The sequence below is a fragment of the Devosia sp. FKR38 genome, from assembly GCF_005222805.1.
In the GTDB taxonomy this organism is placed as follows: domain Bacteria; phylum Pseudomonadota; class Alphaproteobacteria; order Rhizobiales; family Devosiaceae; genus Devosia.
In genome coordinates this window covers 2,406,225-2,519,248 of the sequence record NZ_STGC01000005.1, presented here as the reverse complement: position 1 = coordinate 2,519,248, position 113,024 = coordinate 2,406,225, and the positions used below count along the sequence as shown (strand labels likewise).

General features: G+C 64.7%; 103 protein-coding genes, 1 tRNA gene and 1 riboswitch (2 of these 105 cut by a window edge). Of the genes, 57 read left to right on the top strand and 47 right to left on the bottom strand.

What is annotated here, in order from left to right:
- Positions 1-843, top strand: the 3' portion of a protein-coding gene (gene denD / locus E8M79_RS17150; RefSeq protein ID WP_137153060.1) for a D-erythronate dehydrogenase. 141 nt of this gene lie to the left of the window's left edge; only the last 843 of its 984 coding nucleotides appear in the window; its start codon lies beyond the left edge, outside the window; it ends in the stop codon at positions 841-843.
- 418 nt (positions 844-1,261) lie between these two features.
- Positions 1,262-2,266, top strand: a complete 1,005-nt coding sequence (locus tag E8M79_RS17145) for a hypothetical protein (protein ID WP_137153059.1) — start codon at positions 1,262-1,264, stop codon at positions 2,264-2,266.
- A gap of 52 nt (positions 2,267-2,318) precedes the next feature.
- Here E8M79_RS17145 and E8M79_RS17140 read toward each other — a convergent pair whose 3' ends face one another.
- On the bottom strand, positions 2,319-3,233 hold the full coding sequence (locus E8M79_RS17140; RefSeq protein WP_137153058.1) for a LysR family transcriptional regulator: 915 nt from the start codon (positions 3,231-3,233) through the stop codon (positions 2,319-2,321).
- Positions 3,234-3,334: 101 nt separating this feature from the next.
- Between E8M79_RS17140 and E8M79_RS17135 the strand changes: the two genes are divergently transcribed.
- The 3 genes from E8M79_RS17135 to E8M79_RS17125 all read left to right on the top strand — a co-directional run bounded on the left by E8M79_RS17135 (position 3,335) and on the right by E8M79_RS17125 (position 5,476).
- Positions 3,335-3,658 (top strand): nuclear transport factor 2 family protein, encoded by a 324-nt coding sequence (locus tag E8M79_RS17135; RefSeq protein ID WP_137153057.1) that lies wholly within the window; start codon positions 3,335-3,337, stop codon positions 3,656-3,658.
- Positions 3,659-3,857: 199 nt separating this feature from the next.
- Positions 3,858-4,559: an alpha/beta hydrolase gene (locus E8M79_RS17130; protein ID WP_137153056.1), complete on the top strand. Its 702-nt coding sequence runs from the start codon at positions 3,858-3,860 to the stop codon at positions 4,557-4,559.
- A gap of 119 nt (positions 4,560-4,678) precedes the next feature.
- On the top strand, positions 4,679-5,476 hold the full coding sequence (locus tag E8M79_RS17125) for an alpha/beta hydrolase (protein WP_137153055.1): 798 nt from the start codon (positions 4,679-4,681) through the stop codon (positions 5,474-5,476).
- An 86-nt stretch (positions 5,477-5,562) separates the two neighbouring features.
- Here E8M79_RS17125 and E8M79_RS17120 read toward each other — a convergent pair whose 3' ends face one another.
- A complete protein-coding gene (locus E8M79_RS17120) occupies positions 5,563-6,015 on the bottom strand; it encodes a MarR family transcriptional regulator (RefSeq protein ID WP_137153054.1) in 453 nt (150 codons plus the stop codon).
- A 233-nt stretch (positions 6,016-6,248) separates the two neighbouring features.
- Between E8M79_RS17120 and E8M79_RS17115 the strand changes: the two genes are divergently transcribed.
- From E8M79_RS17115 to E8M79_RS17095, 5 genes are all read left to right on the top strand, one after another.
- Entirely contained in the window at positions 6,249-7,028 is a 780-nt protein-coding gene (locus E8M79_RS17115; protein WP_137153053.1) for an SDR family oxidoreductase, read from the top strand.
- A gap of 101 nt (positions 7,029-7,129) precedes the next feature.
- Positions 7,130-7,441: a hypothetical protein gene (locus E8M79_RS17110; protein WP_137153052.1), complete on the top strand. Its 312-nt coding sequence runs from the start codon at positions 7,130-7,132 to the stop codon at positions 7,439-7,441.
- A gap of 245 nt (positions 7,442-7,686) precedes the next feature.
- On the top strand, positions 7,687-8,295 hold the full coding sequence (locus E8M79_RS17105; RefSeq protein WP_137153051.1) for an NAD(P)H-dependent oxidoreductase: 609 nt from the start codon (positions 7,687-7,689) through the stop codon (positions 8,293-8,295).
- Between the two features lie 132 nt (positions 8,296-8,427).
- A complete protein-coding gene (locus E8M79_RS17100; RefSeq protein WP_137153050.1) occupies positions 8,428-9,348 on the top strand; it encodes a LysR family transcriptional regulator in 921 nt (306 codons plus the stop codon).
- Positions 9,349-9,524: 176 nt separating this feature from the next.
- The gene (locus E8M79_RS17095) at positions 9,525-10,289 is read left to right on the top strand and encodes a glucose 1-dehydrogenase (RefSeq protein ID WP_137153049.1); all 765 of its coding nucleotides are present in this window, start codon (positions 9,525-9,527) and stop codon (positions 10,287-10,289) included.
- Between the two features lie 33 nt (positions 10,290-10,322).
- Here E8M79_RS17095 and E8M79_RS17090 read toward each other — a convergent pair whose 3' ends face one another.
- Positions 10,323-11,264, bottom strand: a complete 942-nt coding sequence (locus E8M79_RS17090; protein ID WP_248305024.1) for a GlxA family transcriptional regulator — start codon at positions 11,262-11,264, stop codon at positions 10,323-10,325.
- A 156-nt stretch (positions 11,265-11,420) separates the two neighbouring features.
- Here E8M79_RS17090 and E8M79_RS17085 point away from each other — a divergent pair, with 156 nt between their 5' ends.
- The 3 genes from E8M79_RS17085 to serA all read left to right on the top strand — a co-directional run bounded on the left by E8M79_RS17085 (position 11,421) and on the right by serA (position 15,512).
- Positions 11,421-12,251 (top strand): alpha/beta hydrolase, encoded by an 831-nt coding sequence (locus tag E8M79_RS17085; RefSeq protein ID WP_137153047.1) that lies wholly within the window; start codon positions 11,421-11,423, stop codon positions 12,249-12,251.
- Positions 12,252-12,597: 346 nt separating this feature from the next.
- Entirely contained in the window at positions 12,598-13,773 is a 1,176-nt protein-coding gene (locus E8M79_RS17080; RefSeq protein WP_137153431.1) for a phosphoserine transaminase, read from the top strand.
- Between the two features lie 155 nt (positions 13,774-13,928).
- Positions 13,929-15,512 carry a phosphoglycerate dehydrogenase gene (gene serA / locus E8M79_RS17075; RefSeq protein ID WP_137153046.1) on the top strand — a complete coding sequence of 528 codons (1,584 nt, stop codon included), beginning with the start codon at positions 13,929-13,931 and terminating at the stop codon, positions 15,510-15,512.
- Between the two features lie 38 nt (positions 15,513-15,550).
- Here the strand turns inward: serA and E8M79_RS17070 are convergent, their stop codons facing one another.
- The 3 genes from E8M79_RS17070 to E8M79_RS17060 all read right to left on the bottom strand — a co-directional run bounded on the left by E8M79_RS17070 (position 15,551) and on the right by E8M79_RS17060 (position 17,573).
- Positions 15,551-16,009 carry a hypothetical protein gene (locus tag E8M79_RS17070; RefSeq protein WP_137153045.1) on the bottom strand — a complete coding sequence of 153 codons (459 nt, stop codon included), beginning with the start codon at positions 16,007-16,009 and terminating at the stop codon, positions 15,551-15,553.
- A 113-nt stretch (positions 16,010-16,122) separates the two neighbouring features.
- Positions 16,123-16,686, bottom strand: coding sequence for an NUDIX domain-containing protein (locus E8M79_RS17065; protein ID WP_171015908.1), 564 nt, complete (start codon positions 16,684-16,686; stop codon positions 16,123-16,125).
- The gene (locus tag E8M79_RS17060) at positions 16,686-17,573 is read right to left on the bottom strand and encodes a DMT family transporter (RefSeq protein WP_171015907.1); all 888 of its coding nucleotides are present in this window, start codon (positions 17,571-17,573) and stop codon (positions 16,686-16,688) included. The genes E8M79_RS17065 and E8M79_RS17060 overlap by 1 nt, the downstream gene beginning before the upstream one ends.
- A 225-nt stretch (positions 17,574-17,798) precedes the next feature.
- Here E8M79_RS17060 and E8M79_RS17055 point away from each other — a divergent pair, with 225 nt between their 5' ends.
- Positions 17,799-19,088 carry an adenylosuccinate synthase gene (locus tag E8M79_RS17055; RefSeq protein ID WP_137153042.1) on the top strand — a complete coding sequence of 430 codons (1,290 nt, stop codon included), beginning with the start codon at positions 17,799-17,801 and terminating at the stop codon, positions 19,086-19,088.
- Between the two features lie 48 nt (positions 19,089-19,136).
- Positions 19,137-21,149 carry a hypothetical protein gene (locus E8M79_RS17050; RefSeq protein ID WP_137153041.1) on the top strand — a complete coding sequence of 671 codons (2,013 nt, stop codon included), beginning with the start codon at positions 19,137-19,139 and terminating at the stop codon, positions 21,147-21,149.
- Positions 21,150-21,157: 8 nt separating this feature from the next.
- On the opposite strand, the gene E8M79_RS17045 is transcribed toward E8M79_RS17050, so the two are convergent.
- The 3 genes from E8M79_RS17045 to thiB form a co-directional block, all read right to left on the bottom strand.
- Positions 21,158-21,796: an ATP-binding cassette domain-containing protein gene (locus E8M79_RS17045; RefSeq protein ID WP_171015906.1), complete on the bottom strand. Its 639-nt coding sequence runs from the start codon at positions 21,794-21,796 to the stop codon at positions 21,158-21,160.
- On the bottom strand, positions 21,783-23,393 hold the full coding sequence (locus E8M79_RS17040) for a thiamine/thiamine pyrophosphate ABC transporter permease ThiP (RefSeq protein WP_137153039.1): 1,611 nt from the start codon (positions 23,391-23,393) through the stop codon (positions 21,783-21,785). The genes E8M79_RS17045 and E8M79_RS17040 overlap by 14 nt, the downstream gene beginning before the upstream one ends.
- An 87-nt stretch (positions 23,394-23,480) precedes the next feature.
- Positions 23,481-24,485, bottom strand: a complete 1,005-nt coding sequence (gene thiB / locus E8M79_RS17035; RefSeq protein WP_137153038.1) for a thiamine ABC transporter substrate binding subunit — start codon at positions 24,483-24,485, stop codon at positions 23,481-23,483.
- A gap of 68 nt (positions 24,486-24,553) precedes the next feature.
- A riboswitch (TPP riboswitch) is annotated at positions 24,554-24,653 on the bottom strand.
- A gap of 20 nt (positions 24,654-24,673) precedes the next feature.
- On the opposite strand from thiB, the gene E8M79_RS17030 reads away from it, so the two are divergent.
- Entirely contained in the window at positions 24,674-25,387 is a 714-nt protein-coding gene (locus tag E8M79_RS17030; protein WP_137153037.1) for a thiamine diphosphokinase, read from the top strand.
- Positions 25,388-25,438: 51 nt separating this feature from the next.
- Here the strand turns inward: E8M79_RS17030 and fliJ are convergent, their stop codons facing one another.
- Both fliJ and fliI read right to left on the bottom strand, forming a co-directional pair.
- Positions 25,439-25,852, bottom strand: coding sequence for a flagellar export protein FliJ (gene fliJ, locus E8M79_RS17025; protein WP_137153036.1), 414 nt, complete (start codon positions 25,850-25,852; stop codon positions 25,439-25,441).
- Between the two features lie 52 nt (positions 25,853-25,904).
- Entirely contained in the window at positions 25,905-27,233 is a 1,329-nt protein-coding gene (gene fliI, locus E8M79_RS17020) for a flagellar protein export ATPase FliI (RefSeq protein WP_137153035.1), read from the bottom strand.
- Positions 27,234-27,654: 421 nt separating this feature from the next.
- Here fliI and ctrA point away from each other — a divergent pair, with 421 nt between their 5' ends.
- Entirely contained in the window at positions 27,655-28,362 is a 708-nt protein-coding gene (ctrA, locus tag E8M79_RS17015; protein WP_137153034.1) for a response regulator transcription factor CtrA, read from the top strand.
- 119 nt (positions 28,363-28,481) lie between these two features.
- The gene (locus E8M79_RS17010) at positions 28,482-29,750 is read left to right on the top strand and encodes an RNA polymerase sigma factor (protein WP_137153033.1); all 1,269 of its coding nucleotides are present in this window, start codon (positions 28,482-28,484) and stop codon (positions 29,748-29,750) included.
- Here E8M79_RS17010 and E8M79_RS17005 read toward each other — a convergent pair.
- The 3 genes from E8M79_RS17005 to E8M79_RS16995 all read right to left on the bottom strand — a co-directional run bounded on the left by E8M79_RS17005 (position 29,747) and on the right by E8M79_RS16995 (position 31,465).
- Positions 29,747-30,112, bottom strand: a complete 366-nt coding sequence (locus E8M79_RS17005) for a response regulator (RefSeq protein WP_137153032.1) — start codon at positions 30,110-30,112, stop codon at positions 29,747-29,749. The genes E8M79_RS17010 and E8M79_RS17005 overlap by 4 nt on opposite strands.
- Before the next feature lie 92 nt (positions 30,113-30,204).
- Positions 30,205-30,882 (bottom strand): histidine phosphotransferase ChpT, encoded by a 678-nt coding sequence (locus E8M79_RS17000; protein ID WP_248305023.1) that lies wholly within the window; start codon positions 30,880-30,882, stop codon positions 30,205-30,207.
- 115 nt (positions 30,883-30,997) lie between these two features.
- Positions 30,998-31,465 carry a YHS domain-containing (seleno)protein gene (locus tag E8M79_RS16995; protein WP_137153030.1) on the bottom strand — a complete coding sequence of 156 codons (468 nt, stop codon included), beginning with the start codon at positions 31,463-31,465 and terminating at the stop codon, positions 30,998-31,000.
- A 169-nt stretch (positions 31,466-31,634) separates the two neighbouring features.
- Here E8M79_RS16995 and E8M79_RS16990 point away from each other — a divergent pair, with 169 nt between their 5' ends.
- Entirely contained in the window at positions 31,635-32,180 is a 546-nt protein-coding gene (locus E8M79_RS16990; RefSeq protein ID WP_248305080.1) for a DUF1134 domain-containing protein, read from the top strand.
- Positions 32,181-32,375: 195 nt separating this feature from the next.
- Positions 32,376-33,506 carry a hypothetical protein gene (locus E8M79_RS16985; protein WP_137153028.1) on the top strand — a complete coding sequence of 377 codons (1,131 nt, stop codon included), beginning with the start codon at positions 32,376-32,378 and terminating at the stop codon, positions 33,504-33,506.
- Positions 33,507-33,658: 152 nt separating this feature from the next.
- Here the strand turns inward: E8M79_RS16985 and E8M79_RS16980 are convergent, their stop codons facing one another.
- Entirely contained in the window at positions 33,659-33,940 is a 282-nt protein-coding gene (locus tag E8M79_RS16980; protein WP_137153027.1) for a DUF6476 family protein, read from the bottom strand.
- A 70-nt stretch (positions 33,941-34,010) separates the two neighbouring features.
- Between E8M79_RS16980 and E8M79_RS16975 the strand changes: the two genes are divergently transcribed.
- Together E8M79_RS16975 and rpoH are read left to right on the top strand one after the other, a co-directional pair.
- Entirely contained in the window at positions 34,011-35,039 is a 1,029-nt protein-coding gene (locus tag E8M79_RS16975; RefSeq protein ID WP_137153026.1) for an RluA family pseudouridine synthase, read from the top strand.
- A gap of 292 nt (positions 35,040-35,331) precedes the next feature.
- Entirely contained in the window at positions 35,332-36,204 is an 873-nt protein-coding gene (rpoH, locus tag E8M79_RS16970) for an RNA polymerase sigma factor RpoH (protein WP_137153025.1), read from the top strand.
- Between the two features lie 64 nt (positions 36,205-36,268).
- On the opposite strand, the gene E8M79_RS16965 is transcribed toward rpoH, so the two are convergent.
- Both E8M79_RS16965 and E8M79_RS16960 read right to left on the bottom strand, forming a co-directional pair.
- Positions 36,269-36,724 carry a GNAT family N-acetyltransferase gene (locus E8M79_RS16965; RefSeq protein WP_137153024.1) on the bottom strand — a complete coding sequence of 152 codons (456 nt, stop codon included), beginning with the start codon at positions 36,722-36,724 and terminating at the stop codon, positions 36,269-36,271.
- Between the two features lie 33 nt (positions 36,725-36,757).
- Entirely contained in the window at positions 36,758-37,849 is a 1,092-nt protein-coding gene (locus E8M79_RS16960; protein WP_137153023.1) for a putative zinc-binding metallopeptidase, read from the bottom strand.
- 102 nt (positions 37,850-37,951) lie between these two features.
- On the opposite strand from E8M79_RS16960, the gene E8M79_RS16955 reads away from it, so the two are divergent.
- Together E8M79_RS16955 and E8M79_RS16950 are read left to right on the top strand one after the other, a co-directional pair.
- Entirely contained in the window at positions 37,952-38,311 is a 360-nt protein-coding gene (locus E8M79_RS16955) for a DUF1801 domain-containing protein (RefSeq protein ID WP_137153022.1), read from the top strand.
- Complete coding sequence (locus tag E8M79_RS16950) at positions 38,308-38,919, top strand: LysE family translocator (RefSeq protein ID WP_137153021.1); 612 nt, start codon at positions 38,308-38,310, stop codon at positions 38,917-38,919. The genes E8M79_RS16955 and E8M79_RS16950 overlap by 4 nt, the downstream gene beginning before the upstream one ends.
- On the opposite strand, the gene E8M79_RS18435 is transcribed toward E8M79_RS16950, so the two are convergent.
- Genes E8M79_RS18435 through fliF form a run of 7 tightly spaced genes read right to left on the bottom strand, consistent with a single transcriptional unit; the run spans position 38,916 to position 47,369 of the window.
- Positions 38,916-40,142 carry an aminoglycoside phosphotransferase family protein gene (locus E8M79_RS18435; RefSeq protein WP_171015905.1) on the bottom strand — a complete coding sequence of 409 codons (1,227 nt, stop codon included), beginning with the start codon at positions 40,140-40,142 and terminating at the stop codon, positions 38,916-38,918. The two genes, E8M79_RS16950 and E8M79_RS18435, sit on opposite strands and share 4 nt — an antisense overlap.
- 2 nt (positions 40,143-40,144) lie before the next feature.
- Entirely contained in the window at positions 40,145-42,286 is a 2,142-nt protein-coding gene (gene flhA / locus E8M79_RS16940) for a flagellar biosynthesis protein FlhA (protein WP_137153020.1), read from the bottom strand.
- A gap of 7 nt (positions 42,287-42,293) precedes the next feature.
- Positions 42,294-43,661 (bottom strand): sigma-54 dependent transcriptional regulator, encoded by a 1,368-nt coding sequence (locus E8M79_RS16935; RefSeq protein WP_137153019.1) that lies wholly within the window; start codon positions 43,659-43,661, stop codon positions 42,294-42,296.
- A gap of 11 nt (positions 43,662-43,672) precedes the next feature.
- A complete protein-coding gene (gene fliN, locus E8M79_RS16930; protein ID WP_137153430.1) occupies positions 43,673-43,963 on the bottom strand; it encodes a flagellar motor switch protein FliN in 291 nt (96 codons plus the stop codon).
- A gap of 50 nt (positions 43,964-44,013) precedes the next feature.
- Positions 44,014-44,664 carry a hypothetical protein gene (locus E8M79_RS16925; RefSeq protein ID WP_137153018.1) on the bottom strand — a complete coding sequence of 217 codons (651 nt, stop codon included), beginning with the start codon at positions 44,662-44,664 and terminating at the stop codon, positions 44,014-44,016.
- Positions 44,665-45,738, bottom strand: coding sequence for a flagellar motor switch protein FliG (gene fliG / locus E8M79_RS16920; protein WP_137153017.1), 1,074 nt, complete (start codon positions 45,736-45,738; stop codon positions 44,665-44,667). It lies immediately after the preceding gene.
- A gap of 5 nt (positions 45,739-45,743) precedes the next feature.
- A complete protein-coding gene (gene fliF / locus E8M79_RS16915; protein WP_137153016.1) occupies positions 45,744-47,369 on the bottom strand; it encodes a flagellar basal-body MS-ring/collar protein FliF in 1,626 nt (541 codons plus the stop codon).
- 156 nt (positions 47,370-47,525) lie between these two features.
- On the opposite strand from fliF, the gene E8M79_RS16910 reads away from it, so the two are divergent.
- Positions 47,526-48,149, top strand: coding sequence for a glutathione S-transferase family protein (locus tag E8M79_RS16910; protein WP_137153015.1), 624 nt, complete (start codon positions 47,526-47,528; stop codon positions 48,147-48,149).
- 76 nt (positions 48,150-48,225) lie between these two features.
- Here the strand turns inward: E8M79_RS16910 and E8M79_RS16905 are convergent, their stop codons facing one another.
- The 3 genes from E8M79_RS16905 to E8M79_RS16895 form a co-directional block, all read right to left on the bottom strand.
- The gene (locus E8M79_RS16905; RefSeq protein WP_035102845.1) at positions 48,226-48,504 is read right to left on the bottom strand and encodes a DUF1153 domain-containing protein; all 279 of its coding nucleotides are present in this window, start codon (positions 48,502-48,504) and stop codon (positions 48,226-48,228) included.
- Between the two features lie 180 nt (positions 48,505-48,684).
- Entirely contained in the window at positions 48,685-49,374 is a 690-nt protein-coding gene (locus tag E8M79_RS16900) for a flagellar hook assembly protein FlgD (protein WP_137153014.1), read from the bottom strand.
- A gap of 12 nt (positions 49,375-49,386) precedes the next feature.
- Positions 49,387-51,006 carry a flagellar hook-length control protein FliK gene (locus E8M79_RS16895; protein ID WP_137153013.1) on the bottom strand — a complete coding sequence of 540 codons (1,620 nt, stop codon included), beginning with the start codon at positions 51,004-51,006 and terminating at the stop codon, positions 49,387-49,389.
- A gap of 252 nt (positions 51,007-51,258) precedes the next feature.
- Between E8M79_RS16895 and mnmA the strand changes: the two genes are divergently transcribed.
- Positions 51,259-52,413, top strand: coding sequence for a tRNA 2-thiouridine(34) synthase MnmA (mnmA, locus tag E8M79_RS16890; protein WP_171015945.1), 1,155 nt, complete (start codon positions 51,259-51,261; stop codon positions 52,411-52,413).
- A gap of 6 nt (positions 52,414-52,419) precedes the next feature.
- Here the strand turns inward: mnmA and E8M79_RS16885 are convergent, their stop codons facing one another.
- The gene (locus E8M79_RS16885; protein WP_137153011.1) at positions 52,420-52,635 is read right to left on the bottom strand and encodes a hypothetical protein; all 216 of its coding nucleotides are present in this window, start codon (positions 52,633-52,635) and stop codon (positions 52,420-52,422) included.
- Positions 52,636-52,744: 109 nt separating this feature from the next.
- Between E8M79_RS16885 and E8M79_RS16880 the strand changes: the two genes are divergently transcribed.
- Both E8M79_RS16880 and E8M79_RS16875 read left to right on the top strand, forming a co-directional pair.
- Positions 52,745-53,299: an RNA polymerase sigma factor gene (locus E8M79_RS16880; RefSeq protein ID WP_137153429.1), complete on the top strand. Its 555-nt coding sequence runs from the start codon at positions 52,745-52,747 to the stop codon at positions 53,297-53,299.
- Positions 53,296-55,416 carry a VWA domain-containing protein gene (locus E8M79_RS16875; RefSeq protein WP_248305022.1) on the top strand — a complete coding sequence of 707 codons (2,121 nt, stop codon included), beginning with the start codon at positions 53,296-53,298 and terminating at the stop codon, positions 55,414-55,416. Before E8M79_RS16880 ends, E8M79_RS16875 begins: the two co-directional genes overlap by 4 nt.
- A gap of 78 nt (positions 55,417-55,494) precedes the next feature.
- On the opposite strand, the gene E8M79_RS16870 is transcribed toward E8M79_RS16875, so the two are convergent.
- A complete protein-coding gene (locus tag E8M79_RS16870; RefSeq protein ID WP_137153010.1) occupies positions 55,495-56,445 on the bottom strand; it encodes a ring-cleaving dioxygenase in 951 nt (316 codons plus the stop codon).
- A 219-nt stretch (positions 56,446-56,664) separates the two neighbouring features.
- Between E8M79_RS16870 and E8M79_RS16865 the strand changes: the two genes are divergently transcribed.
- Positions 56,665-56,741 (top strand) — tRNA-Met (locus E8M79_RS16865).
- A gap of 104 nt (positions 56,742-56,845) precedes the next feature.
- Here E8M79_RS16865 and E8M79_RS16860 read toward each other — a convergent pair.
- The 4 genes from E8M79_RS16860 to E8M79_RS16845 are packed head-to-tail and all read right to left on the bottom strand — an operon-like array spanning position 56,846 to position 60,573.
- Positions 56,846-57,640 carry an ABC transporter ATP-binding protein gene (locus E8M79_RS16860; protein ID WP_137153009.1) on the bottom strand — a complete coding sequence of 265 codons (795 nt, stop codon included), beginning with the start codon at positions 57,638-57,640 and terminating at the stop codon, positions 56,846-56,848.
- Positions 57,640-58,668, bottom strand: a complete 1,029-nt coding sequence (locus E8M79_RS16855; protein ID WP_205747924.1) for an iron ABC transporter permease — start codon at positions 58,666-58,668, stop codon at positions 57,640-57,642. Before E8M79_RS16855 ends, E8M79_RS16860 begins: the two co-directional genes overlap by 1 nt.
- On the bottom strand, positions 58,665-59,612 hold the full coding sequence (locus E8M79_RS16850; RefSeq protein WP_205747923.1) for an iron ABC transporter permease: 948 nt from the start codon (positions 59,610-59,612) through the stop codon (positions 58,665-58,667). The genes E8M79_RS16855 and E8M79_RS16850 overlap by 4 nt, the downstream gene beginning before the upstream one ends.
- Positions 59,613-59,652: 40 nt before the next feature.
- A complete protein-coding gene (locus E8M79_RS16845) occupies positions 59,653-60,573 on the bottom strand; it encodes a Fe(3+) dicitrate ABC transporter substrate-binding protein (RefSeq protein WP_137153007.1) in 921 nt (306 codons plus the stop codon).
- Positions 60,574-60,957: 384 nt separating this feature from the next.
- Between E8M79_RS16845 and E8M79_RS16840 the strand changes: the two genes are divergently transcribed.
- From E8M79_RS16840 to E8M79_RS16785, 12 genes are all read left to right on the top strand, one after another.
- Positions 60,958-61,929: an acetylxylan esterase gene (locus tag E8M79_RS16840; RefSeq protein WP_137153006.1), complete on the top strand. Its 972-nt coding sequence runs from the start codon at positions 60,958-60,960 to the stop codon at positions 61,927-61,929.
- 71 nt (positions 61,930-62,000) lie between these two features.
- Positions 62,001-63,011, top strand: coding sequence for a LacI family DNA-binding transcriptional regulator (locus E8M79_RS16835; protein WP_137153005.1), 1,011 nt, complete (start codon positions 62,001-62,003; stop codon positions 63,009-63,011).
- Positions 63,012-63,253: 242 nt separating this feature from the next.
- Complete coding sequence (locus E8M79_RS16830; protein ID WP_137153004.1) at positions 63,254-65,065, top strand: heparinase II/III family protein; 1,812 nt, start codon at positions 63,254-63,256, stop codon at positions 65,063-65,065.
- A 115-nt stretch (positions 65,066-65,180) separates the two neighbouring features.
- On the top strand, positions 65,181-67,109 hold the full coding sequence (locus E8M79_RS16825; RefSeq protein WP_137153003.1) for an ABC transporter substrate-binding protein: 1,929 nt from the start codon (positions 65,181-65,183) through the stop codon (positions 67,107-67,109).
- Positions 67,110-67,193: 84 nt separating this feature from the next.
- Complete coding sequence (locus E8M79_RS16820; protein ID WP_137153002.1) at positions 67,194-68,183, top strand: ABC transporter permease; 990 nt, start codon at positions 67,194-67,196, stop codon at positions 68,181-68,183.
- Positions 68,184-69,326 carry an ABC transporter permease gene (locus E8M79_RS16815; RefSeq protein WP_137153001.1) on the top strand — a complete coding sequence of 381 codons (1,143 nt, stop codon included), beginning with the start codon at positions 68,184-68,186 and terminating at the stop codon, positions 69,324-69,326.
- Positions 69,327-69,434: 108 nt separating this feature from the next.
- Entirely contained in the window at positions 69,435-70,454 is a 1,020-nt protein-coding gene (locus E8M79_RS16810; RefSeq protein WP_137153000.1) for an ABC transporter ATP-binding protein, read from the top strand.
- Positions 70,451-71,530: an oligopeptide/dipeptide ABC transporter ATP-binding protein gene (locus E8M79_RS16805; protein ID WP_137152999.1), complete on the top strand. Its 1,080-nt coding sequence runs from the start codon at positions 70,451-70,453 to the stop codon at positions 71,528-71,530. The genes E8M79_RS16810 and E8M79_RS16805 overlap by 4 nt, the downstream gene beginning before the upstream one ends.
- Positions 71,531-71,649: 119 nt before the next feature.
- Positions 71,650-73,503, top strand: coding sequence for a DUF2264 domain-containing protein (locus E8M79_RS16800; protein ID WP_137152998.1), 1,854 nt, complete (start codon positions 71,650-71,652; stop codon positions 73,501-73,503).
- Positions 73,500-74,510 carry a hydroxyacid dehydrogenase gene (locus E8M79_RS16795; protein WP_171015944.1) on the top strand — a complete coding sequence of 337 codons (1,011 nt, stop codon included), beginning with the start codon at positions 73,500-73,502 and terminating at the stop codon, positions 74,508-74,510. The genes E8M79_RS16800 and E8M79_RS16795 overlap by 4 nt, the downstream gene beginning before the upstream one ends.
- Positions 74,511-74,544: 34 nt before the next feature.
- Positions 74,545-76,161, top strand: coding sequence for an acyltransferase (locus E8M79_RS16790; protein ID WP_248305021.1), 1,617 nt, complete (start codon positions 74,545-74,547; stop codon positions 76,159-76,161).
- A gap of 247 nt (positions 76,162-76,408) precedes the next feature.
- Complete coding sequence (locus E8M79_RS16785) at positions 76,409-77,056, top strand: ThuA domain-containing protein (protein ID WP_137152997.1); 648 nt, start codon at positions 76,409-76,411, stop codon at positions 77,054-77,056.
- Positions 77,057-77,062: 6 nt separating this feature from the next.
- On the opposite strand, the gene E8M79_RS16780 is transcribed toward E8M79_RS16785, so the two are convergent.
- Both E8M79_RS16780 and efp read right to left on the bottom strand, forming a co-directional pair.
- Positions 77,063-77,860, bottom strand: a complete 798-nt coding sequence (locus E8M79_RS16780; protein ID WP_137152996.1) for a class I SAM-dependent methyltransferase — start codon at positions 77,858-77,860, stop codon at positions 77,063-77,065.
- A gap of 65 nt (positions 77,861-77,925) precedes the next feature.
- Positions 77,926-78,495 (bottom strand): elongation factor P, encoded by a 570-nt coding sequence (gene efp, locus E8M79_RS16775; protein WP_137152995.1) that lies wholly within the window; start codon positions 78,493-78,495, stop codon positions 77,926-77,928.
- Positions 78,496-78,636: 141 nt separating this feature from the next.
- Between efp and epmA the strand changes: the two genes are divergently transcribed.
- Together epmA and E8M79_RS16765 are read left to right on the top strand one after the other, a co-directional pair.
- Positions 78,637-79,695 carry an EF-P lysine aminoacylase EpmA gene (gene epmA, locus E8M79_RS16770; protein WP_137152994.1) on the top strand — a complete coding sequence of 353 codons (1,059 nt, stop codon included), beginning with the start codon at positions 78,637-78,639 and terminating at the stop codon, positions 79,693-79,695.
- Positions 79,692-80,750: a lysine-2,3-aminomutase-like protein gene (locus E8M79_RS16765; RefSeq protein ID WP_137152993.1), complete on the top strand. Its 1,059-nt coding sequence runs from the start codon at positions 79,692-79,694 to the stop codon at positions 80,748-80,750. Before epmA ends, E8M79_RS16765 begins: the two co-directional genes overlap by 4 nt.
- 12 nt (positions 80,751-80,762) lie before the next feature.
- Here E8M79_RS16765 and E8M79_RS16760 read toward each other — a convergent pair whose 3' ends face one another.
- Positions 80,763-82,613 carry a sigma-54-dependent Fis family transcriptional regulator gene (locus E8M79_RS16760; RefSeq protein ID WP_137152992.1) on the bottom strand — a complete coding sequence of 617 codons (1,851 nt, stop codon included), beginning with the start codon at positions 82,611-82,613 and terminating at the stop codon, positions 80,763-80,765.
- Between the two features lie 205 nt (positions 82,614-82,818).
- Between E8M79_RS16760 and adh the strand changes: the two genes are divergently transcribed.
- From adh to E8M79_RS16745, 3 genes are all read left to right on the top strand, one after another.
- Complete coding sequence (gene adh, locus E8M79_RS16755) at positions 82,819-84,339, top strand: aldehyde dehydrogenase (protein WP_137152991.1); 1,521 nt, start codon at positions 82,819-82,821, stop codon at positions 84,337-84,339.
- 256 nt (positions 84,340-84,595) lie between these two features.
- Positions 84,596-84,970: a DUF779 domain-containing protein gene (locus E8M79_RS16750; RefSeq protein ID WP_137152990.1), complete on the top strand. Its 375-nt coding sequence runs from the start codon at positions 84,596-84,598 to the stop codon at positions 84,968-84,970.
- A gap of 110 nt (positions 84,971-85,080) precedes the next feature.
- Positions 85,081-85,431 carry a carboxymuconolactone decarboxylase family protein gene (locus E8M79_RS16745; RefSeq protein WP_137152989.1) on the top strand — a complete coding sequence of 117 codons (351 nt, stop codon included), beginning with the start codon at positions 85,081-85,083 and terminating at the stop codon, positions 85,429-85,431.
- Between the two features lie 79 nt (positions 85,432-85,510).
- On the opposite strand, the gene E8M79_RS16740 is transcribed toward E8M79_RS16745, so the two are convergent.
- The 4 genes from E8M79_RS16740 to E8M79_RS16725 form a co-directional block, all read right to left on the bottom strand.
- Positions 85,511-85,999 carry a DUF2165 family protein gene (locus tag E8M79_RS16740; protein ID WP_171015904.1) on the bottom strand — a complete coding sequence of 163 codons (489 nt, stop codon included), beginning with the start codon at positions 85,997-85,999 and terminating at the stop codon, positions 85,511-85,513.
- A 96-nt stretch (positions 86,000-86,095) separates the two neighbouring features.
- Positions 86,096-86,746 (bottom strand): glutathione S-transferase, encoded by a 651-nt coding sequence (locus E8M79_RS16735; protein WP_137152987.1) that lies wholly within the window; start codon positions 86,744-86,746, stop codon positions 86,096-86,098.
- Between the two features lie 3 nt (positions 86,747-86,749).
- Positions 86,750-88,468: a Rieske 2Fe-2S domain-containing protein gene (locus E8M79_RS16730; protein WP_137152986.1), complete on the bottom strand. Its 1,719-nt coding sequence runs from the start codon at positions 88,466-88,468 to the stop codon at positions 86,750-86,752.
- Positions 88,469-88,633: 165 nt separating this feature from the next.
- Entirely contained in the window at positions 88,634-89,536 is a 903-nt protein-coding gene (locus tag E8M79_RS16725; RefSeq protein ID WP_137152985.1) for an aromatic ring-hydroxylating dioxygenase subunit alpha, read from the bottom strand.
- A 128-nt stretch (positions 89,537-89,664) separates the two neighbouring features.
- Here E8M79_RS16725 and E8M79_RS16720 point away from each other — a divergent pair, with 128 nt between their 5' ends.
- Positions 89,665-90,705: an Ldh family oxidoreductase gene (locus E8M79_RS16720; protein WP_137152984.1), complete on the top strand. Its 1,041-nt coding sequence runs from the start codon at positions 89,665-89,667 to the stop codon at positions 90,703-90,705.
- 6 nt (positions 90,706-90,711) lie between these two features.
- Here the strand turns inward: E8M79_RS16720 and E8M79_RS16715 are convergent, their stop codons facing one another.
- Both E8M79_RS16715 and E8M79_RS16710 read right to left on the bottom strand, forming a co-directional pair.
- Positions 90,712-91,389 (bottom strand): hypothetical protein, encoded by a 678-nt coding sequence (locus E8M79_RS16715; protein ID WP_137152983.1) that lies wholly within the window; start codon positions 91,387-91,389, stop codon positions 90,712-90,714.
- A 32-nt stretch (positions 91,390-91,421) separates the two neighbouring features.
- A complete protein-coding gene (locus tag E8M79_RS16710; protein WP_137152982.1) occupies positions 91,422-92,198 on the bottom strand; it encodes an SDR family NAD(P)-dependent oxidoreductase in 777 nt (258 codons plus the stop codon).
- Between the two features lie 186 nt (positions 92,199-92,384).
- Between E8M79_RS16710 and E8M79_RS16705 the strand changes: the two genes are divergently transcribed.
- The 4 genes from E8M79_RS16705 to E8M79_RS16690 all read left to right on the top strand — a co-directional run bounded on the left by E8M79_RS16705 (position 92,385) and on the right by E8M79_RS16690 (position 101,987).
- Entirely contained in the window at positions 92,385-93,590 is a 1,206-nt protein-coding gene (locus E8M79_RS16705) for an efflux RND transporter periplasmic adaptor subunit (RefSeq protein ID WP_137152981.1), read from the top strand.
- Positions 93,587-95,536 (top strand): MacB family efflux pump subunit, encoded by a 1,950-nt coding sequence (locus E8M79_RS16700; protein ID WP_137152980.1) that lies wholly within the window; start codon positions 93,587-93,589, stop codon positions 95,534-95,536. Before E8M79_RS16705 ends, E8M79_RS16700 begins: the two co-directional genes overlap by 4 nt.
- A gap of 248 nt (positions 95,537-95,784) precedes the next feature.
- Positions 95,785-97,665, top strand: coding sequence for an autotransporter assembly complex family protein (locus tag E8M79_RS16695; protein ID WP_137152979.1), 1,881 nt, complete (start codon positions 95,785-95,787; stop codon positions 97,663-97,665).
- Positions 97,665-101,987, top strand: coding sequence for a translocation/assembly module TamB domain-containing protein (locus tag E8M79_RS16690; protein WP_137152978.1), 4,323 nt, complete (start codon positions 97,665-97,667; stop codon positions 101,985-101,987). Before E8M79_RS16695 ends, E8M79_RS16690 begins: the two co-directional genes overlap by 1 nt.
- Positions 101,988-101,999: 12 nt before the next feature.
- On the opposite strand, the gene E8M79_RS16685 is transcribed toward E8M79_RS16690, so the two are convergent.
- A complete protein-coding gene (locus tag E8M79_RS16685) occupies positions 102,000-102,698 on the bottom strand; it encodes a DUF1223 domain-containing protein (protein ID WP_137152977.1) in 699 nt (232 codons plus the stop codon).
- A gap of 138 nt (positions 102,699-102,836) precedes the next feature.
- Here E8M79_RS16685 and E8M79_RS16680 point away from each other — a divergent pair, with 138 nt between their 5' ends.
- A complete protein-coding gene (locus tag E8M79_RS16680) occupies positions 102,837-103,439 on the top strand; it encodes a class I SAM-dependent methyltransferase (RefSeq protein WP_137152976.1) in 603 nt (200 codons plus the stop codon).
- A gap of 75 nt (positions 103,440-103,514) precedes the next feature.
- Here E8M79_RS16680 and E8M79_RS16675 read toward each other — a convergent pair whose 3' ends face one another.
- The 4 genes from E8M79_RS16675 to E8M79_RS16660 are packed head-to-tail and all read right to left on the bottom strand — an operon-like array spanning position 103,515 to position 109,276.
- Complete coding sequence (locus tag E8M79_RS16675) at positions 103,515-105,362, bottom strand: extracellular solute-binding protein (protein ID WP_137152975.1); 1,848 nt, start codon at positions 105,360-105,362, stop codon at positions 103,515-103,517.
- A gap of 46 nt (positions 105,363-105,408) precedes the next feature.
- On the bottom strand, positions 105,409-107,052 hold the full coding sequence (locus E8M79_RS16670) for an ABC transporter ATP-binding protein (protein WP_137152974.1): 1,644 nt from the start codon (positions 107,050-107,052) through the stop codon (positions 105,409-105,411).
- The gene (locus E8M79_RS16665) at positions 107,049-108,185 is read right to left on the bottom strand and encodes an ABC transporter permease (protein ID WP_137152973.1); all 1,137 of its coding nucleotides are present in this window, start codon (positions 108,183-108,185) and stop codon (positions 107,049-107,051) included. Before E8M79_RS16665 ends, E8M79_RS16670 begins: the two co-directional genes overlap by 4 nt.
- A complete protein-coding gene (locus E8M79_RS16660; RefSeq protein ID WP_137152972.1) occupies positions 108,182-109,276 on the bottom strand; it encodes a microcin C ABC transporter permease YejB in 1,095 nt (364 codons plus the stop codon). Before E8M79_RS16660 ends, E8M79_RS16665 begins: the two co-directional genes overlap by 4 nt.
- A 187-nt stretch (positions 109,277-109,463) precedes the next feature.
- On the opposite strand from E8M79_RS16660, the gene E8M79_RS16655 reads away from it, so the two are divergent.
- From E8M79_RS16655 to E8M79_RS16635, 5 genes are all read left to right on the top strand, one after another.
- The gene (locus tag E8M79_RS16655; RefSeq protein ID WP_137152971.1) at positions 109,464-109,697 is read left to right on the top strand and encodes a hypothetical protein; all 234 of its coding nucleotides are present in this window, start codon (positions 109,464-109,466) and stop codon (positions 109,695-109,697) included.
- 120 nt (positions 109,698-109,817) lie between these two features.
- Positions 109,818-110,420 carry an AprI/Inh family metalloprotease inhibitor gene (locus E8M79_RS16650; RefSeq protein ID WP_137152970.1) on the top strand — a complete coding sequence of 201 codons (603 nt, stop codon included), beginning with the start codon at positions 109,818-109,820 and terminating at the stop codon, positions 110,418-110,420.
- 152 nt (positions 110,421-110,572) lie between these two features.
- Entirely contained in the window at positions 110,573-111,718 is a 1,146-nt protein-coding gene (gene zapE, locus E8M79_RS16645; RefSeq protein ID WP_137152969.1) for a cell division protein ZapE, read from the top strand.
- Positions 111,719-112,396: a hypothetical protein gene (locus E8M79_RS16640; protein ID WP_137152968.1), complete on the top strand. Its 678-nt coding sequence runs from the start codon at positions 111,719-111,721 to the stop codon at positions 112,394-112,396.
- A gap of 191 nt (positions 112,397-112,587) precedes the next feature.
- A protein-coding gene (locus tag E8M79_RS16635; protein ID WP_137152967.1) for a hypothetical protein crosses the window boundary here: on the top strand, positions 112,588-113,024 show its 5' portion. It continues 166 nt past the right edge of the window; the window shows 437 of its 603 coding nt (coding positions 1-437); the start codon lies at positions 112,588-112,590; its stop codon lies off the right edge, out of view.

The window sequence follows — 113,024 nt, the reverse complement described above, 5'->3', positions numbered from 1 at the left end:
ACTCTGCCGCACACGCTGGTGGCGGCCGATCTGTCGCAACCCGGTGTTGCCGAGGGCCTCATTGCGGCCCGGCCGGACCTGATCTTTCATCTGGCCGCTATTGTGTCGGGCGAAGCCGAAGCCGATTTCGAGAAGGGCTATCGCATCAATCTGGACGGTACGCGCCTGCTGCTGGAGGCAATCCGGCACGAAAGCCAGAACGCGCCCTATCGCCCGCGCCTGGTGTTTACCTCCTCGATTGCGGTGTTCGGCGAGCCGCTGCCGAGCGTGATCAGCGACAGCCATGAGCATACCCCGCTCACCAGCTATGGCACGCAAAAGGCCATCTGTGAGCTGCTGCTGGCCGACTACTCGCGCCGCGGCTTTGTCGATGGGGTTGGCATTCGCTTACCCACGATTGCCGTGCGGCCTGGGCTGCCGAACAAGGCGGCGTCAGGCTTCTTCTCGGGCATTATCCGCGAGCCTCTGGCGGGGCAGGAGGCTCTGCTGCCAGTGGATGAGAGCGTGCGGCACTGGTTTGCCAGCCCGCGTTCGGCGGTGGGCTTCCTGCTGCATGCCGCAGCGCTGGATACGGGCCTGCTTGGCGCGCAGCGCAACCTGTCCATGCCCGGCCTTGCCGCCACTGTGGGCGAGGAGATCGCCGCCCTGGGGCGCGTCGCCGGGCCCAAGGCGGTTGGCCTGATCCGGCGGGTGCCCGATCCGGTGATCGCTGGAATCGTCGCCGGCTGGCCACAGGCCTTTGAGGCCAAGCGGGCTCGGGCACTGGGCTTTGTCGGCGAAACCAGCTTTGACGAGATCATCCGCATCCATATCGAGGACGAGCTGGCTGTTGTTTCCAAGTAGGTTTCTCAGTTGTCCCATTGTGTGAGGCTGGCAATCCTCGCGGGGGCTGCGTCTTGCGCATCGGTCCAGGGGCCAATGGTTGCCGTTCAGTGCGAGGCGTCTAGATGTCGTCGCCAGCGACGCGAGAGGGGGTTGCGTCGGCGTGGTACCGTCCTTGCGCTGTGCGTGCTGCCTGCCTTCACGAGCAGGCAAGCGGTTGGTGGCGGTGGACGCAAGGGCGGCAAAGAGCGGTGTCTGATTGCGATAGGCGCCACGCTCCCCCTGATGCCTTGCTGTCGCCCCATGGGCATGATCAAGCCCGAGGTCATAGGCCATGCCGGCGCTTGTCTGGCGGGGCCGGGCGATCGGAACGCGCCATTGCCGGTGCGACCGTGATGCCGAACAGATAGTCTCAGATGCGATCTCAAAGGCTGCGACCATGACAAGAACCGAAAAGGGCAAAGGCGAACGCTCTGACCGGCTTAATCTCCTCTCGGTTGGATTTGTTCTGGCGCTATGCGTGCCAGTGTCGGCAGCGGATGCATGCGCAACACCGATAGGCAATCGCGATCGCGCTGAAATCAATCGCCTGAACTTCGATCCGGTCGCGCCATTGCAGACCCGGATTGCCGCGCCTACGTCCGAGGTTGTGGCAGCGTTCTCGCAGATGGCCGGCAAAGAGGCTACGCCGCATCAGCCAGACACCGGACAATTGCAGCGGTTGACGCAGGCGCTCGCGTCCCTCCCGCCTTTGCACCGACAGATGCTTGAACATCATCTGAGACATCTCAGTTTCATCGACACCGACGGGCGCGGCACCGGGCTGACAGCTGCGGTGGGCGACGGCGACTATCCCGTCTTCGACATCACCCTTCGCGCTGGCATCCTGGACGAGAGCCTGTCGGACTTCCTGACGGCAAAGGAGCGCCAATTGTTCCTGGAGGACGGGTCCGGTACCACGGTGTCGGTCAATGCCCCGGGCGATGCACTGCGCTATGTCTTGCTGCATGAGGCGTCCCATGTGGTGGATCATGTGCTCGGATTGTCGAGCGAGCTGGCGCCCGAATTGGCTCGCGGCATTTGGATGGACCGACGGGACCTGAGCGCGCCCTGGAGCGAACAGGCTATTGCCGGGACAGCCTATAGGGGCGGCGAGCCCATGCCGGCCCGGCAGGCTGTGGCCCTCTATGAGGCGCTGTCCCACACGCCTTTTCCCTCGCTCTATGCCACTGCCGCAGCGCCCGAGGACTTTGCTGAACTGGTGGCGTGGCGGGAGTTGTCTCTGGCGTCACCCCCAAGCGCGCTGGAGTTCGTTGTTCAGGACGGCCAAGGCCATCAGCTCTATTCCGTCAAGCCGCTGCAAAGCGGCGCGGTCCGCCAGCGAATGGAGGCTCTCGGCGATCTCCTGGCGCGCTGTGCCAAGATGATCGACTTGCCCAGCTGATGCCAGGTCGGGGGCATTGAATGCAGAGGAGGCGGTGGATTTGGCGACCGTCTCAACCGTTCCCTGGCTCTTGTGCCGTGCTGAGTGCGCGCGCCAGGCTTACAAAGGCGCGCAGGGCCGCCGATGCGTTGCGGCGGCCTGGATAGTAGATGCACAGGCCTGGGTACGATGGTGTCCAATCTTCAAGGACACGGATCAGGCGCGCTGCCGCCAGGTCCTCCCGGATGCTGTGTTCCATGAAAAAGCCCAGCCCGAATCCTTCCAGGACCGCCGTGCGCGCGAGATGGGCCTCATCGAGCGTGATGCGGCCCGTGACGTCGATCTGGGCCGACTGTCCGGCCTTGTCGAACTGCCATTTGAAGAGGGCACCATTGGGCAGCCGAACCCGGATGCAATCGTGCTGGAGCAGGTCAGGCGGCACCATCGGCCTGGGACGTTGCTTGAAGTAGTCTGGCGATCCGGCGACGGCGAAGCGTCTTGGGCTGCCCAGCGATATGGCGATCATGTCGCTGGGCACCAGGTCGGCCACGCGCACACCGATATCGAAGCCATCCGCAACAATGTCGACCAGTCGGCCCTCGGTCACCAGGTCGATATGCACCTTGGGATAGCGCCGCAGATATTCCAGAATCAGTGGCGACAGGATCTCGCGCGCCGCTTCGGCAAAGGCGTTGATGCGCAGGGTGCCTGAGGGGACATCCTGGCGCGACCGCACCGCGTCCATTGCGCCGTTGATGCTGTCGAGCGCCGGCGCGACAGTCTCGACGAACTGCCGTCCCGCATCGCTGAGGGAAACACTGCGCGTGGTGCGATTGAACAGGCGAACACCCAGGTTGGCCTCGAGCTTGCCAATGGCGCTGCTGAGCGCGGTGGCGGACATCCCCAGGTCGAGCGCCGCTGCGCGGAACGACGCGCGGCGACTGATGGCGATCACGGCTTCGAGGTCACTGAGCCCGGGTCGATACATTGTCCCGTTTTCCTTCATTCATCATGCCTTTTTATCCCGCTTATCGACATGGATGTCCAGGCGCATATTCAGCGGGCAAACACGCACACTGGAGAAACAACATGGATCTGCCGCTACCGATTGAGACTTTTTTCGAGGCCGACAAGAACCTGGACGGTGCCGCGCCCGTCAGCGCCTTTGCCACCAATGCGACTGTGATGGACGAGGGGCAGACCCATGTCGGGCGCATTGCGATCGCCGACTGGTGGCGCGCAGCCAAGCGGAAATATCGCCATACCGCCGCGCCTTTGGACATGCGCCAGAGCAATGGCCTTATTGAGGTGCGGGCCATGGTGACCGGCGATTTTCCGGGGAGCCCCGCGCCGCTGACCTTCGTCTTCGCTCTGGCTGACGGCTACATTGTCAGCCTGAAAATCGGCGCCTGAGCCCGGTTCGCACCGGCTGGACAGGACGCATTGGCCTGGCTCGCCAGAGCCCGCGCGGGCAGGGCCGTCACCAAAGATATTTATCGCGATAATTATTGTTGACAGGCTCGGCGTGGCGAGCTACCCATATATATGTCGCGATAAACATTACGACGAAACATAATGGCAAGGCATGGCCTTGCGCAGCAGGAGTAGAGAAATGACCACACCAGTTCGCAATGTCGTCCTTGTCCACGGCGCCTTCGCCGATGGCTCGGGCTGGCGCAACGTCTATAACGACCTGACCGCGCGCGGCTATGCCGTCACGATCGTGCAGAACCCGCTGACCTCCCTGGCCGACGACGTGGCCGCCACGACCCGGGCGCTCAATCGCCAGAATGGCCCGGCCATTCTGGTCGGTCATTCCTGGGGCGGGACGGTCATCACCGAGGCGGGCAATCACCCCAATGTCGCCGGGCTGGTCTATGTGGCGGCTCTGGTGCCGGACGCAGGCCAGACCACCAGCGAACAATATGCCGGCTTTGCGCCGACCCCCGATTTCGTCATCGATATTGCCGAGGACGGTTTCGGCGCTCTCAACCCCGATACGTTCAAGATCGGCTTTGCTGCCGATCTAAGCGATGAAGACGCTGCCTTCCTGCGGGATGCGCAGGTGCCGATCAACATGTCCGCTTTCGGCACCACGGTGACCACTGCGGCCTGGCGCTCCAAGCCGAGCTGGGCGGTGATCGCGACGGAAGACAATGCCTTCGACCAGGCGATGCTGTTCCACATGGCCGAACGGGCCGGTGCTGAGATCACCACGGTCCCGGGCAGCCATGCCGTCTATGTCTCCCAGGCCAAGACGGTGGCAGATACTATCGACACCGCCGCCAGGAACGCCCTGCGCAACCGCGCCTAGCCGCGGTGGCCTGAAGGCCAAGCCTATCCCACCACACTTCGCAAGCATCCCGCGACGGCGTTGATGACCACACGGTCAGGCGCCGAGCCTAAACCCATGCCCTCGAAAGGAAGAAAGTCATGAATACCACTGCCAAAATCCTCGTCGCCGCAGCCGCATTGATTGCCGGAGCCTCCGCCGCCTCGCTGGCGCGGGCCGCCGAACTGATCCCCCAGGATCAGGCTGTCCGCAACATCGTCCTCGTGCACGGTGCATTCGCCGATGGTTCGGGGTGGCGCGCGGTTTACGAAGACCTCAGTGCCCGCGGCTACTCGGTCACGATCGTGCAGAACCCGCTGACCTCGCTCGCCGACGACGTGGCCGCCACGACCCGGGCCCTGGATCGCCAGGACGGTCCAGCCATTCTGGTCGGCCACTCCTGGGGTGGCACGGTCATTACCGAGGCTGGCATCCATGACAAGGTTGCGGGTCTGGTCTATGTCGCAGCCTTGGTGCCGGACGCGGGCGAGACCTCGAGCCAGCAGTATGACGGCTTTGCTGCAACGCCCAATTTCGTCATTGACGTTGAGGACGATGGCTTTGGCTATCTCAATGCTGAAAAGTTCAAGATCGGCTTTGCCGACGATTTGAGCGACGCAGAGGCGGCCCTGCTGCGGGATTCGCAGGTGCCCATCAACATGTCGGTTTTTGGCACGCCGCTGACCCATGCGGCCTGGCGCTCCAAGCCCAGCTGGGCAGTGATCGCGACCGAGGACAATGCCTTCGACCAGGCCATGCTGCTGCACATGGCGGAACGCGCCGGGGCAGAGATCACCACGGTGCCCGGCAGCCACGCTGTCTATATTTCCCAGGCAGAGACGGTGGCTGACACCATTGATACAGCAGCTCGGAACGCCGGAAGCACTGTCTCGCAGTGACCCTATCGCTGGTCAACCACCCCAGCGTGACGATGGGCGGGCATAGTCCGCCCATCTCTATTGGTGGATAGCCGCATTGGCTGGCGCTAGGCTGCGCCAGGCGCCTGCTGGGTCAGCGCCGCGCGCAGACGGCGAATATCGTCATTGATGCGGTCGAGCGCGCCGATATCCCATCCGGACGCCGAGACAAGGCGGTCGGTGACGCGATGGGCCTGGGCACGCAGGGCCTTGCCCTGATCGGTCAGGGTGATGATGACGCGTCGCTCGCTCTGCGGATCGCGCTGCCGCTTTACAAGGCCAGCCTGTTCGAGACGCTGCAACAGGGGCGTCAGCGTGCTCGATTCGAGCGAGAGCGTGTCGGCGATCGCCCCAACGCTCATGCCATCCTGAGACCACAGCGTGATCATCACCAGATATTGCGGATAAGTCAGCCCCAGCTCGTCGAGGACGGGCTTGTAGGTGCGCTGCACCGCCATATTGGCCGTGTAGATGGCAAAGCAGAGATGGGCACCAAGGGTCGGCGGCAGAGTTTCGGACATGATGTAACCTTTCGCTGAAATATACCGCAATAATAGTTTGCCTGGCAATAGTTCTGCCGGCACTCAGCCATCTGCATGTGGAGCCCGCCGGCCCATTATCCCGATCCATCCATCAGTTCATGCCGGTCTGTCCCTCTTATCGCGGCAAGGCCGGTGCCTCATATGGGGCGGACCAGATCACGCCGCCGGTTCCTGCTGCCGCGGTCCACCCAATGCTGACGGAGACTTCGCTGATGGCCGACTTTCTCAACCTGACCGATAAGCGTGTCCTGATCACCTCGGGTACGCGCGGCGCTGGCGCCGCCACGGTGGCCCTGTTCCAGGAACAGGGCGCGCGCGTGCTGACAACCGCCCGGACAAAGCCCGAGGCCATGGCCGAGGATCTGTTCGTGGCCGCCGATCTGACCACTGAGGCCGGGTGCCAGACTGTCGCCGATGCCGTTGGGCAGCGCCTCGGTGGCCTTGATGTGCTCATCAATGTGCTGGGCGGCTCATCGGCCCCGGCCGGCGGCTTTGCCGCACTCAATGACGCAGAATGGCGCCGGGAGTTTGATCTCAACCTGTTTCCCGCCATCCGGCTCGACCGCGCCCTCATTCCCGCCATGATCGCGCAAGGCAGCGGGGTGGTCATTCATGTGACCTCGATCCAGAACCGCTTGCCCTTGCCCGAAGCCACAACGGCCTATGCAGCCGCCAAGGCGGCCTTGTCGACCTACAGCAAGAGCCTGTCCAAGGAGGTGTCGCCCAAGGGCGTTCGCGTGGTTCGGGTGTCGCCGGGCTGGATTGCGAGCAAGGACTCGAACGAACTTGTCGAGAGGGTCGCGCACGAAGCCGGCACTGACTATGCCGGTGGGGTCCAGATCATCATGGATTCGCTGGGCGGCATTCCCCTCGGTCGTCCTGCCGAACCCGAGGAGGTCGCCAATCTGATCGCGTTTCTCGCTTCAGATCGTGCGGCCGCGATCACGGGTGCAGAATATGTTGTCGATGGCGGAACGATCCCGACTGCCTAGGACCGAAAAATCTGGAGGCAGAGAAACTTAGCGCTCCGGTTTGCCTTAAAGCAGCCGGCGTTATGGCTCACCATCACAATCAGCAATCAAGGTAGAACAGCATGCTCAAACATCTTGCCGTCGTGTCATTCATTCTCATTTCGTCCGGTCCAGCTTGGGCAGCATCCGACGATGCTTGGGCCGAGTTCGCATCAGAAGTCGAAAAAAGCTGCCTGGCGGCGACCAGCGACATCCTAAAGGACGGCGAGGCGATCGTTGATCCCTTCGGCAGCGAAAGCTATGGACTGGCAATCGTGTCAGGCGAGGCCGCTCCTGGCGCCCAGCGCAGCATAATTTGCGTCTTCGACAAGCAGAGCAAGGCAGTCGAGATCGGTGGCGAACTCGACATGCATGCAACGACTGCCCAGCAGTGAGCGGCGCGGGGCGGCAGACCCGCACTCCGAATGCGTCGTGCCGCACGTGATCGAAGCGACATCTGCGCCGCCGTCTGACGCCGAATTGCCACGGCGGCGGCCATCTCCAGTCTCACTCTGCATTGTCTCTATACAGAGACAATGCATCTCTGCCGTGCGGCTTCCTGCGTGGCTCGATGTCGCTTAGCGATGCTCAAGGCCCGGTCGCCGGCCGGGCGCCGGATCACAAAGCCGCCAAGGACACCATGACGCACAAACCAAAGATCGCCCTTATCATCGGCTCGACACGTCAGTCGCGCTGGGCCGACACCCCTGCCCAGTGGATGCTGGGCAAGATGCAGCAACGCACCGACTTCGACGTGGAACTGGTCGACCTGCGCGACTATGACCTGCCGCTGTTTGATGAAGTCGCCTCCAACCTGTGGGTGCCTTCGCAGGACCCGCGGGCTATCCGCTGGCAGGAAAAGGTCAGCAGCTACGACGGCTACGTGTTTGTCGTCGCCGAATACAACCGCTCGATCACCGGTGCGCTCAAGAACGCGCTCGATCAGGACTATGTGGGCTGGAACAAGAAGCCCATGGCGATGATCGCCTATGGCACCCTGGGCGGCGCCCGCGCGGCCGAGCATCTGCGTCTGATCGCGGTGGAGTTGCAGATGGTGCCGGTGCGCTCGGCCGTTCACATCGGCGGCTCCGAATTTTACCGCGTCATTCCAAACAACCCCAATATGGAATCGATGGCGGCGCTGGATCCCATCCTCGCCAATTCGGTGAAGGATACCCTGGACCAGCTCTCCTGGTATGCCCACGCGCTCAAGGCGGCGCGGGACGTCGATGCCAAGCGCCTTGCCTGAGGCCCTGAGCAATAGGGCGCTCTGACGAGCGCCCAGCCCGTCGCGCATAAACCTGCAACGCCTTGCGCGTTGCAGGTTTTTGTCCGTGTGAGATGATCAATCCTCCGACCGGACCCAAGGGCAAACCGTCATATGCTGGATCTTAATGACCTCTACCTCTTCCACACCGTGGCCTTGCACAAGGGGTTCAGCGCTGCCGAACGCGCCAGCGGTATTCCCAAGGCGACCTTGAGCAAGCGCGTTATCCAGCTTGAGGACCAGCTTGGCGTCCGTCTGCTTGAACGCACGACGCGAAGCTTGCGCCTCACACAGGTGGGCAGCGACGTTTACGAGCAGGTTGAGGCCATGTTGGTCAGCGCCGAGGCCGCTGCCGATGCCGCGGCACAGGCGCAGGCCGAGCCAAATGGCGTGGTGCGGGTGGCCTGTCCGCAGGGGCTGATCCAGGACCTTCTCATCGATCTTCTGCCTGTTTTCCTCAATCGCTACCCCAAGGTGCGGGTGCAGATGAAGGTGATCAATCGACGCGCTGATTTGGTGGAGGATGGCGTTGACGTGGCCCTGCGCGCCCGGGCCAGGCTCGATAGCGACCCCAACCTGATCATGCGCAGGTTTGGCGAGACGCGCAGCTTTCTGGTGGCAAGTCCAAACCTGCTGACACAGTTGCCGGCGCCGCCAACGATCGACACCCTGGCTGGCCTACCAACCCTGACCCAGCACGAGGAGCGGGGTGAAGTCATCTGGCAGCTTGTCGGCCCCGATGCCGAGGAGCGATCAATCACCCATCGCCCCCGGCTGATGTGCACCAGTTTTGACGTTCTGCGCGCCAGTGCAATAGCCGGCGCAGGCATCACCATGCTGCCCGACTTTGTCGTGGCATCCGCATTGGAGTCCGGCGCGCTGGTGCATGTTCTGCCGGCGTGGCAATCGCAGCCGAGCACGCTGCATGCGATCTTCTCATCAAGGCGGGGGCTGGTGCCGGCCGTCCGTGTCTGGCTGGATTTTCTGGCCGCCGAGATACCCCGGAAGATCCCCGTAGCGCCTGATCGCAGCTGACGCCGCCGCGCCCCGCCGCGCAGATCGATTGTCTCGTTTCAAAGACAGTACTGCGCAGCCAGTGCCGCTAGTCCGGCAATCCGGGGAGCGCCTATTTTCGAACCATGCCTGGATGCCTGGCGATCCTCCGCCGGCGGGGCGATGCGTCGCGGTCCCGGACCGGACCTGGAGAGAAAATGAGCAATCGACTTAAGGGAAAGACCGCGTTGGTGACGGGCGGCGCGCTTGGCATGGGTGCGGCTACGGCGCGGCGTTTCGTGGCCGAGGGCGCCAAGGTCGTCATCGCGGATATCAGGCGGGTTGAGGCAGACGCGCTTGCCGCCGAACTCGGCAGCCATGCCATGGCCGTGTCGCTGGACGTGCGCGCACCCGAGCAATGGGCGCAGGTGGTTCGGGTGTCAGAAGATGCGTTCGGCTCGCTCGACATCCTGGTCAACAATGCCGGAATTGCCGATCCCGCTCCATTGCAGAACTGGGACACACAGCGCCTGCAACGCATCCTGGATGTGAATCTGATTGGCGTCTTCAACGGCATTCAGGCTGTCGTTCCGGCCATGAAGCGCGCGGGTGGTGGTTCGATCATCAATATAGGGTCGGTGGGGGCACTGCAGGGCGTGCCGATGATGTCGGGCTATGTGGTTGCCAAATGGGGTGCGCGTGGCCTGACCAAGACTGCGGCGCTGGAACTGGGCGCCGCCAATATCCGGGTCAATGCGGTTCATCCCGGCCAGACCCAGACGCCGATGACGGCCGATGTCACCTTCGACACCAGTGCCGTTGCCTTGGGGCGGGTCGGGCAACCTGAGGATATCGCGGATGCCGTGTTGTTCTTTGCGTCTGACGACGCGCGGTTCATCACGGGCGCCGAGCTGGCCGTCGATGGCGGCCAGAGCGCTGGCATTGCCAACTACGACGGACTGCCGAAGATCGAGCGCGGTTGAGGAGGTTTCCGGCATGCCCTGTGGACCTCGCGCTCAGGCGATGCCGAACCGGTCCCGGTAGGCGTTGGGGCCAATGCCGGTGATGCGCTGGAACACTTTGCGAAAGGCGGCCGGGTCGGAATAGCCGACTTGCCAGGCGATCTGCTCAACCGGTTGCCTGGTGGCCTCCAGCTGCTGGCGGGCCAGGGCAATCCGGACCTGCTGGGCATATTCGGTTGGCCGCAGGCTGGTGGCCTTCTTGAACCGGCGCAAAAATGTCCTTTGCTCAAGGCCGCTGACGGCCAGCAGCTCTGCCAGATCATGGGCCTGCGCCCCGGTGGCATGCAGATGATGCTGTGCGCGCAGCACGGCATCATCGCCGTGATCAAAACGCGGGTTGAACTGGGCGAAGGCGCTTTGCGCCCGCCCAGGTGGATCGATCAGCAGAAACCGGGCTGTCGCCAGCATGGTGGCTGGCCCCATCAGCTTGCCCACCAGCGTCAGGCCCAGATCAGCCCAGGCAAGGATACCCCCCGCTGTCATCAGGTCCCCATCGTCGATCACCATGCGCTCCACCGCGACCTCCACTTCGGGAAACCGATCCGCCAAGGCATTGGCAAAGGCCCAGTGGGTGGTGGCGCGCCGCCCATTCATCAGGCCAGTTTCGGCCACCACGAAGGCGCCAGCGCAGATTGAGCAGATCGTGGCGCCGGCGCGATGCTGGTCCAGGAGCCATGACGATGGACGCTGCATCGAGGCCATCTTGTCGGGCATGATGATGCTGGGCGGCGCGATGATATGCGACAGCTGACGCGGCAACCCAGGATGGCTATCCCAGATGCAGTCGATGGCCTCGCTCGCCTCGCCGCTCCAATGGGTCACGCGGATGGCCGGTTTCAGCCCGCCATCGAGGGGCGCGGCCCAATCGCCGGCGATGCGGAATAGGTCGGTCAGGCCATAGACTGCCGCGAGCTGTGCGCCAGGATAGATCAGCAATCCGATTTCCGCGACAATTCTGGTGTTCCCGCTCATTTGTCCGTTTTGCCTCGATCAATGTCACTTTCGCCAAGCGCATGGTGCCGTGTTCGCTGCCATTGTGTCCACATCAAAGGGGCGGCGACGGGTTGCCCCAGAAGCGAAGGGACAAAAGACATGAGCACGATCACCACCAGCGACGGCACCTCGATCTACTACAAGGACCTCGGCCCCAAGGACGCACAGCCCATCGTGTTCCACCATGGCTGGCCCCTGAGTTCAGACGACTGGGACAACCAGATGCTGTTCTTCCGCCTCAAGGGCTACCGGGTCATTGCCCATGATCGCCGCGGCCATGGCCGCTCGGACCAGACCGATACTGGCAATGAGATGGACACCTATGCCGCCGACGTTGCCGAACTGGCCCGGGCGCTCGACCTGCGCAATGCCGTCCATATCGGGCATTCGACGGGCGGCGGCGAAGTGGCCCGCTACGCGGCGCGTGCCGAGCCCGGGCGTGTGGCCAAGGCCGTGCTGATCGGCGCCGTGCCGCCCATCATGCTGCAGACCGAGGCCAATCCCGATGGGCTGCCCATGGCGGTGTTCGACGGCTTCCGTGCAGCCTTGCTGGCGAACCGGGCGCAATTCTTCCGCGATGTTCCCGCCGGCCCCTTCTATGGTTTCAACCGTGCCGGAGCCGCTGTCAGCCAGGGGCTGATCGACAACTGGTGGCGCCAGGGCATGATGGGCGGCGCCAAGGCCCATTACGACTGCATCACTGCCTTCTCGGAGACCGATTTCACCGAGGACCTCAAGGCGCTCGATATTCCCGTGCTGCTGCTGCACGGTGAGGACGACCAGGTGGTGCCGATCGCCAACTCCGCGCACAAGGCGATCAAGCTGCTGCGCAACGGCACGCTCAAGACTTATGCGGGTCTCTCGCATGGCTTGTTTGCGACGCATCCCGACCTGATAAACGCCGATCTGCTGCGCTTCGTTCAATCTTGAGCTGGCCGATCCGGCATGATCGCAACGGCAGGCCCGACCAGTGTGTCGGGCCTCAGTGCCGTCTCGGCGCCTGCCGTCGTCGAACGGCGGCGGGGCGATTGGATCGCTGCGTATCCGGCAAGCCGCCCTTTGGCTAGGCGGCGTTAACCGGAAGACAGGTGACTACATTGATTTACAAGGATTTTAGCTTCTCGCTATGGCCGAAGAGCAATTTCATGTGGCCGTCATCAGCCCTGCGACAAAAGAGTGATTGACGGCGCTCGGGCTCGGGCGTAATTGCAGCCTCAGGACATCTCGCCCTAACGCGAGACGCATAGACCTGGGAGGGTCGCTGAAGATGGCTGATATGCCCCTGACCGCGCCGACGGCTAAACCGGCAAATCCAAATTTCTCGTCGGGCCCCTGTGCCAAGCGTCCCGGGTGGACGGTTGAAGCGCTGGCCAATGCGCTGGTCGGTCGTTCGCACCGCAGTAAGCCGGGCAAGGCCCGCATCCAGCGCGCCATCGACCTGACGCGCGAACTGCTTGAAGTCCCCGCTGACTATCGCATCGGCATTGTGCCGGCATCGGACACCGGTGCCGTGGAAATGGCGATGTGGGGCATGCTGGGTGCCCGTGGCGTTGACATGCTGGCCTGGGAAAGCTTTGGCGAAGGCTGGGTCACCGATGTGACCAAGCAGCTCAAGCTGGACGATGTGCGCATCCTCAAGGCGTCCTATGGCGAGATCCCGGACCTCGCGCAGGTCGATTTCGAGCGCGACGTGGTGTTCACTTGGAATGGCACGACCTCGGGTGTGCGGGTGGCCAATGCCGACTGGATCGCGGCTGACCGCAAGGGGCTGACCATCTGTGACGCGACCTCGGCGGCCTTTGCGCAGAAGCTCGATTTTGCCAAGCTCGATGTGGTGACCTTCTCCTGGCAGAAGGCGCTGGGTGGCGAAGGCGCGCATGGCGTGCTGATCCTGTCGCCGCGCGCCGTGGAACGGCTCGAGAGCTTCAAGCCCGACCGCCCGCTGCCCAAGATTTTCCGCCTGACCAAGGGCGGCAAGCTGCTCGAGGAAGTGTTCGAGGCCGCCACGATCAATACGCCCTCGATGCTGTGCATCGAAGACGCGATCGATGCGATGGAATGGGGCAAGACCGTGGGTGGCCTCAAGGCCATGCAGGCGCGGGCCGATGCCAATTTCAAGGTGCTGGCCGATTGGGTCGCCAAGACCGATTGGGTCGCCTTCCTCGCCAAGACCGAAGCCAACCGCTCCAACACCTCGGTGTGCCTGTCGATCGTCGATCCGGCGATCACGGCGCTGGACGATGCTGCTCAGGCAGCTTTTGCCAAGGCGATCGTGGCGCGGCTCGACAAGGCCGGCGTGGCCTATGACATCGGCGCCTACAAGGACGCTCCGTCGGGTCTGCGCATCTGGGCCGGCTGCACGGTAGAAGCCTCCGATCTGGCGGCTCTGGTGCCCTGGCTCGACTTTGCCTTCGCCGCGGAAAAGGCTGCCCTGAACAAGGCAGCCGCTTAACGACTCCACCCCCTCCCAACCTCCCCCATCATGGGGGAGGTGCTGATCGAGTATGTTGCACTCTTTGCGACCGCAAACTCGGAGCGAAACCTCCCCTCGATGGGGGAGGTAGGAGGGGGTGAGTTCCCCCAAACTCGATTTATCAGGAGGGCGCCATGCCCAAGGTTCTCGTTTCCGACAAGCTCAGCCCCACCGCCGTTCAGATCTTCAAGGACAATGGCGTGGAGGTCGACTATCTGCCCGATCTGGGCAAGGACAAGGAAAAGCTGCTCGAAGTGATCGGCCAGTATGATGGCCTGGCCATCCGCTCGGCCTCCAAGATCACCGAAAAGATCATTGCTGCCGCCAACAATCTCAAGGTCATCGGTCGCGCCGGCATTGGCGTGGACAATGTCGACATTCCGGCTGCGACCAAGAAGGGCATCATCGTGATGAATACGCCCTTCGGCAATTCCATCACGACGGCCGAGCATGCCATTGCCATGATGTTCGCTCTGGCCCGCCAGCTGCCGGAGGCCGATGCCTCGACCCGCGCCAGCAAGTGGGAAAAGAACCGCTTCATGGGCGTCGAAGTGACCAACAAGACGCTGGGCCTGATCGGGGCGGGCAATATCGGCTCGATCGTTGCCGACCGCGCCCTCGGGCTCAAGATGAAGGTCATCGCATTCGACCCCTTCCTGACGCCGGAACGGGCGCAGACGCTGGGCGTGGAAAAGGTTGAGCTGGACGATCTGCTGGCGCGCGCCGATTTCATCACGCTGCACACGCCGCTGATCGAAGCGACGCGCAATATCATTGACTCCAAGGCGCTGGCCAAGACCAAGAAGGGCGTGCGGATCATCAACTGTGCGCGTGGCGGGTTGATCGACGAGGCAGCGCTCTATGAGGCGCTCAAGTCCGGTCATGTTGCTGGCGCGGCGCTGGATGTGTTCCTGCAGGAGCCGGCCGAGAACAATCCGCTGTTCGAGCTGCCCAATGTCATCTGCACCCCGCATCTGGGTGCGGCGACCACCGAAGCGCAGGAGAACGTGGCGCTGCAGGTGGCCGAGCAGATTTCGGCCTATCTGATGAGCGGCGAGATCACCAATGCGCTGAACTTCCCGTCGATCTCGGCGGAAGAAGCGCCGATCCTGACCCCCTGGGTCAAGCTTGCGGAGAACCTGGGCCTGTTTGCCGGCCAGCTGACGGAAACGGCGATCAAGGGCATCAAGATCGAGTTCGAAGGCAATGTCGCCGAGCTCAACACCAAGCCGATGATCGCGGCCGCCATCAATGGCGTGCTCAAGCCGTCGCTGGGTGACATCAACATGGTGTCGGCGCCGCAGATCGCCAAGGATCGCGGCATTACCGTGGAGACCACCAATCGTGACCGCCAGGGCGCCTATGAGGGCTATATCCGCCTGACGGTGACCACCGAGCGGCAGGAACGCGGCGTCGCCGGGACGCTGTTTGCCAATGGCAAGTCGCGCATCATCCAGGTCAAGACCATCAATATGGAAGCCGAGCTGACGCCGTCGATGCTCTATGTGACCAATGAGGACAAGCCAGGCCATATCGGCCGGCTGGGCACGCTCTTGGGCAAGCTGGGCATCAATATCGCCAACTTCAACCTCGGCCGTGCTGATGTCGGCGGCGATGCCATCGCGCTGGTCTCGATCGACGGCACGCTGACCGAGGCCCAGCTGGCCGAGATCGCATCGCTGGAAGGCGTCAAGCAGGCCAAGTCGCTGCGGTTCTAAGAACCCGCTGGCAAACGCCCGATAGCGGCTACGAACCGCTATCGGGCATCGTCCCAGACATATCGTGGTGGGCCAAGCTGGTCTTTGAGATCGACGGCCAGCTGGCGGGCTATGGCGAGCGCTTCATCAGGGTCGATGATCCTGCCTTCCTCGCAGTCGTAAACCACGCCCTGCGTGGCACGGGCGTAGCTGGCCGCCGTTGCAAAGGCCACGATCAATTCCCGAAAATCGCCGCCCCAGGTGAAGCTGAGGGCGCGATGCCACCTTCGATCGAATGCCGGGCCATCCTGCTCAAACCATGCAATTGTCTCGGCGCTGTCTGCGTGATCGACCTCCACGCCACTGCCGGCGCCGTCCAGTCGCATTGGCAGAAAACCATGCAGGTCCTCGAAGGCAGCGTGCTCGTAAAGTTTGATGTCGAAACCGTCTGCATAGATGGCTTGTTGCCATTCGGCCATCGAGGCCACGGTCCGATCGGAGAAGACATAGAGTTCCATTGACATCAGCGTTCCCTCCGTTGCTGGTTCAATAGAACATAAAGTGAACATAACCTTTGTCAGTTGGCAAGAGGACAGGGGAAACGCCAGGAATCGGCTTTACCGTCCTGGTGTCAGGCAAGGGCCATCAGCCGGGCGAACGCCTTGGGCGAAATGGTCGCCAGTTCTCCAACCGGCGCCCACCGCGCCGCATGCACTTCCTCGACCTGATGCACCAGTGGCGTCGCCGGGTCGGCGATGAACAGATATTGCAGATCGTGATGGATATGCGGTGGCTCGTTGCGGGCGGGCTTGCCGGGCACGTCATGGCTGTCGATGACGAAGGGGCGGTCCGCTCCAGCGTGCCAGGGGTGCAGAACAAGCCCGGTGACGGCGGTTTCCTCCACGGCTTCCCGCGCGGCGGACTGCCAGAAGTGCTCGTCCGCTTCGTAGTGTCCGCCCGGCTGCAGCCAGCGGCCAATGGTGACGTGATCGATCAGCAGGATCTGTCTATTGTCCGGCGATAGCACGATGGCACTGGTCGTCAGGTGCCCCGGCATGGTCGTGCGTTGGGAAAGGTCATGGCCCGCCGCCAATTGCCAGCGCAGCAGAGCCAGATGTTCGGCTCGCGGCGCTGCCGCAAGATAGTCCGCAACCAGCTCGGTCAGCCGGGCGGTGAAGTCACTGTGCCCCGACATCAGATGGTGCCCTTCCGGCGCCGCGCGGCCCATTCGGCCATGATGATGCCGGCGATGATGATGGCGGCGGCGATGTAGTGATAGGCCTGTGGGCGCTCGCCCAGGATGATGATCGAGCCCAGGGCGCCAAACACCGGAATGAGATTGTGGCTGGGCGCGGCGCGGTTGGGGCCGACCAGCTCGACGCCACGGGCGTAGAAAACCTGGCTGAACATGGACGGGAAGACCATCACATAGGCCAGCACGGCCCAGACCTTGGGCGAGGCATCAGGCAGGCTGGCAAAGCTGCCCAGGCCGGTGCCGAACAGCTGCAGCATGACCAGGGAGGTGAGGGCCGCGCCCGAAAAGGCAATGGCCATGAAGCTCATCAGATGCACCGGCGGGCGGAAGCGCAGCGCCAGCGTATAGGCGGCGTAGCTGAGGCAGGCGAGGATGACAAAGCCGTCGCCGATGTTGACGTCGAGCGTCAGGATGCGGGCAAGATCGCCATGGGTTGCGGTGAGGGCGACGCCGGTGATGGCTATCAGCACACCAACGATCTGCAGTGGCGTGGCGCGCACGCGGAAGACGATGAAATTGGCCGCCAGGATGATCAGGGGCAGCGCGCCCTGCTCGATGGATGAGTTCACAGCCGTGGTGGTGGTCAGCCCGACATAGAGCAAGCCATTAAAGAGCGCATAGCCCACGGCCCCATAGGCCATCAGCAGCGGCCAGGCGCGGCGGATCACGGGCCAGTCGGCCCCCAGGAATCGCCAGGCGAAGGGCAGAATGAACAGCGTGGCGCCGACGCAGCGGCTGGCCAGCAGCAGGAAGGGATCCATTTCCCCCACGACCATCTTGGCCGCAACGACATTGCCGCCCCAGAACATGGGGGCCAAAATCAGCATCAAATAGGGCTGATCGAGCAAGCGAGCGGAAATGCCGCGATTTTGGTGATCCTGCGGCTTTGTCATAATTGCCCGGTTGATGTATGGACATTCGGACTTAGCAGTTATTCGGCCACGATCAAACCCATCCAATCCTGTGGCCGGGGGGACAGACGTCCAAATCGGGAAGGGACGACCTGTGTGTCGGACCCTTTGTTTCGCGCCTATCCTGGAGAAGGTTTTTCAATGGCTAATGTGGTTGTCGTCGGCTCGCAGTGGGGCGACGAGGGCAAGGGCAAGATCGTGGACTGGCTCAGCGAGCGCGCCGATGTGGTGGTGCGCTACCATGGGGGCCACAACGCCGGCCATACCCTGGTCATTGACGGGGTGAGCTATAAGCTGGCCCTGCTGCCGTCCGGTCTGGTGCAGGGCAAGCTCTCGGTCATCGGCAATGGTGTGGTGGTGGATCCGCACCATTTCGTCGTCGAGATGGCCAAGCTGCGCGGGCAGGGCGTGGAGATCACGCCCGAGATCCTGCGCATTGCCGACAATGCGCCGCTGATTCTGTCCCTGCATCGTGAACTCGACGCCATCCGCGAGGACTCCAACTCGGGCCTGAAGATCGGCACGACCAAGCGCGGTATCGGCCCGGCCTATGAGGACAAGGTTGGCCGTCGCGCCATCCGTCTGATTGACCTCAGCGAGCCGGACACGCTGATGGTCAAGATCGAGCGCCTGCTGTCGCACCACAATGCGCTGCGCCGCGGCATGGGCCTGGTCGAGATCTCGGCCCAGAAGATCTATGACGAGCTGATGGAAGTGGCTGCCGAGATCCTGCCGTTCATGGATCGCGTGTGGCAGGTGCTGGACGACAAGCGCAAGGCCGGCGCCCGCATCCTGTTCGAAGGCGCACAGGGCGCTTTGCTGGACAATGACCATGGCACCTATCCCTTTGTGACCTCGTCCAACACGGTGGCCGGTCAGGCTGCTGCCGGCTCGGGCCTGGGGCCGACGGCCATCGGCTATGTGCTGGGGATCACCAAGGCCTATACGACCCGCGTTGGCGAAGGTCCGTTCCCCTGCGAACTCGATGACGACATCGGCAAGCATCTGGCCAGCGTCGGTCGCGAAGTGGGCGTCAACACCGGGCGGCCGCGCCGCTGCGGCTGGTTCGATGCCGTGCTGGTGCGCCAGACGGTCAAGACCTCAGGCATTTCGGGCATTGCCCTGACCAAGCTGGATGTTCTGGATGGTCTGAAGGAGATCAAGGTCTGCGTCGGCTATGAGCTGGATGGATCACGGATCGATTACTTGCCTGCCTCAATGGGAGCGCAAGCGCGGGTTAAGCCGATCTATGAGACACTTGAGGGCTGGTCGGAAACGACCGCCGGGGCGCGCAGCTGGGCTCAGCTGCCGGCCCAGGCCATCAAATATGTCCGGTTCATCGAAGAGCAGATCGGGGCCCCCGTGGCCATGCTGTCGACGAGCCCGGAACGGCTCGATACCATCCTGGTGGTTGACCCATTCCAAGACTAAGTTTTTTTGATACAACACGTCGTGGACATCGTGAGTACCAAGTAACCAATGGCGGACTACAAAGAGCTGTTGCGCCGGGCCATCTCGGCGCTGCCGGAGAATAATGGGGCCGCCCGCCGGGCGGTCTACGAGAAGGCGCGTTCCGCACTGGTCGGCCAGTTGCGTGCGATCACGCCCCCATTGCCGGCGCGCGATATCACCCAGCACAGGCTGCAGCTTGAAGATTGCATTCGCCAGGTTGAGCAAGAGGCCAGCGAGGCCGTGATCATGCTGGGCCGGGAGGCGTCGCTTTCGCCGCGTCCGGCCGAGCCCCGTCCGGCCGAGCCCCGTCCGGCTTTCACGCCCACCCCGCCGCCACCAAGCCCTGAGCCCCGTGCCAGCGAGCCGAAGCCGGTGGAGCCGCGGCCGTTTGAATCGCGCCCGACCGAGTCTAAGCCCTTGGAGCCGCGGTCATTTGAACCGCGCAAGCCCGAGCCGGTGCCCGTGGCGGCTGCCGAGCCTGTGGTGGCACCACCCGCGCCAGCAGCCGAAGGTCCCAAGCCGACATCGGCAATGTCGATCGAAGAAATCATCGAGCAGGCGGCCAGTGCCGGCGGCGCCAAGGTCGCAACGGTCGATACGCCTGCCAAGGCTGCCGAGCCTCGCGTGGCACCCGTTGTGCCGCGGCCCGAGCCGGTTCTGCCGGCGTCCAATGTCCGTCCGCTCGATATTGCCAATCGTCCGACCCCGTTCGAGCCGCGCCGCAGCGCCTCGCCCCTGGCGCCGGCCGCATCGGCTGAGCCACTGCGGGTGCCGCCCCGAATCGAGCCAGCCGCGCCGCGCCATATCGGCTCGTCGATGCCGGCGGCGGCCGCCGTTGTGCCCGCCCTCTCGGCGATCCGCGAAGTCGAACTCGAGATTGTCGAGCCCGATACGGCCGAAGCCGAGGGCGCCATTGAACGCGCCATCGAGACGCTGGATCGCGAAGCGCGCGGTGAGCCGAGCGTTGTGCTCACTGCGGCAAATACGGCCGAGATCGACAAAGGGACCGCTGCCCGGGTCGAGGACGACGACGACAGTGGCTTCGCCGCCGCAGGTGAGTCGCGCTCGATTTCAGGCCTGACGATTTTCCTGGTCGTCTTTGCCGTCCTGCTGGTCGGTGTGAGTGGGGCTGGCCTGTGGGCCTGGCGCGAAGGCTATATTCCGGTGGACCAGATGTTCAGCCAGGCGCAGGCTGTGCCGGCGGAAGCTGCGACAACGGTCACCACACCAACGCTTGATCCTGCCCCGGCAGAGACAGTGGCGACCGATTCTGCTGCAACGCCGGGCAATACGGCGACTGCTACCGTAACGGGGCCGGCCACGACGCTCGAAGGTCTGGAGCCGGATACGCGGCTGGAGCCGACGCCGGAACCGGTTGTGCCTACGGGCAATGAGACCGTGCTGCCCTCGATCGGCAGTGCAGACGGCAAGGGTGAGGAGCGCTTGCCCGGCCAGGACGCAACGACAGTTGCTGCCAATGACCCGGCCGCCTCGGTCGATCCGGCCGTGCTGGCGGGCAGCCAGTCGCTGTTGCTGGAAGCCAGCTCGACCGGTACCACCGGTGCCGTACCGTTCTCGGGCACGGTGGAGTGGAGCGAGGGCGTTGATGAGCTCAACCTGCCGACGCTGATCGCGCATGCCAGCATTCCGGCGCGCAATCTGGGCGTCAACATCACAATCCGCAAGAACTCAGATCCCAGCCTGCCGGCGAGCCATCTGATGGAAGTGGATTTCGAGGTCAGTGACAGCTTCATCGGCGGCACGATTGCCAATCTGCCCGGTGTGTTGCTCAAGAACCAGGAACTGGTGGCCGGTACGCCGCTGGTGGGCGCTTCGGCGCGCGTGGTGGGCAATTCGTTCCTATTCGCGCTCAGCGCGGCGCCGGACGATGCGGCCACCAACAAGGATCTGCTGGAGAGCCGCAAGTGGATCGACCTGGCCGTGGTCTATGGCACGGGCCGCAATGCCATTGTCACCATCGAAAAGGATGATGACGCGCAGGCGCTGTTCAAGAAGGTCTTCGACACCTGGGCCAAATAAGATCGCGGCTAGACCGCGATCAACTGCCCATCGGCAATGACATAGCGCTGGCTGGCGATGGCAGTGATGTCGTCTGCGTGGTGGCTGACGAGGATGGTATGCCACCCCCTTTCCCGGGTCAGTTGCAGTACCAGATCGCGGATCGTCGTGCGCGTGGCGTCGTCCAGCGCTGAAAAGGGCTCATCGAGCAGCAGGATCGGTCGGTTGCGCAACAGCGTGCGGGCCAGTGCTGCGCGCTGTTTCTGTCCGCCCGAGAGCGTCGACGCGCGCTGACTATCGAGACCAACCAGACCCACATCCGCCAGCGCGGCCTTCACCTTCTGATCTGCCTCGTGGCGTGGCGTGCGGGCCGGCAGGCCGAGGCGGACATTGCTATCGGTGCGCAGATGCTCGAACAGGCTTTGCGCCTGCAGCAGCAGCGAGACAGGGCGGTCTTCGGGCGCCAGGGGCAGCAGGTCGCGGCCATCCAGGGTCATGGTCCCTGTGGCGGGGATCAGGAAGCCGGCCAGCAGATCGAGCAGGGTGGATTTGCCGGCGCCGCTGGCGCCGGAGACCGCGGTGATCTCGCCGGGCGCTGCTGACATGCTGAAGACATAGGGCCTTGCCTGTCCGGGATGGGCAAAGGTCAACTCGTCAACGCGCAGCATTGGCAATCCTCTCAAAGAGCTTGGGCAGGCCGACAAAGGCCAGCACGGTGCCGACCAACAGGACGGCGGCAATGGCGGCGGCATCATTGCCGCGATAGCTGCCCAGGGCGCGGAACATCAGCAGCGGCAGCGTCTGGAAGTCCTGAGTGCCAAACAGGGCGATGACGCCCAAGTCACCCAGCGAGAAGCAGAAGGCGAGGGCGAGCATGACGCCGATGTCGCGGCCGAGGAGGGGATACTCGACGGCGGTGAACTGGCGCCAGCCGGAGAGGCCGAGTGTGCGCACCAACTTGCCGCGGGTGGCAGCAATGGCCTGCAGCGGCGGGCCGAGCGTGGCCATGGCAAAGGGCAGGGCCAGCAGGCTGTTGCCCAGGATAACCACGGCCGGTGCGGCTGCGGCTGGAGCAAGGCCCAGGCTGCGCACCAGCAGGAAAAAGCCCAGCGAGAGCACCACGGCGGGGACGGCGAGATAGGCGAAGGCCGGCACGCCGAGCAGCGTGCGGATGGGGGCATGGGGCGTGGCGGCGCGCCCCAGAGCCAGGCCCAGGGCCAGCAGCAGGGTCAGCAAGGCCGAAGCGCTGCCGATGAGGAGGCTGCTGAGGCCGGCCCACCAGAAGGCGGGCTGGGTCAGAACGGCGCTGAAACCGGCGGTGACGCCATCGACCAGAACGGCGGCCAGCGGCAGGCCGAAGCCGATGGTGCTGAGCAGCAGCACCAGGACTTGCAGCAGGCGCGCGGTGGCGCCGTCGCGCCAGCTTGGCGCCACCGAGGCGCCGAAGCTGGCGGGAACCGGCGCGAAGGCCGCGGCGATGAGGATCACGCCCGAGCACACCGCGATCTGCGTCAGCGCCAGATGCACGGCGCCCAGCAGATCGAAATCCTGTCGCACAGCGGCGTAGATGGCGACTTCCAGGGTCTGGTTGGCCGGGCCGCCGCCGAGCAGCAGGACAATGGGAAAGCTGGTGAAGGCGAGGAGGAAGATAATGGCCGCCAGCCCCGGCATGCTGCCGCGCATGGCGGGCCAATCGAGAATGGCGAAGCGCTGCCAGGCCGAGAGGCCCAGCGACTGGCCCGTCTTGAGGCTATCGGGCGCGTTGGCATCGAGGCGGGCCAGCAGGATGCGGGCGGCGAATGCGCCGTCGAGAATGACATGGGCAAAGAGGATGCCGGTGAGCCCGAAAGCCGGATTGCCGATGGGCTGGCCAAAGAGGGCCTGGCTGATCTGGTTGATCCAGCCATTGCGGCCCCAGATGGAGAGGAGGCCAAAGGCCACCACCATGCCGGGGGTGACGATGGCCGAGGCAAACAGGCCCACGACCAGATCGCGGCCGGGGAAGCGCAGGCGGTTGAGCGACCAGGCCAGCGCCACGCCGACGGCCAGCGAGAGTACGGTGGTGAGCCCGGCCTGGATGGACGTCATGCGCAGCAGATGGGGGATATCGACGCGGCTGGCGCTGCCCGTGGAGGCGCCTGCGGCGGCGAGGATGGACCAGAGCACCAGGGCCACTAGACCAGCAATGGCCAGGGCCAGCAGCGTGGCTGTGGCCGTGCGAAGCGGGCGCGGGGGCAGGGTGGTGGCCGTTAGTTTGGCGGGCATGGCGTTCCCAATCTGGACGATGCTGCGGCGCCCCATCCGGCAGGGCGCAGGATAGGTGCCGCAGCGCGCGGTGCCGTCAAGCTGCGGCTACTGGATGGCCTGCAGCATTTCGTCGATCAAGGCCTGGCTGTTGGCCTCGATTTCGGCATCGGTGAGCATCAAGGTCTTGGCCGGCTGCGGCAGGGTGGCGAAGGTGGGGTCGAGCTGGTCGCCCAGATTGGTCACCGGCAGCATCCAATTGGTGGTCGGGATGATCTTCTGGCCCTCGGCCGAGGTCATATAGGCGAGGAATTGCCGGGCCAGATCCTGATGCTTGGACGATTTGAGAATACCGGCCACTTCGGTCTGGGCCAGATGGCCCTCGTCGAACAGGGCAGCATGGATGGTCTGATCGTTCTCGGAGATGATGTGATAGGCCGGCGAGGTGGTGTAGCTCAGCGCCATATCGGCTTCGCCGGTGAGGAAGAGGTTGTAGCTCTCGCTCCATTCACGGGTGACCGTGAGGATATGCGGCTTGAGGCCGGCCCAGATTTGGGCGGCGCGATCGCCATAGGCGGCCTTGACCCAGAGCACCAGGCCCAGGCCGGGCGTTGCCGAGCGCGGATCCTGAATGGCAATCTTGAAATCGGCTGGCAGGGCAATCAGCTCCTCGAAGGATTTCGGCGGCGTGTTGACCGTGTCGCTGTCATAGACAAAGGCAAAATGGGCATAGTCGAAGGGCACGAACTGGGCGTCGGTCCAGGGCTCGGGCAGGCTGAGACCGGAGAGGTCAAGGCCGTGGTCGGCGAACAGGCCGGTGTCGCGGGCCTCGCCGGCGATGGCGGTATCAAGACCGACGATCAAATCGGCCGGGGTGGTGTCGCCCTCGAGCTGCACGCGGCGCAGCGTGCCGATCGAGCTGTCGGCCGCGATCCACTGCACGGTGCAGCCGCACGTGGCCTCAAAGCCGGCCTTGAGGCCCGGGCCGGGGCCCCATTCGGCGGCAAAGCCGTCATAGGTGTAGATGGTGAGCGTAGGCGTTTCCTGGGCGGAAACAGGCGCCGCGAACAGTCCAAATAGGACCGCAGCAACGAGGCGGGTGGACTTGACCATGGGTCATCCCTTCGTCGGTTGCGGCCATGAAAGAAGGGGACGTGTGTCAATGGCGCGGCAATACGAGATGCCCTTGCCATCTCGAACTTCCTCCGCCAGCATGACCTGGTTCAGGTTCAATGGGTAACTCTCAGCTCCGGAAAGTCCGGAACACCCCAGCGAGACACCCCACACTTAATGAGAGCTTTGTGACAGTGCAAGACACTTCCGTACCATCGGCGGATGCGCCATTCGTCGCCTTTGACGGGCCCATGGCCATTGTGGGCGGCGGGGCCGTCGACCCCGCCCTGCTGCGTAGCTTGGTCGCGCATGGGGTGGCCCTGGTGGGCGCCGACGGCGGCGGGGACGCCATTGGCGATGCGGGGCTGGTGCCGGCGGCTATCATCGGCGACCTTGATTCGCTGCGGGACCGGGCCGGCTGGGATGGGCGCACACGGGTGATCCATATCCCCGAACAGGTGACGACCGATTTCCAAAAGGCGCTCTATTCGACCAGCGCGCCGGTGACGCTGGCTGTGGGCATGACGGGCAAGCGCCTCGATCACACGCTGGCGGCGCTGAGCGCGGTATTGCAGTTTGCGCCCAAGCGGCGGCTGCTGGTGGTGGACGAGGTGGACGTGGCACTGGCCGTGGTGGGACCGGTGGCGTTTGACGCTGCGGCGCGTGAGCGAATCTCGATCCACCCGCTGCTGCCCGTCGGATTTGTACGCTCGAGCGGGCTCTATTATCCGGTGGATGGGCTGACGCTGGAGCCGGGCGGGCTGCTCGGGACGTCCAACGAGGGCACAGGCGGCCGCGTTGAGATCGTGCCGCGCGATGATACGCCCTGGTTGCTGATTCTGGGCAAGGAGCGGCTGTGGGACCTTGTGGCGGTGGCGGGAGTCAGTCCGCCGGGCGCATGACATGCCAAAGGGCCCGCGCTGGCGGGCCCGTTTACATGTGGTGCTCAGCGATTACTGCGTGCGGAAGCGCAGGCGCCCTATCTCGTCATATTCGGCCTGTTCGGCCTTGAGCTGCTCGGCAGCCTCGCGCTGGTGTTCGCGCTGGTCGAGCAGTTCGACCTTTTTGAGGTCTTCGAGGGCTTCGGCCAGGGCATCCTGGGCAGCTTCGAGCTTGCCGCGCATGTCGCTGGCCGAGGCCAACAGGTTGTCGCGGCGGCTCAGGGCAGCCTTGGCAAAAGTTGAATAGGCGAAATGGGCAATGTCGGAAATGCCGGTCTTGGTGTGCTCGATCTCGATCTGCTGGTCGAGTTCGGACGCCATGCGCACGAAATCGTTCACCATCATCTCGATCTGCGCTACCTGGCGGCGCTTCTCGTCCACTTGAAACTTCTTGAGCCGTATGAGGCTCTCGCTGCGCGATTTCAAGACCTGTACTCCTTACACACCAAGTCAGTTCCGGGGCCGATACTCAGCCCCATCAGTCTGCCGCGCCCGCTTCAGCGATAATGGCCTCGAGCATCTGATAGCCCTCCGCCACTGTCGTCGTCTCCTCCCGGTCCTGGCTGAGAAAAGCCTCCAGCGCCGGGTTGATAGCGATCGCGCGGTCCACTTTCGGATCTGACCCTTTCCGGTAAGCCCCCAGCCGGATCAGCTCCTCCATGTCGGAATAGATCGACATGAGCTCCCGCGCCTTGGCCAGGACCGGTCTGAAACTGACCGGTACACACCCTGGCATGGTGCGCGAGATGGACCGGAGCACGTTGACGGCGGGGTAGCGTCCCCGCTCGGCAATTCCGCGCTCCATCACAATGTGCCCATCCAGAATGCCGCGCACGGCGTCCGCAATGGGCTCGTTGTGATCATCACCTTCAACCAAAACGGTAAAGAGTCCGGTAACAGAACCGGTTGTGGGTGTGCCTGGACCGGCCCGTTCCAACAATCGTGGTAATTCTGTGAAGACCGTAGGGGGGTAGCCCTTGGCCGTGGGCGGTTCGCCAATGGCCAGGCCGATCTCGCGCTGGGCCATGGCAAAGCGGGTCAGACTATCCATCATGCAAAGCACGCGCTTGCCCTGGTCGCGGAAAAACTCCGAGAGCGTCAGACTCATATAGGCGGCCTGCCGGCGCATCAGGGCCGCCTCATCGGAGGTGGCAACCACCACCACGGCATTGGCGAGGCCTTCTTCACCCAGATATTCCTGGATGAACTCATGCACTTCGCGGCCGCGTTCGCCGATCAGGCCGATGACGGCGACGTCGACATTGGTGTTGCGGGCCAGCATGCTCATGAGCACCGACTTGCCGACGCCCGAGCCGGCGAAGATGCCCAGGCGCTGGCCTTCGCAGACGGTAGTAAAGGTGTTGAGGCACCGCACGCCCAGATCGAGTGGCTCGCCCACCCTCACGCGGTCATGCGCGAGAAGGGGATTCTGGCGCAGCGGATAAGCGGTGGCGCCGCGCTCGAGCGGGCCCTTGCCATCAATGGGCTCGCCCACCGCATTGATCACGCGGCCCAGCCAGGCCTCGGAGGGGAAGGCGGCGCCATCGCTGCGCTGGAAAATGGCCTTGCAGCCCAGGCGCACGCCCGAGAGCTGGCCGAACGGCAGGCAGAGGGCGCGACCATCCTTGAAGCCGATGATCTCGGCCGCCAGGTACTCGCCATCGGTGCTTTCGATTTGCACCCGGCCGCCGACCCGCAGTTCGCGCACCGGACCGACGATCTCGATGAGCAGGCCCTGCACGGATTTGACCCGACCATAGACCTCAATATCGTCGATGGCCTCAATGGCCGAGATCAGGGCCTTCATCGGTGTTCAATCCCGGATTCGTTCATTTCGCATTAAGGTTTCTGCCAGCGCTGGCTCGAACCATTCCACGAATCAGACAGTAACCCATCGTTAAGCAAAAGGCGCTATTTGAGCTTGTTGATCGCTTCGCCCGCGTCCTGACGCCCGGCCCGGTCCAAACCCCCACTACACCCCGGATTGCTTGAGTCCCGAGAGTCGCTTGCCGGGTCAACTTAAACCATTTTCTTAAGAAAAATTGATAAGATTAACCCTTAAATTTCAATGACTTAGACTTAATTCACCCTAACGCTCTTTGCGTATTGCCGAACCGAATTAAACTTTGTTAACTATTTGGACTTAGGGTTCAGTCATATCCAGTAGGGTTGGCGTGGGCAGGCCAGGTCCCACGGTTCCAGCAGGAACGAATGACAAGGGGAATATAATGCGGGTACTCCTTATAGAGGACGACAGCGCTACGGCGCAGAGCATCGAACTGATGCTGAAGTCCGAGAGCTTCAATGTCTACACCACCGATCTGGGTGAGGAAGGCGTCGATCTCGGCAAACTCTACGACTACGATATCATTCTTCTCGATCTCAATCTGCCCGACATGAGCGGTTATGAGGTGCTGCGCACCCTCCGCGTGGCGAAGGTGCAGACGCCGATCCTCATTCTATCCGGTCTTGCCGGCATCGAGGATAAGGTGCGTGGTCTGGGCTTCGGCGCCGACGACTACATGACCAAGCCCTTCCACAAGGACGAGCTCGTGGCCCGCATCCACGCCATCGTTCGGCGGTCCAAGGGCCATGCCCAGTCGGTCATCAGCACCGGCGAGCTCACCGTCAATCTCGATACCAAGACTGTCGAAGTGCAGGCCCAACGCGTGCATCTGACTGGCAAGGAATATCAGATGCTTGAGCTGCTTTCCCTCCGCAAGGGAACCACGCTCACCAAGGAAATGTTCCTCAACCACCTCTATGGTGGCATGGACGAGCCCGAGCTCAAGATCATCGACGTGTTCATCTGCAAGCTGCGCAAGAAGCTGAGCGTGGCCACCGGCGGCAAGAATTACATCGAGACCGTCTGGGGCCGTGGCTATGTGCTGCGCGAACCCGATGAGAACGACAGCTATTCGGAAAACGTCGCCTGATCCGCATCAGGACGGCTGAATGATTAAACCCCGTGCGACTTTGTCGTGCGGGGTTTTTCCATTGACCGGGTCGCAATGGCGATTGTCGCTGTGGCGGGATGCTGGTTTCATCGGGACCCATGACCCCAGAATCGCCAACCCATCGCGCCATCATTGCTGTGTTCAAAACCGAGCAGCCGCGGCTGATTGCCGGGCTGACGCGGGTGGTGCGCGATATTTCGCTGGCCGAGGAACTGGCACAGGACGCCCTGCTGGTGGCGCTCAAGACCTGGCCGGAGCGCGGCGTGCCGGACAATCCCGCGGCCTGGCTGATGCAGACCGCCAAGCGGCGCGCCATCGACATGTTCCGCCACCGCAGCATGGCGCGCGACAAGCTGGCCGAGATCGGCCGGGACATGGACAGCGCTGGCGATGATGCCATCGAAGCGCTGCATGAGCAGATGGACGATGAGGTCGGCGACGACCTGCTCAAGATGATCTTTACCGCCTGCCACCCCATTCTGCCGGCTGAGGCGCAGGTGGCGCTGACGCTGCGGCTGGTGGGCGGATTGACCACCGAGGAAATTGCCCGGGCGTTCCTGGTGGCCGAGCCGACGATCGGGCAGCGCATCGTGCGGGCCAAGAAGGCCATTTCCACGGCCCAGATCCCCTATGCCGTGCCCAGCGGCGCTGAGCGGGCGGAGCGGTTGGCCTCGGTGTTGGGCGTTATCTATCTGATTTTCAACGAAGGCTATTCGGCAACAGCCGGCGAGGACTGGATGCGCCCGCAGCTCGCCCAGGAGGCGATCCGGCTGGGGCGCGTGCTGGCCGGGCTGGCGCCTGGGGACAGCGAGGTGCATGGGCTGGTGGCGCTGATGGAGATCCAGTCCTCGCGCATGGCGGCCCGGGTCGGGGCGGACGGCGAGCCGGTGCTGCTGCTGGATCAGGATCGCGGCCGGTGGGACCGGGCGGCCATTGAGCGGGGCCTGGCGACGCTGGCACGGGCCATTGAGCTGGGTGGCGAGAGCGGACCCTATGCGCTACAGGCGGCGATTGCGGCCTGCCATGCGCGGGCGCGGGTGGCGGCGGAAACCGACTGGAGCCGGATCGCGGCGCTCTATGGCGTTCTGGCGCAGATATCGCCGTCCAGCGTGGTGGAACTCAATCGGGCCGTTGCAGTGTCGATGGCTGACGGGCCGGCGGCGGCACTGGTGCTGATCGACGCGATTCGCGATGATCCGGCGCTGGCCCGCTATCATCTGCTCTATAGCGTGCGGGGGGATGTGCTGGGCAAACTGGGCCGGCATGCCGAGGCGGCCGATGAGTTTGAGCGGGCGGCCGGGTTGACGCGGAATGGCCGGGAGAAGGCCTTTCTGCTGGGGCGGGCGCGGGATGAGCGGGCGGCCTAGGCGGCCAGGTCGGGCTCGAACTTGGCTTCCAGAATGGCGCGGTCGAAGGGCTTCATCATATAGTCGCTGGCGCCAGCCTTGAGGGCCATGGCGATGGCGCCGATGTCGTTCTCGACGGTGCAATAGACCACGCGCGGCTTCTCGCCGCCGTCGTAGCCGCGCAAAAGCTTGAGGAATTGCAAGCCACTAAGAATGGGCATGCTCCAATCGAGCAGAATGGCGTCAGGCATTTCCTGGCGGCATTTGTCGAAGGCTTCCTGGCCGTCCTCGGCCTCATCAACGATGTAGTCCATGTTCTCGAGGATGCGGCGAGCGACCTTTCGGACCACTGCGGAGTCATCGACGATCAGGCAGGATTTCATCTGGGCCAGGCTCCGGGCTGTGTCGCACCGGAGCCAATTCTAGCCATCACTTCCTATGAATAGGTTAGCAAAGGGCTGACATTTGCCTGACATTAGACTGACGTTACAGCCGCCTTGGGCGTGGCGCTAAAGCGGAAGACCTCGTCGACGATGCCGATGCTGATCTCCATATCGGTCATGCGGGCGAGCAGACCCGTGTAGAACGGCTGGATGCCGCGCGCATCGACAAAGCCCTCGTCGGGCGTGCCAGCGAGCAGGCCGGCGGCGCCGGAGGGGACCAGGGTCTTCTGACGCTTCTCGGGATCGCTCTTGGAGGTGAATTCGAACTTCTCATTGCCGGCGTCGCCGGTGATGCTGGCCGTGACCTGGCCGCCGCGCGGCACGGACATAGCGGCGATCAGCAGCATGTTCATGAAGAGCTTGGCCTTGTGCTTGGGCAGCAGGATCAGCGGGACATTCCACTCCAGATCGGCTTTTTCGATCTCGAACAGGATGCGGGCGACGCGCTCGCACTCGCGGGTGTCGATGTCTGTGCCCGAGGTGGAGGAGGCGCCATAGGCCAGGCGGGCGAACTCGAGCTTGGCGCGGCTCTGGCGAGCGGCGCTCGAAATCAGGTCGCGCGCGCCGTCGGCCATCTCGGCCTGATTGGGATCGCCCAGCACTTCCAGGCCATTGCCGATGGCGCCGATGGGGTTGATCAGGTCATGGCAGACCCGGCTGCACAGCATGGCCGCGAGGTCGGTTGCCTTAAGCTCGATAATGTCGGCCATGCAGATGTCTCCGTGAGGCGTGTCGTCGGCAAAGAATCACTTGCCCCGACATTAGTGGCTGGCGGTTAAAAGTGGACCCAAAAAGCACGCGTCGGCAGCCCGGCCAACAGGAAGTTCAGCGGATCGACAGGGTTTTGGACAGTTCGGGCCAGCGGGCCTCGGCCTGGGTGGCGGCCGCGTCGGGCGCCAGCAGGAAGGCCTCGCGATTGGCGGCGGAGTAGAAGAGGTAAAGCCGCTGCTTGAACATGGCGAAGAAACGCGCATCGCCATCAGACAGGAAGCCGCGCGACACACCCATGCCATCATGGCCGCCGAACTGGGGCGCATAGATCTCGGGCGAGCGCGAAAAGACGTCGCGATTGGCCGGCGTCGCGAAATACCACGGCACGTTGTTCCAGATGAACTCATAGTCTGCCAAGCCCTGGAGCGGCTCGGGCTCGGTGAAGTAGCTGACCGGGTCCATGCCGGACATGGCAATGCCGGTGAGCGGGTCGGTGACGATCAGGGTGACCACCGACTGGGCGCGCACGGCCGGCAAACCGCCGCAAACCCCGGCCAATAGCGGCAAAACAAAGGCAAGCATGGTTAAGATTTGTTTATAGGTTTGCGTCATCTTCAAACCATGGATCGGCCCAACACTGGGGACAGAGTGTGCCGCACAAAAGTTAAGCTCCTCGTTTCGTCCGTGTCGCAATCGCTGCCTTAGCCACCCCATCGGGAGACTTCACATGTTCAAGCGCCTCGCCCTCATCATGACCCTGCTTGCGTGTGTGCTGGCCCCATTGTCGGCCGCCCATGCCCAGGGCTCGCTGAGCGACAGCTATTCGGGTTCCGAATTGGTGGACAGCGGCAAGCAGTTCTTCGGCTCGGCCTCGCAGGGGCTGGCCTCGGTGGTGGAACGGGCCGTGAGCCAGTTCGGCCTGCCCAATGGCTATGTGCTGGGCGAAGACGCCGGCGGCGCGCTGTTTGCCGGCGCCCGCTATGGCGAGGGCGTGCTCTACACCCGCAATGCAGGCGAATATAACCTGTATTGGCAGGGCCCTTCGATCGGCTTTGACGTGGGCGGCGACGGCTCCAAGGTGATGATGCTGGTCTATAGCCTCAACCAGATCCAGGACGTGCTGGGGCGCTTTGCCGGCGTGGACGGCTCGGCCTATATCGTGGGCGGCTTTGGCATGACGGTGATCAAGCGCGGCAATGTGGTGATCGTGCCGATCCGCTCGGGCGTTGGCGCCCGGCTGGGCATCAATGTGGGCTATCTCAAGTTCACGGCCGAGCCGACCTGGAACCCCTTCTGAGCGGGCTGACCAAGCACAACCAGTCACCATCGCGTGACGGCAAGATGCCGGGCGTCGCAAGGGCCCGGCATTGTCGTGACTGGACCGTCCGCACGCGTTAGGGTTAATCATTGGCTATGATGGCGGGCCAGCGCCAGAGCTGCGAAAACCAGACGTGACCCGCGCCACAGCGCTGCGCGGTTCGGAGACCGGTCAATGCCTATCGAGAACATGATGTATTTTGCGCTTGGACTGCTGGTGGCAGGCCTGGTCGCGCTGATCATCATGCCATCGGTGTGGAAGCGGGCCGTGCGGCTGACCAAGCGCCGCATCGAGGCGGCAACGCCCATCACCATGGCCGAATTTCGCGCTGACAAGGATCAGTTGCGCGCCGAATTTGCCCTGTCGACGCGCCGGCTCGAGATGAATGTCGAGCAGTTGCGCAAGCGCTTGGCCGAGCAGCTGGGCGATGTGAACCAGAAGCGCAGCGATCTGGGTGCGCTCAAGGCCGAACGCGACAAGCATCTGGCGACGACGCGCGAGCTGGAGCGGCGCGAAACCGAGCTGCGGGGCCGGATTCTGGAATTGGAGCGGCATGGCGCGGCGCTGAGCGAACAGCTGAGCCTGCGCAACCAGGTGGCCAATGACAGCCTGGTTCCCGGTGGCGAGCTGAACGGCGAGGGCCTTTCGGGCGACTATGTCCGCGACATCACGCGGCTGTCGGCGGCGCTGGCCGCCGAGCGCAAGCGCGCGGGCTTCCTGCAGGAACAGGCCGAGGGCCTGCTGTCGCAGCTGGAGGGGTCGGACCGGCGCAGCAATGAGACCAGTGCGGCCATGGCGCAGATGCGTGCGGCGCTGGCCGGCGAGGGCGACAGCAGGGCCGAGGCCAATGCGGCGCTGATTGCCGCCGAGGCGCGTATGGCGAGCGCGGAAAACCGCCTCAATGCCATTCTGGCAGAAACCAGCCAGGTGGTGGCCAAGTCCGAAAGCCGCGTCGAGACGCTGCTGGCCGACAAGCTCAGCCTTGAGGCCGAGGTCGAGGCGCTGCGCAGGACCGTGGCCGGGGTAGAGTCCACCATCATGGCCGATTGGGACAGCGATCGGCTCGAACAGGCCTATCTGCGCGAAAAGCTCAACGATATCGCCGCCAGCGTCAGCAAGCTGGTCTATGCCGTCGATACCGATACGCCGGTGGAGAAGGGCGAGCCCGAAAGCCTGTTCGACCGGGTGCAGCGCTTTGCCGACGAAGGCGACGAGGGGCCGCTGGAGCCGCCACCGCCGGCCAAGAGCCGGCGCGGCTCGGTGTCGGACCGTATGGCGGCGCTGCGGGAAATCCAGGGCCGCTAGAGAATTTCACCGCCTCGTTGGATCGGTGAAATTGCTCTAGTGTCTTTTTGGTCGCGTTTCCGAACCGCAAAATTGGTGGTCACTTTTGCCGGAAACGCTCCAGGGCGCCTGGCGCCGGTCTGGCGTCCGTTGCGCGTCTGATGCTTCCGAGCCTAGGGCGTGGTCAGCGCAATGGTGCGGCTGAGGGCGCCCGTGGTGGGATCAAACAGCGCCAGCACGGTGGCGCCGTCGAGCACATAGGTGACATTGATCAGGCCATCGGAGAGCTGCGAGGACAGAATTGTCGCGCCTGCGGGCAGGGCGATGGCCTCGGCCACGGCGGGCGGCGGGGCATCGCGCATCACGCGATAGACAAGCGCCACGCCAATCGCCATAAAGCCCAGCAACAGAATGCCGATCGAGATACCGAACGAACGGCGCGCCTTTCCCAGCATGGCAAGAGCTTCGGGCGTGAGCGGGGTATCCGCTTTTTGTTCGCTGGGCCCAGTTTCGTTAGGATTATCCATGGCCGAAGATACCGCACTAGAGTTCGAGGGCGACGAGGTTGAAGTCGTTGTCGATGCCGATATGGCTGGCGGACGGCTCGACGCCACGCTGGCCAAGGTGCATACCGCACTCAGCCGCAGCCGGCTCAAGGATCTGATCCTGACAGGCGCAGTGAGCATCAACGGGACAATCGTCAGTGAGCCCAAATACCGGCTTACGGCGGGGGAAACAATCATCCTTCTTGCCCCACCCCCAGAAGACGCCGAGCCGCAGGCCGAAGATATCCCGCTCGACATTCTCTATGAGGACGACGAGCTGATCGTGATCAACAAGCCTGTGGGCATGGTGGTGCATCCCGCGCCGGGCTCGCCCAATGGCACGCTGGTCAATGCGCTGATCTTCCATTGCGGGGCGAGCCTGCAGGGCATTGGCGGCGTCAAGCGGCCGGGCATTGTACACCGGCTGGACCGCGACACCTCGGGCGTGATGGTTGCGGCCAAGACCGAGCAGGCGCATCGGCACCTGTCGGCGCAGTTTGCCGACCATGGCCGCACCGGGCCGCTGCACCGGGCTTATATCGCCTTTGTCTGGGGCTCGACCGAGACCGCCAAGGGCACCGTCGAAGCCCCGCTGGGCCGTGACCAGAACAACCGCCTCAAGCAGACGGTACGCAAGGACGGGCGCGAGGCCATCACCCATTATATGGTGGAAGCCCGCTTCGGGGACACCGGCTGGGACATCACGCGCGTGCAATGCCAGCTCGAAACCGGGCGGACACATCAGATCCGCGTGCATATGGCCCATATCGGCCATCCGCTGGTGGCGGACACGGTCTATGCCTCGGGCTTTGTCACCAAGGTCAACAAGCTGCCGCCTGAGGTGGCAGGGCCCATTCAGGCACTGGGCCGGCAGGCACTGCATGCGGCCGAGCTGGGCTTTGAGCATCCGGTGACGGGCGAGGAAATGTTCTTCGAGGCGCCGCTGCCGCCCGATCTGGCCGCACTGGAGGAGGCGCTGGAGGACTTCAACAAGGCCTTCGCGCGCTAGAACGTTTCACCGCTGCGCTGCATCGCTGAAACGCTCTAGAGTCCTGTTTGGTCGCGTTTCCGAACCGCAAAAGTGGTGTCCACTTTTGCTGGAAACGCTCCAGGGAAGCGGGCGTTTCCGGCCCGCCGAGCCGCCTTGCCAATTTGTAACATTTTTTGCCCGCGCCAGGTCTTACAATCGCCCAAGTGGGGACTATATATCCATCGTAGTCTTACGATGGGCCGGGATCGGACATCGTGGACCACCAGAGTCTGCCCGCCTTGTGCGGGGGAACATGAAAGGGGTGCGTCATATGGCCCAAACGAATTTGCCCGTGCTCTCAGCCGAAGGTGGCCTGAGCCGCTATCTGCAGGAAATCCGGAAGTTCCCCATGCTGGAGCCGGATGAAGAGTTCATGCTGGCCAAGCGCTACAAGGAACACGAGGATCCGGGCGCGGCGCAGAAGCTGATCACCTCACATCTGCGTCTCGTCGCCAAGATCGCCATGGGCTATCGCGGCTATGGACTGCCGATTTCCGAGGTGATCTCGGAAGGCAATGTGGGCCTGATGCATGCCGTCAAGCGCTTCGAGCCCGACAAGGGGTTCCGCCTGGCCACCTATGCCATGTGGTGGATCCGTGCAGCCATCCAGGAATATGTCCTGCGCTCGTGGAGCCTGGTCAAGATCGGCACGACGGCGGCCCAGAAGCGGCTGTTCTTCAACCTGCGCAAGGTGAAGGGCCAGATCGCGGCGCTGGACGACGGTGCACTGCATCCCGACCAGATCGCCCAGATCGCCACGACGCTGAACGTCACCGCCGACGAAGTGGTGTCGATGAATGCGCGCCTGTCCGGCGACGCCTCGCTCAATTCGCCCATGCGGGCTGACGAGGGCACGTCGGAATGGCAGGATTGGCTGGTGGACGATACCCCCAGCCAGGAAACCGCGCTGGGCGACAGCGAGGAATATACCGAGCGCATGGGCCTGTTGACCAATGCGATGGACGTGCTCAACGAGCGCGAGCGGGCGATCTTCCAGGCGCGCCGCCTGCAGGACAACCCGGCGACGCTCGAAGAGCTGGCCCAGCAGTATGACGTCAGCCGCGAGCGCATCCGGCAGATCGAAGTGCGGGCGTTCGAAAAGGTGCAGGACGCCGTGCGCGGTGCGGCCCGTCCGGACGCCTGAGAGCAACAGCAAGAGTCAGAATTGCAAAGCGGGCCGAAAGGCCCGCTTTTTTTGTGTCCGCAGATCAGTCGATGAGGCGGGCGCTATCGCGATCATAATTGCGCATGGCGCGATGGGGCATGCCGCCATCCTGGAACTCGGGGCCGAAGGCGGCAAAGCCCAGGCGCTGATAGAAGCCAAGCTTGTCGGACTGGGCGGTGAGGTAGAAGCGGTCGCGCCCCCTGGCGCGGGCGTGGTCCATGGCCGCTGCGATCATCGCCTGGGCAATGCCGCGGCCACGGAAGGCCTGGCGCACGGCGACTCGGCCGATCTTGACGTGTTCGGGATAGTCGATGAGGCGGAGCGTTCCGACCACCTCGCCCTCGAGCACGGCCACGAAGTGGGTGGCGGTGAGGTCGTCAGCGTCATGCTCCTCTTCCTCGGGGACATTCTGCTCCCAGACAAAGACTTCACGCCGGAGCGCGAAGGCGGCGTTGCAGAGGGTGGAAAAGGGCGGGACGACGAGGATGGTGGCGTGCATGGCGGCAAGGATAGCGAGCGGCTCCCCACCTGCCTAGGGGGCGGTCCCTGCCATTGCCTGCCCTGCGTTTTGGCCATGCACCAGATCGTGGATGAAGCTGAGCTTGTCGATCACCTGGGGCGTCAGGATGAACGGATAGGCGTCGGGGTGGCCCATGGCGCGGTTGAGATTGTTGAGCATGGAGGCCAGGGGCACCCAATTGTCGACGATGGTCCTGGCATCGGCGGCGGCATAGGGGTCGAAATCAATGCGGGCGGCCAGGCTTTCATCCTGCGTGCTGGGACGGGCCCGAATGCCGAAGGCGGCGGCCATTTCCACCGTGTCGGTGATGTGCAGGTAATGCGCGAAGGTTTCGGCAAAATCCTCCCAGGGATGGGCGGTGGCATAGGCGCTGATATTGGTCTGCGGCCAGCCGGCGGGCGCGCCATTGGCGTAATAGGCCTGCAATGACGCGGCATAGTTGACGCTCTCGTCGCCGAACAGGGCCCGGAAGGCGGCAAGCTGGGGCGTATTGGCGACCAGCAGATCCCAATAGTGATGGCCGATCTCGTGGCGGAAATGACCCAATAGGGTCCGATAGGGCTCGCCCATGCTGGCGCGACGGGCTTCGCGCTCGGCATCGTCGGCCTCGGCCAGGGCGATGGTGATGATGCCGCTTTCGTGGCCGGTCATCACCGGGGCGCTGCCGGGGGCGGCATCGGTGTCGGAGAGGAAGCGGAAGGAGAGGCCATGGGCGCGGTTCTGGTTGCGGGTTTCCAGCGGCAGGTTGAGGCGCAGCAGGGAATAGAACAGGCGCTTTTTGGCACGCTCGATGACCTGCCAGCGCGTCAGGTTGAGCGGATTGTCAATGGCCGGGATGGTCTCGTTGTGGCGGCAGGCGGCGCAATAGATATCGCCGCCGGGCGTGGCGGGCACCAGCCAGTTGCAGGCGCCATAGCGGGCGTTCTGGCAAAAGACATAGCTGTCATTGGGAAAGGCCGGCGAGGAGAGCAGGCCATTGGTCTTGACCAGCGAAATCAGGGCGTTGCGATCGGAGCGATAGCCCAGGCCATGGCCACAGCGCTCGCAGACAGCATTCTCGAAATAGACGGTATTGCCACAGTGATCGCAGCTGAAGAGCTTCATGATGGCCTTTGGTGCTGAGCGCGCTGACACCGGTGTATCTGGCAAGTATGAGGGTTTTGCGGCTGGAGCGCTGCTCAATTCTGTGCATGAAATACTGGCGCCATGAGCACAGCGCCCAAGACCGTTGCGGATTATATCGCGGCCCTGCCCGATGGGGTGCAGGTGGTGTTTGCGGCGGTGTGCGACGTGATCCGCCAGGGTGCGCCGGGCGCGGTGGAATCGATCAAATATGGCATGCCGGGCTGGCATGTACCCAAGGGCCATGTGATCTATGCGGCGGCCTGGAAGAACCACATCGGGCTCTATCCGGTCTATGTCGGGGATGGGGCTTTCGAGGCGCTGGTGGGGCCCTATCGCGACAAGAAGGACACGGTGCGTCTGGACTATGCCAAGCCAATGGCTATGGATGTTGTTGCTGCGATCGTTGCGGCGCGGTGGACTGAACTGGAGCGACAGGCTTGAGTATTGAATTTCTGATCACGACGCTGGTGGTGGTGGTCTCGCCGGGGACGGGGGCGCTCTACACCATTGCTGCGGGGCTGGCGCGCGGTGGCAAGGCCAGCGTCTGGGCGGCGTTCGGCTGCACGCTGGGGATTGTGCCGCATATGCTGGCGGCGATCACCGGGCTGGCCGCCATTCTGCACACCAGCGCGCTGGCCTTCGAGATCATCAAATATCTCGGCGTAGCCTATCTGCTCTATATGGCCTGGGCGACCTTGCGGCAGACCGGATCGCTCAGCGTCGAGGCCGATGTGGCCGAGAAATCGGTGGGCAAGGTGATCGTTGAGGCGATCCTGATCAACATTCTCAACCCCAAGCTCTCGATCTTCTTTTTCGCCTTCCTGCCGCAGTTCGTGCCGGCCGCTGCGCCCAATGCGCTGGCGCAGATGCTCGAACTCAGCGCGGTGTTCATGCTGGTGAGCTTTGTGGTGTTTGCCGGCTACGGCCTGTTTGCCGCGGCCATGCGCAGCCAGGTGATTTCGCGGCCGTCGGTGATGGTGTGGCTACGGCGCAGCTTTGCCGGGGCCTTTGTGCTGCTGAGCGCGCGGCTGGCGCTGATGGAGCGCTAACCGGCCGTGCTGGCGATGGCGTCGGCGACCTGGAGATAGGTCTGGCCGGCTTCGCTCTCGCCGATTTCGAGCAGATGCAGGCCCGTCGAGACGCGCTCGATATAGCCCCATTGCCAGATCGCCTCGGTGGGCACCTGGGTGCGGGTGGTGAGATAGCGGGCATGGGCGCGGGCGATATCGTGGGCGTGGCGGCCGGCAATGCCGTCATGCCAGGCGCGCAGCACAACGCCCAGATCATAGGCCGGCTCGATGGCGAGGCCATCGGGATCGATGAATTTGAACTGGGTGGGATTGGTTTCGGGCACGGCCAGGATATTGGCCGGGTGCGGATCGCCATGGGCGAGGATGGCGTTCTGCGGGCGCCAGGTGATGGCGCGTTCGCGGCAATACATCAGGGCGGTGTCGATGACGGCCTGGGCGCAGGGTTGGCCAGTGGTCTCCCACAGGCGCACGATCGCATGGGCAAGGTCATTGGCCTTTTGGGCGCCGGTGATGCCGGGGAAATCGGCCGGCACGGGCCGCCAGGCCTTGAGCAGCGTGGCGCAGAGCACGTCGATCTGGCGCTCATAGGGCAGCCCAAAGGTGTCCAGCCGGTCGCCCAGACGTTCGAGCAGCATGGCGCCGCGCGCAGGATCGTGGCGCAGCAGGCGGGCATAGCCATGACCATCGGCCTCGGCCAGCACGGCGGCCTCGTGTCGCCCGGCCGCGCTGCCGGGTGTGGCGAGTTTGATGATGCTGATCTCGCCGGTGTCAGTGCTGGCTTGGGCGACAAAGGCGGCGGTGCCGCCGGGCAGGGCGGGGCCGATGGTGATGCCCCAATCCTGCTCCAGGCTAGCCAGGGTCTCTTCAAGGTTGGCCAGCCAGGCCAGGCCGGGCTCACCCTCGGCGATGGCGCGGCGGCGCACCACGTCGGGGATGGCAAAGCGCGGACCGGCTTCGGCTAAGTCCTCGTCGGTGACGGTATAGTGGCGCGCAAGGCCCCTGGTGACTTCAGCCCAAGGCGAGGCCGCGGCGCGGGCCTGGTGCTGCTCAAAGGCCGCCTGGTCAACAAAGAGCTCGGAGACCAGCAGATGCGTGGACTCGTCCGGGCTCGGGACGACGGAGAAATGCAGACACCCCGGTTCGGCCTGGGTCAGCGCGATATGCTCGGGCAGCGCCGCGGCGACGGCGGCCATCCGGTCTGGTGGCACCTCAAGATAGCCCTCCAGCCGGGTCCTGCCCATGGCTAGACGCTGCCCACGGTCTTGAGGCGGATGCGGGGATGCACCTCGTTCTGGCTCATCACCACCGTCTGGGGGCGGAAACGCTCGATGATGGCGCGGACATGCGGGCGGATGCTCGGCGAGGTGATGAGCACGGGCAATTCGCCCATCTGGGCGGCGCGCTCATAGGCCGACTGGATGGCGCCGATGAACTGCTGCAGGCGCGAGGGGGCCATGGCAAGGTGGCGATTGTCGCCATCGCCGACCATGGCTTCGGCAAAGTCGCGCTCCCACTGCGGGCCCAGGGTCAGCAGCGGCAGATTGCCATCGGGGCCCAGATTGGCGGCGCAGAGCTGGCGGGCCAGGCGGCTGCGCACATGCTCGGCGATGATCTGTACCGAGCGGCCGGGGCCGGCGACTTCGGCAATGCCCTCGAGAATGGTCGAGAGATCGCGGATGGAGATGCGTTCGTTGAGCAGGGTCTGCAGCACGCGCTGCACGCCCGAGACCGAGATCATGCCGGGGACGATGTCTTCCACCAGCTTCTGTTGTTCCTTGGGCAGGCCGGACAGCAGCGACTGCACATTGGCGTAGCTCAGCAGGTCCGAGACATTGGCCTTGAGCACTTCAGTGAGGTGCGTGGAAATCACCGTCGAGGGATCGATGATCGAGAGGCCCCGCAGTTCGGCCTCGTCGCGCAGGGCGGGCTCGATCCAGGTGGCGGGCAGGCCAAAGGTCGGCTCGGTGGTGTGGTGGCCCGGCAGGTCGATCTTGTTGCCATAGGGGTCCATGACCATGAGCTGGTTGGCATAGATCTCGCCGGCGCCGGCTTCGACTTCCTTGATGCGAACCTTATAGGCATTGGGCTCGAGCTGCATGTTGTCGAGAATGCGCACGGGCGGCATGACAAAGCCCAACTCGGTGGCCAGCTGGCGGCGCAGCGCCTTGATCTGCTCGGTGAGCCGATCGGAGCCGTTTTCATCTTCCTTGACGAGGCTGAGCAGGCCATAGCCGAGCTCAAGCTTGAGTTCGTCGATGCGCAGGCTGTCGGTGATGGGCTGCTCTTCCGGGGCCGGCTGCTTGCCGCCGCCGGGCAAGGCCGATGCCTTTGCCAGGGCACCCGCCGCCGCATCCTGGCGGTTCTCGTCCTTGGTGCGGGCCGAGCGCCAGCCGACATAGCCGACCAGGCCCGAAATGGCGAGGAAGGGGATGATGGGCATGCCGGGCAGGAAGGCCAGCAGGCCCATGACCGCCGAGGACATGCCCAGGGCGCGCGGATAGCCGGTGAACTGGGCGGACAAGGCCTTGTCGGCGGAGCCGGTGACGCCGGACTTGGAGACGAGGATACCGGCGGCAGTCGAGACGATCAGCGCCGGGATCTGGGAGACCAGGCCGTCGCCGATGGTGAGCAGGGTATAGACATTGCCGGCCTCCTGGATGGAGAGGCCTTCCTGCATCATGCCGATGAAGATGCCGGCGATGACGTTGATAAAGGTGATGATCAGGCCGGCGATGGCGTCGCCACGCACGAATTTGGAGGCACCATCCATGTTACCGAAAAAGGCGCTTTCGCCTTCCAGCTCGGCGCGGCGCTTTTTGGCAGTATCCTCGTCGATCAGCCCGGCGCTGAGATCGGCATCGATGGCCATCTGCTTGCCGGGCATGGCATCGAGGTTGAAGCGGGCGGCCACTTCGGCGATACGGCCAGAACCCTTGGTGATGACGATGAAGTTGACGATCACCAGAATGGCAAAGACCACCACGCCGATGACGAAGTTGCCGCGCATCACGAAGTGGCCGAAGGCCTCGATGACGTGGCCGGCGGCCTGGGTGCCGGTGTGGCCCTCGCCCAGGATCAGGCGAGTGGTGGCCAGATTCAGACCCAGCCGCAGCATGGTGGCGATCAGCAGGACCGTGGGGAACGACGAGAATTCCAGCGGCTTCTGAATGAACAGCGCCGTCATCAGGATCATCACCGAGAAGACGATCGACACCGCCAGCAGGCCATCGAGCAGCAGGGCCGGCATGGGGACGATGAGGATGACGATGAGGCCCATGACGCCGGCCGCCAGGGCGATATCGCCCGAGCGCAGCATGTCCACCACCGAACCGGGGGTGGGCAGCTTGAAGGGGCTATGGGCGCGGCCGCTGGGCAGGTCGGTCATCTAGGTCCTAAGCGACTGAGCGTCGTTCGCCGGGTTCGGGCACTTTGGTGCCCTCATCGGCATATTGGTTGAGCTTGTTGCGCAGGGTGCGGATGGAAATGCCCAGGATGGTGGCCGCATGGGTGCGGTTGCCCAGAGTATGGTCCAGGGTATCCAGGATCAGGTCGCGCTCGACATCGGCCACGGTGCGGCCGACCAGGGCCGCCGACATGGACTGGGCCGTTTGCGCCAGCTGCGAGGAGAGCGAGCTGGCGGCGGCGACTTCGGACAGGCCCATGCCATCGGGCAGCACGATGGCATCGGGGCCGATAACGACGCCCGACGACAGCAGAACTGCCCGATGCAGGGTATTCTCCAGCTCCCGCACATTCCCCGGCCAGGGGGCTTGCAGGAGCGCCGCGCGCGCATCAGGGGAAAGCATGCGCAGGGGCAGGCCATTGGCCTTGGAGTATTTCGCGACGAAGTGTTCGGACAGCGCAACGATATCGCCCGGGCGATCGCGCAGCGCTGGCAGCTTGAGATTGATGACATTGAGGCGGAACAGCAGATCCTCGCGGAAGCTGCCTTCGCGCACGGCCTCGTTGAGGTTGCGGTTGGAGGTGGCCAGGATGCGGATATCGACCGGCACGGGCTTGCTGCCACCGACGCGATCGATCAGCCGCTCCTGGATGGCGCGCAGCAGCTTGGACTGCAGGCGCACGTCCATTTCGCTGATTTCGTCGAGCAGCAGCGTGCCGCCCGAGGCTTCCTCGAACTTGCCGATGCGGCGGGCGACGGCGCCGGTGAAGGCGCCCTTCTCGTGGCCGAAGAGTTCGGATTCCAGCAGCGCCTCGGGAATGGCGGCGCAGTTGATGGAAATGAACGGCTTGTTGGCGCGCTTACTGCGGGCGTGGACGTATTTGGCGATGACTTCCTTGCCGGTGCCGCTCTCGCCGGTGATCAGGATCGAGGCGTCGGAGCCGGCAATCTGGTCGGCCATCTTGACCACGCGTTCCATGGCGGGATCGCGATAGAGGAATTCGGCGCTTTCGCGGGCGACGGCGGCAATGACGGCGGCAATCAGCTCGGCGTCGGGCGGCAGGGGGATATATTCCTTGGCGCCGGCGCGGATGGCGTTCACGGCGGCGGCGGCATTGGTTTCGACGCCGCAGGCCACCACGGGAATGGCAATGCGTTCCGATTCGAGGCCGGCGATCAGCCCGGCAATATCCATGACGACATCAACCAGCAGCAGATCAGCGCCGCGCCCGGCGCGCAGGGCCGCCAGAGCGATCTCAACCGATGGGGCGTGGGCAACCTTGGCCCCGCCGTTCATGGCCATCTTGGTGGCTTCGCTGAGTTGGCCTTCGAGGGCCCCGATGATGAGCAAACGCATCTTGAGCTCCTTTACTGCGGTTTGATGATTTCGGTCATGGTGACGCCGAGCTTGGATTCGACCAGCACGATTTCACCGCGGGCGACCAGGCGCTCGTTGATGAAGATCTCGACGGCCTCGCCGACCTGACGGTCGAGTTCGATGACCGTGCCGGTATCGAGCTTGAGCAGTTCGGAGACCGGCATCTTGGTGCGGCCCAGCACCACGGAAATGCGGACGGGCACGTCAAAGACGGCCTCGAGGTCGGCGGCAGTGCGCTCGACATGCGGCTCGGGCGCGTCGTCCTTTACGGTTGCCAGCATTTCCTCAAAGCTGAGGCCCTCGTCGGTACCGGGTTCGTTGTCGGAAGCGCTCACGGGCTGCTCTCCTGTGCTTTGCCCGATCCGGCCTTGGCGGCCAGATAGGCAGAAATCTTGCGGTCGATGTCTTTGGAAACGGCGCCGATGTCGCGCACCAGGCCACCATCGACCCATTCGAGCTTGCCGTCGCCGACGCGCTGGTCGGGATCACCCATGACAACCAGACGGCCCGAGAAGCCCGAGGTCTGCATATGGGCGGTGGCGACGTCGCGAATGCCGTCGGCAATGGAGGGATGGCAGCGGATCACCAGATGCGGCACGCCGTTGAGGCTCTGCATGCATTCGGCGATCAGGGCATCGAGTTCGAGCGTGGGGTAGCGGGCGAGCAGGTGCAGCGCCAGCTTGCGGCCGACGGTGGCGGCCAGTTCGATGGCCTCGCGCCGCGCTTCGTTGGTGGCGTCGTCGAGCGCAGCGGCCATTTCGGCGGTATGCGTTGCCAGTGCGGCGGCAGCCGAGGCCAGGGTCTGGGCGGCCATGGCGGTGGAGTTGCGTTCACCGGCAGCCATGCCTTCGGCATAGGCCTCCTCGCGGGCCTGGGCCACCAGCTGGGCCACCAGGTCCTCGGGCACAGTGGCCTTGACGGGCGCGGCGGCGCTGCGCTTGCCCATGTCCAGATCGAAGGTGAAACGTGCGGGTTGAGCCACTTATGCCACCATCTGGTCGTCGGCTTTGGTCTTGAGGATGACGATCTCGCCCTTGGCCGCCAGATCCTTGGCGGTGGAGACCATGCGGCCCTGGGCTTCGTCGACATCCTTGAGACGCACGGGGCCCATGGCCTCCATGTCGTCCTTGAGCAGCTTGGCGGTGCGGGTGGCCATGTTGTTGAAGAAAGTTTCCTTGATGGTCTCGTTGGCGCCCTTGAGCGCCATGGCCAGTTCTTTCTTGTCCATGCGCGAGAGCAGGGTCTGGATGGCGGAGGTTTCGAGCTTTGCCAGATCCTCGAAGGTGAACATGAGGGCCTTGATGCGCTCGGCGTCATCGCGGCTGTTCTCTTCGAGCGTGGTGATGAAGCGCGCTTCGGTCTGGCGATCGAAGGAGTTGAAGATTTCGGCCATCTGCTCGTGGCTGTCGCGGCGCTTGGAGTGGTTGAGCGTGGACATGAATTCGGTGCGCAGGGTGTTCTCGATCTTTTCGAGAATTTCCTTCTGCACGGGATCAAGGCCGAGCATGCGGGTGACCACTTCCATGGCCAGTTCCTCAGGGAGGACTGCCAGGACCTTGGAGGCGTGGTCGGTGGCGATCTTGGAGAGGACCACAGCAATGGTCTGGGGATATTCGTTCTTGAGATAGGCGGCCAGCACGTCGGCCTGCACGTTGGAGAGCTTCTCCCACATGTTGCGGCCGGCCGGACCACGGATCTCTTCCATGATGGAATCGACTTTGTCCTGGCTGAGGAAGCTGAGTAGCAGGCGCTCGGTGGAATCGGTATTGCCGGCCAGCGAGCCGTTGGATGAGATGGTGGTGACGAATTCGATCATCAACTCGTCGAGCATGTCCTGGGTGATCGGGCCCAGGCGCACCATGGCGCGGCTGAGCTGCTTGACCTCGAGTTCGTCGAGTTCATCAAAAATGGGCTTGCCATAATCCGGACCCAGGGCGAGCAGCAGGGCGGCGGCCTTTTCGTCGCCCTTGAGCACGCGCTGCTGGGTGGTGTTGCTGACCACCAGCTGGTTGGGGGCGGCTTCGCCAAGTTCGGTTGACTGGGGGACGACTGCCATGGCGGTTACGCTGCACTACCCAGCCAGTCGCGCACGATGAGCGCGGCCTGCTTGGGGTTTTCTTCGACGAGGGTGCCCACGGTCTTGAGGGTCTGGAGCTGGGTTTCGCCCATGGACTTGGCGTTGCTGACCCAGGCGGGCGTCTTGTCGCGCGGCGCCTCGGCTTCGTCGGCAATCAGCTGGCCATTGGCGCCGACCATGCCATTGTGGCCCACTTCGGCGGCTGAGGGCAGGGCCAGCGGCTGGGTTTCGGGCGTCAGCACCTTCTTGAGCAGCGGACGCATGACGAAGAAGACCAGGGCCAGGGCGATGAGCAGGGTCACGGCCATTTCGGCGCCGTTCATGATGTCGTCGCGGGTGAAGTCGAACAGGCCGCCAGCCGCATCGGTGCCCGGCGTTGCCAGGCCCGGACGCTCGGCAAACTGCATGTTGACCACTTCGACGGTGTCGCCACGGGTCTCCGAATAGCCGACGGCGGAGCGGACCAGGGTCAGGATCTGGGCGACTTCATCGGCGGTGCGGGGCGTATAGGTGAGATTGCCCGAGCCATCGTCAGTATAGACACCGTCGACAACCACGGCGACCGAGAGGCGCTTGACAGCGCCGGCTTCGGTGACGGCGGTCTGGGTGGTCTTGGAAATCTCGTAATTGGTGACTTCCTCGGTCGAATTGCCCTGATCGGTGGTGCCGGTGCCGCCGGCACCCGAGGCACCGGGCAGTTCATTGGCGACGGTGACCTGGCCATTGGTGGCGCCAGAGACGTTCTGGCTCTCGCGCACCTGGCTGGAGCGGACGACCTGGCCATTGGGGTCGAAGGTTTCCTGGGTGGTGGTGGAGCGGTTGAAGTCGACCTCGGCGCTGACCTCGACGCGGGCCCGACCGGCGCCCACCACATTGGCCAGCATGTCCTCAACACGCGTGCGCAGCATGTTCTCAAAGCTCAGGGTGCGCTCGGCGCCCTGGCCCACCAGGGCATCCTGCTCGTCGCCGGTGCCGGAGGCGAGCAGATTGCCCTGATCGTCGACGATCGAGACCAGCGAGGGCTTGAGGCCTTCGACGGCAGAGGCCACCAGATGCTGGATGGCCTGGATTTCGCCGGTGGACAGTTCGCCCCGCACCGAGAGCACGATGGAGGCGGAGGGGTCCTTGCGCTCGCGCTGGAACAGGGCGCGTTCGGGCAGCACCAGGTGCACCCGGGCGGACTTGATGCGGTTCAGCGAGGTGATGGTGCGGGCCAGTTCGCCTTCCAGCGCCCGCACATTGTTGATGTTCTGGACGAAGCTGGTGGCGCCCAGGGTCGACTGCTGGTCGAAGATCTCGTAGCCGACCTGCCCGCGCTGGGGGAGACCCGAGCCGGCCAGGCTCATGCGCAGGGTGGTGATCTGGTCGCGGGGGACCAGAATCGTGTCGCCATCGCCACGCAGCTCGTAGGGGACGTTCTGCGTTTGCAATTCGGACAGGATGGCCGAGGAATCTTCCAGGCTCAGACCGGTGTAGAGCGGGGCCAGGTTAGGGGTCTGAGCGCGCAGGATGAGGAAAGCGAAGAAGCCCATCATCAGAATGGCAACGGTTGCCATCGCGGCCAGGCGCGGCAAACCAATACGACTGATGAGCTGGGAGAAACTATCCACGCCGGCACTCGATTCCAACTGGACCGGATCAACGCAGGTGCGTTTCGGTCGCTGGGCAAAAATTACCTAGCTGATGGTAAACATTGTCTTAACTCTTGGTGGCAGAATGCGAATTGCGGCATAAATTGCCGGGCTGGGTAAACCAAAGGTACCAAAATGCTGAAATTGCTGGGGCGGATCACCTCAATCAACGTGCGCAAGGCGCTCTGGGTGCTCGATGAGTTGGGTCTGGCCTATGAACGGGAGGATTGGGGCCTGCCCATCCGCGACCCCAAGGTGCCCGAATTCCTGGCCCTAAACCCTAATGCACAGGTGCCGGTGCTGCTGGACGGCGATTTCGTGCTGTGGGAGAGCGTGGCGGTGATGGCCTATCTTAACGAAGCCCATGGTGGCGGCGTGCTGATGCCCAAGGACGCCAAGGCGCGGGCGCTGGCCATGCAGTGGGTGCAGTGGCAGAGCACGGAAATGGGCCGGCACTGGGTCTATCCCCTTAACGCGCTGGTAAGGAAGACGCCGGGCTTTGACGATGCCGACAGACTGGCCAAGAGCGTCGCCGCCTGGACGCAGACCATGGGGATCATCGAGGCCCAGCTGGACAAGGGCATGCCCTTTGTGGCCGGGGACAGTTTCACCCTTGCCGATATTTCCATCACGCTGGGGCTGCATCGCTGGTTCGCGACGCCGATCGCCCATGCGCCCATGCCGGCCGCGGAGGCCTATTACCGGCGCATGGCTGAGCGGCCGGCGGCAGCGCCCTGGCTGACTGCCGCCACGCCTTAAGGCCACACAACAGCAAAGCCCGCCCGGATTGGCTCCGGGCGGGCTTTGAAATGTCTGAGCTTGAGAGCCTTGCGGCTCAGCCTTCGCGATAGTGCTGGATCCAGGTGGTCCGCAGCCCGGCAAGTCCGTGCTTGTCGATAGCGGCCTGCCAGTTCAGGAATTCGTCGACGCTCAGGGTATAGCGATCGCAGGCCTCTTCAAGGCTGAGCAGACCGCCGCGCACTGCTGCGACGACTTCGGCTTTACGGCGGATGACCCACCTCCGCGTGTTGGCGGGGGGAAGGTCTGCGATCGTGAGCGGACTTCCGTCCGGTCCGATAACGTACTTAACGCGAGGACGCATTTGTACGGTCATTTTACTCTCTACTCAACCTGACCATATGCTGAGAGAGTAGGCCAACGGCCTTAAAATTCGACTAAGGGGATGCTTACAACAGGTTAAGAATGGGCTTGAATATCAAAGGATTGATTCCAAGTCCTCACACATGAAAACGCCCCCGAAAACGGGGGCGTAACTGGCCTGGCCAGGAGCCGATCAGGCGTCCGACTTGGGCGCGGTGACATCGGGCACGCGCACGTCGGTAATGTCGGTGATCGAGACACGGCGGCTGCCGACGGTGAGCACCGGGATGTCGCTGGTGAAATCCACGGCGCTGACGATGCCGATCGAGGCCGTGCTGATCTTGACGTCCTTGCCGTTGGCATCCTTGCCCTGGATGTCGATGGTGTAGATGCCGTTGGGTTTGACATTGCCATCGCTGCCCTTGCCGTCCCAGCGGAAGGTGCCGGGGCCAGACGCAATGGGGCCGTTCTGGGTATAGACCACCTGGCCATTCTTGTCCTTGATGGTCACGGTGGCATTGGCGGCCTTGGCTTCCGCGCTATAGGCCCAGAACACGGCGTCCTTGTCGGTCAGCTCGCCGGTCTTGCCCGAGGAGGTGACTTCCTTGCCGATGTAGGACACGGCATCGGACTTGGCGGTGTTCTGGCCGGCCAGCATCAGTGTTTCGAGAAACTCATTGGTCTTGAGCTGCTGCTCGACGCCGCTGAACTGCACCAGTTGCTGGGTGAACTGGTTGGTGTCGAGCGGATCGAGGGGATTCTGGTTCTTGAGCTGGGTGGTCAGGATGTTGAGAAAGGTGTCGAAATTGTCGGCAATGCCGGAGCGCGCCGAGCTTGTCGCCGATGATGAGGTGTTGGAACCTGAAACGCCGCTGACAGCCATGATACCTACTCCTTACGCGATGATATTGACGCCGCTGGCCGAAAGGCTCGCGCGGTAAAGATTGATGGTGGGCGGGGCCTCTTCGCCCCCTTCGCCGGCCTTGACCTGAAAGCCAAAGGGATTGCCCTGCTGGTCACGGCCCTGCTGCTGGCCGCCACTGAAGGGGCTCTGGCGCAGGGAGAATTCGAGATTGGTCTTGGCGCTGTCGAGGCCGGCCTGCTGCAGGGCCCGCTCCAGCGCGCGCTGGTCGCGCTGCATGAGGTCCAGCGTCTCGGCCTTGTCGACGATCAGATGGGCCTTGACGTGACCGGAGGCGCCGATGTCGAGCTTGACGTCGATGCGCCCCAGTTCGGGCGGATCGAGGCGCATCTGGAAGCGGGCATTGCCATCATTGACCTGGCGCACCAGCTCGAAGGCGATCTGGGGCAGGTTGAGCTGCTGCTGGCTGGTCTGGTAGCCAGCCTGGACGACGCGCGGGGCTACGGCATCGACGCGGGCCACCTGCGCCGGCTGGCTGGCGGCCGGGGGCTGGACATCGACCGGCTTGTCGGGCGCTGCGGCGGCCGCCGCAGCGGGCGCCTTGGCGTCGACCGGCTTGCTGTCGGGGCGCGCATCGCTGCTCCCGGCCTTGTCGCCGCCCTTGTCGGTGCCGGTGTCGGGCTTGCTGCCGCTGTCGGCGGTGACGGCGGCGGTCGTGGCCGGCTTTGCGGCCTGGGCACTGTCGCTGCCTTCGGTGCTGCTGGCCTGGGCCGCGGCCTGGGTGTCACCCTTGCCGGTCAGAGCGGGTTCAGTCAGCTTGAGGTTTGGGGTCGCCAAAGTCGGCGCCGCGGCGGCTGCATCGCTCTTGGTGGCTGTTGTCGTCAGCTTGGCGAGTGCGGCGGCGAGGTCGGCATCGGGCTTGGCATCATCGGCCAGGCCCAGCGCCGCCAGGTCGACGGGAGTGTCGGACTTGCCGTTGAGCGCCTGGAGCAGCGCCTGCAGCTTGCTGCCGACGGCCTTGAGCTGGCCGGGATGGACAATCTCGGGGGCGGTGCTGGGATCGGCCGTCGCGGCGCTGGCCGCGCGCAGGGCCTGGATCAGTGGCGCCAGGGCGTTGGTGACCTCGGCCTTGGGTGTGGTGGCGTCGGCCGTGACAGCCAGCAGGCCGCTCAGCGTTGCATCGTCGGCCGCGTTGCCGATGTCGCTGGACAGGTCGATATTGAACTTGGCGCCCAGGGTCTCGAGGGCGGCATCGATGCGCTTGAGCAGCTCGGGATCAATAGCTTCGCCCGCGTCGAGGCTCTGCTTGAGGCTGGCCAAGTCCTTGACCAGATCGGTGAACGTGGCCTTGACGTCGATGTCGTTCTGGAAGGCGACCGGCGCGTCGATGACCGCGGCAACGGCCTGGGGATCGGCAGACTGATCGTCCTTGGCTTCGCCGTCGGCACCGTCGGCCTGCGTGAATTTGGCCAGGCTCGCGAGCGCTGCGTCGATCATGCCGGCCATGCCGCCGCGCGCGGCCTTGTCGGCGCGTTCGGCGTGGCCCAGCAGGGCGGCAAAGGTGCCGTCGGTGGCATCATTGCCATCGGTACTGGCCGCGGCATTGAACGCCCGGGCAGGCGCGCCGGAGGCAGAGCTGGGCGTAACGGTCAAATGAGATACCACGGCGGAACTCGCGAAAAGGAGACTGATCCACCCCTATCAATGCAAGAGCCTTGCCAACTCAGAGTGAGAGCGGGAAATCGCTTGGCATCAATGGGTTGTAGAAATAGCGGCGCCCGGTAGCGCTGAGGTCGCAGCTGCCATGCGGCAAGACTTGCCGGGCAAAACTTGCGAGCGGGGTGGGAAGGCGCTATGCAGCGGCAGCTTTCCTCCGCTGGCCCTTGAACCCAACCGGATTAGGATCTGATGCTGAACTCGCTTGATATTGCCAAGCGCCCCCAGGACACGCGCATTGTCGTGGCCATGTCGGGTGGCGTGGATTCCTCTGTGGTCGCGGGCCTGCTGGCCCGCCAGGGTTATGATGTGGTGGGGGTGACCCTGCAGCTCTATGACCATGGCGAGGCGACGCACCGCAAGGGTGCGTGCTGTGCCGGTCAGGACATCCATGACGCGCGCCGCGTGGCGGCGACGCTGGGCATTCCCCACTATGTGCTGGACTATGAAGAGCGCTTCAAAAAGAGCGTGATCGCGCCGTTCGCCAATGCCTATCAGCAGGGCGAGACGCCGGTGCCCTGCATCGCCTGCAACCAGTCGGTCAAGTTCGTGGACCTGATGGCGGTGGCGCAGGAGCTGGGCGCCGATGCGCTGGCCACGGGCCATTATGTGCAGTCCAAGCTGGGGCCCGATGGCCGGCGGCAGCTGTTCCGCCCGGTCGATGGCGAGCGCGACCAGACCTATTTCCTGTTCGCCACCACGCAGGAGCAGCTCGACTATCTGCGCTTTCCGCTCGGCGGCATGGGCAAGGCCGAGGTGCGCGAGCTGGCGCGGGAGATGGGGCTTGAGATCGCCGACAAGCACGACAGCCAGGACATCTGCTTTGTGCCGCAGGGCAAATATGCCGACATCATCCGCAAGATGCACCCCGAGGCCGCGGCCAAGGGCGAGATCGTGCATCTGGATGGGCGCGTGCTGGGCACGCATGAGGGCATCGTCAATTTCACCATCGGCCAGCGCAAGGGCCTGGGCGTGGCGGCGGCCGAGCCGCTCTATGTCATCAAGCTCGAGCACAGAAGCGGCCGGGTGATCGTGGGGCCGCGCGAGGCGCTCAAGACCCATACCGTGCGGCTGCGCGATGTGAACTGGCTGGCCGGGACGCCTCTGGCGGAGATGACGGCGGGCAATGGTGCGCCGGTCGAGGTCAAGGTGCGCTCGACCCGTGGGCCGCAGCCGGCGGTGATCCAGAGCCGGGATGGCGAGGTGTTCGTGACGCTGGTGAGTGGCGAATATGGCATTTCGCCGGGCCAGGCCTGCGTGTTCTATGCCGATGACACGGCGACATCGGCGGTGTGGGGCGGCGGCTTTATTGCCGAGGCCGTGCCACAGGTGTTTGCGGCCTAGGCTCGATCAGGGCGAGACGGACGGGGCTGGCGGAGTTGTCGCCGGTGCCCCGATGTCGGGCGTTGCGGCCTTGGCGGCGTTGGCCGCTTCCTTGAGCTCCTGATAGGAGCTCAGCCCGCCCATGGACGTGGAAATGGCGATCAGCACCAGCAGGGCGCCGAGCACGAGCAGCACGACGCGCGAGCGGGTGAGGGCGAAGGGGCTCAGCTTGGGCTCTTCCATCAGACACTCCGAAAAAATCGTTGGTCACCGCCAAAGGATGGCCGCGCTTGCGGCGTCTTAGCACTACAATGGGTCCAGAGGTAAGGCTCGGCAGGTGCATGGCTTGGTGATGGGACTGACTGCCGCAGGGGCGGGCGAGGCCGGCGAGGCGCTGACGCGAGCGCTGGTGGTGCGCGCGCAGAATGGCGATGCGGAGGCGTTCGGCGAGCTTCTTGCCGCGCATTATGACCGCATCTATCGCACGGCCTGGAAATGGTGCGGCAATCGCAGCGATGCCGAGGATGTGGCGCAGGATGTGTGCGTGAAGCTGGGGAGCGTGATTGCCCAGTTTGACGGACGCTCGGCCTTTTCCAGCTGGGTGTTTCGCATCACGCTCAACATGGTGCGCGACATGCAGCGGGCCGGCAAGCGCCGCGGGCGCCATGTCGATGCCTATGCCGAACTGGCGCCGGACAGCCAGCGGGCCGAGCAGGAAGACGGGCTGGAGCACGCGGCGCTGTGGGCGGCGGTGCGCCGCCTGCCCGAGCAGCAGCGCGACGCCGTGCTGCTGGTCTATGCCGAAGAGATGAGCCACGCGGCTGCGGCCGAGATCATGGGCATCAGGGAAGCGACCGTGTCGTTCCATGTGCACCAGGCCCGCAAGACCCTGAGGGGGCTGCTATGACTGACAAGATGAATCCTGACGAATTCGATGCCCTCAAGGGCGGACCGGTGCCGGCGGCGCGCGATGCGGCGCGGGAGCGGGCGCTGGCGGCCGGCATGGCAGCCTTTGCGGCCCAGCAGCAAAAAAAGACGGTCCCAACCAAAGGCGGCGCCCTCGGCGCGCGTCTGAGGTCCATCATCACTTCCTTGAAAGGGAATTCGATCATGGACCTGCGCTACCCCCTGGGCACGGCCGCCGTTGCCCTGTTGTTGCTGCCGCTGGGCTATCAGCTCTATTCCACCACCGCGCTGACGCCGGGCGGGACCAGCCCGACCACCACTGTCGCGGCCAAGCCAGCGGCGCCCGAAAAGGCGGACGACACATCCGCGTTGGTTGATAAGGCAACCGAAGCCGAGGTGGTGCCGGCTGAACAGGCCAGTGTTGCGCCGGTGGCGCCTGAGGCCGATGCGGTGGCGTCAGCGGCGGCTGTGCTGGCGGAGCCGGCCCCGTCGACACTGCCGGTGGCGCCCAGCCCGGCGGGGAGCGTTGTGGTCAGCCGCGGGGTGATTGCGCCTCAGATGGCCCAGGAGTCCATGGTGGCAGGGAAGATGATGGCTGGAACGCCGGCCCCCTCCGTAATGGCGGCGCCGATGGATGGTCTCTCGGGCGACAGCTTCGCCCGCTTTGAGGAACAGCGGCTCAAGGTGGCGGCCGAGGAACCGGTTTCGACGTTTTCGATCGATGTCGACACGGCCAGCTACAGCTATGTGCGGCGGGCGCTGGAGGACGGCTATGTGCCCGAGCCCGACGCCGTGCGCATCGAGGAGATGGTCAACTATTTCCCCTATGACTATCCCGCCGCGACGGGCGCTGACGCGCCGTTCAAGCCGACGATGGCGGTGTTCCCCACGCCCTGGAACCCCAAGACCGAGCTGCTGCAGATCGGCATCAAGGGCTATGTGCCGCCGGCCGATGGCGTACACAAGCCGAGCAATCTGGTGTTCCTGATCGATACCTCCGGCTCGATGGACGAAGCCGACAAGCTGCCGCTGCTCAAGCGGGCCTTTGGCTTGCTGGTGGATCAGCTGGGCGACGAGGACACGGTGTCGATCGTGGCCTATGCCGGCTCTGCCGGCGTGGTGCTGGAGCCCACCAAGGCGGCGCAGAAGGCGCGCATCCTGGGGGCGCTGGACGATCTATCTGCTGGCGGCAGCACGGCGGGCGCCGAGGGGATCGAGCTGGCCTATCGGCTGGCCGACGAGGCGCGGGTGGCCGATGGCACCAATCGGGTGATCCTGGCGACGGATGGCGATTTCAATGTCGGCATCGATGATCCGGAAAAGCTCAAGGACTTCATCGCAGCCAAGCGACAGAGCGGGGTGACTCTGTCGGTGCTGGGCTTTGGGCGTGGCAATCTCGATGATGCCACCATGCAGGCGCTGGCCCAGAACGGGAATGGCAATGCCAGCTATATCTCGAGCTTCCGCGAGGCGCAGAAGGTGCTGGTGGCCGAGCTGGGCGGGACGCTCGACATGATCGCCAAGGATGTGAAGATCCAGATCGAGTTCAATCCGGCGGTGGTCAGCGAATATCGGCTGATCGGCTATGAGACGCGCATGCTGAACCGCGAGGATTTCAACAATGACGCGGTGGATGCGGGGGACGTGGGCGCGGGAACGACGGTGACGGCGCTCTATGAGATCACCCCGGTGGGGGCGGGCGGAGCGCTGGTCGATCCGCTGCGCTATGGCACCGAGCCGGCTGGCGCGGCGCCGGCGAGTGCGGGCGAGATCGGCTTTCTCAAGATGCGCTACAAGCTGCCGGGGAGCGATGTGAGCCAGCTGATCGAAGCGCCGGTGACGCCGGACCTGGTCTATGGCGACATTGCCGATGTCGGCGATGACATGCGCTTTGCTGCTGCGGTGGCCGCCTTCGGGCAGAAGCTCAAGGGCAGTGTCTATGGCGGCGACATGAGCTGGTCCGATATTGCGGCGCTGGCGCAGTCGGCCAAGGGCACCGACGAGGGCGGCTATCGCGCCGAGTTCATTGCGCTGGTCAAGACGGCGGGTCTGCTCAAGCCGGACGGGACCCAAGACAAGGCCGTCGATTGCGCCACCGATAGCTGCCCGGAAAACTGAAACAGAAAGGGGGCCCATGTGGCCCCCTTTCTCATTGTGCTTCTGACCGGAACAAGCCGGCCATGGTGCGCGTTGGTGCTAGACCAGCGGCTTGAGATTGGCTTCGATGCTGGCGCGGCGGCTTTCGAGGAACGGCGGCAGCGCCAGGCTTTCGCCCAGGGTTTCCATCGGCTCGTCGGCGGCAAAGCCGGGGACATCGGTGGCGATCTCGAACAGGATGCCATTGGGCTCGCGGAAATAGAGCGAGGTGAAGTAGAAGCGCTCGACCTCGCCCGAGGAGCGGATACCGGCGCGGGTGACGCGCTCGATCCAAAGCCGCAGACTGTCCTGATCGGGCGTGCGGAAGGCGACGTGGTGTACGCCGCCAGCACCGGGACGAGCCGGAGGCAGGGTCGGATCGACCACGACATGCAGTTCGGCGCCCGGGCCGCCGGGGCCCATCTCAAAGACATGGGTTTCGGCGGTGTGGCTGGTCATGGCGTAGGAGCGGACCTTGCGCATGTTCATCACCTGGGTCAGCACGGCCTCGGTGCGGTCGAGCCGCGGCACGGCCATGGAAATGGGGCCCAGGCCGATGATCTGCCGCTCGGCCGGCACGGGCGACTTGGCCCAGGGCACGACCGTATTGGCGGCGTCGATGACCATGCGGAAGCGCTGGCCTTCGAAATCCTCAAAGTCGAGCGAGAGCTGGCCATTGCGCTCCTTGATGGCGCTGGAGCCGACATTGTGGGTCTGCAGATGCTCCTTCCACCATTTCAGGCTCTCTTCGCTGTCGACGCGCAGGCCGGTGCGGCTGACGGTGTGATTGCCGCGCTGCTCGCGCCCGGTGTTGAAATCGAAGAAGGTCAGGTCAGCGCCCGGCGAGGCGACGCCGTCGCCATAGAACAGGTGATAGGCGGTGGTATCGTCCTGATTGACGGTCTTTTTGATCAGCCGCATGCCCAGGGTCTTTGTATAGAAGGCCAGGTTCTTGCTGGCCTGGGCCGTTACGGCGGTGAGATGATGGATGCCGCCCAGTTCGAGGGTCATGGTCTGTCTCCTGTGCTTTGGCCTGAAGGCTTGGTTGACGCAGATGTAGTGCAGGTCGCTGGCTTTGGGCAGCGGCACGATCGCGACAGACCGGTGTCGATTGTTGAACAACCCAAGATGATGCTTTGTCGGGGCGGCAAGCCGCTTGACAGGCGGGAGGGCCAAACCTAAATAGACCGCAGCTGCGCCGCGCTGATCATTCGGCCGCGCATCGCCTATGGCGGAGTAGCTCAGTTGGTTAGAGCAGCGGAATCATAATCCGTGTGTCCCCAGTTCAAATCTGGGCTTCGCTACCATTCAAACCCCCGGGAAACCGGGGGTTTTTTGTTTTCTGGTGTCGCGCGCGGCGCCGTGCCCGGCGGAGGGTGCTGGGCGGGCCGGTGGTGGTGACGCTGGTGGGTTAGCCGGCTTGGCGCATTGCCTGGTCTTTGGGGGTGACGACCGGCGTGCCGGAGACCGGGTCGGGATAGACGGCGCAGTCGAGATCGTAGACGTCACGCAGCAGCGCTGGGGTGACGACGTCGGCGGGGGTGCCCTGGGCGACGATTCTGCCGGCGTGCATCACCACGAGGCGATCGCCATAGCGGGCGGCCTGGGCGATGTCGTGCAGCACGACGATGCTGGTGCGGCCGGCATTGTGCAGCTGGCGCACCAGTTCGAGCGTTTCCACCTGGTGGCGGATGTCGAGGAAGGTGGTGGGCTCGTCCAACATGACATAGGGCGTGTCCTGGGCCAGGGCCATGGCGATGAACACGCGCTGGCGTTGGCCGCCGGAGAGTTCGGCGACGGGCTTGTGGCGCAGATCGTCGAGGCCGGTGGTGGCGATGGCCTGGTCAACCAGGTCGATATCGCGGGCCGAGCGCAGGCCGAGCAGGGACTGATGCGGCGCGCGGCCATAGCCGACGAGCTGTTCGACCGAAATGGCGACGGGCACGACCGGGCTTTGCGGCAGATAGGCAATCGTTCGGGCGACGCGCTTGGGATCGCTGCGCAGCACATCGAGCCCATCGACATGGATGGTGCCCTGGCGCGGCTTGAGCAGCCGACCAATGGTCTTGAGCAGGGTGGACTTGCCGCAACCATTGGGTCCGATCAGGACCGTGACCTCGCCGGTGCGGATCTCGAGATCGATGTTTTCGACAATGGCGCGGTCGCGGCCATAGCCGGCGGTGACGCCCGTGATGACAATGCTCATCAGTCCTGCTCCAGGGCGGTGGTCAGCATGATGTAAACGAAGAACGGCGCGCCGATCAGCGCGGTGATGATGCCAGCCGATATTTCGACGGGCGGCGCGATGGCGCGGCCCAGGCCATCGGCGAACACCACCAGCAGCATGCCCACCAGCATGGCCACCGGCAGCATGAGCCGGTGCGCACCGCCCACCAGGCGGCGGGCGATATGGGGCGCCATCAGGCCGACAAAGCCCATGATGCCGACCACGGCGACGGAGACGCTGGCCAGAAGGGTGGCGACGACCAGCAGCAGCAGGCGCTGGCGGGGGACGTTGAGGCCCAGGCCGGTGGCTGTGCCTTCGCCGAGCGCCATGAGATCGAGCCGATAGGACAGCAGCAGCGCCAGGGCGCTGAGGGTCAATAGCGGCAGCCAGCTGATCGCGACATGGGCCCAGGTGCGGCCCCAGAGCGAGCCGGTAAGCCAGATCATGGGGGCGGAGCTTTCGCTGTCGTTGGAGACAATGAGCAGATAATCGACGCCCGCTTCAAAGACAAAGCCGACGGCGACGCCGATCAGCGCCAGATGGATGGCCGAGAGGCGCCGATAATGGGCGACGAGCATGACAAAGCCGGCCGCACAGAATCCGCCGAGGCAAGCGGCCAGCGGCATCCAGACCTGCGGAATGGCGGGGAAGACCAGCACCAGCCCCAGCGCGAAGAGGGCGGCGCCCGAATTGATGCCGATGATGTTAGGGCTGGCCAGGGGATTGCGGATCACCCCCTGGATGATGGCGCCCGACAGGGCCAGGGCGCCGCCAGTGAGCAGGGCCAGCACCATGCGCGGCAGCCGCGATTTCATGATGATATAGGCCTGCTGCTCGCCGGGCAGATTGAACAGCGTATTGACGATGACCTCGACAGGAATGGCCACGGCGCCGACGCTGAGCCCCCAGAGCGCAGCGGCGATGACCAGCACGACAAGGCCGGCAATGAGGAGGATGGCGCGGCTGGGCGCGACGGTCCGGCGCTGGGCGGGGAGGGTATCGATCATGCCATGTTCCGGGCGCGCAGCGTGGCATAGAGGAAATAGGGCGCGCCGATCAGGGCGCAGATGACGCCAAGCGGGGTTTCATAGGGGAAGCGCACCAGCTTGGAGACGACATCGGCCAGCAGCACCAGCCCGGCGCCGCCCAGGGCCACGGCCGGGACCAGCAGGCGATGATTGGTGCCGAACCACAGCCGGCAGAGATGGGGCATCACCAGGCCGACAAACATCACCGGGCCCGCCGCCGCGACGCTGGCGCCTGTCAGTACAGCGGCCAGCATGGCGCCGATCAAGCGGGCGCGGCGCGGGTCGACGCCCAGGCCCTGGCTGGCGCCGTCGCCCAGCGCGAGAATGTTAAAGTTATGGGCCATGGCGAGACTGAGCACGAGGCCACCTGTGGCCCAGAGCAGCAGCGGCAGCGCCTGATCGAGACGGGCCGACGAGATGTCAGCCGAGGTCCAGGTCAGCACCAGGCGGGAAAGATTGTCGTCGAGCGTGAAGGTGAAGCGGACAAAGGCGAAGCTGAATGCACCCACGGTGACGCCGGCCAGGATTAGCCGCATGGAATCAAGGCGTCCGCCCAGGCCGCCGGCAATGGAAAAGGTGATGATGCCGGCCAACACTGCCCCGATGATGGCCATGACGTCGAGATTGACCACCATGAGCCCGGGCACCACGAGCCCGACGGCAACGCCGAGCGCTGCGCCCTGGTTGATGCCCAGGATGGATTCAGAGGCCAGGGGATTGCGCGTGATGGCCTGCAGCGCCAGGCCGGCAAGGGCCAGATTGACGCCGATCAGCCCGGCCACCAGGGTGCGCGGCAGACGCAGATCGACCACCGCAGAGCGGGCCAGGCTGCCGTCGTTGATGAACAGCAGTTGCAGCACATTGGTGATGCCGACGTCGCTGCGCTGACCAATGGTCAGCGACAGCAGTGCTGCAAGCAGCACTGCTGTCGCCAGAAGCGCAAAGCGGAGAGCGGTGGGCACGTTAGCGCTTGAGCTGCTTGACGATGTCCACCAGATTGGCGGCGCTGACTTCGGAGGCGATGACGCCGCGCAGACGCGACCATTCATGGGCTGTCACGTCGAACAGATTGCCGGACTTGACCGCGTCGAGGTTGTCGTAGAGCGGCTGGCCAACCCAGCTGTCGGTGAGGCCGGGATCAGCATATTTGCCGCGCAGGATGATCTGCGGATTGATCTCGGAGAGCTGCTCGAGCGAGGTGTTGACGACGGCCTCCTCATAGGTGTGGCCATCGGGGGTGGGCATATTGCTCTTGAAGCCGAACCAGGCCAGCAGCGAGCCATTGTAGCTCACTGGCGAGTGCAGGAAGATGCCTTCGCCATTGTCGATGAGGAACTGGGCGGACCAGCCCGAAACATCGCCGATCTCAGCCTTGAAGGCGTCCATCTTGGCGGTGTGTTCGGCCATGCGGGCGTCCATCTCGGCGTCCTTGCCGACGGCATGGGCAATGGTCTTGGCGGCCTCCATGGCCACCTCATAGGTGCCGGTGAGGCTATCGAAGGCGATGGTCGGCGCGATTTCGCTGAGGGCGCCATAGATGGCCTCATGCCGGCTGGTGTCGGCGATGATGAGGTCGGGCTTGAGCGAGGCAATGACTTCGAGGCTCGGCGACTTGCGCGTGCCAACCGAGGTCCACTCGTCCCCAATGACCTTGGTGTAGGCCGGAACGACGGAGTCGCGCTTGTCGTCATCGGCGATGCCGATCGGCGCAACGCCAACCGCCGCCAGGGTGTCCACGAAGCTATATTCGAGCACGACAATGCGCTGTGGGTGATCGGGGACGTCGGTGACGCCGAGGTCATGGGTGATTTCGGTGGCCTGCGCCGGCAAGGCGACAAGCATGATCGCGCCGGCAAAGCCAGCGACAAGCGATTTGATGGACATGGATAACCCCAGGCAATGTGGCCGTGAGCCCTCGCTCCGGCGGCGAAAGTGCTAGCGCCAACAAACATGACATGTCAATTCATATTATTGGGATTCTGAGGTGCTGGTGACGTCTAAAGGGCTGCTGTCCATCCCTTTCCGGCACGCAGGCGGAGGGCGAGGCGCACCTGCTGGTGCCGAATTGCCTAGCACGGTACTGGGATATTGGGGTCGGTCTGGTGTCGGCGGCGCTTGAGATTTCTCCGGTCGGTGATGTTCTCAGACCAGCGCTGCGACGAACTGCTGTGGAAGACTGGGCGCTGGGCACCGACGCGTGCGCTGGATAGCTGGAATGGTCGTGAGCGCGGGTGCATGGTGCGGATGATTTTAGCCGCGGGTCCTGCCATGCCATTTCCTGATCTGATCCAGCCCGAACTGGGTGCCTATTCTAGCAGCGTCGAGACGCCCGGAGATTTCGCGGCGTTCTGGGCACAGACCATTGCCGAGGCGCGGGGCATTGGTGGAACGGTGAGCCTGGTGCGTGCCGAGACCAGCCTGCGAGCGGTCGAGGTCTGTGATGTGACGTTCCCCGGCTTTGGCGGCCATCCGGTCAAGGGCTGGCTGGTGCTGCCCACCCAGCGCAGCGGCAAGCTGCCGCTGGTGGTGCAATATGTCGGCTATGGCGGCGGGCGGGGTTTTCCGCATGAGCAGCTGCATTGGGCGGCGTCGGGCTATGCCTATTTCCGCATGGATACGCGCGGGCAGGGCAGCGGCTGGAGCACGGGCGCCACGGCGGACCCGGTGGGCTCGACGGCGTCATTGCCTGGCGTGATGACCAAGGGCGTGCTGGACAAGGCGGATTACTATTATCGCCGGGTGTTCACCGATGGCGTGCGGGCGATCGATGCGCTGGTGGCCCATGCGGCGATCGATGCCGAGCGCATTGCGGTGTGCGGTGGCAGCCAGGGCGGTGGCATAGCGCTGGCCGTGGCGGGGATCGACCCACGCGTGAAGGCAGCGATGCCTGATGTTCCCTTCCTTTGTGACTTCCCGCGGGCGGTGCAGAAGGCTGGCCGCGATCCCTATGGCGAGATCGTGCGCTTTCTGGCCCAGCATCGGGACAAGAAGGCTCAAGTGTTCGAAACCCTGCGCTATTTCGACGGCGTCTGCTTTGCGCGCCAGGCCAAGGCGCCCAGCCTGTTCTCGGTGGCGGTGATGGACGACATCTGCCCGCCCTCGACGGTCTATGGCGCGTTCAATGCCTATGCCGTCGCGGACAAGAGCATTGTCGAATATGAGTTCAACAATCACGAGGGTGGCGGGCCGTTCCAGGAGCGGGCGCAGATGGACTGGCTGGGCGCGCGTTTCAAACCCTAGGGAAAAGCCAAGCGGGGTCTTGTCTGATGCAAGAAATGCAAATATTGCATTGGTGAGACACGAGAGCTGACATGGCCCCGCAGAAGCGCGCAAATCAGGCTGATATAGCCGAACGCCTAGGCGTTTCGGTGAGCACGGTGTCGCGGGCGCTGGCCAATGAAATCGGCATCAGCGAGGTGGTGCGGCGCGATGTGCAGCGCATGGCGCGGGCGCTGGGCTATAGATCCAAGCACATCACCGGCGTAACGGCGGGCGACAAGCGGGCCGTGGCGCTGGTGCCGCTGGGGAGTGCGACGAGCGGGCTCTCGGGCTTTTATTTCGGCATTGTCGAGGGCATGCGGCAGCAGGCGGCAGAGGCTGGCATGGTGCTGGACGTGCGGTTGATCAATGAGCGGATGGTCACGCTCGACCTGATCCGCAAGCAGATCGACCAAGCCGATGCCGGCGGGCTGCTGCTGGCGGGGATCGACCCCTGGGATGAGCTGACGCGATGGTGCGCCGAGGCGGCAATCCCCGTGGTGCTGGTCAATGGCAGCGACCCGCAGATGCGGTTCAGCTCGGTGTCGCCGGACAATTTCTACGGCGCCTATCTGGCGACGCAGCGCCTGCTCGACGCCGGGCATCGGCGCATATTGCACTATACGCACCGCTACCGCCCGACGATCCTGCAGCGGCAGCGCGGCTTCGAGGCGGCCATTGCGGCAACGCCCGGCGCGCAAGGGACAATCGTCAACACGGCCGAGCGGGAAACGCGTGACCTGCTGGCTGATCTGTTGGCCGGCAAGCATGACGTGACGGCCCTGTTCAGCTGGAACGACATTGCGGCAGTGGAAATGCTGGAGGCCATTTATGGACCGGACAGCCCACTGCCCCAGGGTTTTTCGATCATCGGCTTTGACGATCTGCCGCTGGCCGGCATGGCGACGCCGCGGCTGAGCACCATCAGGGTGGACCGCGAGGCCATCGGGCGCGGCGCGGTGCGCCTGCTGGGCCAGCATATGGATGGCGAGGCCAGCGTGCAGCAGCTGCAGATCGGCGTCACCATGGTCGAGGGTGAGACCGTGTCCCGGCTGGCTACCTGACCGCTTTCCAGCGGATCCCCAGCGGATTTTTCTTCTCGTCCTGCTGCATTTTGTTCGCCCGGGCGGCGCTTTCGACAGGCTATGGCCTTGTTCGTCCGACGCAAAATGAACAAAATTGCGTTTATTGCGTGAATTGCGCAAATTGCTTGAATGAACGCAAATTGTGAAATAGGCTTTCCCCATGCAGCGATCTCCAAGACAGCCCCTGTGGCTGCGTGATCGCGCAAGAGGGAGGCTGGTCCTTGGATCTGCGACGCTGGAACGTCAGACAGGTGCGGATGGTGCTGGAAACGGCGCCCGGCTTTGCGCCGCTGCCGCAGGACGGTGCTGGTGTTGCGGCGCAGGTGGGCGCGGCGGCGGTTTCGGCGCTGGTGGAGCAGGCGCGGGCCGATGCACGGATGCCAATCCCAGCGTTGCCGGCGAGCCTTTACGCCGAGTTTCAGCGCAATGGCCGGCGCGAGGGCTATGAGGATGCGCAGCGGGAACGGCGGCAGATGCTGTACCGGCTGGTGCTGGCCGAATGGCTGGGCGGCACGGGCGAATTCATCGATGCGGTCGAGGACTTAACCTGGGCGCGGCTGGAGGAGGTCAACTGGGCCTGGCCGGCACATGCGCGGCGGCTCGATGCAGCCGATCACCCGACGCTGGACCTGGCAGCGGCGATGACGGCGCTCGATCTGGCCGAGATGGATTATCTGTTGGGATCACGGCTTTCGCCGGAACTGCCGGCAAGAGTGCGGCAGGAAATCGAGCGGCGGGCCATCGGGCCGTTCCTCGACCGGGACGACCATTGGTGGCTGCATGCGACGCCGGAAAAGGCGGTGAACAACTGGACGGCGGTTTGTGTCGCCGGGGTGGTGGGCGCAGCCTGCTACCTGGTGACGGACAAGGATCGGCTGGCTGGGATCATCACCCGCGGGCTGCACAGCCTTGCCGACTATCTCGAGACTTTCGACAGCCAGGGCGGCTCGTCAGAGGGGCCGGACTACTGGTCCTATGGCTTTGGAAATTATGTCGTTTTGGCGCAGATCCTGGCCGCGCGGACGGGCGGCAGGATTAACCTGATGGACGATGCGCTGGTGGCGGAGATCGCCCGGTTCCCGCTGCGGACGATGATGGCGCCGGGCATCTGGGTCAGCTTTTCGGACTCCGATAGCCGGCCGCAGTTTCCGCCGGGGTTGTTGGCCTATCTGGCCGACCGGCTGGACCTGCCGGCGTTGAGCGGCCTGGGGCGGGACAACGATTTTGCGGTCGTGGGACACAACCAGTTTGTCTGGCCCTTGCGCCAGTTTGTCTCGCCATTGCCCAGCGATAGTGCCGCTTTTGGCGGGGGTCTGCACGACTGGTTCGGCGAGATGGGATGGATGATCAGCCGGCTCGATCCGGATGACGCGGGATCGCTGCGACTGGCGGTCAAGGCCGGCCATAATGACGAGATGCACAACCAGAACGACGTCGGCTCGCTGATCGTGGTCAGCAAGGGCAAGGTGGTGCTGACCGACCCCGGACGGGGACGCTATTCGAAGGCCTATTTCGGGCCGGAGCGCTACCAGAACCTGTTCGCCAGCTCGCGCGGACATTCAGTGCCGGTGGTCAATGGTTTCGAGCAGGCGGCAGGCGCCGACCATGGCGCGACGATGTTGGCGCATGACCATGGGCCGGGGGCTGACTTCATACAGTTCGACATGGCGGCGGCCTATCCGACGGCGGCGGGGATCGCTGTGCTGGAGCGAAGCGTGACGCTGGACCGGCAGGCGTCGGGCGGAAAGGTGCTGCTGGCGGATCGCTATGGCTTTGCCGGAGCGGCGGGCGAATTCCAGTCCGTGCTGGTGACGCCGCTGGCGGTGGAGATTGCTGAGGGCAGCGTGCGCATCGGCGACGCCAGCGGCGGGGTGGTGGTGCGGTTTGATCCGCGCCAGCTGGCGGTGACCAGCGAGCCCCATGCAGCCCAAGAAAAACAATATGCGCCATCGGTGGATCTGACGCGGGTGCTGTTCAGCCCGCGCCAGCCGGCACAGGCCGGGACGGTGGCCCTGGAGATCTCGCCGCTCTGAACGGGCGCGGGCGCTGGCCCAATGGCCGGCACGTTGAGGAGAGCGGCAGCTGGGCAGATGCCCAGCGCCATGTGGAGAAGCCGGACAGACACTGGCCGGATAAGGGAGGAACGAGATGAGGCATGATTTAGGGATGGGGCGCGGGCCAAGGCGCCTGGGCATTGTCGGTGCCGTGGCCATGGCGGCTCTGGTGGCCGGTGTCGGCGCGGCGCTGGGCGCCGGACAGGCTCCGGCGCTTGAAGAGATGGTGGCCAGCGGCGCGCTACCGCCGCTTGAGGAGCGCCTGCCGGCCAATCCGCTGGTGGTGGCAGCCGACAGCATCGGCAGCTATGGCGGCACCTGGCGCATGGGCATGAATGGCGGCGGCGACAACGGGCTGATCGTCAAGACGGTCGCCTATGAGGGCCTCGTCCGTTACGACCATGAGTGGAAGGGTGTGCTGCCCAATTTGGCCGAGAGCTGGGAGGTCAATGCCGACGCCACCGAATATAGCTTCAAGCTGCGCGAGGGCGTGAAGTGGAGCGACGGCACGCCGTTCACCACCGAGGACATCGCCTTTGCCGTGCAGATGTACCAGGATCCGGACTATGCGGCCGGCAGCTGGATCGACAACAAGAACAATCCGGTGACGCTCGAAGTCATCGACGCCTATAATTTCAAGTTCATCTTCGGCAAGCCGAACGGTATGTTCATGGAGCAGCAGGCCTCCACGGACGGCATCCATATCACGTCGCTGCAGAAGAAATACTGCAGCCAATTCCACCCGGCCTATAACGAGAATGCGGCGGCGGAAGCCGAGGCCAAGGGCTTTTCGAGCTGGGCGCTGTATCTGCAGGATCGCTGCGCCTGGGGCTGGGAAACCATCCGCTATGCCAATCCTGAGCTGCCGACCATTTATGGCTGGGTGATCGACCAGCCGCTGACGGCCAATGCGAGCCGGGTGACCTGGAAGCGCAATCCCTATTACTGGAAGGTGGACGCCGAAGGGAACCAGCTGCCCTATATCGACAGTCTCGACATGCGCGTGAGCCAGGGCGGGGTCGAAGAGCTGACGCTGGCCGCGCTCAATGGCGAGATCGACTTCCAGGAACGCCACATTGCCACCAATGTGAACAAGCCGCTGTTCTTCGACGGACAGGAAGCGGGTGGATACCATCTGGGCGAGGTCATCCCCTCGGCCTCCAATACGCTGGTGCTGCAGCTCAACCTCAACCACCTCGATCCGGTCAAGCGGGCGCTCTACCAGAGCAAGGACTTCCGCATCGGCATTTCCGAGGCCATCGACCGGGCCGAGATCATCGATGTGGTGTTCACCGGCCAGGGCGAGCCCTTCCAGGTGGCGCCGCGTCCCGAGAGCCAGTTCTATGATGAAGAGCTGGCCAAGCAGTACACCGAGTTCAATCCCGAAGGGGCGGCCGAGCGCTTTGCGGCGGCGGGCCTGACCGAGAAGAACGGCGACGGCATCTATCTGATGAGCGACGGCAATCCGGCCAAGATCACGGTTGACGTGATTTCGGCGCTGCGGCCGGAGTGGATCGACATGCTCGAAATCATGCAGCTGCAGCTGGCGGCGGCGGGTGTCGAGATCGAGCTGAACAATATCGACCGCACGCTGTTCTATGAGAAGCGTCCGGCGGGCGAGTTCGACGCCCAAGTGTGGGCGGGTGACGGCGGCATCGAGGCGCTGCAGGAGCCGCGCTACTACTTCCCCTTCAGCGATGAATCGGTCTGGGCCTATCGCTGGGCGCAGTGGTTCAACGGCACGCGCCCGGAAATCGCCGAAGAACCGCTCGACTGGGCCAAGAAGCAGATGGACCTCTACAACCAGGTCCGTGCTTCGGGCGACCCGGAAGAACGGGCACGGCTGTTCCGCGAAGTGCTGGCGATCACCAAGGAAGAGTTCCCGGTGATCGGGGTGAGCCTGATGCCGAACTCCTATTCGATCATCCGGAACAACCTCAAGAACGCGCCTGAGACGATGTTCAACGCGTGGCTGTTCCCGACCCCGGCGCCGATGGATCCGGTGACCTGGTACTTCGAATAACACCGGCGGGACCTCCCCCCGTCAGCCTCCCTCGCGGCAGCATTTGCCGCGAGGGACCTCCAGAATTCCAGCAAGGGCCCAGCCATGCTTTCCTTCATCATCCGACGCACGATCGTCATGGTGCTGACCCTGATCGCCGTGTCGATCGTGGCGTTTGCGATCATCCAGCTGCCGCCCGGCGACTATCTGACCAGTTATATCGCCTCCCTGTCGGCCACCGGGGATCAGGTGGACCCGCGCGTGATCGAGAACCTGCGCAACCAGTATGGGCTGGGCCAGCCATTCTACATTCAGTACTTCAAGTGGATCACCGGCGTGGTTCAGGGCAATTTCGGCCATAGCTTTGAGTGGAAGCGCCCGGTGTGGGAGCTGATCTGGGGCCGGCTGGGCAACTCGGTGATGGTCGAGGGCCTGGCGGTGCTGGTGATGTGGCTGATCGCGCTGCCCATCGGCATCTATGCGGCGGTGCGCAAGTATTCGCTGGGCGACTATCTGGCGACAGTGGCCGGTTTCATCGGCCTGGCCGTGCCCAACTTCTTCTTCGCGCTGATCCTGATGTATCTGGCCTATGTGTGGTTCGGCACCACCATGGGCGGGCTGTTCTCGCCCGAGTTCGAGACCGCGCGCTGGAGCCTGCCGCGGCTTTGGGACTTCTTCACCCATGCCTGGGCTCCGGTGCTGGTGCTGGCGACGAGCGGCACCGCCGAGCTGATCCGCATCCTGCGCGCCAATCTGCTGGACGAACTCAAGAAGCCCTATGTCACCACCGCCCGGGCCAAGGGCCTGCCGGAATGGAAGGTGATCCTCAAATACCCGGTGCGGCTGGCGCTCAATCCGCTGGTCTCGACCATCGGCTGGCTGCTGCCGGCGCTGGTGTCGGGCTCGGTGATCGTCTCGGTAGTGATGAACCTGCCCACGGCGGGCCCGATGCTGCTGCGCTCGCTGACCACCCAGGACATGTATCTGGCCGGTGCGATCATCCTGCTGCTGAGCGTGCTGACGGTGGTCGGGACGCTGATCTCGGACATTCTGCTGGCCTGGATCGACCCGCGTATCCGCTACGGGAGCAAGTAAATGGCCGAGACCAGCATGAGCACATCCGGTGCTGCCGCAGCGCGTGCCAAGCGATCGGGCCGCGAGAGCCAGATGGGCCTGATGTGGCGCCGCTTCCGCCAGCATAAGCTGGCCCTGGCGAGCCTGTGGATCGTGGTCGCCTTCTATGTGGTGGCGCTATTGGCCGAGTTCCTGGCACCGACCGACCCGAGTGCCTACAGCGCCCGCTACACCTATGCACCGCCACAGGGCCTGCACTTCATCGCCCAGAATGACGACGGCAGCTGGGTCTTCGGGCCCTATGTGAATGGCTACAAGACTGAGATCGATCCGGTGGCGCTGCGGCGCACCTTTGTGATCGACGAGGAGAAGCGGCTGCCGGTGCAGTTCCTGGCACCGAGCAAGCCATACCTCCTGGCCGGCGTGATCCCGATGTCGGTAAAGCTCTTCGGATTGGAAAACCCACGTGACCCACTCTACATCCTGGGCGCGGACCGGCTGGGCCGCGACCTGCTGAGCCGGCTGATCCACGGCACGCGCATTTCGCTCAGCATTGGCCTGGCCGGGGTGACGATGAGCCTGTTCTTCGGCATCATCATCGGCGGCTTTGCGGGTTACTATGGTGGCTGGTTCGACAGCGCCGTGATGCGCGTGGTGGAATTCATCCGTTCGATGCCGACAATCCCGTTGTGGCTGGGTCTGGCGGCCGCCATGCCCAAGGACTGGAGTGCGCTCCAGACCTATTTCGCCATCACGCTGATCCTGAGCCTGATCGGCTGGACCGAGCTGGCGCGCGTGGTGCGCGGGCGGTTCCTTAGTCTGAGAACCGAAGATTTCGTGACGGCGGCGCGGCTCGATGGGGCCAGCGATTGGCGCATCATCACACGGCACATGGTGCCCAGCTTCACCAGCCACATCATTGCGGCAGCGACGCTGGCCATTCCGGGCATGATCCTGGCCGAAACGGCGCTGAGCTTTCTTGGCCTGGGGCTGCAGGCGCCCATCGTCAGCTGGGGCACGCTGCTGCAGGACGCGCAGAACATCCGCACGCTGGCCACGGCGCCCTGGCTTTTGACCCCCGGCATCTGCGTGGTGGTGATCATCCTGGCGATGAATTTCTTTGGCGATGGGCTGCGCGATGCGGCCGATCCGCATGGACGCTAGTGCAATGGTTCTGAGCTCTCGAAACCCCAGCCTCACCTCTGCCCGACAGTTGGCAGGCGCACGTCGCGGACGCGCGGCAGGGATACCGGCAATCATGGAGGCGCGGTCATGACGCAACCAATCTTGCGCATCGAAGATCTGTCGATCAGTTTTTCCTCGCCAGACGAGGCCGACATCGAGGCCGTGCGGCAGGTGGACCTGACACTGACCCCCGGCAAGACGCTGGCGCTGGTGGGCGAGAGCGGCTGTGGCAAATCGGTGACGGCGCGGGCGATCCTGCGGCTGCTCGACGCCAATGCGAAAATTCCGCATGGCCGCATATTGTTCCAGCCCGAGGGCGATGCCGAGACCGATATTGCCCGGCTCAAGCCGGACAGCCTGGCCCTGCGGGCGATCCGCGGCAATCAGATCGCCATGATCTTCCAGGAGCCGATGAGCTCACTGTCGCCGGTGCACACGATTGGCGACCAGATCGACGAGATGGTGCTGATCCACGAGCGGGTGAACCGCAAGCAAGCACGGGCCCGTACGGTGGCGCTGCTCGATCAGGTCGGGATTCCGGGCGCCAAAGAGCGGGCCGACGCCTATCCGTTCGAGCTCTCGGGCGGGTTGCGCCAAAGGGCGATGATCGCCATGGCGCTGGCCTGCACGCCGCGGCTGCTGATTGCCGATGAGCCGACGACGGCGCTGGACGTGACGACACAGGCGCAGATCCTGGACCTGCTGCGGCAATTGCAGGCCGATTTCGGCATGGCCATGCTGTTCATCACCCATGATTTGGGCGTGGTGGCCGAAATCGCCGACGAGGTGGCGGTGATGTATCTGGGCGATGTGGTGGAGCAGGGCAATGTGTTCGACGTGTTCCGCGCGCCGCAGCACCCCTATACCCAGGCGTTGATGAACTCGATCCCCAAGATGGCGCGCAAGGCCGACCGGGTGCGGCTCAACCCGATCAAGGGCACGGTGCCGGCGCCCAAGGACCGACCGGAGGGCTGTGCCTTCACCAGCCGCTGCCCGCATGCCTTCGGCCCCTGCGCCAGCGAACGACCGGCACGCACTGTGGTGGGCGAGGGTCATCACGCCCGCTGCCATCTGTTGACCCGGCAAACCGAAGAGGCCCTGGCATGAGTACGCTGCTGCGCGTGGAGCATGTCTCCAAGCACTACACGCTGTCGGGCGGGTTGCTGGGCGCCGAGCGCCGGCTGGATGCGCTCAGCGACATCACCCTTTCGGTGGAGGCGGGCGAGACGCTGGCCATCGTGGGCGAGAGCGGCTGCGGCAAGACCACGCTGGGCCGTTGCATCATCCAGGCGCAGCCGGTGAGCGACGGGCGGGTGACCTATCATCCCCTGGGTGGCGCCGACGTCGAACTGACTGCGCTCAACAAGCGGCAGCTCAAGCCCTGGCGACAGGACATTCGCATGATCTTCCAGGACCCGATGAGTTCGCTGAACCCCAATATGCGGGTGTTCGACATCGTGGCCGAGCCGCTGCGGATACACAAGATCGCCAAGGGCAAGGCGCTGGAGGACAAGGTGATCTCCACCCTGGCCAAGGTGGGCATACCCGCCGAGGCCGTGGGGCGCTATCCGCATGCCTTTTCCGGTGGACAGCGGCAACGCATCGGTATTGCCCGGGCGCTGGTGCTGGACCCAAAGCTGGTGATCGCCGACGAAGCGGTCTCGGCGCTCGATGTGTCGATCCAGGCGCAAGTGCTCAACCTGCTCGAGGACCTCAAGCGGGAATTCGGGCTGACCTATATTTTCATCAGTCACGATCTGGGGGTGGTGAACTATATCGCCGACCGGGTGGTGGTGATGTACCTGGGCCATGTGGTGGAGAATGCGCCCACCGAGATGCTGTTCGAGCGACCGCGCCATCCCTATAGCGAGATGCTGCTTGAGGCCCTGCCGATAGCCGATCCGCTGCGGCGCAAGGGGCGCAGCACCGAGCTGCGCGGGGAGATCCCCTATCTGGGAAATCGGCCCAAGGGCTGCCCGTTCCACACCCGCTGCAAATATGCCGAGGACCGCTGCCGAGCCGAAAAACCGGTGCTGCGCCCCATTGCCGGCACGGCCCAGGAAGCCGCCTGCCATTTTGCCGAAACACTCACACTCAAGGGCGCCTATGAGGATAACCCGCCCCAGGTGGCCTCCGCGGCGCTGGCGGGCGCCGGTGGATTGCCCGGACCAGCCGGGCAATGACGGGGGAGAGTGTTGGACAGAGCCTTCGAACCACCATTCATCGTCACCCCCGGGCTTGTCCCGGTGGTCCATGCTGCCGCGAGCGGCGTGTCGTCTAGAAATCAGGAATTTTTGATCCCATGACTTACAATCCTGCCACCGCCAATCCGCTGTTTGGCAATCCGCTCAAGACCAGGGCTGATACCGAAAAGGGGCTGCGCGACCTGTTTGCGCCGCTGCTACCCTATTTCTCCAAGGGTGGGGCACGGGTGCGGGTGGACGGCGCGGCGGCGCATTTCGACCGGGCGGCGGCGGACCTGGAAGGATTTGCCCGACCGCTGTGGGGCTTGACGCCGCTGGCGGCAGGGGGCGGGGATTTCGCCCATTGGGACCTCTATCGTCAGGGCCTGGCCAATGGCACGGACCCCGAGCATCCCGAATATTGGGGACAGGTCAATTCGACCGACCAGCGCATGGTCGAGCTGGCGGCTATCGGCTTCACCATGCGCATGGTGCCGCAGTTGGTGTGGGAGCCGCTGAGCCAGAAGGCCAAGGACAATCTGGCGGCCTATCTCAAGCATGCACGGCGCTTCGACTATGCCGACAACAACTGGAAGTTCTTCCGGGTGCTGGTCGACCTGGGGCTGGAGGAATGCGGCGTCGCGTTCGACCGTTCGCTGACCGAGCAATATCTGGAAGAACTGGACGGGTTCTACCTCGGTGATGGCTGGTATCGTGACGGCAATGTGCGGCGCATCGACCACTACATTCCCTTTGCCATGCACTTCTATGGGCTGATCTACGCCAAGCTGGCGCGGGGCGATGAGGCGCGTGTGGCGGCGTACAAGGAGCGGGCGCGGCTGTTTGCCAAGGATATTGCCAGCTGGTTCGACGAGGATGGCGGCACGCTGGCCTTCGGGCGAAGCCTGACCTATCGCTTTGCCTGCGGCGGGTTCTGGGGGGCATTGGCCTTTGCCGATGTGGAGGCTCTGCCCTGGGGGCAGATCAAGGGGCAGTTCCTGCGGCACCTGCGCTGGTGGGCCGACAAGCCGATTGCGCATGGCAATGGCGTGCTGTCGGTGGGCTATGGCTACCCCAGCCAGATCATGAGCGAGAGCTATAACTCGGGCGGCTCGCCCTATTGGGCGCTGAAGGCCTTTCTGCCGCTTGCGCTGCCGGAAAGCCATCCGTTCTGGACGGCCGACGAGGTTGCCGCCGAGGTTGACCCCGCGCCCGTGCCGCTCAAGCACCCCGGCATGGTGATGATGCAGACGGCGGGCAATGTGGTGGCGCTCTCGAGCGGGCAGCAGAACTGGCAGATGCGTCACGGCGCGGAGAAATACGCCAAGTTCGTCTATTCCAGCCGCTATGGCTTTTCCGTGGAGGTGGATGAGCGGGCCTATCACCAGGGCGCCTTTGACGGTGCGCTGGGCCTGTCGGATGACGGGCGGCACTATCGGGTGCGCGAAACCAATGAGGTCGCCCAGATCGCTGGCGACAGGCTCCATGCGGTGTGGAAGCCCTGGAGCGATGTGACGGTGGAGACCTGGCTGCTGCCGGCCAATCCTTGGCATATCCGTGTGCACAGGATCACCACGCCCAGGCCGTTGCATGGCACCGAAGGTGGTTTTGCCATCGGGCGGGCCGATCTCAATGTCGACACGCTGACAGAAGCGGCCGGTCAGGCGGAGGCGCGCAGCGCCAGCGATGTCAGCGTCATTGTCGATCTCAAAGGACAGCGAGCCGGGCGGGTGTTGAAGGCGCTGCCTAATACCAATCTGGTCGTGGCGCGCACGCTGGTGCCGCAATTGCGCGGCGAGATCGCGGCGGGTGAAACCGTACTGGTGACGGCCGCGCTGGCGCTGCCGGCCGGTGCTGACGCAGAGACAGCGCTTGCCAGCCGGCCAGCGGCGCCGGACCTCGATGCGCTGGTGGCGCTTTTTGCCGAACAGGGCGTGGACGTCAGCGCTATCCTGGTGCCGGAGCGATTCTGATGAAACCCAAAGTTGGTTTCGCCATGGCGGCGGACAAGACCAAGTATGTGTTCGACGCCGCGGCACTGGAGCGGCTGGAGCAGAGCTGCGCCATCGTCAGGCGCGAGCCACTCGAAGAGTTCGATAGTCCTGCGGCGCGGGCCCTGCTGGCCGAGATCGACATTCTTGTCACTGGCTGGGGCTGCCCCATGGTGACCGCGCCTGTAGTGGCTTCAGCGCCGAGGTTGCGACTGATTGCGCATGCCGCGGGCACGGTGAAATACACGCTGGACCCCGCGGTCTATGCTGCGGGCATTGCGGTGACCCATGCGGCCGACGCCAATGCGGTGCCAGTGGCGGAATATACGCTGGCGGCGATCCTGTTCTCCAACAAGCGCATGTTCGAGCTGCGCGACCGCTATCGCGCCGATCCCGGGCGGAAGTCGAGCTATGCGCTGACCAATGCGCCGATCGGCAATTACCAGCGTATAGTGGGGCTGGTGGGGGCATCGCGCATCGGGCGCAAGGTGGCACGTCTGTTGCGCCCGTTCGACTTCACGGTGCTGCTGAGCGACCCCTATGTGCTGCCGGGCGATCCGGTGACCGAGGATGCCGAACTGGTGAGCCTTGATGAGGTGATGACCCGTGCGGACGTGGTGTCGATCCATGCGCCGTCTCTGCCCAGCACCCGCGGCATGATCGGCGCGCGGCATTTCGGGCTGATGCAGGATGGCGCCTGCTTCATCAACACGGCGCGCGGCGCGGTGGTGGATGAGGCTGCGATGATCGCCGAACTGCAGACCGGCCGCATCCATGCGGTGATCGATGTGACGGAGCCGGAAATCCCGGCGCCGGGGTCGCCGCTTTACACGCTGCCCAATGTGTTTCTGACGCCGCATGTGGCGGGGGCGGTGGGCACCGAGCGGTTGCGGCTGGGGCAATTGGCCATTGCCGAGATCGAGCGGTTTGTTGCCGGACGGCCATTGGAATTTGCAGTGGAGCCGGAATTGCTGGAGCGGCTGGCCTAGGGCGGCGACGGGAAAAGGGATGATGGACGTTCGGATGGATGACGACACTGCGCATGAGGCGCGGTTGCAGTTTTTGACCTGGGACCGGACGCCCGCGGATATCGCGTCGCCCGAGCATCAGGCGCGGGTGCGGCGGCTGGAGCAGGTGGCGGGGGCGCGGATTGATCCGACGGCCTATGTGGCGGCGGAGGCGGCGGTGTTTACCAGCCAGCTGGTGCTGGGGGCCGAGAGCTGGATTGCCGGACATGCGCTGGTGCGCGGCGAGGTGCAGTTTGGCGCGCATTGCACGGTCAACAGCTATGCCATGATTTCGGGCCGGGTGCGCTGCGGCGACGGCGTGCGCATTGCCAGCCATGCCAGCCTTGTCGGCTTCAACCATGGATTCGATGACCCCAGCGTGCCGATCTATACCCAGAAGCACGAAAGCCGCGGCATCGTCATCGAAGATGATGTGTGGATCGGCGCCAATGCGGTGGTGCTGGACGGGGTGACGGTGGGGCGCGGGGCGGTGATCGCCGCCGGGGCGGTGGTGAGCAAGGATGTGCCGCCGCTGGCCATTGTCGGCGGGGTGCCGGCTAAGGTGGTGCGGTTTCGCGGGCGGGGGCGGCAGGACGAGACGCGAGCGCAGCTGCAGGCGCTGGGCGAACGGGCACAGGGGCAATATCAGGCCATTTTGGCCGGCAATATGCGCGATGGCGAGTATCTCTCGCGCGAGAACCATGGCGCGGCGCGGATGAGCATGCGGCACCTGTGCGATGCCATCGAGATCGCGCGCGGCTTTGACGGGCTGCCCGAGGGGCTGGACGTGCCGGCGACGATTGCGCGGTTGCAGGCGGTGCAGGACAAGGAAACGGGCCTGTTCCCCGACCCCTATCAGCCGCCCAAACCGGGCGTGCCGATGCGGCGGGACGGGCTGGCGCTCTATAATGTGCTGGCGGTGGGCTATGCGCTCGAAGGGCTGGGGGCGCAGCCGCTGCATGCCATCTCGGCGGTGGAGCTGTCGGCATCCGAGCTGTGTGAGTGGCTCGAGAGCCTGAGCTGGCGCGAGCGGGCCTGGGGCGCGGGGGCCGATGTTGATACCATCGGCACGGCGCTCTATTTCAACGCCCGCTATTTTGGCACTGGCGCGGCGCGCACGGTGCTGTTTGGCTGGCTGGCGCTGCAGCAGGATCGCGGCTCGGGCCTGTGGGGGGCGCCGACGGCAGAGGAGGGGCTGCTGCAGCCGGTCAATGGGTTTTACCGGCTGACGCGGGGAACCTATGCGCAGTTCGGCGTGGCGGTGCCCCGACCGGAGGCGGCCATTGACTCCGTGCTGCTCAACAGCCGCAATTATGGTGGGTTCTCGGGGGCGACCTACACCGCCTGCAATCTGCTCGACACCATCCATCCGCTGCTGCTGTGCCTGGGCCAGACCGACCATCGCCGCGCCGAAGCGGAGGCGATTGCACGCAGCGTGATCGCGCGGGCGGGTGAACGCTGGGTGGACGGCGAAGGCTTTGCCTTTGCCGATGGGCAGGCGCCGGGCCTGCAGGGCACCGAGATGTGGCTGAGCGTGGTGCATCTGGCGGCCAAGCTGCTGGGCCTCGACGGGGATTTCGCCTTTGTGCCCAAGGGCGTGCATCGCACGCAGGCGGTGGGGCTGGGGTTGTGAGGGGGGTGATCGTCCCCACCCAACCGTCATTCACGCGCAGCCTTCAGTCGTCACCATCCCCCTTGTGGGGAGGGATCAAGGGAGGGGGAGATTGGCCGGGATATTTGGGCTCTCTCACCCCCTCCCAACCTCCCCCATCAAGGGGGAGGTGCTGGTCTGGTGGGCGGGGTGAGATAGTGGCACCGTCCATGCAGCCGTCACCCACCTCGCAAGGTGAGGGTGAAGTTCGGGCAGAAGGAGCAGTGCGATGACGGCAAGAAGGGCCCTCGTAGTCTGGGGTGGGATGGAGCTGCATACGCCCGAGCGCGGCGCGCATGTGGTGCGCGAGCTGCTGGAGGCCGAGGGCTTTGCGGTGACCGTGACGCCGGACTATGACGCGCTGGGCGCCGCGGACGTGGGCGAGAATGACTTAGTGGTGCCTGTCATCACCGATGGTGTGCTGGCGCCCGAAAAGATGGACCGGCTGATTGCGGCGGTGCGGGACGGGACGGGGCTGGCGGGTTATCACATGGGGCTGGCGACCAGCTTTCGCAGCTCGGTGCCGTTCCGCTATGCGGCCAGCTGCTACTGGGTGCAGCACCCGGGCAATATCATCACCTATCGGGTGGATGTGACGGCTCGCGAGCATCCGATCATGGCGGGGATCGACAGCTTCGAGCACACGTCCGAGCAGTATTATCTCAATTATGACCCGGCCGTTGAGGTGCTGGCGACGACGGTGTTTTCGGGGGAGTTCCACCCCTGGCGCAAGGATGTGGTGATGCCGGTGGTGTTCACCACCACCCATGACCGGGGGCGGGTGTTCTATTCCTCGCTGGGGCATACGGCCGATGAGCTGGCCGGTGGGCCGGTGCGCGAGATCCTGCGGCGCGGGCTGATCTGGGCAGCGCGCTAGGTCGGGCTATTGCTGCTGGGCCTGTTGCGCCTGGCGGCGGAGGACTTCGGATTCCGGCAGGGCATTGGCATAGGCCAGTTCGCGATTGGCTCGGGCCCAGAAGCTGGGATGGACTGTGTCGAGCAGCGCCGGATCGGTGGGCGTGAGACCGAGGTGCGTCGCAAGCGGCGCGGCGAGATAGAGCACGGCATTCTGGCGATACCAGGCGGGGATGGCATCATCGGCCCAGAGGACGGGGCGGATCACGTCATGGGCGGTATAACCATGAGTGGCAAAGTGGGCGGCCCACCAGCTCTGCCATTGCTCATTGACGTGGCCGACGCCGCCCTGGCCGGGGATGGCGGCGGAGAACAGCACGGCGGGGGCGAGGGCGACGAGATCGGCGACAAAGCCAGGCGCGCGGGCGGGGCTGAGATGTTCGGCGACTTCGAGCGAAAGCGCGAGATCGACGCGGGGCAGGCTGAAGGGCTGTTCGAGATCGTGGGCGGTGAAGGCGATGGCGGCATCGTCCAGCATGTCGGGGGTGACCCAATCGCCCTCGATGCCATAGGCGGAGCTGGCGCCCATGGCGAGGGCCGTGGCCAGCCAGGTGCCGGTGCCGCAGCCGATATCGGCCAGGCTCTGGCGCGGCAGGTCGGCGGGTAGGGCCGAGAGCAGGCGGCGCGCGGCATGGGCCGTATGGGCGCGGCGGTTGTCATAGAAATCGGCGGGGTAGAGCGAGGCGGTCATGGCGCGGCCGATCGGTGACGGAGACTGCAGGTTAGGCTGGGTACGCGCCGGGGGCCAGATGCGATCAGTGGCCATGCTGGCAGACAGCAAAACGGGCCCCGCAGGGCCCGTCTCAATGGGGGAGAGCCGCAGCGCCCAGATCAGTCCTTGGCACGCTCAACGTAGGAATTGTCTTCGGTGAGAATGATGATTCGGGTGCCGGCGCCGATATGGGGCGGGACCATGCACTTGAGGCCATTGGTCAGCACGGCGGGCTTGTAGGAGGACGAGGCCGTCTGGCCCTTGACCACCGGCTCGGTCTCGGCGATTTCGACGGTGACGCGCTGGGGCAGTTCCATGGAGAGCGCATTGCCCTCGAAGGTCTTGAGGTGAACCTTCATGCCATCGGTGAGATAGGCAGCCTGTTCGCCGATGACGTCATCGGGGACGGTGATCTGCTCGAAGCTGGCGGGCTCCATGAAGTGATGGCCCTCGCTGTCGGAGTAGAGATAATCATATTCGCGATCATCGACATCGGCCTTCTCGACCATTTCGACGGTGCGCCAGCGGCCGACGACCTTCACGCCATCGGAAATGCGGCGCATGTTGACGTTGGTGATGGAGTTGCCCTTGCCGGGGTGGACGTTTTCGGCCGTCAGGATGACGTGCAGATTGCCGTCCTGCTCGACGACATTGCCCTTGCGCAGCGAGGAGGCGATGACCTTGACCATTATTCTTCCTTGTTCGTAGCGATGGCGCGTACTAGAGGCAGGGCCGATGAAGCGGCCGCCCCCGGGGCGCCGAAATAGAGTTTCGTGCGCCAACTACCCTATCTTGGCGCAAATCGCCAGCCTTGGTGTCATAAAGCGCGCATGAGCAACCCAACTTCCATCGCTGCCTCGCCCTGGTGGACGCCCTCGGTGCATGCTGACCGGCGGCCGATCCTGCTGGCGCGCAACCGCATCGAGGCGGCAGTGCGGGGGTATCTGGCGGGGCAGGACTTCTTGATGGTCGATCCGCCGGGGCTGCAGCGCTCGCCGGGCAATGAGACGCATCTGCATGCGTTTGGCACGCAGATGATCGGCAATGATGGGCTGGGGCAGGCGATGTATCTGCACACTTCGCCCGAATTCACGATGAAAAAACTGCTGGCAGCGGGGGAGACGCGGATCGCGAGTCTCGGGCATGTGTGGCGCAATCGCGAGCGCAGCGCGCTGCACCATCCCGAGTTCACCATGCTGGAATGGTATCGCGCCGGGGAAAGCTATGACGCGGTGATCGCCGACTGTGTGGCGCTGCTGGGCATCGCGGCAGAGACGGCGGGCGTGGCGCAGTTGCGCTATCGCGAGCGGGCCTGCGATCCCTTTGCTGTGCCCGAGCGGCTGAGCGTGGTCGAGGCGTTTGCGCGCTATGCGGGGATTGATCTCTTCGCCAGCATGGACGCCGAGGGGCGCACCGATGGCGAAGCGCTGGCGAGCCAGATGGCGGCGCTGGGCATGGCGGTGCCGGAGGATCGAAGCTGGAGTTACCTATTCAGCCTGATCCTCACCGACAAGGTGGAGCCCGAACTGGGCAATGGCCGCATCACGGTGCTCGACCGCTATCCGGCGGCAGAGGCGGCGCTGGCGCGGCGGGCGGGCGATGACCGGCGGGTGAGCGAGCGCTTCGAGCTCTATGCCTGTGGCGTGGAGCTGGCCAATGGCTTTGGCGAATTGACCGATGCGGCCGAGCAGCGGCGGCGCTTTGTGGCCGAGATGGACGAGAAGGCGCGGCTCTATGGCGAGCGCTATCCGATTGACGAGGATTTCCTGGCGGCGCTGGCGCTGATGCCGGAGGCTTCTGGCGTGGCGCTGGGCTTTGACCGGCTGGTGATGCTGGCGACGGCGGCGCCGCGTATCGAGGCGGTGCTGTGGGCGCCGGTGGCGGAATGAGCGTCGTGCGGGCCATCAAGGCGGTGGATGAACTGGTGGCGGCGGGGCTGGTGCCCGACGCGGCGGGGCTCGAAGCCGTGGCGGCGAAATATGCGGTGGCCATAACGCCGGCCGTAGCGGCGCTGATTGCGGCGGGGGATCCAGACGATCCGATGGCGCGGCAGTTCGTGCCCCGGGTCGAGGAACTGGTGACCACGCCCGACGAGCGGGCGGACCCGATCGGGGATCTCAGCCATTCGCCGGTGACCGGCATTGTGCATCGCTATCCCGACCGTGTGCTGCTCAAGGCGGTGCATGTGTGCCCGGTCTATTGCCGGTTCTGTTTTCGTCGGGAAATGGTGGGCCCGCAGGGGTTGGGCACGCTGACGCCGGCAGAGCTCGATGCGGCGATGGACTATATCGCCGGGCACGAGGAAATCTGGGAAGTGATCCTGACCGGGGGCGATCCGCTGGTGCTGTCGCCGCGCCGGTTGAGCGACCTGATGGCGCGGCTGGCCGGCATTGCGCACGTGAAGGTCGTGCGCTTTCACACGCGGGTGCCGGTGGTGGAGCCGGAGCGGATCGACGACGCCATGGTGGCGGCGCTGCTGGCGAGCGGCAAGACGACGTATCTCGCTATCCATGCCAATCATCCGCGCGAATTCACCCCGGCGGCGCGGGCGGGGATGGCGCTGATGCACAGAGCCGGGCTGGCGTTGATCAGCCAGTCGGTGCTGCTCAGGGGCGTCAATGACGACGTCGAGACGCTTGCCAGCCTGATGCAGGCTTTCGTGGAGAACCGCGTGCAGCCCTATTATCTGCACCATCCGGACCTGGCGCCGGGGACCAGCCATTTCCGGCTGTCCATTGCCGAGGGGCAGGCGCTGGTGAGCCAGTTGCGCGGGCGGATTTCGGGCCTGGCGCAGCCCACCTATGTGCTCGATATTCCCGGTGGCTTCGGCAAGGCCGAGATCGGCGCCAGCGCCATAGCCGCGGCCGATGGCGGCTGGATTGTGCGCGACTGGCAGGGGCAGGCCCATGCCTATCCGCCGCGGGATCAGTCGAGCCAGGACTGAGCTTTTCCGGCGCTAGCCGTCGAGCTTTTCTTTCCAGAGCAGGCGGCGATAGAGGGTGGAGCGGTCGATGCCCAGGGCGCGGGCGGCGGCGGAGAGATTGCCTTTGTGCAGGGCCACGGCGCGTCGCATGGCGGATTCGGTGAGGCTTTCGAGGTCGGTATCGGGGCCGAGCGGGGCCGGTGTCGCTTCGGTGGCGAACTGGGGCAGGTCGGCCAGGGTCATGGGCCGGTCGGGTTCGCAGAGCGCGGCCAGGGCGCGCAGGGCGCCGGTCAACTCGCGGAAATTGCCCGGCCACGGCTGGGCGGCGAGACGGGCGAGCACAGGCGCGGGCAGGGCGGGGTGGCCGCTGGCCAACTGGGACCACAGGGTCGAGACCACGGCAGCGCGGTCGGGGAATTCGCCGAGCGCCGGCAGGCGAATGGTGAACTGGGCGATGCGGTAATAGAGATCGGCGCGGAAGCTGCCGGCCTCGACCATGGCCTTGAGGTCGCGATTGGTGGCGCAGACGGGGACGAAATCGGCCTTGTGCGGCTTGCCGCCGCCCAGGGGCACCACTTCCTTGTCCTGCAGCACCCGCAGCAGACGGGACTGCAGCAGCAGCGGCATGTCGCCGATTTCGTCGAGGAAGAGAATGCCGCCCTCGGCCTGTTGCACCAGGCCAATGGCGCCCTGTTTGCGGGCGCCGGTGAAGGCGCCAGCCTCGTAGCCGAAGAGCTCGGATTCGATCAGGCTCTCGGGCAGCGCGGCACAATTGATGGCGATGAAGGGCTTGCCGGCGCGCTGGGTGAGGCCATGCAGATGGCGGGCGAAGACCTCCTTGCCGGCGCCGGTCTCCCCGGCGATCAGCAAGGGGATTTCGGCATTGACCAGGCGAATGGCGCGGTCGAGGTCGGCGCGGGTCTCGGGGGTCAGGAACGGCGCGGGCTTGGCGGGCTTAGTGGCGCGCGGCAGGGTGCCGGTGACGCGCAACGGCGCCTTGCGCGGCTCGGACACGGCGGCAAAGAAGCGCTCGCCGCTGCGGGCGCGCAACTCGCCGCGGTCCATGGCGAGAGCCGTGGTTTCAAAGATCTCTTCGGAGGTGGCCTGGCGCAGCGCCTTGCGGTCGAGCCCGACCAGGTGGAGGGCGCGGCGATTGCCGGCGACGAGGCGGGCGCCATCAAAGACCAGAATGCCTTCGCGCGCGGTGCCCAGCAGATCGGCCGAGCGGTGGAAGCGCACCACGGTCATCTCGTCGAAATCGCGGGCGAAGAAGCGATGCTCGATCTGCTCGACGGCCAGGCGCACCAGGCCCATGGCATGGGTATGTTCGGCCGAGGCATGGCCGGAGAGGTCGAGCACACCAGCCAGCTTGCCAAAGGGATCAAAAATCGGCGAGGCGGCACAGTGCAGGATGCCATGCGGCTCGAAGAAATGCTCGCCGCCATGCACCTCGATGGCGCGGCGCTCGGCCAGGGCGGTGCCGATGGCATTGGTGCCGGTGGAGGTCTCGGACCAGGCGACGCCGGGGCGCAGGGCCACCTGGGCGGCGCGGCCGGCAAACTCTGGGCTGCCGGTGGTATCGAGCACCAGGCCCTTGGCATCGGTGAGGATGACCACGCTATCGGTGAGGCGGGCTTCGGTGCGCAGCGAGACCAGCTCGGAGCGCGAAAGCAGGCGCAGGGTTTCGTTGTGCTCGTGCAGGGCACGCAATTCGGGGGCGGTGACCGGCTCGGCACGGATGGTGCTGCCGGCATCGAGGCCCTGTTGGGCGCAGCGTTGCCAGGAGCGCAGGATGGGCGCCGGTACCAGGCCCTCGGGCAGGTCCTGACCGGAAAAGAAGCGCTCGCGCGCGGCCGCCAAAGCGGCTTCGGACGCCTGATCCATATCTGCTCTCCTCCCCAGTTGTGGCAGTTTGCAACAGGTGTTGCACCGGCCATCGCATCTGGTTGTGGCAAAGTGTTGCATCCGAATTCGCGCCGCGTCCAGCCCCGTGATGGGCCAGGTTATTTCGGTAACGCAAGCAGGTGTTTAGCCAAGACTGGCACGGTGATTGCAACGTTGTCGGCATCCAAAAACAAGGGAGGATGCCATGAACAAACCTGAATTCATCGGCCAGCGGACCAAATCTCCGTACAAGGCCAAGTATGGCAATTACATTGGCGGCCAGTGGGTCGATGCGCTCGATGGCGAGACATTCGACAACACCTCGCCGGTGACCGGGCAGGTGATCTGCGCGGTAGCGCGATCCAAGGCTGCCGACGTGGAGCGTGCGCTGGACGCTGCACACAAGGCGGCGCCGGCCTGGGGCCAAACCTCAGTGGCGCAGCGCGCGGTGATGCTCAACAAGATCGCCGACCGGATGGAGGAGCATCTGGACGAGATCGCCCTGGCCGAGACCTGGGACAATGGCAAGCCGATCCGCGAGACGACAGCCGCCGACATTCCGCTGGCCATCGACCACTTCCGCTATTTCGCCGGCGCCATCCGCGCCCAGGAAGGCGGCATTTCCGAACTCGACCATGATACGGTGGCCTATCACTTCCACGAGCCGCTGGGCGTGGTGGGGCAGATCATCCCGTGGAACTTCCCCATCTTGATGGCGGTGTGGAAGCTGGCCCCGGCGCTGGCAGCGGGCAATGCTGTGGTGCTCAAGCCGGCCGAGCAGACGCCGGCCTCGATCCTTTATCTCATGGAGCTGATCGAGGACATTCTGCCCCCCGGCGTGCTCAATATCGTCAATGGCTTCGGCCTTGAGGCCGGCAAGCCGCTGGCCAGCTCGCCCCGCATCGCCAAGATCGCCTTCACCGGCGAGACGACGACGGGCCGGCTGATCATGCAATATGCCAGCCAGAACCTGATCCCGGTGACGCTGGAGCTGGGCGGCAAATCGCCGAACATCTTCTTTGCCGACGTGCTGGCCGAAGACGACGACTTCTTCGACAAGGCGCTGGAAGGCTTTGCCATGTTCGCGCTCAACCAGGGCGAGGTGTGTACCTGCCCCAGCCGCGCGCTGATCCAGGAAAGCGTCTATGACCGCTTCATGGAGCGGGCCATCAAGCGGGTGGAAGCGATCAAGCAGGGTTCGCCCTTCGATATGAGCACGATGATCGGGGCGCAGGCCTCCAGCGAGCAGCTGGAAAAGATCCTGTCGTATTTCGACATCGGCCGGCAGGAAGGCGCCAAGGTGCTGACCGGCGGCGAGCGCAACAATCTCGAGGGCGAGCTGGCCGGCGGCTATTACATCAAGCCGACCGTGTTCACCGGCCACAACAAGATGCGCATCTTCCAGGAGGAGATCTTCGGGCCGGTGGTATCGGTGACCACGTTCAAGACCGATGCCGAGGCGCTCGAGATCGCCAATGACACGCTCTATGGGCTGGGCGCGGGCGTGTGGACGCGCGACGCCAACCGGGCCTATCGCTTCGGCCGGGGCATCCAGGCCGGGCGCGTGTGGACCAATTGCTACCATGCCTATCCCGCCCATGCTGCCTTTGGCGGCTACAAGCAGAGTGGCATCGGCCGCGAGAACCACCGCATGATGCTGGACCACTACCAGCAGACCAAGAACATGCTGGTGAGCTACTCCCCCAAGAAGCTGGGCTTCTTCTGAGGCATCGTCTGGGGCTCTCCTCCGGCGACCCTCTAGTGCGGTTTCCTGCGCATCTGGCGTCCCCGTAGCCTTGGCTACGCGGGCTCCGGGTCTCGGGAACAACGCCAACGGGTCCGCCGGAGCGCGCTCCAATCCGATCCCTCGTTCCCGCAATGATGCGGGGACTTCAGTTCATTCCGGTGGGCAGCCTGACCTTCAACCCGTCTCTCCTCCTGCGGCGGGCGGCTCACCGGAATGGCGTTTTGGGAGACAAGCGATGGACGAGACTGTACCGCGCGTGGTGGCGACAGAGGCGGCTTTGGCGCTGATCGCCGAGATCGAGGCCCGGCACGGCAAGGTGATGTTTCACCAGTCGGGCGGATGCTGCGATGGCTCCTCGCCGATGTGCTATCCACTGGGCGATTTCATCGTGGGCGACCGCGATATCAAGATGGGCGCGATCGGCGGCGCGCCGTTCTATATGTCGCCCAGCCAATTTGAATATTGGCAGCATACGCAGTTGATCATCGACGCCATCCCCGGCCGGGGCGGCATGTTCAGCCTCGACAATGGCACCGAGCGGCGCTTCCTGACCCGGTCGCGGCTGTTCAGCGACGAGGAGCATGCGCGACGGGCGCCGATCGAGGCCTGACCCGGGGGCGCGTTGATCTGCGTCAAGGCACGCTTCAGATATATTAGATAATTCTAATGTTTGTGACGGGCCGCCACGGTGGCGGCGCGGTCAGGCATTGGAGAAGACGCATGCAAAGCTGGAATGACCATATCAAGGCCCTGTCGCCGGCGCTCAAGGAACTGCGCATGGGGCATGGCGATGTCATGAAGGGATTTTCCAGCCTGGCGCAGGCTGCACTCAAGCCGCAGGCGCTGGATACCAAGACCAAGGAGCTGATCGCCCTGGCCATTTCGGTGGCGGTGCGCTGTGACGACTGCATCGGTTTTCACACCAAATCGGCGCTGGAGCAGGGGGCCTCGCGCGACGAAGTGCTGGAGACGCTGGGAACGGCCATCTATCTGGGGGCTGGGCCGGCGGTGATGTATGCCGCCCATGCCATCGAGGCCTATGACGAGTTCGCAAAGCCGGCGGAGGCGTAAGAGGCCGAGTAAGGGGGGAGTGGTCCCTGGACGGCTCCAGGACCTCCCCTCAATCCCTCCCCATATGGGGAGGAAGGCGCTAGCCGATGTAGAGCAGGACCAGGACGAGTGCGCCCCAAAGGGTGAGCTTGAGATGGGTATGCTGGGCGCCTTCGGCACCGGCCCAGTAATGCACCCATTGGCCGCCCACGAGGAAGGCCGACCAGATCATGCAGAAGCCCAGCATGCCAATGGCGGCGATGACGCGGGCGGGTTCAAGGGCGACAAGGCCCAGCGCGGCCAGCAACAGGGCCAGCGTGCCGGCGACCATGACCAGCGCGACAATGGTTTCGGCGGTGACGATGGCGGCAAAGAGCAGGCGATGGAGACGCTGTGACTCGATGCGGTTGCGGCCGAGCACGACATAGAGCTCGGGGAACTGGTCGCGCATGAGGCGCATGGCCAGCACATCGGCCACCATATTGCCATTGGCAGCGGGGGCGCGGATGTTTTCAAGCGCCCCCAGCACCAGCCAGAGCGTGGGCATGAGCACCATGAACAGCTGGATCCATACCAAGAGTTGCGTCATCAAATCACCCCAGTTTTCATGAGGTTGACATGGCGCTGGCGGGCATGAGAAGCGCGGCCAGCGGGGGCTGGCCATGCACAATTTGCGGCCTAGGCGTCAGGCTGCGGGTAGGGCCGGGCCAGCGGGGAAAATGCCGGACATGACGATGAAGCCGGGGATGCGGCGGACGCGATCGGTCCAGCGGCGGAGGGCCGGATAGTCCTGGCGCGAGATGCCGCCTTCTTCGCTCAGCATCACATAGGGGAAGCAGGCGATATCGGCAGTGGTGGGATGGGCGGGGCTGGCGAGCCAATCGCGGCCGGATTTTTCGCCGAACCAGATATGCTCGTCGATGATGCGGAAGATGCGGTGGGCGCCGGCCTGGGTCTTTTCGAGATCGAAGGGATAGTCAAAGCCCAGGGCCAGGCGGGCGGCCGAGGCGGTGGCGGTGATGTCATCGGCCACGGCATGCCAGCGCAACACTTCTGCGGTGACCGCCGGATCGTCCGGGAACCACTGGCCGGAGGCGTCGTAGCGGCGGGCGAGATAGGCGAGGATCGCGCCGGAGTCCGACAGGGTCAGGTCGCCATCCTGCAGCACGGGCAGTTGGCCGAAGGGATTGAGGCGCAGGAAGGCATCGGATTTGTGCTCGCGGCCGGGGAAGAAATCGACCGGGATGATGTCATAGCGCAGCTTGAGGATGCTCATCAGCAGGCGCAGCTTGTAGCAATTGCCGGAGAGTTCGAAGTCGTGAAGGGTGATGGTCATGGCTCAGATATCCAGCACGAGGCGGGCCGACTTGGCGCGGGAGACGCAGGTCATCATGCAGGTGTTGGACGCCTTTTCGCTGTCGTTGAGATAGACGTCCTGATGGTCGACCTCGCCCTCGATGACGGTGGTAAGGCAGGTGCCGCAGGCGCCCTGTTCGCAGGAACTGGGGACAGTCAGCCCGGCGTCGCGCATCACCTCGAGAATGGTCTTGCCGGCCGGCACATGCAGCGTCATGGCCGAACGCGCCAGCTCCACATCGAAGGCAGAGCTGTCGTCGATGGGCTTGTCGTTCTTGAAGTATTCGAAGTGGATGGCTTCATCGGGCCAGCCTTGCGCCGCCGCGGTGGTGCGGACGGATTCGAGCATGGCCGAGGGGCCGCAAACATAGACATGCTGGGCCTGGCTCCAGGCGCCCAGGGCGGTGGATATGGTGGTGCCGATCTCGGCGCGCGGCAGGCCGGTGTGGATCAACACCTTGCCATGCAGGGCTTCGAGGTCGCCGCGGAAAGCCACCTGTTCGCCGGCGCGGGTGAAGTAATGCAGCTCATAGGGCAGGCTCGACTTGTCGAGAAAGCGGGCCATGGAAAGCAGCGGCGTGATGCCGATGCCGCCGGCGATGAGCACGGTGCGGGTGGCGTCGCGGCGCAGCGGGAAATTGTTGCGCGGCTCGGAAATGGCCAGCATGTCGCCCTGGCGCACGGTTTCCACCAGCACCTTGGAGCCGCCCTTGGAGGCGCTCTCCTGCTTGACGCCGATGATGTAGCTCATCAGCTCGCCGGGGCCATTGGTGATGGAATATTGCCGGATCAGCCCATTGGGCAGGTGCACATCGATATGGGCGCCGGGCTGGAAGGTGGGCAGATGGCCTTCGCGCGCGGCGAGCTCGAAGCCGATGACGCCGTCGGCGCTGGTCCATTTGCGCTTGACGACCACCGGAATGGTGTTGCCGCGCGGAATGGCAATGTCGGGCATGGTGGCCAGTTCAGCCGAGACCTTGTCGAAGGCGGGCGCCAGCGGCTCGGGCGCCGGCTTTTTGGCGGCGGCGCGCTCAAGGCGGTCGCGCAGCTTGGAGAGCATTTCGTTGTAGTGGCGCAGGGCCTGGGTGGCGTCGGCGGGCGTGCTGGGCAGCAAGCCCCGGATCACGGCGCGACCGGCATCGACCGGCTGGACGAAATAGACCACATCGCCCAGACGGAGGGCGAGGCCGGGCAGGCGATCGGCCGGCTGATCGTCCGGGGCAAGGGCGGAGAGGCCCGCCAGCACATCCTCTGGCGCGGCATTGACCGGCATGGGACGCAGGGGGAACCACTGGCCGGACTCGGCGCCGGGAAAGGGCGCGAAGGGGCGCTCGATGTTTTCCGTATCTTGTGCGGAAGACCAGATCAGGCCAAAGGCCTCGGCGACCGGATAGGTCTTGTTCTGGATGCGGCGGGCCGGGGCATCAGCGGGATGGGCCGGGATATAGGTGCAGCCGGCGGAACGGTTGGCATAGCGCCAGCCATGGTATTGGCACTTGAGCTCGGCGCCCTCGTTGACGCCGATCGAGAGGCGCACGCCACGATGCAGGCACCGGTTTTCCCAGACGTTGACATTGCCGTCGTCGGCGCGCCAGACGGCCAGTTCGCGGCCCAGCAGCTGGCCCTGATAGACATGGCGGAACGGCAGATCGTCGCTGGACGCGATGGGGTACCAGGCGGGGTCGGAAAGCGAGAGCGTCATGCGGTCATCCGAAGACTATTGGGATCGCGCCACGATCGGATGAGGTCGAGTGCAAGAACCCTGGCGTACGGGGTTCTTCCGAGATCGGGGCTCCCGTCACCCCCTCCCGGCCTCCCCCATCAAGGGGGAGGTGCAGGGTGGTGGGACGACGAGAGCCCCGGGCCATCAGCTGGCCATTGGGATGACGCCATAGGTAATGCCCTTCTGGCTGAGCCAGCGGCGGTAGGCGATGGCGGATTTGTCAGCGCGGATGGGCGTCTCGGCGCGCGGATCGAGCGGCAGGCGCTTGGGATACTGGTTTTCGAGGATCGGCTTGTCCTGGCCGAAAATGGTCTGCTGGAAGCGGCGCAGGTCGGTGATGGTGGAGGTGCTATCGATCATGGACTGCAGCAGATGGGCGCGGCAGCGGTCTTGGCTCACCGGCTGCAGGAAAATGGCAATGACATCGCGGCGGCTCTCGTCTTCGGGGCAGGATTTGTAGAGCACCGAGCAGAAGGGATGGGGCACGCGATAGACATATTCGACCTCCATGGCATGGGTGGCCGATTTGGCGGCGCGGGGCTGCATGAAGCGGCAGCGGGTGGCGAGCACCTCGTCGCGCTCCTCGGAGACCTCGACGTCGTATTCCTTGACCTCGGTATGCGGCTCGGCGCCCAGGATGTCGGTGTGGACATAGGGGAAGTGGCCCATGTCGAGGAAGTTCTCGACGGCGCGCGGGGCCGACACATGAATGCCGATGGAGCCGCAGCTCATGTTCTTGCGGTCGGGCTCGGCATATTCGGGAATGGGAAAGAGCTCAGCGGTGGGCGTGCCCAGGCTGGTCCAGACAAAGCCATAGCCGGTGGTGACGGGGAGGCGATCGAGGATCGTTTCGGGATCGACGTCGTCGCCGACTTCTTCGTTGGAGCGGCGCCAGACGACGGGGAGGCCGGCGCTGTCGCGGGTCATGGCCAGGGGCACGTCGAGCAGGGTGGTGCGCTGGACCTGGCCAACGGGCAGTTCGTCGGTGGCGGCTATGACCTGCCAGAGGTCGCGGGTGATGGGATCGATGTGATCGATGGAGGGCATGGATGGTCTCAACTTTGCGCCCAGCATAGTCCGCTCACCGATGAGTGCCAGAGCAAAGTTGTGCCTGGGGGTATGAGCGCGGGGCATTGCTGCTACAGTCCGAGCATTGCGGCAGGGCGGGGGATGGCATGGCAATCGAGGGCGAGGCGCAGCGGTTTGCGGTCGGGGTGCTGGAGGAGCGGGCTTCGGCCAAGCTGCGAGACGCCGGGGCGAGCGAAGAGTCATTGCAGGCCGCGGTGCGCGCCATGCTGCATGCCTCGCTGGTGGGCGTGGACAGCCATGGCGTGCGGCTGACGGCGCATTATTGCGCCATGCTGGCGGGCGGACGACTCAACAAGACACCAAAGCTGGGCGTGGATATCCGCGGCGCGGGCAGCGCCATGATCCATGGCGACGACGGGCTGGGGCATTACGCCGCCTATAAGGCCGTCGAAGTGGGGATCGGGCTGGCGCGGGTGGCAGGCGTGGGCGCAGTGGGGATCAACCATTCTTCCCATCTGGGCGCAGCAGGCGCCTATGCGCTGGCTGGAGCGGAGCAGGGCTTTGTCACCTTCGCCACCACCAATACCGATTCCATGGTGACGTTGTTTGACGGGGCGGCGAAGTTCCACGGCACCAATCCGCTGGCCTTTGCTGCGCCGGTGCCAAACGCCGAGCCCTGGCTGCTGGACATGGCGACCTCTTCTATCCCGCTCAACCGCGTGCTGCTGCACCGGTCCCTCGACAAGGAGTTGCCGCCGGGCGTGGCGGCCGATGCGCATGGGGTGGCGACGCAGGATCCGCACCAGGCCGATCTGTTGTTGCCGTTGGGCGGCAGCGATTTCGGCTACAAGGGGGCAGGCCTCGCCGGGGTGGCGACGCTGTTCTCGGCGCTGCTGACCGGGGCGACGCTGGACCGCGACTTCATCCCGATGTTCGGCGGCGGCGATATTTCCACGCCACGCAACATGGGTCACTTCGTGCTGGTGGTGGACCCTGAGCATTTTGTCGGCCGCGCGGCCTTCGGGGCGATGATGACGGCCTATCTCAGCGGGCTGCGGCAGAGCCCGGTGCGCGAGGGGGCCGCGCCGGCCATGGCGCCGGGCGACCGCGAATGGGCCGAACGCACGCGGCGACTGGAGACCGGCATTCCGATCGATCCGGATACGGCGCGGTTCCTCGGGGTTTAGGGCCCGCTATTCCGCGGTCTCTTCGGGCGGGCTCACGACGACGTCGGTGGCGACCAGGACGTGGTCCCGGATTTCGAGCGTAATGGTGGCGCTGCCGCCCGAGGGACAGCAGTTGGCATCATCGTCCTTCCACAGGCTGGTGCGGGCGAAATAGCCCGTCCAGGGGCTGGAGAAGTCATAGGCGACGCCCTTCCAGATGCCGAGGCCAGCCGGCAGTTGGTCGGCGATGGCCTGCTGCCACTGGTCCATGTCCACGGGGGTAAAGCCCATGCCGTCTTCGTCGCGCTGATAGAGGCGGTCCGCATTCATCACACCGGTGCCCTGGCCATAGCCGGGCTGGTGCAACACGCCTTCATCGTTGAGGCGGGGGATCTGAAAATAGCCATCAAAGCCGGAATCGAGAACGGACCAGCCATCGGTATGGTGCAGCAGGACGAAGCCGCCAATGACGCCATCGTCTTGGGTCGAGCCGGACTGGGTCTGCCAGGCCAGAAACGGCGCGCCATCATTGTCGCCATAGTCATTAACGTTCAGGAAGCCGGCGGTGATGACCTTGCAATCGTCGAGGGATGCCAGCAGGCAGGTGCTGCCAATGTCCTTGGTGGAAACCGGGGTGTCGCCGGCGGCCCAGACGGGGGCGGCCAGAGCAAGCACCAGCGATGTGGCAGTGGCGAAACGGGACATGGGCATGCTCCTGTGGAATAGGCCGGGCGAGATCAGTTGCCGCGATAGATGTCGAAGGGCCCGAAGGCCTGGGTGGTGGCCATGAGCTGGAGGCGGTTGACGTTGACATGGGCCGGGAGCGTGGTGCTCCAGAAGATGGATTCGGCAATGTCCTCGGCATTCATCGGCTTGGTGCCTTCATAGGGCTTGGCGGCCTTGGTCTCGTCGCCCTTGAAGCGGACGAGGGAGAATTCGGTTTCGGTCAGGCCCGGCTCGATATTGGTGACGCGGATGTTCTTGCCCTGCACGTCGGCGCGCAGGTTGAGCGCGAACTGCTTCACAAAGGCCTTGGTGGCGCCATAGACCGAGCCGCCGGGATAGGCATAGTCACCGGCCACCGAGCCCAGGGTCACCACATGGCCGCCGCCGCGGGCGATCATGCCAGGCAGCAGGGCGCGCACGGTATAGGCGAGCCCGGTGACATTGGTCGCGATCATGGTTTCCCAATCGGTAATGTCGGTTTCGGCGGCGGGCTGCAGGCCCAGCGCCAGGCCGGCATTGGCCAGCACGATATTGATGCCGTCAAAGGGCGGCGGCAGGTCGGCAATGACGGCGGCGATGGCGGCGCGATCCTGCACATCGAGCTCGGCGATATGGCAGTTTTCCGCGCCCAGCTCGATCTGCAGGTCAATCAGCCGGTCACGCCGACGGCCGGTGGCGATGACCTTGCCGCCCGCTGCTACATAGCGTCGCGCCGCCGCTGCGCCAAAGCCGGAGGTGGCGCCAGTGATGAAGACGACGAAGCGGCTGGGGTCGAGCATCTGATACATGATGGGTCCTGAATTTTCGGCACGGCAAGCGCAGGGTGGACCGTGGCCACGGGGGCGTCAACCGGGACGCTGCGGGCCGGGCGAGCAGGACCTTTCCAAATTGTAACGTGATTACCAAGTGCTCACGTGATCGGTTCCGCGCCTGCCATTATATTGGCAGGGAACACAAATTGTGGATGGCAAAGTTTGAGACGCGTCCTGAAGTGGCTGGTGATCCTGATTGTGCTGGGCGGGGCTGCCGGCGCGGCCTGGTGGTATTTCCTGGCTGAGCCCAAGGCGGCGACTGCGCCGACCACGGTGGCGGTCAAGCGCGGCAGCATCGAGCAGACCGTGCTCGCCTCGGGCGTGCTGGAGGCCAATTCGCTGGTGAGCGTGGGCGCGGAAGTGTCCGGGCGCATCGAGGCGCTGCATGTGGCGCTGGGGCAATCGATCAAGAAGGGCGATCTGATCGCCGAGATCGACAGCCTCGACCAGGAGAATGCGGTCAAGACGGCGCAGGCCGTGCTGGCCGGGATCAAGGCGCAAAAGCGCAGCCAGGAGGCGACGCTGGTCAAGGCGACAGCGGCCCTGGAGCGCAGCAAGCAGCTCAATGCCAATAGCCTGGTGTCGCAGACCGATCTGGACACCGCGCAGGCGGCGGTGGATTCGGCTTCGGCCCAGATCGACCAGCTCGATGCACAGGTGGCGCAGGCCGAGCTCAGCGTGGAATCGGCGGAGTTGAACCTGGCGCGCACCAAGATCGTGGCGCCCAGCGATGGCACGGTGGTGGCGCTGCTGGTCGAGCAGGGGCAGACGGTCAATGCCAATTCGACCAGCCCCACCATCGTCAAGATCGCCGACCTCGACACCATGGTGATCAAGGCGGAGATCTCGGAAGCCGATGTGGTGCGCGTGGCGGCGGGCCAACGGGTCTATTTCACCATTCTGGGCGAGCCAGACGTGCAGATCGACGCCAAGCTGCGCGAAGTGGAGCCGGCGCCGACCTCGATCAATTCGGACACGGCCAGCAATGATGCCGCGGTCTATTACAACGGGTTGTTCGACGTGCCCAATCCGGATCACAAGCTCCGCATTTCGATGACGGCGCAGGTGACTATCGTGCTCGATGAGGCCAAGGATGTGCTGACGTTGAGCTCGGCGCTGGTGACGCAAAAGAACCCCAGGGGCGAGACCATGGTGATGGTCTATGACCCGGCGAGCCAGACCGTGAGCCCGCGCAAGATCGAGGTGGGCCTGAACAACAACGTGCTGGCCGAGATCACCAGCGGGCTCAACGAGGGCGACGAGGTGGTGTCGGGCAGCAGCAGCGCGCGGGCAGGCGGCGCCAGCGGCGGCGGTGGCAATGCGGCGCGCTTCGGCGGGCCGGGCGGGCTGATCGGCGGACGGCCGTGAGCGAGGCGCTGATTTCGGTCCGGGGGCTGACGCGACAGTTCCAGACCGGCGCGGAAACCGTGACCGTGCTCGACAACGTCGACCTCGACATTCGCCAGGGCGAGATGGTGGCGATCATCGGCCAGTCCGGCTCGGGCAAGTCGACGCTGATGAACATCCTGGGGTGCCTGGATCGGCCGACCAAGGGGCAGTACCTGTTTGCCGGGCGGGACGTCAGCAAGCTGGCGCCCGATGCGCTGGCCGAGCTGCGGCGCGAGCATTTCGGCTTCATCTTTCAGCGCTATCAGCTGCTGGCTGATCTCGACGCGGTCGAGAATGTGGAAATGCCGGCCATCTATGCCGGGATCGCCGGCGGCGCGCGGCGGGAACGGGCGATTGCGCTGCTGACCCGGCTGGGGCTGGGTGAGCGGCTGACCCATCGCCCCAATGCGCTGTCGGGCGGGCAGCAGCAACGCGTGAGCGTGGCGCGGGCGCTGATGAATGGCGGCGAGGTGATCCTGGCCGACGAGCCGACCGGGGCGCTCGACAGCAAGAGCGGCAAGGAGCTGCTGGCGCTGCTGGGTGAGTTGCACCGGGATGGGCACACCATCATCATCGTGACGCATGACCCGGCCATCGCCGCGCAGGCGGAGCGGGTGATCGAGATTTCCGACGGGCGGATCATTGCCGACCGGCGCACGGGCGAGGGTACGCAGGTGGCGCGGCCCAAGGAGATCATCCGCCGCATTGCGCGCTGGCGCGAAGGGATCGACCGCGGCATGGAAGCGCTGCGCATGGCCGTGCGGGCGATGGTGGCGCACAAGCTGCGCACGTTCCTGACCATGCTGGGCATCATCATCGGCATTGCCTCGGTGGTGAGCGTGGTGGCGCTGGGGCAGGGCAGCCAGCAGACCGTGCTGGCCAATATCGCCTCGATCGGGACGAACACGATCAATATCTATCCGGGCACGGGCTTTGGCGACCGGCGGTCCAACCGCATCCAGACGCTGGTGCCCAGCAATGCGGCGGCGCTGGCGCAGCAGCCCTATGCCGACAGCGTATCGCCGCAGGTATCGAGCAATGCCACGGTGCTGTTCCGCAATACCTCGTCCAATGCCACGGTGACGGGGGTGGGTGAGGGCTATTTTCAGGTCAATGGCCGCAAATTTGCCGCGGGCACCGGGTTCACGGCGCAGAGCATCAACCAGCGCACGCAGGATGCGGTGATCGACGCCAATGCGCGGGACGCCTTCTTCGTCAATGGCGAGGACCCGATCGGCCAGGTGATCCTGCTCGGCAAGGTGCCGGTGCGGGTGATCGGGGTGGTCGAGACGGTGACCGGCTTTGGGCCGGGCGGCAATTCGGCCAATGTCTATGTGCCCTATACCACGGCGATGGATCGCATCCTCGGCCAGTCCTACCTCAGCTCGATCTCGGTGCGGGTGGACGATGCCTATGACATGGACCAGGCGGAAAGCGAGATCACCGAGCTGGTGACGCGCCTGCATGGCGGCAAGTCGGACTTTTTCCTGCAGAACACGGCGACCATCCGCGACACCATCGAATCGACGGCGGCGACGCTGACGCTGCTGATCTCGACCATTGCGGTGATCTCGCTGGTGGTGGGCGGCATCGGGGTGATGAACATCATGCTGGTGAGCGTCTCGGAGCGCACCAAGGAGATTGGCATCCGCATGGCGGTGGGGGCGCGGCGGGGCGATATCCTGCGGCAGTTCCTGATCGAAGCGGTGCTGGTGTGCTTTGTCGGCGGCGCGGCCGGGGTAGGGCTGAGTTTCGGGCTCGGGGCCCTGCTGACTACGCTGGTGCCGGGTGCAGTGGTGGCCTATTCGACGGAATCGATCGTGCTGGCGATCGTCTCGGCGAGCGTGATCGGGGTGGTGTTCGGCTTCATGCCGGCGCGCTCGGCCGCCCGGCTCGACCCGGTGGAAGCACTGGCGCGGGAATAGGTTTTGGCGTCGTCTGACCTCGGTAAGGGCGATCACATTTTCCAGTCCGGCCCGGTGCTTGCTTGTGCGGCGGGGCGCAAACGCCCTAAGGTGCGCCCCAAATGACGTCTGCTCGGCAGGCGGGGCGCATCGTTAACGCAATGTTGCGTCCCAATAGGCTAAAAACGGCTTGAGCCTCATCTGGTTAAGCGTAACGGGCGGGAACTGGTCCACTGCATATCGCGCGTCTGGTCACGAGTATTGGCGCCTTGTGCGTTGCGGCAGCCGGTTTCGGGCTTGGCGCAGCCCCTGCGGCTGCGTTCGAGCTGTTTGGCCTCAAGCTGTTCGAAGATGCCAGTGCGGTCGACCCCGATGCGGTGATCGCCGATCCCCAGCCCTATCGTGTCGTGGTGACGGTCAATGCCGACAGCACGCTCGAGAGCGTGGTGCGCAATGCCTCCGCGCTGGTGGCCGATGCGGGTGAGCCGGCGTCGGGCGCGGCGGGGCTATTGGCCAAGGCGCGGGGCGATTATCGCCGCATTGTCGCGGCGCTCTATAACGAAGGCTATTACGGCGGCACGGTGAGCATCCGCGTCGGCGGGCAGGAGGCGGCCAAGCTGGCGCCCGACGTCAATCTGCCCGACCCGGTGGATGTGGCGCTGGTGGTGGACCCCGGTCCACTGTTCCGCTTCAACAGCGTCAATATCGTCAACCAGGCCATGTCCACGACAGACCCGTGGGACCAGGTGCCGCTGCCTGTATCGCAGGGCTTTGGCACGGGCGAGATTGCGCGCTCGAGTGTGATCCTCAAGGCGGAAACGCTGGCGCTGGAAGCCTGGCGGCAGCAGGGCTATCCAAAGGCCGAGATCGCCACGCGCGACGTGGTGGCCGACCACAAGAGCAACAGCGTTGACGTGACCATCACGGTGCAGCCGGGCCCCAAGGCGGGCTTTGGCGATGTGACGGTGACGGGCACCGAGCGCATGGACCCCGAATTCGTGCGGCGGCAGACCGGGCTGGTGGTGGGCGAGGACTATGATCCGGACACGCTGGTGCGGGCGCAAAAGCGCCTCGACCGGCTCGAGGTGTTCCGGGCGGCGCGGCTGGAAGCGGACGATGCCGTGGGTGCCGACGGGCTGCTGCCCTATAGCCTGATGGTGCAGGAACTGCCCGGCGCGCGCTTCGGCTTTGGCGCCACCTTTGCCTCGATCGATGGGCTGGGGCTGGAAGGCTATCACCTGTGGCGGAACCTCTTCGGTCAGGCCGAACGGCTGCGGCTCGATGCGCGCGTGGCCAGCATTGGCTTTCCCATCGATACGGCCAAGTTCGACTATATGTTCGGCGGCACCTTCACCAAGCCAGGCGTGTTCACGCCCGACACCGATCTGGTGGCGGCCATTTCGGCGGAACGCACGGTCTATCCGACCTATACGGAGACCTCGGCCGGCGGAAAGCTGGGGTTGAGCCATTTCTTCTCTGACCAGATCACGGTGTCGGGCGGGGCGCAGTTCGAGCGCAACCGGTTCGACGACAGTTTCGGCACACGCGACTTCGCTACTGTCGGGCTCTATAGCGACGGCATCTTCGACTTCCGCAACGACAAGGTCGACGCGACGCGCGGCTTTTATGTGCAGGGCACGCTCGAGCCGTTCTATGAGGCGCGCTACGGCAATGCCGCCGCGCGGGCGACGCTGGAAGCGCGCACATATTTTGGCTTTGGCGAGAACGACCCCTATGTGCTGGCGGGGCGGCTCAAGGCCGGCGTGCTGCTGGGGCCAAGCCTGGCGGAAATCCCGCCTGACCGGCTGTTCTTTGCCGGCGGCGGCGGCTCGGTGCGCGGCTATGGCTTTAAGTCCATCGGCGTCGACAATGGCGCGGGCAAGGTGACCGGCGGACGCTATCTGCTGGAAGGATCGCTGGAAGCACGCGCCAAGGTGACCGAAAACATCGGTGTGGTGGGCTTTGTCGACGGCGGCTATGTGGCGGCCGATGTATTCCCCGGCCTGGCCGATCTGCGCATCGGCGCGGGCGCCGGCGTGCGCTATTACACCGGCCTGGGGCCGCTGCGGCTTGATGTGGCCGTGCCGCTCAACAAAAAGGCGGGCGACCCTGACTATGCCATCTATGTCGGCATCGGGCAGGCGTTCTGATGCGGCGGCTGTGGATCATCGTCCTGCTGGTGTGCGGGCTGGCGGCACCGGTGGCGCTGGTGGCGCAAGACGTGCTGACCATGAGCGAGAGCGAGCAGAAGGACTGGCTCACCAGCTTTGTGCAGGACCGGCTCTCGACGCCCGAACGGCAGATCCGCATCTCCAATATCGATGGCGCGCTCGGCTCGGATGTATCGGTGCGCGAGATCACCATTTCCGATGACAAGGGTGTCTGGCTGCGCGTGAGCAATGCGCGGCTGAACTGGAACCAGGCGGCGCTGTTCACCGGGCGGCTGGAAGTGCGCTCGCTGACCGCCGATTCCATCGAATATCTGCGCAATGCGGTGCCCAGCGAGCAGATGGACCTGCCGCCGGCCGAGGCGGGGAGCCTCAGCATTCCGGAGTTTCCGGTAGCCATCGTGTTGCAGCAACTGAGCGTGCCGAAGGTGACCTTCGGAGAAAGCGTATTCGGACTGGGTTCCGAGATCTCGGTCGAGGGGGCATTTGCGCTTGAGGGCGGCAACCTCGACACCAAGGTGGATGTGGTCCGGCTTGATGGCCCCGGCGGCAATCTGGATCTCGATCTGGCGTATACGCGGGCCGACAGTAGCGTCGACATCGCGCTATCGCTGGTGGAGCCAGAAAATGGTGTGCTGGCCAATCTGCTCAGCATCGAGAACAAGCCGGCGGTGACGCTGAGCCTGACCGGCAAGGGACCTGTGGCGGATCTGCAGACGACGCTGGAGCTCAAGGCCAATGGCGTGACGGCGCTGAGCGGGGCGGCCACTGTGCAGCAGCAGGCCGAGGGTTTTGCGATTTCGGCCGATCTGCATGGGCCGCTGTCGAGCCTGGTCGCCGAGGCCTATCGCCCGTTCTTTGGCGACGAGACGGCGCTGAGCGCCAATGCGCTGGTGCGTGCGGCAGGTGGGCTCGATATCAGCAGCCTGCGCCTGAGCGGCGGTCAGCTCTCGCTGCAGGCTTCGGCGCAGACCACGGCAGACAATTTCCTGCGGCAGCTATCGCTGACGGCGCGCGTGGCCGATCCGGCTGGTGGCAGCGTGCTCCTGCCGGTTCCCGGCGGGGCAAAGCGGGTGGATGCGGCCCTGGTCAATGTCAATTTCGGCGGCACGGCTGACAGCGGCCCGCAGGACTGGAGCAGCGATGTGACGGTGAGCGGCTTTGCCCAGCCGGGCTTTGCCGCGCAGACGCTGAGCCTCAAAGCCGGCGGCGTGGCCAGCGCGCTGGACGATCCGACCAGGCGCATGGTGACCTTTAATGGCGACGGCGCGCTGAGCGGCATTGCGGCGAGCCCGGAGATCGAGGCGGCCTTGGGGCAGAGCATCGGCATCGGGGTGGCGGGGCTTTATGAAGCCGGCAAGCCGGTGCAGCTGGCGCAGCTGCGCGTGGTGGGCGGCGTGCTGACGGCGGCGCTGTCGGGCCAGCTCGACGGGCTGGATTTCAGCGGCGACATTGGCGTTGAGACCGCGAGCATTGCGCCGTTCTCGGGGTTGGCGGGGCGGAACCTCGATGGCGGGTTGTCGCTGAAAGCCAAGGGCACGATTGCGCCGCTGACCGGTGGCTTCAACCTGACGCTGGATGGCACGGGCGCGAATTTGGCGATCGATGATGCCCTTGCCGATGGGCTGCTCAAGGGCACGGTCAAGCTCACCGGGCGGGTGGCGCGCGACGAGACCGGGCTGACCGCCGACCAGTTCCGCATCGCCAATCAGCAATTGCAGGTGCTGGCAGACGGCACCTATTCCAATGCCGTGGCCGATTTCGGCTTCACGCTCGATCTCAGCGATCTGGCGCTGCTGTCCAACCAGGCCAAGGGCGCGCTGTCGGTGGTCGGCACCGCCAAGGGCACTGACGGGATTATCAATCTGGCGCTCGACGCCAAGGTGGCCGAGGGCGCGCTGGCCGGGCGGGCATTGCGCGACGGGGCGCTGGGCTTTGCCGGGCAGGTCAGCAAGGCCGGGCTGGTGGGCAAGATCAATGGTGGCGCGGGACTGGACGGGCATCGCACGAGCCTGGTTGCTGATGTCAATGTGACCGAGGCCACCCAGGCGCTGGCCAATATCGACTTCCAGGCGGCGAGCACGCGGATCAGCGGCGGGCTGACGCGCACGGTGCTGACCGGGCTGATCGATGGCGGGCTGAGCGTGGTGTCACCTGATGTGTCGGTGGCGGCGGCACTGGCGCTGCTCGATGCGCAGGGCGCAATCAATTCTGACCTCACGCTGGCGCCCGATGGCGCCAAGCAGAGCGCTACTATCCGCGCCGATGTCAGCGGCCTCAAGGTCAATGACATTGCGGTGGCCGCGGCGGATGTGTCGGCGCAGGTGGGCGATCTCTTCGGCGTGCCCATGGTCAATGGCGCGATCAATGCGCGTGGCGTGGCGGCTGCGGGGCTCGACATCGAGACGTTGGCGGCCAAGGCCAGCCAGAGTGGCGAGACGACCAGCTTTGACGCGCAGGCCGCGCTGAGTGGCGGCACCTCTGTCGATGTGGCCGGGGCGCTGACGCCGACGACGGACGGCTATCGCCTGGCGCTCGACCGGGCGCAATTGCAGCAGGGCCAGTTGGCGGCACGGTTGGCGCAGCCGACGGTGGTGCAGGTGGCCGGCTCGCGTGTGGCGCTCGATGCGGTGCGGTTCGATGTGGGGTCCGGCTCGATCACGGCCACAGGTTCGGCGGGCGAGACGCTCGATATAGCGCTCGATGTGACGGCGCTGCCGCTGTCGATTGCCAATACGGTGATACCGGCGCTTGAGCTGGCCGGCACGGTCAATGGCCAGGCGCAGGTGTCGGGCACGGGCGGCAATCCGCAGGTGCAATTCACCGCACGGGCCGATGGCATCAATGCAGCGGCGATCAGCGAGTTTGGCATTGCGCCGCTGACGCTGGCGGCGAGCGGCAGCTATGCCAACAACAGCGTGACGCTGGCGTCGCTGACGGCGCAGGGCCAGGGCGGGCTGTCGGTCAAGGGTTCGGGCAGTATTCCGCTGAGCGGAAATGGGCTCAATGTCGCATTGAGTGGATCGGCGCCGCTGGCGCTGGGCAATCGCTTTGTGGCCGATCGAGGCGGCCAGCTGAGCGGCGTTATTAATGTCGAGGCGCAGCTGAGCGGGTCGCTGGCGGCGCCGCAATATGGCGGGCGGCTGACGACCAGCGGCGCGGGCTATGTCGATCCCGAACTCAACCTGCGGCTTGAAGGCATTGCCGCCGCGGCGCGGCTGGATGGTACCAGCCTGCGCATTGAGCAGATGAGTGCGAACCTGTCGACGGGCGGATCGGTGTCGGCATCGGGCAGCGTGGGGCTCAGCGGCGGCTTCCCGGCCGATGTGCGCATCGGGCTCAATGGCACCCGCTATGCCGATGGCAATCTGTTCGTGGCGACGCTGTCGGGCGATTTGGCGCTGACGGGCAATCTGACGGGCTCGCCGCTGTTGGCGGGCACCGTGCAGGTGGAAAAGGCCGACATTACTGTGCCGGAGAATTTCGGCGGCGGGGCAGCGCTGATCGCGGTCGATCATGTGGGCACGCCCAAGGCGGTGGAACAGACGCTGGAGCGGGCGCGGATCGATGACCGCAGCGGCGCGCCGATCCCACAGAACCGGCCCAAGGGCGTGGTGCTCGATGTGATGGTCAATGCGCCCAACCAGATCTTCATCCGCGGGCGCGGGCTCGATGCCGAAGTGGGTGGCTCGGTGCGCATCACCGGACCGATCGGCAATATCCAGCCGGTGGGCGCCTTCTCGCTCAATCGCGGGCGCCTGGCCATCCTGGGCCAGCGCGTGACGTTTGACTCCGGCACGGTGACGCTGGTGGGCGATCTCGACCCGGTGCTGAACCTGGTGGCGCGGACCCAGGGTGATGACATTACGGTGTTCGTGACGGTTTCTGGCCGGGCATCGGCCATCGATGTGAGTTTTTCATCGAGCCCCATGCTGCCGCAGGATGAAGTGCTGAGCCGGCTGATCTTCAAGCGCTCAATGGGCGAACTGTCGCCGCTGCAATTGGCCAAGCTTGCCGGGGCGGCGGCCGAACTGGTGGGCGGCGGCGGCAATGGGCTGGTGGACAGCCTGCGCGGCGCAGCGGGCCTGGCGGACCTCGATGTGGTGACCGACGACAAGGGCAATGTGGCCGTGCAGGCCGGCACCTATATCCAGGACAATGTCTATCTGGGCGTACAGGCCGGGGCCGGCGGGCAGAGCAAGGTGACGATCAACCTCGATGTCACCGACGACCTCAAGGTGACCGGCGCCGCCAGCCAGAACGGCAATTCGAGCCTGGGCGTGTTCTATGAGCGCGACTACTAGTCAGCAGTCCCGCTAGTCGGTGACTGCCGCCAGAATCGGGCCGCCATTGACCTGCTGCAGCAGGATGGCGGTGCGCAACCCTTCAGGCGGTGGGGTGAGCGTGGTCTCCTGCGCGGCGCCGGTCCAACGGCCGAGATGGACCAGATCATGCACGACATGGGTATGGGCCAGGGTGCGGCCGGCATTTTCGCCGCGTGGCACTTCGACCTCCACCGTGGTGGGATCATAGCTCACCTGCCAGATGTCGGCCCCGGCGTCGGGCGCGGTGCCGGCGCCCAGGCGCAGGCGATTGTCCGCGAGTGTGAGCTCGGGGCCGCCAAGCCTGGGGGTGGTGGCAATGAGGGTCTCCACCTGATCGAGGTGATTGCCCACCGCCGTGCTGGCGCCGTTGATCACCATCTGCGGCGTATAGGGACCGAATTGGTCGAGGGCCGGTTCATAGACCACCTGGCGATCAGTGAACTCGGGCTTGCTGAAGATATCCTTCCAGCCCAGGCGATCCCAATAGGTCACCGCATAGCTCAGGGTCAGCACGTCAGGGCGCTGGCTGAGGGTGATGAGATTGGCATTGGCCGGCGGGCAGGACGAGCAGCCCTGGCTGGTGAAGAGCTCAACCACGGTAGCGGGCCGGGATTGGGCGGCTGTGGGACCAGCGAAGGCGGCGAGGGCGACAAGCGCCAACGCAATTGAGGCGGGCAGGTGGGACGACATGGTGCGATCTCCAGAAGGGTCTGCTGGCTGGTCATTCGCAGGGCTGCGCGAAAGGTTACCGCCTGCGGCGCCGCAGCAATGGTAAAGGGCGCAAGGGGCGCGCTATGGTTGGCGGATGCAGAGGCGGAAAGGCAGGCCATGAGTTTCTGGGATGATCGCTACAGCCAGGACGGCTATGTGTTCGGGGAGGCGCCCAATGGCTTTCTGGCGCGCCAGGCCGACCGGCTACAGGCGGGCGGTACGGCGCTGGCGGTGGCCGATGGTGAGGGGCGCAATGGGGTGTTCCTGGCCGAGCGAGGGCTGGATGTGCTGTCGATCGATGCCTCGCCGGTGGGACTGGCCAAGGCAGACAAGCTGGCGGCACGGCGGGGCGTGAACCTGCGCACCCAATGCCTCGATATAGGGGCCTATGGCTGGCCCGAGGCGGCGTTTGATGTCGTGGCGGCGATCTTCATCCAGTTTGCCCCGCCAGCACTGCGGGACGCCATGTTCGCGGGCATGGTGCGGACGCTCAAGCCCGGCGGGCTACTGCTGCTGGAAGGCTATCGGCCCGAGCAATTGGGCTATGGTACCGGCGGGCCGTCGCAGGTGGAAAATCTCTACACCGAAGAGCTGCTGCGGGCGCGGTTTGCCGCGCTCGAAATCCTGGTGCTCGAGAGCTATGACGCTGAACTGACCGAAGGCATTGCTCATGCGGGGCCGTCGGCGCTGATCGATCTGGTGGCGCGCAAGCCCGATTAGGGCGATCTGGATTGGGCCAGTTCCCCCACCCGACCTCCCCCTGAAGGGGGAGGAGGATGACTGCTGGATCGGGGTTTACTGCGCCCCGCCGGTCTTGGCGGCTTTTTCGGCGTCGTACCACCAGATGGAGGGGAAGCCCGAGGAGAATTCCGGCAGGTTCTCGGGGTGGCTGAAGCGATCCCAGCGGGCGGCACGCGTGTTGCGCAGGGTATAGCTGGGCACCAGATAGTGATGGTGCAGCAACACGCGATCGAGCGCCTTGACCGCGGCTTCCTGGGTGGGACGGTCCTTGGCGGCGATGAGCTGTTCGATCAAGGCATCGACGCCCTTGTCGGCAATGCCGGCATAGTTCTGCGCGCCTTCCTTGTCGACGCTTTCGGAGCCAAAGAAATAGCGCTGCTCATTGCCCGGCGAGAAGGACTGGCTCCAGCCGGTGTAGATCACATCGTAGTCATAGCTGCGGACGCGGTTGATATATTGCGGGCTATCGACCGAGCGCACCTTGGCCTCGACACCGATGAGGGCCAGATTGGCCACCAGATTGGCGGCCACCGGCTCGATGGTGGGGCCATTGAGCAGGATCTCAAAGCTCAGCTGGGTGCCGCTGGCATCGACCAAGCGGGTGCCATCGAGCTTGTAGCCGGCCTCGCTGAGCAGGTTCAGCGCGGTGCGCAGGTTTTCGCGCAGCTTGGTGGAATCGCCACCGACCGGATTGGTATAGGGCTCGGTAAAGACCGAGGGCGGCACCAGATCCTTGACCGAATTGAGGATGTCGAGCTCCTGGCCTTCGGGCAGACCGCTGGAGCGGAACGGCAGGCCGAAGAAATAGCTGTCGATGCGGTCATACTGGCCGAAGAACAGCGTGTTGCTCAGCTCCTCGAAATTGAAGGCATAGTTGAGCGCCTCGCGCACGCGCTCGTCCTTGAACGTGTCGCGCCGCATATTGGGCACGAAGCCAACCATCACGCCGCTGCCGGCATAGTCCTGGGGGAAGAGCTCCTTGATGACGCGGCCATCGGCAACAGCAGGGAAATCATAGGCGGTGGCCCAGCGGCGCGCCTGGTTCTCGCTCCACCAGTCGAACTGGTCGCCCTTGAAGGCCTCGAACTGCACGGTCAGATCGAGGAAATACTCGATGCGGTATTCGTCGAAATTATCGGTGCCGACCTGGGTGGGCTGGGTGGCGCCCCAATAATCGGCGCGGCGCTTGTAGGTGATGGTGCGACCGGCGTCGAAGCTGGCCAGCTCGTAAGCGCCCGAGCCCATGGGCTTTTCCAGCGTCGACTGGCCGATATCGCGCTTGGCGCCCTTGGCATCGGTGCCTTCCCACCAATGCTGGGGCAGCACGGAAAGCTGGCCCAAGATGAGGGGCAGTTCGCGATTGTCGGTCTTGGAGAAGCTGAAGGTGACCTCGCCGGGCGCGGTGACCTCGGCCTTGGTGATATCGGCGTAGTATTGCGCAGAATTGGGATTGAGCTCGCGCGCCTTGTCGAAGGACCAGACGACATCCTCGGCGGTGACGGGTTCGCCATCCTGCCATTCGGCGGCGGGGTCGATGCGGAAGGTGACGGCGCTATAGTCGGGCGCGATCATCAGGCTTTTGGCCAGAAGGCCATAATAGGTGTTGTTCTCATCCAGCGAGGGCGTGAGCAGCGTCTCGTAGACGAGGCCCAGGCCGCCCGCGGCCTCGCCCTTGGGCAGGATGGGGTTGAAGGTATCAAAGCCGCCCATATCGCCCATGCGCACGGTGCCCGTCTTGGGGGCGTCGGGATTGACGTAATCGAAATGAGCAAAGCCCTCGGGATATTTGGGTTCGCCCTGCATGGTGAAGGCATGGCTCCAAACGCCGGGCTTGGTCTGCGCCAGGGCGGGGGCGGCCAGGCCGAGCAGCAGGCCAAGGGCGAGGAGGGGGGCGAACTTCATCGTGGGCTCCGGGAAAGGCGCTGGGCTGAGACCAGACTAGGGGCAATCATGACGGGGTAACAGGGGGCGCCTGCTCAAAGCTCTGTGCGGCATCGGCGTCGGAATGCACGGAGACGTCGAAGGCGGCGGCCATGAGCGTGCGGGTGTATTCTGACTGGGGCGCGGAGAAGATGGCTGCGGCGTCACCCTGTTCGACGATCTTGCCATTGCGCATGACGATGAGCCGATTGGCCAGGGCGCGCACGACCTTGAGATCGTGGCTGATGAACATATAGGTCAGGCCGTGGCGGCGCTGCAGATCGGCCAGGAGATCAACCACCTGGGCCTGGATGGAGACGTCGAGCGCCGAGGTGGGTTCGTCAAGCACGACGAATTTGGGCTCCAGCACCATGGCGCGGGCGATGGCGATGCGCTGGCGCTGGCCGCCGGAGAATTCATGCGGATAGCGGAAGCGCGTTTCGGGCGGCAGGCCGACTTCGGTGAGCGCGGTGACGACGCGGGCGTCGCGCTCAGCGGCGGTGAGCTGGGGGCGGTGGACGGCCAGGCCCTCGCCAATGATCTGATCGACCGACATGCGCGGGCTGAGCGAGCCGAAGGGATCCTGAAAGACGATCTGGAGATCAGCGCGCAACGGGCGCATGGATTTCCATGAGCGGTGCTGGAGGGCATTGCCGAGTACGACGATGGTGCCGGTGGAGGGCACGAGGCGCAGCAGGGCATAGCCCAGGGTGGATTTGCCGGAGCCGGATTCGCCGACCACGCCGAGCGTCTCGCCCTGGCGGATGGTGAGATCGACGCCATCGACGGCGCGGATATGGCCGGTGGTGCGGCGCAGTAGGCCCGCCTTGATGGGGAACCAGATCTTGAGGTCATGCACATCCACGATGGTGGGTGCATCGGGATTGCTGCGCGGCGGCGTGCCCTTGGGCTCGGCGGCCAGCAGGTGACGGGTATAGGCATGCTGCGGCGTCGCGAAGATGGTACCGACCGGGCCGGTCTCGACAATGTCGCCCTTGGTCATGACGCAGACCCGGTCGGCAATGGAGCGGACAATGCCCAGGTCATGGGTGATGAACAGCATGGCCATGCCCAGGCGCTGCTGCAGCGATTTGAGCAGGGTAAGGATCTGGGCCTGGACGGTGACATCAAGCGCGGTGGTGGGCTCGTCGGCCACCAAAAGGTCGGGCTCGTTGGCGAGAGCCATGGCGATCATGACGCGCTGGCGCTGGCCGCCGGAGAGCTGATGCGGGTAGGCGGACAGGCGACTGCGCGGATTGGGAATGCCAACGGCGTCGAGCAGCTCGAGCGTGCGGGCGCGGGCGGCATTGGGGCGCAGGCCGCGATGGATGGCCAGGACCTCCCCGATCTGGTGCTCGATGGTGTGCACCGGATTGAGCGAGCTCATAGGCTCCTGAAAGATCATGGAAATGTCATTGCCGCGAACGGCGCGCAGTTCGGCCGGCGGGGCGGTGACAAGGTTCTGGCCCTTGAACAGGATCTGGCCGCTGACGGTGGCGGCGGGCGGCAAGAGGCGCAGGATGGACAGCGCCGTGACCGATTTGCCCGAACCACTTTCGCCCACCAGCGCCAGGGTCTCGCCCGGCGCAATGTCAAAGCCGATACTGCGCGTGGCGGGCGTGGCGCCGAAGGCAATGGTGAGGTCGCGGACGGAGAGGAGGGGCGTGGTCATGCGAAGGTCTTGCGCGGATCGAAGGCGTCGCGGACGGCTTCGCCAATGAAGACCAGCAGGGTCATGATGATGGCGATGGCGAAAAAGCCGGTGAGGCCGAGCCAGGGGGCCTGCAGGTTATCCTTGCCCTGAAACAGCAGATCGCCCAGCGAAGGGGTGCCGGCTTCGAGCCCCAGGCCAAGGAGGTCCAAAGAGGTCAGCGTCACCACCGAGCCCGACAGGATAAAGGGCATGAAGGTCAGCGTAGCGACCATGGCATTGGGCAGCAGGTGGCGCAGCATGATGGTGGTGTTGGACACGCCCAGGGCGCGGGCGGCGGCTATATACTCGAAGTTGCGGCCGCGCAGGAATTCGGCCCGCACGATGCCCACCAACGAGACCCAGGAAAACAGCAGCAGAATGCCGAGCAGCACCCAGAAGGTGGGGGCGATGATGCTGGCGATGATGAGCACCAGATAGAGCGCGGGCACCGAGGTCCAAATCTCGATCAGGCGCTGGGCGATCAGATCGATCCAGCCGCCGAAATAGCCTTGGACGGCGCCGGCGAGCAGGCCGACGACCGAGGAGAGGATGGTGAGGGTGAAGCCGAACAGCACCGAGATGCGCACGCCATAGAGCAGGCGCGCAAACACGTCGTGCGCCTCGCCATCGGTGCCCAGCCAGTGGAAATTGCCCCAGCTGCAATCGGGATCCTCGACGCCCAGCGGATAGCGCTCGCAGAACTGCTCGCGGCTGAGCAGCCAGCTGGGCGGGGTGGCGCCTGAGCCGGGCTGGTAGCCATCGACGGTGGCATAGCTGAAGTGGACCGGCGGCCAGAGCGCCCAGCCATTGGCGGCAATCTCGTCGACCATGAAGTCGCCGCGATAGTCGGGCGTGCCCAGGAAGCCGCCGAAGCGGGATTCGGGATAATCGACAAGGGCGGGGAAGAGCAGCTCGCCCTTGTAAGACACCAAGATCGGTCGGTCGTTGGCGATGAATTCCGAGCCCAGGGTGAGGGTGAAGAAGGCCAGGAACAGCCAGAGCGACCACCAGCCGCGGCGATTGGCGCGGAAATTGGCCCAGCGGCGGCGGTTGAGCGGGCTGAGCCAGCTGCGGCGGACAGGTGGCGCGGCGGGGGCAACGAGATCGCTCATACTTCGCGGCTTTCGAAATCGAGCCGCGGATCGACCCACATATAGGCCAGGTCCGAGATCAGCGAGACCACGAGGCCAAGCAGGGAAAAGATATAGAGCGTGGCAAAGACCACCGGATAGTCGCGCGTGGCCACCGAGACGAAGCCGAGCAGGCCCAGGCCATCGAGCGAGAAGATGGTTTCGATCAGCAGCGAGCCGCCAAAGAAGGCGCCGACAAAGGCGGCCGGGAAGCTGGCGATGATCAACATCATGGCGTTGCGGAAGACGTGACCATAAAGGATCTGGGTTTCGGTCAGGCCCTTGGCGCGGGCGGTGGTGACATATTGCTTGCCGATCTCGTCGATGAAGGAATTCTTGGTCAGCAGCGTCGTGGTGGCAAAGGCGCCCAGGCCCATGGCGATGACGGGCAGCACCAGATGCCAGAGATAGTCGAGCAGCCAGATGTGGAACGGGAAGCTGGCTGAGCCCGCCGAATGGAGGCCACGAAGCGGGAAGATCGACCAGAAGCTGCCGCCGGCAAACAGGATGATCAGCGCAATGGCGATGAGGAACCCCGGCACGGCATAGCCGACGATGACCAGGGTTGAGGTCCAGACGTCAAAGCGCGAGCCATCGCTGATCGCCTTGCGGATGCCCAGCGGGATGGAAATGCCATAGGACAGCAGCGTCATCCACAGGCCCAGCGAAATGGAGACGGGCATTTTCTCCTTGATCAGGTCGATCACAGAAATGTCACGGTAATAGCTGTCGCCGAAATCGAAGCGCAGATAGTTCCACAGCATCATGCCGAAGCGTTCGAGCGGCGGCTTGTCGAAGCCGAACTGCTTTTCGATGCGGGCGACCAGTTCGGGCGAAAGACCCTGGCTGCCGCGATAGGTGGAGCCGCCCTTCTGGGCCGGCTGGCCGGTGAAATCGCCGGCCTCGCTGCCGGTGAGCTGGGAGGACATGGAGACATTCTGGCCCGACAGATTGGCCAGGGCCTGTTCCACCGGCCCGCCGGGCGCAAACTGGGTGATGAGGAAAGAGATGGCCATGATGCCGAACACGGTCGGTATCATCAAAAGGAGACGGCGAACGATATAGGCGCCCATCGGTTCTCCGGGCAGGTCGGATGTCAGTCCAGCTTAAGCGCCGGCCAGCGGGTGCGGGCAAATCACCATGCAGTGAAACGGCCTGCGGCGGAGTGCATCATTTTGATGACGGCTTGGCAAGCAGACATGGCGGGTTGCCCCGAGGTGCAATCACAGTCAGGATCGTGGCCAAAGCGGAGGGCGTGCCATGAGCTATGAGATCATTGCCACGGTGGACAATCCCAGCACGGCGCGCGTGCTGGTGGCGGCGTTGCGGGCGCATGGCTTCCACCCGCTCGAACAGGGCGAGGGCGGGCTGCCAGGGCTGCCTAATCTGTTCGGGCCAGAGGGCGTGCCCGTGCAGGTGCCGGAGGCCGAGGCGGCGGATGGACGGCTGCTGGCGGCCGATCTGCTACGGGAAATGACGGGGGAAGTCCCCTAAAAGCGCCACATTGATATGGGCTGGGTCACGGTCTTATCAGGCGGTTGTACCGCTCACAGGGTTTGGCTATAAGCCATCAACTTGTTAACATTGGTTAAGCCTTAGGGCAGGAGCGAACTCATGACGATTTGGATGCGCGGATCGTTGTCGGCCGTTGGGATCGTGGGCGTGGCCCTGTTGATGGCGGGCTGCGCATCGACGCAGTCCAACACGGCGGGCCTGAACACGATCGGCGCTCCGGCGCAACTGCAGCCGGTGCAGAATTCGGTGGTGCAGCAGGGTGCCCTGCCGGCCATCGGCGCAACGGGTACCCCGGCGCCGGGCCTGTCGGGCCAGCCGGTGCTGGGTGGCGTGGCCGCCACGCCGACCATTGCCGGGCAGACCACGCAGACCGCAGCGCTGGGTTCCGTGGTGTCGCTGGATCCGCTGGCCCAGCCCAGCGCAGTGTCGAGCGGGCCGGAAGGCGTGTGGAATGTGGTGGCCGGTGCTCAGCAGTGCCGCCTCAACCTGCCCATGACCGCCAAGACCGGCACGTCGTATTATCGCGCCTCGTCGCCGGGCTGCACCATTCCGGCGCTGGCCTCGGTGTCGGGCTGGCAGCAGGTCGGCAGCCAGCTGCAGCTCTATGATGAGAACGGCAATATCGCCGCTTTCCTCGCCCCCAGCAGCGGCCGTTATATCGGCACGATGAGCGGTGGCCAGGCCATCTCGATGGCCCGCTAAGGTCATATTGGAGCCGGCGCCCAGCGCCGGCTTTTCTCTGCCCGGCATGGGTGTGCCGAAGGCGTCGCCGGGCTTGACCGGTGCGCAATTTCCAACGCATTGGAAGAGCGATTGGCCCTCGGGTCGCGTCCGAGAGCAATTCGGTTCCATCGATGTCAGCGACTCTAGCTTCCACCAGTTCCGGACCGGTCAGCAGTGCCTATGAGGCGTTGGTGGCGCAGGGCGCGCTAGTGGCTGATCCGGCGCAGGCTGAAGCGGCCGGCCTGCTGGACGGCGTGCTGGCCGGGCTGGTGGCGAGCCGGCCCAAGGGCCTGCTTGGCCGGCTGTTTGACAGCAAGAGCGCGCCAGTGCCGGGGCTCTACCTTTATGGCGAGGTGGGGCGCGGCAAGACCATGCTGATGGACCTGTTCTTTGCCGCCGTTCCGATCGCCCAGAAGCGGCGGGTGCATTTTCACGAGTTCATGGACGAGATGCATGCCGGCATGGCGGCGTTTCGCAAGGGCGACAAGGGCAGCGATGCCGATCCGGTCGAGGCGGTCGTGCGACCCATCGTGCGGTCCGGCCTCAGGCTGCTGTGCCTGGATGAATTCCACGTGCATGACATTACCAATGCCATGCTGCTCTATCGGCTGTTCGACAAGCTGTTTGCCGCAGGGGTGACGCTGGTGGCCACCTCCAATGTCGCGCCGGACGGTCTCTATAAGGATGGCCTCAACCGCCAGTTGTTCCTGCCCTTCATCGAGTTGCTCAAGCAGCGGTGTCTTGTGGCGAGCCTGGATGCCGATCGCGACTATCGGCGGCTGAAATTTGCCGGCCAGCATGTCTATGCCTTTGGCACTGGCCCCGCGGTGCGGGCCGAGATGGACCGGCTGTGGCTGCGGGTCACGGGCGGTCAGCCGGGCGCGCCGGGCGTGGTCGAGAGCATCGGTCGCTCCATAGCAGTGCCGCTCGTGGCCATGGGGGCGGCGCGTTTTGGGTTCAGCGACCTCTGCGAGAAGCCGTTGGGCTCGCGCGACTTCGTGCGGATCGCACATGTGTTCGATGCCCTGGTGATCGACGATGTGCCACAGATGGACCGGACCCGGTCGGACGCTGCCAAGCGCTTCATCCTGTTGATCGATAATCTCTATGATCGCGGGGTCAAGCTGGGGGCCAGTTTTGCGGTGCCGCTCGAGCAATTGGGCAAGGATGACAAGACGGCGTTCGAATTCCAGCGCACCATTTCGCGGCTGGATGAAATGCAGTCCGAGGACTATCTTGCCAAGGGCTTGCGCGAGGCGTCGACCACGGAGAGCTGAATGGCCAAGCCAGTGCCGCCATTGGACCTGCTGGTGCAGGCGACAACGCCGCCTGACGAGATCGGGCACCCCTTGGTGCTCGGGCGCAGCACGCTGGACAGTGTGCTCGACATCACCAAGATCAAGCGAAAATCCCTCATCGATCGGGGCGATCTATCGCCGGGCTGGCATCTCTTTGAGACCGATCTGGTCTCGTTCCTGTTTGACGCCAACGGGGTCTGGCAAGGCTTCTGGTACGGCCTATCTGCCGATGAGCTGACCTGGCAGGTGCAAGGCGCGGTCGGCACCGAGGAGGGACTGATGACCATCGCCGAAGAGGGCGGCATGCGTCAGGAGCCGTTTCCCTATCCGCAGATTACGGCCGGCAAGCTGCCGATCCATCTGGGCGGCAAGGACATCAGGACCTTCGCGACGCTTCCCGATTTCATCACCACCACCGACTCCGTGACGCCCCGCGCCGGCGATCCCATGTTTCCGCCGTCCATTCCGTGGACCCTCAAAGCGCGCGAGCGGGACAAATGGATCGCTCTTCAGACGGTCCTTCCCCACGCCCATCTCAGCGCGGACTTCCTGCTCAAGGCGATCAAGCCTGAATTTCAGAGCCGGTTCGTTGTGGACTATTGCCTCTATTCAATCGGCATCCACACGCAGGCTGCCGCGAGCCGACTGATCAGTTGATAGATATCCGGCATGCACGCTTGTCTCATCAGCAATGGCAGATGTCGGGCCCGGGATGAGCTGTTCAGTCGTTCCTCTGAGGCCCTTGAAGCCAGCACTGAGAGCCAACTCGAGATCGATTGCTTCCTGGCCGAGGTCCATGTTTTGTCGCACGTCTTCGGGAGAAGCGATGCGGGCTCCGGTGCGCCAGCATGAGCGATCTGGCAGGCGTTTTTGACCTGTGGTTGCAGGTGACCAAAGCCGGCGGCAACGGCGCGGACAGCGTTGTGCTCGGCACGTCGAGCCTTGAGGCCACCCTGTCCGCGCTGGGCATAGCGCCCGAGACGATCGAGATCACCGCGATCGTTGGGGATTACGAGCTTGCGTCCGGCGCGTGTTTTGAAATCATGCTGGCCAAGGGGCGTATCGTGCAGTCGCTTTGCCTGCGCGGCGGCGTCTTCCGGGAGGCTATGCTCGCGGCGATCATGCATGGGGCGAGCGACGCCGCGCCGCCGTTCCGGCTGGGTACGACCACAGTCTTGTTCGAAGGCCACACGCTAGAGTGGCTGGCCACGCTGCCCAATTTCATCGCGATCCTCAATGCGGCCTGCGGCCGAAGCGGGGTCGTGCCGGTGTGGCAACTGACCGG

Excerpts from the sequence above, each read along its gene's own strand:
- E8M79_RS17145 (WP_137153059.1), top strand. The coding sequence starts at position 1,262 with ATGACAAGAACCGAAAAGGGCAAAGGCGAACGCTCTGACCGGCTTAAT.
- E8M79_RS17140 (WP_137153058.1), bottom strand. The coding sequence starts at position 3,233 with ATGTATCGACCCGGGCTCAGTGACCTCGAAGCCGTGATCGCCATCAGT.
- E8M79_RS17135 (WP_137153057.1), top strand. The coding sequence starts at position 3,335 with ATGGATCTGCCGCTACCGATTGAGACTTTTTTCGAGGCCGACAAGAAC.
- E8M79_RS17130 (WP_137153056.1), top strand. The coding sequence starts at position 3,858 with ATGACCACACCAGTTCGCAATGTCGTCCTTGTCCACGGCGCCTTCGCC.
- E8M79_RS17125 (WP_137153055.1), top strand. The coding sequence starts at position 4,679 with ATGAATACCACTGCCAAAATCCTCGTCGCCGCAGCCGCATTGATTGCC.
- E8M79_RS17120 (WP_137153054.1), bottom strand. The coding sequence starts at position 6,015 with ATGTCCGAAACTCTGCCGCCGACCCTTGGTGCCCATCTCTGCTTTGCC.
- E8M79_RS17115 (WP_137153053.1), top strand. The coding sequence starts at position 6,249 with ATGGCCGACTTTCTCAACCTGACCGATAAGCGTGTCCTGATCACCTCG.
- E8M79_RS17110 (WP_137153052.1), top strand. The coding sequence starts at position 7,130 with ATGCTCAAACATCTTGCCGTCGTGTCATTCATTCTCATTTCGTCCGGT.
- E8M79_RS17105 (WP_137153051.1), top strand. The coding sequence starts at position 7,687 with ATGACGCACAAACCAAAGATCGCCCTTATCATCGGCTCGACACGTCAG.
- E8M79_RS17100 (WP_137153050.1), top strand. The coding sequence starts at position 8,428 with ATGCTGGATCTTAATGACCTCTACCTCTTCCACACCGTGGCCTTGCAC.
- E8M79_RS17095 (WP_137153049.1), top strand. The coding sequence starts at position 9,525 with ATGAGCAATCGACTTAAGGGAAAGACCGCGTTGGTGACGGGCGGCGCG.
- E8M79_RS17085 (WP_137153047.1), top strand. The coding sequence starts at position 11,421 with ATGAGCACGATCACCACCAGCGACGGCACCTCGATCTACTACAAGGAC.
- E8M79_RS17080 (WP_137153431.1), top strand. The coding sequence starts at position 12,598 with ATGCCCCTGACCGCGCCGACGGCTAAACCGGCAAATCCAAATTTCTCG.
- serA (WP_137153046.1), top strand. The coding sequence starts at position 13,929 with ATGCCCAAGGTTCTCGTTTCCGACAAGCTCAGCCCCACCGCCGTTCAG.
- E8M79_RS17070 (WP_137153045.1), bottom strand. The coding sequence starts at position 16,009 with ATGGAACTCTATGTCTTCTCCGATCGGACCGTGGCCTCGATGGCCGAA.
- E8M79_RS17065 (WP_171015908.1), bottom strand. The coding sequence starts at position 16,686 with ATGTCGGGGCACAGTGACTTCACCGCCCGGCTGACCGAGCTGGTTGCG.
- E8M79_RS17060 (WP_171015907.1), bottom strand. The coding sequence starts at position 17,573 with ATGCTGATTTTGGCCCCCATGTTCTGGGGCGGCAATGTCGTTGCGGCC.
- E8M79_RS17055 (WP_137153042.1), top strand. The coding sequence starts at position 17,799 with ATGGCTAATGTGGTTGTCGTCGGCTCGCAGTGGGGCGACGAGGGCAAG.
- E8M79_RS17050 (WP_137153041.1), top strand. The coding sequence starts at position 19,137 with ATGGCGGACTACAAAGAGCTGTTGCGCCGGGCCATCTCGGCGCTGCCG.
- E8M79_RS17045 (WP_171015906.1), bottom strand. The coding sequence starts at position 21,796 with ATGCTGCGCGTTGACGAGTTGACCTTTGCCCATCCCGGACAGGCAAGG.
- E8M79_RS17040 (WP_137153039.1), bottom strand. The coding sequence starts at position 23,393 with ATGCCCGCCAAACTAACGGCCACCACCCTGCCCCCGCGCCCGCTTCGC.
- thiB (WP_137153038.1), bottom strand. The coding sequence starts at position 24,485 with ATGGTCAAGTCCACCCGCCTCGTTGCTGCGGTCCTATTTGGACTGTTC.
- fliI (WP_137153035.1), bottom strand. The coding sequence starts at position 27,233 with ATGAAGGCCCTGATCTCGGCCATTGAGGCCATCGACGATATTGAGGTC.
- ctrA (WP_137153034.1), top strand. The coding sequence starts at position 27,655 with ATGCGGGTACTCCTTATAGAGGACGACAGCGCTACGGCGCAGAGCATC.
- E8M79_RS17010 (WP_137153033.1), top strand. The coding sequence starts at position 28,482 with ATGACCCCAGAATCGCCAACCCATCGCGCCATCATTGCTGTGTTCAAA.
- E8M79_RS17005 (WP_137153032.1), bottom strand. The coding sequence starts at position 30,112 with ATGAAATCCTGCCTGATCGTCGATGACTCCGCAGTGGTCCGAAAGGTC.
- E8M79_RS17000 (WP_248305023.1), bottom strand. The coding sequence starts at position 30,882 with ATGGCCGACATTATCGAGCTTAAGGCAACCGACCTCGCGGCCATGCTG.
- E8M79_RS16995 (WP_137153030.1), bottom strand. The coding sequence starts at position 31,465 with ATGCTTGCCTTTGTTTTGCCGCTATTGGCCGGGGTTTGCGGCGGTTTG.
- E8M79_RS16990 (WP_248305080.1), top strand. The coding sequence starts at position 31,635 with ATGACCCTGCTTGCGTGTGTGCTGGCCCCATTGTCGGCCGCCCATGCC.
- E8M79_RS16985 (WP_137153028.1), top strand. The coding sequence starts at position 32,376 with ATGCCTATCGAGAACATGATGTATTTTGCGCTTGGACTGCTGGTGGCA.
- E8M79_RS16980 (WP_137153027.1), bottom strand. The coding sequence starts at position 33,940 with ATGCTGGGAAAGGCGCGCCGTTCGTTCGGTATCTCGATCGGCATTCTG.
- E8M79_RS16975 (WP_137153026.1), top strand. The coding sequence starts at position 34,011 with ATGGCCGAAGATACCGCACTAGAGTTCGAGGGCGACGAGGTTGAAGTC.
- rpoH (WP_137153025.1), top strand. The coding sequence starts at position 35,332 with ATGGCCCAAACGAATTTGCCCGTGCTCTCAGCCGAAGGTGGCCTGAGC.
- E8M79_RS16965 (WP_137153024.1), bottom strand. The coding sequence starts at position 36,724 with ATGCACGCCACCATCCTCGTCGTCCCGCCCTTTTCCACCCTCTGCAAC.
- E8M79_RS16960 (WP_137153023.1), bottom strand. The coding sequence starts at position 37,849 with ATGAAGCTCTTCAGCTGCGATCACTGTGGCAATACCGTCTATTTCGAG.
- E8M79_RS16955 (WP_137153022.1), top strand. The coding sequence starts at position 37,952 with ATGAGCACAGCGCCCAAGACCGTTGCGGATTATATCGCGGCCCTGCCC.
- E8M79_RS18435 (WP_171015905.1), bottom strand. The coding sequence starts at position 40,142 with ATGGGCAGGACCCGGCTGGAGGGCTATCTTGAGGTGCCACCAGACCGG.
- flhA (WP_137153020.1), bottom strand. The coding sequence starts at position 42,286 with ATGACCGACCTGCCCAGCGGCCGCGCCCATAGCCCCTTCAAGCTGCCC.
- E8M79_RS16935 (WP_137153019.1), bottom strand. The coding sequence starts at position 43,661 with ATGCGTTTGCTCATCATCGGGGCCCTCGAAGGCCAACTCAGCGAAGCC.
- fliN (WP_137153430.1), bottom strand. The coding sequence starts at position 43,963 with ATGCTGGCAACCGTAAAGGACGACGCGCCCGAGCCGCATGTCGAGCGC.
- fliG (WP_137153017.1), bottom strand. The coding sequence starts at position 45,738 with ATGGCAGTCGTCCCCCAGTCAACCGAACTTGGCGAAGCCGCCCCCAAC.
- E8M79_RS16910 (WP_137153015.1), top strand. The coding sequence starts at position 47,526 with ATGCTGAAATTGCTGGGGCGGATCACCTCAATCAACGTGCGCAAGGCG.
- E8M79_RS16905 (WP_035102845.1), bottom strand. The coding sequence starts at position 48,504 with ATGACCGTACAAATGCGTCCTCGCGTTAAGTACGTTATCGGACCGGAC.
- E8M79_RS16900 (WP_137153014.1), bottom strand. The coding sequence starts at position 49,374 with ATGGCTGTCAGCGGCGTTTCAGGTTCCAACACCTCATCATCGGCGACA.
- E8M79_RS16885 (WP_137153011.1), bottom strand. The coding sequence starts at position 52,635 with ATGGAAGAGCCCAAGCTGAGCCCCTTCGCCCTCACCCGCTCGCGCGTC.
- E8M79_RS16880 (WP_137153429.1), top strand. The coding sequence starts at position 52,745 with ATGGGACTGACTGCCGCAGGGGCGGGCGAGGCCGGCGAGGCGCTGACG.
- E8M79_RS16875 (WP_248305022.1), top strand. The coding sequence starts at position 53,296 with ATGACTGACAAGATGAATCCTGACGAATTCGATGCCCTCAAGGGCGGA.
- E8M79_RS16870 (WP_137153010.1), bottom strand. The coding sequence starts at position 56,445 with ATGACCCTCGAACTGGGCGGCATCCATCATCTCACCGCCGTAACGGCC.
- E8M79_RS16860 (WP_137153009.1), bottom strand. The coding sequence starts at position 57,640 with ATGAGCATTGTCATCACGGGCGTCACCGCCGGCTATGGCCGCGACCGC.
- E8M79_RS16855 (WP_205747924.1), bottom strand. The coding sequence starts at position 58,668 with ATGATCGATACCCTCCCCGCCCAGCGCCGGACCGTCGCGCCCAGCCGC.
- E8M79_RS16845 (WP_137153007.1), bottom strand. The coding sequence starts at position 60,573 with ATGTCCATCAAATCGCTTGTCGCTGGCTTTGCCGGCGCGATCATGCTT.
- E8M79_RS16840 (WP_137153006.1), top strand. The coding sequence starts at position 60,958 with ATGCCATTTCCTGATCTGATCCAGCCCGAACTGGGTGCCTATTCTAGC.
- E8M79_RS16835 (WP_137153005.1), top strand. The coding sequence starts at position 62,001 with ATGGCCCCGCAGAAGCGCGCAAATCAGGCTGATATAGCCGAACGCCTA.
- E8M79_RS16825 (WP_137153003.1), top strand. The coding sequence starts at position 65,181 with ATGAGGCATGATTTAGGGATGGGGCGCGGGCCAAGGCGCCTGGGCATT.
- E8M79_RS16820 (WP_137153002.1), top strand. The coding sequence starts at position 67,194 with ATGCTTTCCTTCATCATCCGACGCACGATCGTCATGGTGCTGACCCTG.
- E8M79_RS16815 (WP_137153001.1), top strand. The coding sequence starts at position 68,184 with ATGGCCGAGACCAGCATGAGCACATCCGGTGCTGCCGCAGCGCGTGCC.
- E8M79_RS16810 (WP_137153000.1), top strand. The coding sequence starts at position 69,435 with ATGACGCAACCAATCTTGCGCATCGAAGATCTGTCGATCAGTTTTTCC.
- E8M79_RS16805 (WP_137152999.1), top strand. The coding sequence starts at position 70,451 with ATGAGTACGCTGCTGCGCGTGGAGCATGTCTCCAAGCACTACACGCTG.
- E8M79_RS16800 (WP_137152998.1), top strand. The coding sequence starts at position 71,650 with ATGACTTACAATCCTGCCACCGCCAATCCGCTGTTTGGCAATCCGCTC.
- E8M79_RS16790 (WP_248305021.1), top strand. The coding sequence starts at position 74,545 with ATGGATGACGACACTGCGCATGAGGCGCGGTTGCAGTTTTTGACCTGG.
- E8M79_RS16785 (WP_137152997.1), top strand. The coding sequence starts at position 76,409 with ATGACGGCAAGAAGGGCCCTCGTAGTCTGGGGTGGGATGGAGCTGCAT.
- E8M79_RS16780 (WP_137152996.1), bottom strand. The coding sequence starts at position 77,860 with ATGGCCACTGATCGCATCTGGCCCCCGGCGCGTACCCAGCCTAACCTG.
- efp (WP_137152995.1), bottom strand. The coding sequence starts at position 78,495 with ATGGTCAAGGTCATCGCCTCCTCGCTGCGCAAGGGCAATGTCGTCGAG.
- epmA (WP_137152994.1), top strand. The coding sequence starts at position 78,637 with ATGAGCAACCCAACTTCCATCGCTGCCTCGCCCTGGTGGACGCCCTCG.
- E8M79_RS16765 (WP_137152993.1), top strand. The coding sequence starts at position 79,692 with ATGAGCGTCGTGCGGGCCATCAAGGCGGTGGATGAACTGGTGGCGGCG.
- E8M79_RS16760 (WP_137152992.1), bottom strand. The coding sequence starts at position 82,613 with ATGGATCAGGCGTCCGAAGCCGCTTTGGCGGCCGCGCGCGAGCGCTTC.
- adh (WP_137152991.1), top strand. The coding sequence starts at position 82,819 with ATGAACAAACCTGAATTCATCGGCCAGCGGACCAAATCTCCGTACAAG.
- E8M79_RS16750 (WP_137152990.1), top strand. The coding sequence starts at position 84,596 with ATGGACGAGACTGTACCGCGCGTGGTGGCGACAGAGGCGGCTTTGGCG.
- E8M79_RS16745 (WP_137152989.1), top strand. The coding sequence starts at position 85,081 with ATGCAAAGCTGGAATGACCATATCAAGGCCCTGTCGCCGGCGCTCAAG.
- E8M79_RS16740 (WP_171015904.1), bottom strand. The coding sequence starts at position 85,999 with ATGACGCAACTCTTGGTATGGATCCAGCTGTTCATGGTGCTCATGCCC.
- E8M79_RS16735 (WP_137152987.1), bottom strand. The coding sequence starts at position 86,746 with ATGACCATCACCCTTCACGACTTCGAACTCTCCGGCAATTGCTACAAG.
- E8M79_RS16730 (WP_137152986.1), bottom strand. The coding sequence starts at position 88,468 with ATGACGCTCTCGCTTTCCGACCCCGCCTGGTACCCCATCGCGTCCAGC.
- E8M79_RS16725 (WP_137152985.1), bottom strand. The coding sequence starts at position 89,536 with ATGCCCTCCATCGATCACATCGATCCCATCACCCGCGACCTCTGGCAG.
- E8M79_RS16720 (WP_137152984.1), top strand. The coding sequence starts at position 89,665 with ATGGCAATCGAGGGCGAGGCGCAGCGGTTTGCGGTCGGGGTGCTGGAG.
- E8M79_RS16715 (WP_137152983.1), bottom strand. The coding sequence starts at position 91,389 with ATGTCCCGTTTCGCCACTGCCACATCGCTGGTGCTTGCTCTGGCCGCC.
- E8M79_RS16710 (WP_137152982.1), bottom strand. The coding sequence starts at position 92,198 with ATGTATCAGATGCTCGACCCCAGCCGCTTCGTCGTCTTCATCACTGGC.
- E8M79_RS16690 (WP_137152978.1), top strand. The coding sequence starts at position 97,665 with ATGCGGCGGCTGTGGATCATCGTCCTGCTGGTGTGCGGGCTGGCGGCA.
- E8M79_RS16685 (WP_137152977.1), bottom strand. The coding sequence starts at position 102,698 with ATGTCGTCCCACCTGCCCGCCTCAATTGCGTTGGCGCTTGTCGCCCTC.
- E8M79_RS16680 (WP_137152976.1), top strand. The coding sequence starts at position 102,837 with ATGAGTTTCTGGGATGATCGCTACAGCCAGGACGGCTATGTGTTCGGG.
- E8M79_RS16675 (WP_137152975.1), bottom strand. The coding sequence starts at position 105,362 with ATGAAGTTCGCCCCCCTCCTCGCCCTTGGCCTGCTGCTCGGCCTGGCC.
- E8M79_RS16670 (WP_137152974.1), bottom strand. The coding sequence starts at position 107,052 with ATGACCACGCCCCTCCTCTCCGTCCGCGACCTCACCATTGCCTTCGGC.
- E8M79_RS16665 (WP_137152973.1), bottom strand. The coding sequence starts at position 108,185 with ATGAGCGATCTCGTTGCCCCCGCCGCGCCACCTGTCCGCCGCAGCTGG.
- E8M79_RS16660 (WP_137152972.1), bottom strand. The coding sequence starts at position 109,276 with ATGGGCGCCTATATCGTTCGCCGTCTCCTTTTGATGATACCGACCGTG.
- E8M79_RS16655 (WP_137152971.1), top strand. The coding sequence starts at position 109,464 with ATGAGCTATGAGATCATTGCCACGGTGGACAATCCCAGCACGGCGCGC.
- E8M79_RS16650 (WP_137152970.1), top strand. The coding sequence starts at position 109,818 with ATGACGATTTGGATGCGCGGATCGTTGTCGGCCGTTGGGATCGTGGGC.
- zapE (WP_137152969.1), top strand. The coding sequence starts at position 110,573 with ATGTCAGCGACTCTAGCTTCCACCAGTTCCGGACCGGTCAGCAGTGCC.
- E8M79_RS16640 (WP_137152968.1), top strand. The coding sequence starts at position 111,719 with ATGGCCAAGCCAGTGCCGCCATTGGACCTGCTGGTGCAGGCGACAACG.